Source organism: Escherichia sp. KTE159 (genome assembly GCF_000408805.1).
In the GTDB taxonomy this organism is placed as follows: domain Bacteria; phylum Pseudomonadota; class Gammaproteobacteria; order Enterobacterales; family Enterobacteriaceae; genus Escherichia; species Escherichia marmotae.
Genome location: NZ_KE137292.1, coordinates 3074094 through 3161348 on the forward strand (window position 1 = coordinate 3074094; position 87255 = coordinate 3161348).

Annotated in this window: 84 protein-coding genes (1 of these 84 cut by a window edge); 48 read left to right on the top strand and 36 right to left on the bottom strand. The window is 50.9% G+C overall.

Annotated elements, in window-relative coordinates:
• Together ispB and sfsB are read left to right on the top strand one after the other, a co-directional pair.
• Positions 1 to 394: the 3' portion of an octaprenyl diphosphate synthase gene (gene ispB / locus A31E_RS07170; RefSeq protein ID WP_016249247.1), read on the top strand. The gene continues 578 nt to the left of window position 1, outside the view; the window shows 394 of its 972 coding nt (coding positions 579–972); its start codon lies beyond the left edge, outside the window; the stop codon is at positions 392 to 394.
• A gap of 226 nt (positions 395 to 620) precedes the next feature.
• On the top strand, positions 621 to 899 hold the full coding sequence (sfsB, locus tag A31E_RS07165) for a DNA-binding transcriptional regulator SfsB (protein ID WP_000429729.1): 279 nt from the start codon (positions 621 to 623) through the stop codon (positions 897 to 899).
• 47 nt (positions 900 to 946) lie between these two features.
• Here sfsB and murA read toward each other — a convergent pair whose 3' ends face one another.
• From murA to mlaF, 7 genes are all read right to left on the bottom strand, one after another.
• The gene (gene murA / locus A31E_RS07160; protein WP_000357277.1) at positions 947 to 2206 is read right to left on the bottom strand and encodes a UDP-N-acetylglucosamine 1-carboxyvinyltransferase; all 1260 of its coding nucleotides are present in this window, start codon (positions 2204 to 2206) and stop codon (positions 947 to 949) included.
• 54 nt (positions 2207 to 2260) lie between these two features.
• Positions 2261 to 2515 (bottom strand): BolA family iron metabolism protein IbaG, encoded by a 255-nt coding sequence (ibaG, locus tag A31E_RS07155; protein WP_010379217.1) that lies wholly within the window; start codon positions 2513 to 2515, stop codon positions 2261 to 2263.
• Positions 2516 to 2674: 159 nt separating this feature from the next.
• Positions 2675 to 2968, bottom strand: coding sequence for a lipid asymmetry maintenance protein MlaB (gene mlaB / locus A31E_RS07150; RefSeq protein ID WP_000004490.1), 294 nt, complete (start codon positions 2966 to 2968; stop codon positions 2675 to 2677).
• Complete coding sequence (gene mlaC / locus A31E_RS07145; protein ID WP_000476484.1) at positions 2968 to 3603, bottom strand: phospholipid-binding protein MlaC; 636 nt, start codon at positions 3601 to 3603, stop codon at positions 2968 to 2970. Before mlaC ends, mlaB begins: the two co-directional genes overlap by 1 nt.
• A gap of 18 nt (positions 3604 to 3621) precedes the next feature.
• Positions 3622 to 4173: an outer membrane lipid asymmetry maintenance protein MlaD gene (gene mlaD / locus A31E_RS07140; protein WP_001517165.1), complete on the bottom strand. Its 552-nt coding sequence runs from the start codon at positions 4171 to 4173 to the stop codon at positions 3622 to 3624.
• Between the two features lie 4 nt (positions 4174 to 4177).
• A complete protein-coding gene (gene mlaE, locus A31E_RS07135) occupies positions 4178 to 4960 on the bottom strand; it encodes a lipid asymmetry maintenance ABC transporter permease subunit MlaE (RefSeq protein ID WP_000925792.1) in 783 nt (260 codons plus the stop codon).
• A 7-nt stretch (positions 4961 to 4967) separates the two neighbouring features.
• Entirely contained in the window at positions 4968 to 5777 is an 810-nt protein-coding gene (gene mlaF / locus A31E_RS07130; RefSeq protein WP_000438247.1) for a phospholipid ABC transporter ATP-binding protein MlaF, read from the bottom strand.
• 209 nt (positions 5778 to 5986) lie between these two features.
• Here mlaF and A31E_RS07125 point away from each other — a divergent pair, with 209 nt between their 5' ends.
• The 12 genes from A31E_RS07125 (at position 5987) to yrbL (ending at position 14800) form a co-directional block, all read left to right on the top strand.
• Positions 5987 to 6964: a calcium/sodium antiporter gene (locus A31E_RS07125; RefSeq protein ID WP_000922895.1), complete on the top strand. Its 978-nt coding sequence runs from the start codon at positions 5987 to 5989 to the stop codon at positions 6962 to 6964.
• Between the two features lie 13 nt (positions 6965 to 6977).
• On the top strand, positions 6978 to 7964 hold the full coding sequence (gene kdsD / locus A31E_RS07120) for an arabinose-5-phosphate isomerase KdsD (protein ID WP_016249248.1): 987 nt from the start codon (positions 6978 to 6980) through the stop codon (positions 7962 to 7964).
• A 20-nt stretch (positions 7965 to 7984) separates the two neighbouring features.
• Complete coding sequence (gene kdsC, locus A31E_RS07115) at positions 7985 to 8551, top strand: 3-deoxy-manno-octulosonate-8-phosphatase KdsC (protein WP_000030047.1); 567 nt, start codon at positions 7985 to 7987, stop codon at positions 8549 to 8551.
• Positions 8548 to 9123, top strand: coding sequence for an LPS export ABC transporter periplasmic protein LptC (gene lptC, locus A31E_RS07110; protein WP_000030542.1), 576 nt, complete (start codon positions 8548 to 8550; stop codon positions 9121 to 9123). The genes kdsC and lptC overlap by 4 nt, the downstream gene beginning before the upstream one ends.
• Entirely contained in the window at positions 9092 to 9649 is a 558-nt protein-coding gene (gene lptA, locus A31E_RS07105; RefSeq protein WP_000669775.1) for a lipopolysaccharide ABC transporter substrate-binding protein LptA, read from the top strand. Before lptC ends, lptA begins: the two co-directional genes overlap by 32 nt.
• Before the next feature lie 6 nt (positions 9650 to 9655).
• On the top strand, positions 9656 to 10381 hold the full coding sequence (lptB, locus tag A31E_RS07100) for an LPS export ABC transporter ATP-binding protein (protein WP_000224099.1): 726 nt from the start codon (positions 9656 to 9658) through the stop codon (positions 10379 to 10381).
• A 47-nt stretch (positions 10382 to 10428) separates the two neighbouring features.
• Positions 10429 to 11862 (top strand): RNA polymerase factor sigma-54, encoded by a 1434-nt coding sequence (gene rpoN, locus A31E_RS07095; protein WP_000809027.1) that lies wholly within the window; start codon positions 10429 to 10431, stop codon positions 11860 to 11862.
• Positions 11863 to 11884: 22 nt separating this feature from the next.
• Complete coding sequence (gene hpf / locus A31E_RS07090) at positions 11885 to 12172, top strand: ribosome hibernation promoting factor (protein ID WP_001176602.1); 288 nt, start codon at positions 11885 to 11887, stop codon at positions 12170 to 12172.
• A gap of 117 nt (positions 12173 to 12289) precedes the next feature.
• Complete coding sequence (gene ptsN, locus A31E_RS07085) at positions 12290 to 12781, top strand: PTS IIA-like nitrogen regulatory protein PtsN (RefSeq protein WP_000609336.1); 492 nt, start codon at positions 12290 to 12292, stop codon at positions 12779 to 12781.
• Between the two features lie 45 nt (positions 12782 to 12826).
• Complete coding sequence (rapZ, locus tag A31E_RS07080) at positions 12827 to 13681, top strand: RNase adapter RapZ (RefSeq protein ID WP_000243741.1); 855 nt, start codon at positions 12827 to 12829, stop codon at positions 13679 to 13681.
• The gene (gene npr, locus A31E_RS07075; protein WP_000216792.1) at positions 13678 to 13950 is read left to right on the top strand and encodes a PTS phosphocarrier protein NPr; all 273 of its coding nucleotides are present in this window, start codon (positions 13678 to 13680) and stop codon (positions 13948 to 13950) included. Before rapZ ends, npr begins: the two co-directional genes overlap by 4 nt.
• 217 nt (positions 13951 to 14167) lie before the next feature.
• Complete coding sequence (yrbL, locus tag A31E_RS07070) at positions 14168 to 14800, top strand: PhoP regulatory network protein YrbL (protein ID WP_001517167.1); 633 nt, start codon at positions 14168 to 14170, stop codon at positions 14798 to 14800.
• Here yrbL and mtgA read toward each other — a convergent pair.
• From mtgA to A31E_RS07050, 4 genes are all read right to left on the bottom strand, one after another.
• A complete protein-coding gene (gene mtgA / locus A31E_RS07065; RefSeq protein WP_016249249.1) occupies positions 14797 to 15525 on the bottom strand; it encodes a monofunctional biosynthetic peptidoglycan transglycosylase in 729 nt (242 codons plus the stop codon). The genes yrbL and mtgA overlap by 4 nt on opposite strands.
• Positions 15522 to 16175, bottom strand: coding sequence for an isoprenoid biosynthesis glyoxalase ElbB (elbB, locus tag A31E_RS07060; protein WP_001517169.1), 654 nt, complete (start codon positions 16173 to 16175; stop codon positions 15522 to 15524). The genes mtgA and elbB overlap by 4 nt, the downstream gene beginning before the upstream one ends.
• A gap of 229 nt (positions 16176 to 16404) precedes the next feature.
• Positions 16405 to 18741, bottom strand: coding sequence for an aerobic respiration two-component sensor histidine kinase ArcB (gene arcB, locus A31E_RS07055; RefSeq protein ID WP_000809746.1), 2337 nt, complete (start codon positions 18739 to 18741; stop codon positions 16405 to 16407).
• 95 nt (positions 18742 to 18836) lie between these two features.
• The gene (locus A31E_RS07050; protein WP_001517170.1) at positions 18837 to 19766 is read right to left on the bottom strand and encodes a tRNA modification radical SAM protein MnmL/YtqA; all 930 of its coding nucleotides are present in this window, start codon (positions 19764 to 19766) and stop codon (positions 18837 to 18839) included.
• A gap of 676 nt (positions 19767 to 20442) precedes the next feature.
• Between A31E_RS07050 and gltB the strand changes: the two genes are divergently transcribed.
• From gltB to A31E_RS07005, 9 genes are all read left to right on the top strand, one after another.
• Positions 20443 to 24903 (top strand): glutamate synthase large subunit, encoded by a 4461-nt coding sequence (gltB, locus tag A31E_RS07045; protein WP_032240767.1) that lies wholly within the window; start codon positions 20443 to 20445, stop codon positions 24901 to 24903.
• 12 nt (positions 24904 to 24915) lie between these two features.
• The gene (gene gltD, locus A31E_RS07040) at positions 24916 to 26334 is read left to right on the top strand and encodes a glutamate synthase subunit GltD (RefSeq protein ID WP_000081688.1); all 1419 of its coding nucleotides are present in this window, start codon (positions 24916 to 24918) and stop codon (positions 26332 to 26334) included.
• Positions 26335 to 27045: 711 nt separating this feature from the next.
• On the top strand, positions 27046 to 27609 hold the full coding sequence (locus A31E_RS07035; RefSeq protein WP_016249251.1) for a fimbrial protein: 564 nt from the start codon (positions 27046 to 27048) through the stop codon (positions 27607 to 27609).
• Positions 27610 to 27710: 101 nt separating this feature from the next.
• Positions 27711 to 30338, top strand: a complete 2628-nt coding sequence (locus A31E_RS07030) for an outer membrane usher protein (protein ID WP_016249252.1) — start codon at positions 27711 to 27713, stop codon at positions 30336 to 30338.
• 49 nt (positions 30339 to 30387) lie between these two features.
• Positions 30388 to 31131 carry a fimbria/pilus periplasmic chaperone gene (locus A31E_RS07025; RefSeq protein WP_032240769.1) on the top strand — a complete coding sequence of 248 codons (744 nt, stop codon included), beginning with the start codon at positions 30388 to 30390 and terminating at the stop codon, positions 31129 to 31131.
• A gap of 12 nt (positions 31132 to 31143) precedes the next feature.
• Complete coding sequence (locus tag A31E_RS07020) at positions 31144 to 31650, top strand: fimbrial protein (protein ID WP_016249254.1); 507 nt, start codon at positions 31144 to 31146, stop codon at positions 31648 to 31650.
• Positions 31647 to 32120, top strand: coding sequence for a fimbrial protein (locus A31E_RS07015; RefSeq protein WP_016249255.1), 474 nt, complete (start codon positions 31647 to 31649; stop codon positions 32118 to 32120). The genes A31E_RS07020 and A31E_RS07015 overlap by 4 nt, the downstream gene beginning before the upstream one ends.
• A 17-nt stretch (positions 32121 to 32137) precedes the next feature.
• Positions 32138 to 32653, top strand: a complete 516-nt coding sequence (locus tag A31E_RS07010) for a fimbrial protein (protein ID WP_016249256.1) — start codon at positions 32138 to 32140, stop codon at positions 32651 to 32653.
• Between the two features lies 1 nt (position 32654).
• On the top strand, positions 32655 to 33530 hold the full coding sequence (locus A31E_RS07005) for a StfH/YfcO family fimbrial adhesin (RefSeq protein WP_016249257.1): 876 nt from the start codon (positions 32655 to 32657) through the stop codon (positions 33528 to 33530).
• Positions 33531 to 33613: 83 nt separating this feature from the next.
• On the opposite strand, the gene nanQ is transcribed toward A31E_RS07005, so the two are convergent.
• The 11 genes from nanQ to zapE all read right to left on the bottom strand — a co-directional run bounded on the left by nanQ (position 33614) and on the right by zapE (position 42966).
• A complete protein-coding gene (gene nanQ, locus A31E_RS07000) occupies positions 33614 to 34075 on the bottom strand; it encodes an N-acetylneuraminate anomerase (RefSeq protein WP_016249258.1) in 462 nt (153 codons plus the stop codon).
• Positions 34072 to 34947: an N-acetylmannosamine kinase gene (nanK, locus tag A31E_RS06995; RefSeq protein WP_016249259.1), complete on the bottom strand. Its 876-nt coding sequence runs from the start codon at positions 34945 to 34947 to the stop codon at positions 34072 to 34074. The genes nanQ and nanK overlap by 4 nt, the downstream gene beginning before the upstream one ends.
• Positions 34944 to 35633, bottom strand: coding sequence for an N-acetylmannosamine-6-phosphate 2-epimerase (locus tag A31E_RS06990; protein ID WP_000054233.1), 690 nt, complete (start codon positions 35631 to 35633; stop codon positions 34944 to 34946). The genes nanK and A31E_RS06990 overlap by 4 nt, the downstream gene beginning before the upstream one ends.
• A 46-nt stretch (positions 35634 to 35679) precedes the next feature.
• On the bottom strand, positions 35680 to 37170 hold the full coding sequence (gene nanT / locus A31E_RS06985) for a sialic acid transporter NanT (protein ID WP_000108263.1): 1491 nt from the start codon (positions 37168 to 37170) through the stop codon (positions 35680 to 35682).
• A 108-nt stretch (positions 37171 to 37278) separates the two neighbouring features.
• Positions 37279 to 38172, bottom strand: coding sequence for an N-acetylneuraminate lyase (gene nanA, locus A31E_RS06980; protein ID WP_000224706.1), 894 nt, complete (start codon positions 38170 to 38172; stop codon positions 37279 to 37281).
• Between the two features lie 123 nt (positions 38173 to 38295).
• Positions 38296 to 39078 (bottom strand): transcriptional regulator NanR, encoded by a 783-nt coding sequence (gene nanR / locus A31E_RS06975; protein ID WP_000990909.1) that lies wholly within the window; start codon positions 39076 to 39078, stop codon positions 38296 to 38298.
• 116 nt (positions 39079 to 39194) lie between these two features.
• Positions 39195 to 39692 (bottom strand): ClpXP protease specificity-enhancing factor, encoded by a 498-nt coding sequence (gene sspB, locus A31E_RS06970; RefSeq protein ID WP_000366123.1) that lies wholly within the window; start codon positions 39690 to 39692, stop codon positions 39195 to 39197.
• 5 nt (positions 39693 to 39697) lie between these two features.
• Positions 39698 to 40336, bottom strand: coding sequence for a stringent starvation protein SspA (gene sspA / locus A31E_RS06965; RefSeq protein WP_000257293.1), 639 nt, complete (start codon positions 40334 to 40336; stop codon positions 39698 to 39700).
• A gap of 394 nt (positions 40337 to 40730) precedes the next feature.
• On the bottom strand, positions 40731 to 41123 hold the full coding sequence (rpsI, locus tag A31E_RS06960; protein ID WP_000829818.1) for a 30S ribosomal protein S9: 393 nt from the start codon (positions 41121 to 41123) through the stop codon (positions 40731 to 40733).
• Between the two features lie 15 nt (positions 41124 to 41138).
• Positions 41139 to 41567: a 50S ribosomal protein L13 gene (gene rplM, locus A31E_RS06955; RefSeq protein ID WP_001517180.1), complete on the bottom strand. Its 429-nt coding sequence runs from the start codon at positions 41565 to 41567 to the stop codon at positions 41139 to 41141.
• A 274-nt stretch (positions 41568 to 41841) separates the two neighbouring features.
• The gene (gene zapE / locus A31E_RS06950; RefSeq protein WP_001192361.1) at positions 41842 to 42966 is read right to left on the bottom strand and encodes a cell division protein ZapE; all 1125 of its coding nucleotides are present in this window, start codon (positions 42964 to 42966) and stop codon (positions 41842 to 41844) included.
• 193 nt (positions 42967 to 43159) lie between these two features.
• On the opposite strand from zapE, the gene zapG reads away from it, so the two are divergent.
• The 3 genes from zapG (at position 43160) to degS (ending at position 46237) form a co-directional block, all read left to right on the top strand.
• Positions 43160 to 43558, top strand: a complete 399-nt coding sequence (gene zapG / locus A31E_RS06945) for a Z-ring associated protein ZapG (RefSeq protein ID WP_010345273.1) — start codon at positions 43160 to 43162, stop codon at positions 43556 to 43558.
• A gap of 154 nt (positions 43559 to 43712) precedes the next feature.
• The gene (gene degQ, locus A31E_RS06940; RefSeq protein ID WP_000745037.1) at positions 43713 to 45080 is read left to right on the top strand and encodes a serine endoprotease DegQ; all 1368 of its coding nucleotides are present in this window, start codon (positions 43713 to 43715) and stop codon (positions 45078 to 45080) included.
• 89 nt (positions 45081 to 45169) lie between these two features.
• Positions 45170 to 46237, top strand: coding sequence for an outer membrane-stress sensor serine endopeptidase DegS (gene degS / locus A31E_RS06935; RefSeq protein WP_000497718.1), 1068 nt, complete (start codon positions 45170 to 45172; stop codon positions 46235 to 46237).
• Between the two features lie 62 nt (positions 46238 to 46299).
• On the opposite strand, the gene mdh is transcribed toward degS, so the two are convergent.
• Complete coding sequence (gene mdh / locus A31E_RS06930) at positions 46300 to 47238, bottom strand: malate dehydrogenase (protein WP_010377442.1); 939 nt, start codon at positions 47236 to 47238, stop codon at positions 46300 to 46302.
• Between the two features lie 434 nt (positions 47239 to 47672).
• Here mdh and argR point away from each other — a divergent pair, with 434 nt between their 5' ends.
• Together argR and yhcN are read left to right on the top strand one after the other, a co-directional pair.
• Positions 47673 to 48143, top strand: a complete 471-nt coding sequence (gene argR, locus A31E_RS06925; protein ID WP_001257843.1) for a transcriptional regulator ArgR — start codon at positions 47673 to 47675, stop codon at positions 48141 to 48143.
• 362 nt (positions 48144 to 48505) lie between these two features.
• Positions 48506 to 48769, top strand: a complete 264-nt coding sequence (gene yhcN / locus A31E_RS06920) for a peroxide/acid stress response protein YhcN (protein WP_000695690.1) — start codon at positions 48506 to 48508, stop codon at positions 48767 to 48769.
• A 55-nt stretch (positions 48770 to 48824) separates the two neighbouring features.
• Here yhcN and A31E_RS06915 read toward each other — a convergent pair whose 3' ends face one another.
• The 4 genes from A31E_RS06915 to aaeX form a co-directional block, all read right to left on the bottom strand.
• Entirely contained in the window at positions 48825 to 49097 is a 273-nt protein-coding gene (locus A31E_RS06915; RefSeq protein WP_001028998.1) for a barstar family protein, read from the bottom strand.
• A gap of 264 nt (positions 49098 to 49361) precedes the next feature.
• Positions 49362 to 51329, bottom strand: a complete 1968-nt coding sequence (gene aaeB / locus A31E_RS06910; RefSeq protein WP_000510989.1) for a p-hydroxybenzoic acid efflux pump subunit AaeB — start codon at positions 51327 to 51329, stop codon at positions 49362 to 49364.
• Positions 51330 to 51334: 5 nt separating this feature from the next.
• Positions 51335 to 52267, bottom strand: a complete 933-nt coding sequence (gene aaeA / locus A31E_RS06905) for a p-hydroxybenzoic acid efflux pump subunit AaeA (protein ID WP_000854025.1) — start codon at positions 52265 to 52267, stop codon at positions 51335 to 51337.
• 7 nt (positions 52268 to 52274) lie between these two features.
• Complete coding sequence (aaeX, locus tag A31E_RS06900; RefSeq protein ID WP_000051841.1) at positions 52275 to 52478, bottom strand: p-hydroxybenzoic acid efflux pump operon protein AaeX; 204 nt, start codon at positions 52476 to 52478, stop codon at positions 52275 to 52277.
• A gap of 182 nt (positions 52479 to 52660) precedes the next feature.
• Here aaeX and aaeR point away from each other — a divergent pair, with 182 nt between their 5' ends.
• Positions 52661 to 53590, top strand: a complete 930-nt coding sequence (gene aaeR, locus A31E_RS06895; protein ID WP_016249260.1) for an HTH-type transcriptional activator AaeR — start codon at positions 52661 to 52663, stop codon at positions 53588 to 53590.
• Positions 53591 to 53671: 81 nt separating this feature from the next.
• Here aaeR and tldD read toward each other — a convergent pair whose 3' ends face one another.
• The 8 genes from tldD to csrD all read right to left on the bottom strand — a co-directional run bounded on the left by tldD (position 53672) and on the right by csrD (position 66114).
• Complete coding sequence (gene tldD, locus A31E_RS06890) at positions 53672 to 55117, bottom strand: metalloprotease TldD (protein ID WP_001517185.1); 1446 nt, start codon at positions 55115 to 55117, stop codon at positions 53672 to 53674.
• A 155-nt stretch (positions 55118 to 55272) separates the two neighbouring features.
• On the bottom strand, positions 55273 to 59073 hold the full coding sequence (gene yhdP, locus A31E_RS06885; protein ID WP_016249261.1) for an AsmA2 domain-containing protein YhdP: 3801 nt from the start codon (positions 59071 to 59073) through the stop codon (positions 55273 to 55275).
• A gap of 67 nt (positions 59074 to 59140) precedes the next feature.
• Positions 59141 to 60610: a ribonuclease G gene (gene rng / locus A31E_RS06880; protein ID WP_000123205.1), complete on the bottom strand. Its 1470-nt coding sequence runs from the start codon at positions 60608 to 60610 to the stop codon at positions 59141 to 59143.
• On the bottom strand, positions 60600 to 61193 hold the full coding sequence (gene yhdE / locus A31E_RS06875; RefSeq protein ID WP_001517187.1) for a nucleoside triphosphate pyrophosphatase YhdE: 594 nt from the start codon (positions 61191 to 61193) through the stop codon (positions 60600 to 60602). The genes rng and yhdE overlap by 11 nt, the downstream gene beginning before the upstream one ends.
• Positions 61194 to 61201: 8 nt before the next feature.
• A complete protein-coding gene (mreD, locus tag A31E_RS06870) occupies positions 61202 to 61690 on the bottom strand; it encodes a rod shape-determining protein MreD (RefSeq protein WP_000135266.1) in 489 nt (162 codons plus the stop codon).
• A complete protein-coding gene (gene mreC, locus A31E_RS06865; protein WP_000802529.1) occupies positions 61690 to 62760 on the bottom strand; it encodes a rod shape-determining protein MreC in 1071 nt (356 codons plus the stop codon). Before mreC ends, mreD begins: the two co-directional genes overlap by 1 nt.
• 65 nt (positions 62761 to 62825) lie before the next feature.
• Positions 62826 to 63869, bottom strand: a complete 1044-nt coding sequence (gene mreB, locus A31E_RS06860) for a rod shape-determining protein MreB (protein ID WP_000913396.1) — start codon at positions 63867 to 63869, stop codon at positions 62826 to 62828.
• 304 nt (positions 63870 to 64173) lie between these two features.
• Entirely contained in the window at positions 64174 to 66114 is a 1941-nt protein-coding gene (csrD, locus tag A31E_RS06855) for an RNase E specificity factor CsrD (protein WP_016249262.1), read from the bottom strand.
• A gap of 151 nt (positions 66115 to 66265) precedes the next feature.
• On the opposite strand from csrD, the gene A31E_RS06850 reads away from it, so the two are divergent.
• From A31E_RS06850 to A31E_RS06795, 12 genes are all read left to right on the top strand, one after another.
• A complete protein-coding gene (locus A31E_RS06850; RefSeq protein WP_001148445.1) occupies positions 66266 to 67240 on the top strand; it encodes an acrylyl-CoA reductase (NADPH) in 975 nt (324 codons plus the stop codon).
• A gap of 97 nt (positions 67241 to 67337) precedes the next feature.
• A complete protein-coding gene (msrP, locus tag A31E_RS06845; RefSeq protein ID WP_016249263.1) occupies positions 67338 to 68342 on the top strand; it encodes a protein-methionine-sulfoxide reductase catalytic subunit MsrP in 1005 nt (334 codons plus the stop codon).
• On the top strand, positions 68343 to 68942 hold the full coding sequence (gene msrQ, locus A31E_RS06840) for a protein-methionine-sulfoxide reductase heme-binding subunit MsrQ (RefSeq protein WP_016249264.1): 600 nt from the start codon (positions 68343 to 68345) through the stop codon (positions 68940 to 68942). It abuts the gene before it with no gap.
• 398 nt (positions 68943 to 69340) lie between these two features.
• Positions 69341 to 69811, top strand: coding sequence for an acetyl-CoA carboxylase biotin carboxyl carrier protein (accB, locus tag A31E_RS06835; protein WP_000354618.1), 471 nt, complete (start codon positions 69341 to 69343; stop codon positions 69809 to 69811).
• A gap of 10 nt (positions 69812 to 69821) precedes the next feature.
• Positions 69822 to 71171 (top strand): acetyl-CoA carboxylase biotin carboxylase subunit, encoded by a 1350-nt coding sequence (gene accC, locus A31E_RS06830; protein WP_000884623.1) that lies wholly within the window; start codon positions 69822 to 69824, stop codon positions 71169 to 71171.
• 108 nt (positions 71172 to 71279) lie between these two features.
• Complete coding sequence (locus A31E_RS06825) at positions 71280 to 71522, top strand: YhdT family protein (protein WP_000381177.1); 243 nt, start codon at positions 71280 to 71282, stop codon at positions 71520 to 71522.
• Complete coding sequence (gene panF / locus A31E_RS06820; protein ID WP_016249265.1) at positions 71512 to 72963, top strand: sodium/pantothenate symporter; 1452 nt, start codon at positions 71512 to 71514, stop codon at positions 72961 to 72963. The genes A31E_RS06825 and panF overlap by 11 nt, the downstream gene beginning before the upstream one ends.
• 11 nt (positions 72964 to 72974) lie before the next feature.
• A complete protein-coding gene (prmA, locus tag A31E_RS06815) occupies positions 72975 to 73856 on the top strand; it encodes a 50S ribosomal protein L11 methyltransferase (RefSeq protein ID WP_001517191.1) in 882 nt (293 codons plus the stop codon).
• Between the two features lie 328 nt (positions 73857 to 74184).
• Positions 74185 to 75150 carry a tRNA dihydrouridine synthase DusB gene (gene dusB / locus A31E_RS06810; RefSeq protein WP_001219652.1) on the top strand — a complete coding sequence of 322 codons (966 nt, stop codon included), beginning with the start codon at positions 74185 to 74187 and terminating at the stop codon, positions 75148 to 75150.
• A gap of 25 nt (positions 75151 to 75175) precedes the next feature.
• Complete coding sequence (fis, locus tag A31E_RS06805) at positions 75176 to 75472, top strand: DNA-binding transcriptional regulator Fis (protein WP_000462905.1); 297 nt, start codon at positions 75176 to 75178, stop codon at positions 75470 to 75472.
• A gap of 85 nt (positions 75473 to 75557) precedes the next feature.
• Complete coding sequence (gene yhdJ, locus A31E_RS06800) at positions 75558 to 76442, top strand: adenine-specific DNA-methyltransferase (RefSeq protein ID WP_001258882.1); 885 nt, start codon at positions 75558 to 75560, stop codon at positions 76440 to 76442.
• Positions 76443 to 76525: 83 nt separating this feature from the next.
• Positions 76526 to 76705, top strand: a complete 180-nt coding sequence (locus tag A31E_RS06795) for a DUF2556 family protein (protein ID WP_001517193.1) — start codon at positions 76526 to 76528, stop codon at positions 76703 to 76705.
• Positions 76706 to 76707: 2 nt separating this feature from the next.
• Here the strand turns inward: A31E_RS06795 and envR are convergent, their stop codons facing one another.
• Complete coding sequence (gene envR, locus A31E_RS06790) at positions 76708 to 77370, bottom strand: acrEF/envCD operon transcriptional regulator (RefSeq protein WP_016249266.1); 663 nt, start codon at positions 77368 to 77370, stop codon at positions 76708 to 76710.
• A gap of 395 nt (positions 77371 to 77765) precedes the next feature.
• Here envR and acrE point away from each other — a divergent pair, with 395 nt between their 5' ends.
• The 7 genes from acrE to A31E_RS06755 all read left to right on the top strand — a co-directional run bounded on the left by acrE (position 77766) and on the right by A31E_RS06755 (position 87095).
• A complete protein-coding gene (gene acrE / locus A31E_RS06785) occupies positions 77766 to 78923 on the top strand; it encodes a multidrug efflux RND transporter periplasmic adaptor subunit AcrE (RefSeq protein ID WP_001517194.1) in 1158 nt (385 codons plus the stop codon).
• Positions 78924 to 78934: 11 nt separating this feature from the next.
• Positions 78935 to 82039, top strand: coding sequence for a multidrug efflux RND transporter permease subunit AcrF (gene acrF, locus A31E_RS06780; RefSeq protein ID WP_016249267.1), 3105 nt, complete (start codon positions 78935 to 78937; stop codon positions 82037 to 82039).
• A 251-nt stretch (positions 82040 to 82290) separates the two neighbouring features.
• The gene (locus A31E_RS06775; RefSeq protein WP_000825670.1) at positions 82291 to 82512 is read left to right on the top strand and encodes a lipoprotein; all 222 of its coding nucleotides are present in this window, start codon (positions 82291 to 82293) and stop codon (positions 82510 to 82512) included.
• A gap of 429 nt (positions 82513 to 82941) precedes the next feature.
• On the top strand, positions 82942 to 83967 hold the full coding sequence (locus A31E_RS06770) for an amino acid ABC transporter substrate-binding protein (protein ID WP_000738562.1): 1026 nt from the start codon (positions 82942 to 82944) through the stop codon (positions 83965 to 83967).
• Between the two features lie 67 nt (positions 83968 to 84034).
• Positions 84035 to 85216, top strand: coding sequence for an amino acid ABC transporter permease (locus tag A31E_RS06765; RefSeq protein ID WP_016249268.1), 1182 nt, complete (start codon positions 84035 to 84037; stop codon positions 85214 to 85216).
• 9 nt (positions 85217 to 85225) lie between these two features.
• Entirely contained in the window at positions 85226 to 86329 is a 1104-nt protein-coding gene (locus A31E_RS06760) for an amino acid ABC transporter permease (RefSeq protein ID WP_001517195.1), read from the top strand.
• A gap of 7 nt (positions 86330 to 86336) precedes the next feature.
• A complete protein-coding gene (locus tag A31E_RS06755) occupies positions 86337 to 87095 on the top strand; it encodes an amino acid ABC transporter ATP-binding protein (RefSeq protein ID WP_000078317.1) in 759 nt (252 codons plus the stop codon).
• Positions 87096 to 87255 lie beyond the last annotated feature (160 nt).

Consider the following 87255-nt stretch of genomic DNA (forward strand, 5'->3'; position numbering starts at 1 on the left):
AAAAGGTCTGCAGGATTATGGTCGCTACCTCGGCACCGCTTTCCAGCTAATCGACGATTTGCTCGATTACAATGCCGACGGTGAACAGTTGGGTAAAAACGTCGGGGACGATCTGAACGAAGGTAAACCAACGTTACCGCTGCTGCATGCAATGCATCATGGCACACGGGAACAAGCGCAGATGATCCGTACCGCCATTGAGCAAGGCAACGGGCGTCATCTTCTGGAACCTGTTCTGGAAGCAATGAACGCTTGTGGTTCTCTCGAATGGACGCGTCAGCGTGCCGAGGAAGAAGCAGATAAAGCTATTGAAGCATTACAGGTACTCCCGGACACTCCGTGGCGAGAGGCATTAATCGGCCTCGCGCACATCGCTGTTCAACGCGATCGCTAATCCCTTCCCTGTATCCCGCGCATTGCGCGGGATAATTCCAGTAAGCTCCATAAAAATACTTATTCAGCGCAATACTCTCTGAATAATCAGGTCATTTTCTTTATATATTCTGAATCTTCACGCTATTTACATGAACTTTTTAGAGCAATTCGCCATCAGGAGTATAGTGATGCTCGACAGAACGCATGTTCTGAATGAAAGCGACTAACTTAAGGAGTGAGGAAAGATGGAGAATAATTTCATTGACTGGCATCCTGCCGACATCATTGCTGGTTTGCGGAAAAAAGGAACATCAATGGCTGCGGAGTCTCGCAGAAATGGTTTAAGTTCTTCGACGCTGGCAAATGCATTATCACGTCCCTGGCCGAAGGGAGAGATGATTATTGCGAAAGCATTAGGAACGGAACCTTGGGTAATCTGGCCATCACGCTATCACGATCCGCAGACACATGCGTTTATCGACAGAACACAGTTAATGCGCAGCTACACCAAACCGAAAAAATGAGTTGTCTGGCGGTAGCCCCGCGAACGGGGCTGCCAGCTTTCAGACGATTACTCGCCTTTCACACGCTCGATGTTCGCACCTAAGGCACGCAGTTTGTCTTCAATGCGTTCGTAGCCGCGATCGATGTGATAAATACGATCAACAACCGTAGTTCCTTCTGCAATACAACCAGCCAGCACCAGACTTGCTGAAGCACGCAGATCGGTCGCCATAACCTGTGCGCCGGAAAGTTTTTCGACACCGTGACAAATAACGGTATTGCTTTCAATCTCGGCATGCGCGCCCATACGGCTCAGTTCTGGCACGTGCATAAAGCGGTTTTCAAACACAGTTTCAGTGATAAATCCAGTCCCTTCTGCCACCAGGTTCAGCAACGTGAACTGGGCCTGCATATCGGTCGGAAACGCCGGATGCGGCGCGGTACGCACATTAACAGCCTTCGGACGTTTGCCATGCATATCCAGGCTAATCCAGTCCTCGCCCACTTCAATGTCCGCCCCGGCGTCACGCAACTTCGCCAGCACAGCATCGAGGGTATCTGGCTGGGCGTTACGGCAGATAATTTTACCGCGAGAGATCGCCGCAGCGACCAGGAACGTGCCGGTCTCAATACGATCCGGTAGCACGCGGTAGACGCCACCGCCTAAACGTTCCACACCTTCGATGACTATTCGATCAGTACCCTGACCGCTAATTTTCGCGCCCAGCGTAATGAGGAAGTTGGCGGTATCGACGATTTCCGGTTCACGCGCCGCGTTTTCGATAACGGTAGTGCCTTCTGCCAGAGTTGCGGCACACATGATGGTGACTGTTGCACCAACGCTGACTTTATCCATCACGATATGCGCGCCTTTCAGACGGCCATCGACGGAAGCCTTAACGTAACCTTCTTCCAGTTTGATGGTCGCGCCTAATTGCTCAAGGCCGGAAATATGTAAATCAACCGGGCGCGCACCAATTGTACAACCGCCAGGCAGCGAAACCTGTCCCTGACCGAAACGCGCTACCAGCGGCCCCAGCGCCCAAATAGAAGCGCGCATGGTTTTCACCAGCTCGTAAGGCGCGCAGAACACATTTACATCGCGGGCATCAATATGCACAGAGCCATTACGTTCCACTTTAGCACCAAGCTGACTCAGCAATTTCATTGACGTATCGACGTCTTTCAGTTTCGGAACGTTCTGGATCTCTACTGGCTCTTCCGCCAGTAGCGCGGCAAAAAGGATAGGCAGAGCAGCATTTTTAGCGCCGGAAATTGTGACTTCGCCCTGGAGCTTTGTTGGCCCCTGAACACGAAATTTATCCATTTAGTTTGTTCTCAGTTAACAATTCATATCTGCTACCGGCAAATCGCCCATAGCTCAAAAGCCGTTCAGTTTGCGATCGCGCGCCCACTCCGCAGGGGTATAAGCTTTGATCGACACAGCATGAATGCGGTTATCCGCAATATATTCCATCAGCGGACCATAAACCGTCTGCTGTTTTTTAACCCGGCTCATGCCGTCAAACATCTCACCCACGGCAATAACCTGAAAGTGGCTGCCATCGCCGGAAACGTGGACTTCCTGGAGGGAGAGAGCGTTCATCAGCACGCTCTGAATTTCATTATTTTCCATGGGATCTTCATTCATCAGTTAATAAGCCAGCGAAACATCTTAGAGCAAAGTTGCGCAGTCATAAATAAGCAAAAAGCCTTGCTGATGTATCAAACAAGGCTCAACTTGCAGGCAGATTTGCTGGACAGGCGGTTAACGCCTTATCCAGCCTGAAAAAATTTAACGAGGCAGGACATCAGACGGCAAATTATACAACTTTGCCAGGGTATAGACTTTATCGTTTACCCCCTGAAGCGTCACGCTGTGACCCTGCTTTTTCGCCAGATTGATAAGGTGGAGCAGCAACGCCAACCCACCTGTATCAACGCGGGACACGCGACTGAGATCGATGCAGGTAATTCCCTTCATCGCTTCTTCACGCACTTCCCAAAGCGGTAGCAGTACGTCTTGATCCAACTCTCCAGCTAATGCCAGAGTGTCACCCGTCTGCACCCAGCTCAGTGACTCACTCATTATTTTTTCTCTTCCAGAGTGATTTTCTGTTGAGAAATCGATTTCAGTTGCGCAGTCAGGCCGTCGATACCTTTGGTACGCAGCAGCGTTCCCCACTCGTTTTGTTTGGTGGTGATCATGCTGACGCCTTCGGCAATCATGTCGTAAGCCTGCCAGTTGCCAGTTTGGGAATTTTTGCGCCACTGGAAATCCAGACGTACCGGCGGGCGGCCATTCGGGTCAATAATGGTGACGCGAATAGGCACAATGGTTTTGTCGCCCAGCGGCTGTTCTGGCGCAATCTGGTAAGTCTGACCGTGATACATCGCCAGTGCCTGACCGTAAGCCTGCTTCAGGTACTCACGGAAAGCGGCAAAGTACGCGTCACGTTGGGCCGGGGTAGCACTCTTGTAATACTGACCCAGCACCAGTGCACCAGCGTATTTCACCTGCACATACGGCAGTAGCTCCTGATCAACAATAGTACGCAGATAATCCGGGTTAGCCCGAATTTGCGGTTGCTCATTCTTCAGGCGATCGAACGTTTTCTGCGCCGCCTCGTCCATCAGCTTATACGGATTGGTCTGGTCTGCCGCGGTTGCCGCACTCAACGGTGCAATCACCAGCAAAGCGACCATCATTAAACGTTTAAACATGCGTCGGTTCTCCTGAAATTATTTCGTTGTACCCACAGGTTCAGTGGTTTCATTATTACCTGGCGCAGTAGCTGGCGCATCGCCACTATTCTTATTGTCATCGCCTTTACTACCGTAAAGGAACTGACCAATGAGATCTTCCAGCACCATCGCAGACTTGGTGTCCTGAATTGTATCGCCATCCTTCAGGATAGCAGTACCCAGTTCGGGATCTTCAAAACCGACGTTTAACGCCAGATATTGCTCCCCAAGCAGACCGGAAGTACGAATGCTCAGCGAACTGGTGTCAGGAATGTGGTTATAACGTTGTTCAATTTCCAGCGTCACGCGTGGCAAATAGGTTTTTGGATCCAGCGTAATATCTGCCACCCGACCGACTACAACGCCACCGATACTAACCGGAGAGCGCGCTTTCAGACCGCCGATGTTATCGAACGTCGCATAGAGCGTGTAGGTTGGTTCAGTACGTATTGACGTCACGTTTGCCGCCTTCAGGCAAACAAACAGCGCCGCCAGCAGTGCTGCTAATAAAAAGATTCCCACCCAAATTTCATTTTTTTTCGTTTGCATGAACTCAATTCCCAAACATCAATGCGGTCAGCACAAAATCCAGCCCCAGAACAGCCAGAGACGAGTGGACAACGGTGCGAGTGGTTGCCCGGCTAATCCCGGCAGAAGTCGGGATAGCGTCGTAACCGTTAAACAACGAAATCCACGTCACCGTAATGGCGAACACCACGCTCTTAATCAGACAGTTGACCAAATCCATACGCCAGTCGACGGCGTTTTGCATTGCCGACCAGAAGAATCCGCTATCAATACCTTTCCAGCTAACGCCGACCAATGATCCGCCCCAGATCCCCACGGCGACGAAAATAATCGTCAGCAGCGGCAATGAAATAACCCCAGCCCAGAAACGTGGAGAAATAACCCGACGCAGCGGATCGACCGCCATCATCTCCATACTGGAGAGTTGTTCTGTGGCGCGCATCAAACCAATTTCAGCAGTTAACGCCGAACCGGCGCGTCCGGCAAACAGCAACGCGGCAACCACCGGCCCCAGTTCACGCAGCAGCGATAACGCCACCAGCATCCCCAGACTGGTTTCCGCACTATAGGTGGTCAGAACCAGATAACCTTGTAGACCCAGCACCATTCCGATGAATACGCCAGAAACCACAATAATCAGCATCGACAGGACGCCGACATTATAGAGCTGACGCACCAGCAGCGGCGCGTGTTTACGAAATTCCGGTTTGCCGACCAGCGCATTGAATAACATTAACCCGGCCCGCCCGAACGTTCTCAGGGTTTTAATCCCTTTATGTCCAAGCGACGCCAGCGCATTTAACAGCATGAGTGGCTTAACTCCCTGGTAAAAGATCAGCGTGATAATCGCCGGCAGGATAGCGGAACGGAACAGGCCCGTCAGCTATCCCGTCCAGAAACTGACGGACACGCGGATCGGGATTCTCCTGCAACGCCTGAGCGCTACCGTGAGCAACAATCTTTTTGTCCGCCAGAATCCAGGCGTGATCCGCAATACTTAAGACTTCCGGCACATCGTGAGAAACTACCACACAGGTGACGCCCAGCGCGCTGTTCAGCTCAGAAATCAGCTTCACCAGTACGCCCATAGTGATGGGATCTTGCCCAACAAACGGTTCATCAAACATGATGAGATCTGGCTCCAGGGCAATTGCGCGCGCCAGTGCGGCGCGACGAGCCATCCCGCCGGAAAGTTCAGAAGGCATAAGTTTAGCCGCTCCACGCAGCCCCACCGCTTCCAGCTTCATCATTACCGTACTATGCAACAATGGTGCGGGGAGCTGGGTGTGTTCGCGCAGTGGATAGGCAACGTTGTCAAATACGTTCATATCGGTGAACAACGCCCCGGACTGAAACAACATGCTCATGCGTTTACGCACCGTGTACAGGCGCGAACGAGACATCGCCGGAATATTCTCACCATCAAAAAGGATCTCACCGTGATCAGGTGCGATTTGCCCACCAATCAGTCGGAGTAGCGTCGTTTTACCGATGCCCGATGGCCCCATGATTGCCGTGATCTTCCCTCGCGGCACGGTCAGGGAAATATTATCGAAGATGCAGCGATTGCCACGCGTAAAACTGACATCGCGCATATCGACTAAATTCGCCACAGACTGCTCCATAATTCACCCTTCGTCTTGCGTTGATTTTTTAAGCATGACGCTCAATTTAACCTTGAACCCAACATATTTACAGAATATTACCCGCCGTGGTTAGCGAAAGCTGGCATTTGTTTTACTTTTTAGCCGCATAAAGTCAAAATTAAGAATCCATTACGGCTTTCTGAAAATCTTCAGCGGACCGGCGAGTATACCTGAAGAAAGGACGTTAGATGCTTTTAGCTACGGCACTGTTAATTGTTGGTTTACTTTTGGTCGTATACAGTGCCGACCGACTGGTATTTGCCGCTTCCATTCTTTGTCGCACTTTTGGCATTCCACCGCTGATCATTGGTATGACCGTAGTCAGTATTGGTACGTCACTTCCAGAGATTATTGTTTCACTTGCCGCGTCGCTGCACGAACAACGAGATTTAGCTGTCGGTACGGCGCTTGGCTCAAACATTATCAATATCTTGCTGATCCTCGGTCTGACCGCGCTGGTACGCCCTTTTACCGTCCATTCTGATGTTCTGCGCCGTGAATTACCCTTAATGTTATTGGTCAGCGTTGTAGCCGGTTCCGTACTCTATGACGGACAACTTAGCCGCAGCGATGGTATCTTTCTCCTCTTTCTGGCTGTGCTATGGCTGCTGTTCATTGTTAAACTTGCACATCAGGCTGAACGTCAGGGAACTGACAGCCTGACCAGGGAGCAACTTGCAGAACTGCCGCGTGAAGGTGGTTTACCCGTTGCTTTTTTATGGCTCGGCATTGCACTGATCATCATGCCAGTAGCAACGCGGATGGTGATTGATAACGCTACCGTGCTGGCAAATTACTTTGCTATCAGCGAGTTGACTATTGGTCTGACGGCAATCGCTATCGGCACGAGTCTGCCAGAACTGGCAACCGCGATAGCCGGTGTACGCAAAGGCGAGAACGACATCGCCGTCGGTAATATCATCGGCGCGAATATTTTTAATATCGTCATCGTGCTGGGTCTACCGGCGCTGATTACCCCAGGGGAGATTAACCCACTGGCGTATAGCCGTGACTACAGCGTGATGTTGTTGGTAAGCATTATTTTTGCGTTGCTGTGCTGGCGGCGCTCCCCTCAACCTGGCCGTGGCGTAGGGGTATTATTAACAGGCGGATTTATCGTATGGCTGGCGATGTTGTACTGGTTATCGCCAATACTCGTTGAATAACTGGAAACGCATTATGTCGCACGTAGAGTTGCAACCGGGTTTTGACTTTCAGCAAGCAGGTAAAGAAGTCCTGGCGATTGAACGTGAATGCCTGGCGGGGCTTGATCAATACATCAATCAGAATTTCACACTCGCTTGTGAAAAGATATTTTGGTGTAAAGGTAAAGTCGTAGTTATGGGGATGGGCAAATCGGGACACATCGGGCGCAAAATGGCAGCCACCTTTGCCAGCACCGGTACTCCGTCATTTTTCGTCCATCCTGGCGAAGCCGCGCATGGCGATTTAGGCATGGTTACGCCACAAGACGTGGTGATTGCTATCTCTAATTCGGGTGAATCCAGTGAAATCGCAGCATTGATTCCGGTGCTTAAGCGTCTTCACGTGCCGTTAATCTGCATTACCGGTCGCCCGGAGAGTAGCATGGCGCGTGCCGCTGACGTGCATCTGTGTGTTAAAGTAGCGAAAGAAGCCTGTCCGTTGGGGCTGGCACCGACCAGCAGCACCACCGCCACGCTGGTGATGGGCGATGCTCTCGCCGTCGCCCTGTTAAAAGCGCGCGGCTTTACCGCCGAAGATTTTGCGCTCTCACATCCCGGCGGCGCACTGGGTCGTAAACTTCTGCTGCGCGTAAGCGATATTATGCATACGGGTGATGAGATCCCGCATGTCAAAAAAACCGCCAGCCTGCGCGATGCATTACTGGAAATTACCCGCAAAAATCTTGGTATGACTGTCATTTGCGATGACAATATGATGATTGAAGGCATCTTTACCGACGGTGATTTACGCCGTGTCTTCGATATGGGTGTGGATGTCCGTCAATTAAGCATTGCCGATGTGATGACGCCGGGGGGAATCCGCGTGCGCCCTGGCATTCTGGCCGTTGAGGCACTGAACTTAATGCAGTCCCGCCATATCACCTCCGTAATGGTTGCCGATGGCGACCATTTACTCGGTGTGTTACATATGCATGATTTACTGCGTGCAGGCGTAGTGTAAAGATTCAAGGATAAACAACAATGAGCAAAGCAGGTACGTCGCTTGAGACCTGTTACGGCCCTGTCAGCGCCGACGTTATGGCAAAAGCGGAGAACATTCGTCTGCTAATTCTCGACGTCGATGGCGTGCTGTCAGATGGCCTGATTTATATGGGCAACAACGGCGAAGAACTTAAAGCGTTCAATGTTCGGGACGGTTATGGCATTCGTTGTGCGCTCACCTCTGATATTGAAGTCGCCATCATTACCGGGCGAAAGGCTAAACTGGTAGAAGATCGTTGTGCCACATTGGGAATTACCCATTTGTATCAGGGGCAGTCGAACAAACTTATCGCCTTTAGCGATCTGCTGGAAAAACTGGCGATCGCCCCGGAAAACGTGGCTTACGTTGGGGATGATCTCATCGACTGGCCAGTAATGGAAAAAGTAGGCTTAAGCGTGGCTGTGGCCGATGCACATCCGCTGTTGATTCCGCGCGCTGATTACGTGACGCGCATTGCTGGTGGTCGTGGCGCAGTTCGTGAAGTTTGCGACTTATTACTCCTGGCGCAGGGCAAACTGGATGAAGCCAAAGGGCAATCGATATGAGTAAAGCCAGACGTTGGGTTATCATTGTGTTATCACTGGCGGTTCTGGTGATGATCGGCATTAACATGACCGAGAAAGACGATACCGCCCAGGTGGTCGTCAACAACAATGATCCCACCTATAAAAGCGAGCATACGGACACGCTCGTCTATAACCCAGAAGGGGCGCTAAGCTATCGATTGATTGCTCAACACGTTGAATATTATTCCGATCAGGCCGTTTCGTGGTTTACGCAACCGGTACTTACCACGTTTGATAAGGATAAAATCCCGACATGGTCGGTAAAAGCGGATAAAGCCAAGCTGACTAATGATCGGATGCTCTATTTATATGGACACGTTGAAGTCAACGCACTCGTGCCGGACTCTCAACTTCGCAGAATCACGACGGATAACGCGCAGATCAATCTGGTGACGCAGGATGTTACCTCTGAAGACCTCGTCACGTTATACGGAACAACATTTAACTCCAGCGGTCTGAAAATGCGCGGCAACTTACGCAGCAAGAACGCCGAGCTGATTGAAAAGGTTAGAACATCCTATGAAATTCAAAACAAACAAACTCAGCCTTAATCTTGTGCTTGCCAGCTCACTTCTGGCCGCCAGTATTCCGGCATTTGCCGTTACCGGAGACACTGACCAGCCGATTCACATTGAGTCGGATCAGCAATCTCTTGATATGCAAGGCAACGTGGTCACCTTTACCGGTAATGTCATCGTTACCCAGGGCACCATCAAAATTAATGCCGATAAAGTGGTCGTTACTCGTCCGGGCGGCGAACAAGGTAAAGAAGTGATTGACGGCTACGGTAAACCGGCAACGTTCTATCAGATGCAGGACAACGGTAAACCAGTCGAAGGTCACGCTTCCCAGATGCATTACGAACTGGCGAAAGATTTTGTCATCCTGACCGGTAATGCTTATCTGCAGCAGGTCGATAGCAATATAACGGGCGATAAAATTACTTATCTGGTGAAAGAGCAGAAAATGCAGGCTTTCAGCGATAAAGGCAAGCGCGTAACCACCGTTCTGGTGCCGTCGCAGTTGCAGGACAAAAACAACAAAGGCCAGACCCCGGCGCAGAAGAAGGGTAATTAATTCGTTATGGCAACATTAACAGCAAAGAACCTTGCAAAAGCCTACAAGGGTCGCCGCGTGGTGGAAGACGTCAGCCTGACCGTTAACTCCGGGGAAATTGTCGGGCTGCTGGGGCCAAACGGTGCCGGTAAAACCACCACTTTCTATATGGTCGTCGGTATTGTGCCGCGCGATGCGGGCAACATCATTATTGATGATGACGATATCAGCCTGCTGCCGCTGCATGCACGCGCGCGTCGCGGTATCGGCTATCTGCCGCAGGAAGCTTCAATTTTCCGCCGTCTTAGCGTTTACGATAACCTGATGGCAGTACTGCAAATTCGTGACGATTTATCCGCTGAACAACGTGAAGATCGTGCGAACGAATTGATGGAAGAGTTTCACATTGAGCATCTGCGCGACAGCATGGGTCAATCGCTCTCCGGTGGTGAACGCCGTCGTGTAGAAATTGCCCGCGCGCTGGCTGCAAATCCGAAATTTATCCTGCTCGATGAACCGTTTGCCGGGGTTGACCCGATCTCAGTCATCGACATTAAACGCATCATTGAGCATTTACGCGACAGCGGCCTGGGTGTACTTATCACCGACCACAACGTGCGTGAAACGCTGGCTGTTTGTGAACGTGCTTATATCGTCAGTCAGGGACATTTAATCGCCCACGGCACGCCGACAGAAATCTTACAAGACGAACATGTTAAGCGTGTATACCTTGGGGAAGACTTCAGACTCTGATAGGGTAGAAGCTCGCGACGTTTTAGCAGGAGAGTACGATTCTGAACATGAAGCAAGGTTTGCAACTCAGGCTTAGCCAGCAACTGGCGATGACGCCTCAGCTACAACAGGCAATTCGTCTGTTGCAGTTGTCCACGCTGGAACTTCAACAGGAGCTGCAGCAGGCGCTGGAAAGTAATCCACTGCTTGAGCAAATCGACACTCATGATGAAATCGACACTCACGAAACGCCAGACAGCGAAACGTTAGACACTGCTGACGCGCTCGAACAAAAAGAGATGCCGGAAGAACTGCCGCTTGATGCCAGTTGGGATACCATCTACACCGCCGGTACGCCATCCGGCACCAGCGGTGACTACATCGACGACGAGCTACCGGTCTATCAGGGCGAAACGACGCAGACCTTGCAGGATTATCTGATGTGGCAGGTTGAGCTGACGCCATTTTCTGACACTGACCGCGCCATCGCCACCTCGATTGTCGATGCCGTTGATGACACGGGATATCTCACCGTTCCACTGGAAGATATTCTCGAAAGTATGGGCGATGAAGAGATCGACATCGATGAAGTTGAAGCTGTCCTCAAACGAATCCAACGCTTTGATCCGGTTGGCGTGGCAGCGAAAGATCTGCGTGACTGTCTGCTGATCCAACTCTCCCAATTCGACAAAACTACGCCGTGGCTGGAAGAGGCCAGACTCATCATTAGCGATCACCTCGATCTGCTGGCAAATCACGACTTCCGCACACTGATGCGCGTAACACGCCTGAAAGAAGATGTGCTGAAAGAAGCCGTCAACTTGATCCAGTCGCTCGATCCACGCCCTGGTCAATCGATCCAGACCGGCGAACCGGAATATGTCATTCCAGATGTGTTGGTACGCAAGCATAACGGTCAATGGACGGTTGAACTCAACAGCGACAGCATTCCACGGCTACAAATTAACCAGCACTACGCCTCAATGTGTAATAACACACGCAATGATGGCGATAGCCAGTTTATCCGCAGCAATCTGCAGGATGCCAAATGGTTGATTAAGAGTCTGGAAAGCCGTAACGATACGCTACTGCGCGTGAGTCGCTGTATCGTTGAACAGCAGCAAGCCTTCTTTGAGCAAGGCGAAGAATATATGAAACCGATGGTACTGGCAGATATCGCTCAGGCTGTCGAAATGCATGAATCGACGATCTCTCGCGTGACCACGCAAAAGTACCTGCATAGTCCACGAGGCATTTTTGAACTGAAGTATTTTTTCTCCAGTCACGTCAATACCGAGGGCGGCGGCGAAGCCTCGTCCACGGCGATTCGCGCGCTGGTGAAAAAATTAATCGCGGCGGAAAACCCAGCGAAACCGTTGAGCGACAGCAAGTTAACTTCTTTGCTGTCGGAACAAGGTATCATGGTGGCACGCCGCACTGTTGCGAAGTACCGAGAGTCTTTATCCATTCCGCCGTCAAACCAGCGTAAACAGCTCGTTTGACCCAACCGATAAGGAAGACACTATGCAGCTCAACATTACCGGAAATAACGTCGAGATCACCGAGGCTCTGCGAGAATTTGTTACCTCAAAATTTGCCAAACTTGAGCAATATTTTGACCGAATCAACCAGGTCTATGTTGTTCTGAAAGTGGAGAAAGTCACCCATACCTCAGATGCAACACTGCATGTAAACGGTGGCGAAATTCATGCCAGCGCGGAAGGTCAGGACATGTACGCTGCCATTGATGGCTTAATCGATAAGTTGGCACGCCAACTGACTAAACATAAAGATAAATTGAAACAACACTAATTGTCCGGGCGATTAGCAAGTGCATGGTGGCCTGTTGTGTGGCACAACGGGCCATTTGTACGGTTAATGCTCCGAGCCTGTTCCACTGTTTGAGTGGACAGGCTCTTAGGTGAAATTATGATAAATAATGATACAACTCTACAGCTTAGCAGTGTTCTTAACAGGGAATGTACGCGAAGCCGCGTCCACTGCCAGAGCAAAAAACGCGCACTGGAAATCATCAGCGAACTGGCGGCGAAACAACTTAGCCTGCCGCCTCAGGTGGTTTTTGAAGCTATCCTGACGCGGGAAAAAATGGGCAGTACCGGTATTGGTAATGGTATTGCAATTCCGCATGGCAAACTGGAAGAAGATACTCTGCGTGCTGTTGGCGTTTTCGTTCAGCTCGAAACGCCTATCGCTTTTGATGCCATCGATAACCAACCGGTTGACTTGCTTTTTGCCCTGCTAGTACCGGCTGACCAAACCAAAACGCATCTGCATACTCTTTCGCTGGTGGCGAAACGTCTGGCGGACAAAACCATCTGCCGCCGTTTACGCGCAGCCCAAAGCGATGAAGAGCTGTATCAAATCATTACGGATACCGAAGGTACTCCGGATGAAGCGTAGTTATTCTGTAATGTCTCTTTTAGACGTTGTGAGGAGAAACAGTACATGGTACTGATGATCGTCAGTGGACGTTCGGGTTCAGGTAAATCTGTCGCCCTGCGTGCGCTGGAAGATATGGGTTTTTACTGCGTGGATAACCTTCCCGTGGTGTTGTTACCCGATCTGGCCCGTACCCTGGCCGATCGCGAGATTTCTGCCGCCGTCAGCATTGATGTTCGTAATATGCCGGAGTCGCCAGAAATATTCGAACAGGCGATGAGCAACCTGCCTGATGCTTTCTCACCGCAACTGCTGTTCCTGGATGCCGACCGTAACACGTTAATACGCCGTTACAGCGATACGCGCCGCCTGCACCCACTTTCCAGCAAAAATCTGTCGCTGGAGAGCGCTATCGACAAAGAAAGCGATCTGCTGGAGCCACTGCGTTCGCGGGCGGATTTGATTGTCGATACGTCAGAAATGTCCGTTCACGAGCTGGCGGAAATGCTGCGTACCCGTCTGCTGGGTAAACGCGAGCGTGAACTGACGATGGTCTTTGAGTCCTTCGGCTTCAAGCACGGCATTCCTATTGATGCGGATTATGTCTTTGACGTGCGTTTCCTGCCGAACCCGCACTGGGACCCGAAACTGCGTCCGATGACCGGCCTTGATAAACCTGTCGCTGCGTTCCTCGACCGTCACACAGAAGTACACAATTTCATCTACCAGACGCGCAGCTATCTTGAGCTATGGTTACCTATGCTGGAAACCAACAACCGTAGCTACCTGACGGTCGCTATTGGTTGTACTGGCGGGAAGCACCGTTCGGTGTATATTGCAGAACAACTGGCAGACTACTTCCGCTCACGCGGTAAAAACGTCCAGTCACGCCATCGCACGCTGGAAAAACGCAAACCATGACCGTCAAGCAAACTGTCGAAATCACTAACAAGCTGGGCATGCATGCCCGGCCTGCTATGAAACTCTTTGAATTAATGCAAGGTTTTGACGCTGAAGTGCTGTTACGTAATGACGAAGGCACCGAGGCTGAAGCCAACAGCGTTATTGCGCTCTTGATGCTGGACTCTGCCAAAGGACGACAGATTGAAGTCGAAGCGACAGGCCCACAGGAAGTCGAAGCGCTGGCTGCGGTTATTGCTCTCTTTAATTCCGGTTTCGATGAAGATTAATCTTCATCCCTCTGACATTTAAATTCCCCCTCCTCAGCCCTTCAGGGCAATAAGAAAAGCGCGTACTGAAATCGTCATCAATGAACGTCATTTGTACATTTCGTGCGCTTTTCCATACACACAAAACATTAAGAAAACCTTAAAAAGCCTTGTTTAGGTTTCGTTTAAGTTAAGCCCCCATACTGGAGACTGTCAGAAAATATTTCCAGGAGATGGCATGATTCGCTTATCTGAACAAAGTCCCCTGGGCACCGGAAGACATCGGAAATGTTACGCGCATCCGGAAGATGCCCAACGCTGTATCAAGATTGTCTACCACCGTGGCGACGGTGGCGATAAAGAGATCCGCCGGGAGTTAAAGTACTATGCGCACCTTGGTCGTCGTTTGAAAGACTGGAGCGGTATTCCACGCTATCACGGTACAGTTGAGACTGATTGCGGAACCGGTTATGTCTACGATGTCATTGCCGATTTTGATGGCAAGCCGTCTATTACATTGACCGAATTTGCTAAACAATGCCGTTACGAAGAAGATATCGCGCAACTGCGCCAGTTACTGAAACACCTGAAGCGTTATTTGCAGGATAATCGCATCGTGACGATGTCGCTGAAGCCGCAGAATATCCTCTGCCACCGTATCAGCGAGTCAGAAATTATTCCCGTCGTCTGTGACAACATTGGTGAAAGCACGTGGATTCCGCTGGCGACCTGGTCGAAGTGGTGTTGTCAACGTAAGCAAAAGCGATTGTGGCAACGTTTTATCGCGCAACCCGCGCTAGCTGTTGCGCTGCAGAAAGAGACGCTATCTTGTGAGAACAAGAAACTCTCACTCACTTCGCACGAAGCTTAATATAGTTGGTGTTGTCGCATAAACGACTCACCGCCTAATTGATGCATTTGCCGCAAAATCCACGCCTGACGGCTACGCACGTAGCCTGATGGTGCGAAGACTTTGAAACGGAGTGGGTTGGGTAGTACTGCGGCCAGTAACGCCGCTTCCGACTGGGTGAGTTTGCTGGCAGGTTTATGGAAATAACGTTGCGCTGCGGCTTCAACACCAAATACCCCTTCACCAAATTCGGCTACATTCAGGTAAACCGTCAGGATACGCTTTTTGCTCCAGACCGTTTCTATCCCCAATGTTAACCCGGCTTCCAGCCCTTTTCGTACCCAACTACGCCCATCCCATAAAAAGAGATTTTTGGCTGTCTGCTGTGAAATTGTTGATGCGCCGCGAACGCGGTTTTCATTGCGTTCATTGTGCGCCAGCGCTTTCTCAATAGAAGCCACATCAAAACCCCAATGGTCGGGGAATTTCTGATCTTCTGCGGCAATCACCGCCAGCCCCATCCATGGCGAGATTTGATCCAGACTAACCCAATCAGAATGCGCCACGTAACGAAAGTTACCATGCAACCAGGCACTCACCTGACGCTCAGCCATTACCGCCGAGAACGGAACTGGCGCTATGCTAAACAACGCGATGCCCCCACCCCAGAACACGGCAAGGGCAACCACTAACCGCAGAAGAAAACGGCGGACGAAACCGAACGCCGTTAAGCGGCTTTTACTCATTCAGCCAGAACCAGCACGCGGGAAACCAGCTTATCAATGCCGCTCGCCGCTTCCGCAATGTTCTGCGCCAGCATATACGCTGGTGTAGTGACAATCTTATTGTCTTCATCAACAACGATATCATCGACCGGGCACGGCACATGCTCTGCGCCCATCTCTTCCAGCACTTCTGCGGTATCGATATCTGTGCCAATGGTCAAACGCAGCGGGAAATCGAAAATTTTAGGCAGCATCGCCGGGGCAATGCACATAAAGCCAAGCGGTTTACCTGCCTGATGCATCGCTTGCGCCAGCGCCTTTAATTCACGGTCAACGGTGCATTCACTGCCAAGGCTGGCAAAATTGCTTAAATTTTTCGCCGCACCAAAACCACCTGGCACAATCAACGCATCCAGTTCGGCGGCATCGGCCTGAGCCAGTGGACGGATCTCACCACGCGTTATACGTGCTGCTTCAATCAACACATTGCGCGTTTCCGCCATCGGCTCGCCAGTTAAATGGTTGATAACATCAACCTGCTGCTTATCCGGCGCAAAGCAGACCGCCTGCGCACCGTTGCGTGAAATTGCTAATAACGTCAAAACCGCTTCATGGATTTCAGAACCGTCATAGACACCGCACCCGCTCAGAACTACGCCAATTTTCTTCATTGTGATCATCCTTTCGCAACTGACTGAAACACATTAATCTTTTTAATAAGAATGCTACGCATCACACATTTAACTGATTCATGTAACAAATCATTTAAGATTTGCTATCTTAACTGCGTGCGGCCTGAAAAACAGTGCTGCGCCCTTGTAACTCATCATAATAATTTACGGCGCAGCCAAGATTTCCCTGGTGTTGGCGCAGTATTCGCGCACCCCGGTCTAGCCGGGGTCATTTTTTAGCAGCTTTCGCAACCCACGCTTTCAGTACTTCTACGTCGTGACGCCACTCTTCTTTCATCTCTTCAATCCATTCACCAACATTATCTTCCCACGCAGGAAGATCGGGAGACTGGATCTGCTGACCAAGCTGCTGCAGATGGCGTAACCCCACTGACCCCGCCGCACCTTTAATTTTGTGACCTTCCTCGACGATGCCTTTTTTATCTTGCGCCGTCAGATTCGATTCCAACACGCTCACATAGCCCGGCATCATTTTCTCAAACACCGCTAACCCGTCAGTGATCAGCTTCGGCCCTACAAGTTCGAGATACTGTTCCAGCATAGGAATATCAAGCAATGCTTCCGATTTACCGCTCTCTTCTGTCGTCATCGTGCTTTCCTCATCATCCTGGGTATCCCAGAATTTCTTGATCATCGCAGTTAGCGCCGGCACAGAAAGCGGCTTACTCAGCACATCATCCATTCCGGCATTGAGGTACTCTTGTTTATCTTTCAGCACATTGGCAGTTAAAGCCACCAGCGGCGGTAAATCTTCGCGCGGATAACGCTTCGTCAGTTCACGAGAGATATCCAGCCCGGTCATATCCGGTAACTGAATATCCAGCAACACCAGGTCGTATTCGCCAGGTTTAAACATCTCCAGCGCCGCCTTACCGGTCATCGCTACGTCGACAGTATTGCCGAGCTTTTCCAGCACCGAGCGTGCAACAATAACGTTCAGTTCAATATCTTCTACCAGCAGCACATTCAGCGCCGGTAAAGGCATATCATCTTCGTCAAACGCATCATCCACTTCTTCCGCCACCGACGGTGCATGGATCGTCAAAGTAAAGGTTGAACCTTTCCCTTGTTCGCTGGTGACGGTGATATCCCCCCCCATATTTTTCGCCAGCCGACGAGAAACCGCCAGACCAATACCGGTGCCGGTGGCAGGTTTACCGCCGTGGCTGTCTTTCACCTGGTAATACATAGCAAAAATTTTATCCAGCTCATCCTGCGGAATACCGATGCCAGAATCTTCCACTTCAAAATGCAACATGCCCCCTTCGTCATAACGCACACGAACGGTCACTTGCCCCTTCTGAGTGAATTTGACGGCGTTACTGATTAAGTTCCACAGGATCTGGCGTAAACGTGTGCCGTCGGTAATGATCTGATGCGGCAACGGCAGCGTCGGTTCCAGAATAAAACGCAGCCCTTTTTGCTGTGCCTGTAATGCGGAGAGGTTTTCCAGATCGGCAAGAAAGCTGGTGAAATCAACCGGCTGGTTATCAAGTTGAACTTTACGCCGCTCCATCTTATCCATGTCGATAATATCGTTGAAGATATTCCCCAATGTGACGGCGGAAACATGGATAGTTTTGAGATATTTTTCCTGCTCAGCGGTGAGTTCCGTATCCAGCAAGATACGACTTAATCCAACGATACCGTTCAGCGGCGTACGCAACTCATGGCTGATTGTCGAGATAAAAGTAGTTTTGTCGCGGCTGGCGCGTTCGAGCGCATCCTGATAACGCTTACGCTCGGTAATGTCGCGACCAAAGCCCATCAAACCGTGGCGTTTACCTACACGGTCGTAGTACGGCACTTTACGGATTTCAAAGCAGGCTTTGCGCCCGTCTGGATAATCCAGCCACTGTTCATAGGTCAGCGACACATTATGACGGAACACTTTCTCATCGGTTTCAATGACTTTTGCTGCGGCTTCCGGCGAGTAAACATCAGCAGGCTTCAGATGCACCAGTTGTTTTTCACTTTTCCCGGTCAGCAGCTCCATCGCGCGATTACAGCCGGAAAACTCTTTATCTTCGTTACGATAAAAAACCAGGTCGGGTGAAGCATCAAGGAAGGAACGTAAGAATGAGGATTGCTGTTCGAGCTGAATCTGCGTCTCTTCGCGCTCTTTGATTTCAATTTTCAACTGACCGAAGGTTTCCTGCAATTCAGCTTCTGCTTTTTCACGAACGGCAATTTCCTGATTAAGCTGGGTAATATTATCTTTCAGTTGTACGTTGAGGCTCAGATCGCGCTCGCGCATCTCCTCCAGCTTTTGCACCAGCCGGGACAGACGTTGCCGTGATTCTTCCAGTTGCTCCACCACTACCGAAAGAAAGTAAACCGCCCACGGTGTAATCAACAAACCAAAGAAGATGGAACGGATAACATCAATACTTTCAACTTCACCATGCAGCACCATGGTCACCGCCATTTGAACCACAATGGCGAGCACCACCAGCGCCAGCGCCAGTAGCATTGAGAAGCGCACCAGACCTAACTTCATCATCAGGTCAACATAGTACTGCGCCAACAAACGAATTTGCTTCATTTAAGGAATTCCTTCACGACAACCTGCCACAATAATACCCAATTCTGACAGTTACGCTGAAAATTGTGTGAGAAATGCGGAATTCCCCAGATTAACTACGAGGAAGGTGGCATCCACGGGCGTCCCAACGCCGATCCCTGCACGCCGTGTTCAGTAAGATAGCGATCCAGCTCGACCATTCCCGTCCAGCGATTTTCACACCACAGTGGGGCAAGTAGCGTCGGGCGACGGGCGCTGGCGGAAATACGATGATAGATAACTTCCGGTGGTGTATGGCGGATCATTTCTCCCGCTGTCAGCGTGTAATCGTCCAGTTCAATACCGTTCAAACGCCCCGCTTCCCATGCTTTCGCCATAATGCTGCCTTTCACGATATGCAGCGGATGCAGTTTTATGCCGTCAACACCGGTTTCCACCACCTGCTCCAGCGTTTGCAGACATTCAGTGCGTCCTTCACCCGGCAGGCCGACAATTAAGTGCGAGCACACTTTCAGCCCGCGTTCACGTGCCCGTTGCGTCGTGCGTTGATAACAGGCGAAATCATGGCCACGGTTAATACGGTGTAGCGTTTTGTCATGAGCGGTTTGCAGTCCCAGTTCCAGCCACACTTCATAACCCTGATCTTTATATTCGCAAAGCAGATCCAGCACAGCATCCGGTACGCAGTCCGGGCGGGTGCCAACACACAAACCGACAATATTGGCCTGACTCACCGCCTGCTGATACATAGAGCGCAGTACCTGAACTTCCGCAAAGGTACTGGTATAAGCCTGAAAGTAAGCCAGATAGCGTTTCGCGCGATTAACTAAATTTGCCTGATGCGCCAGTTGTTCGGCAATAGAACGATGTTGCTGTTCTTCGTCGGCAAACGAGGCAACATTACAGAATGTGCAGCCACCGCGTCCGATGGTGCCATCACGATTCGGGCAGCTAAAACCACCGTGCAGCGTCAGTTTATGCACCTTTTGCCCGTAACGACGGGTAAGATCTCCACCAAACATATTGACTAATTTCTGTAACTGCATAATCTGATAGACCGCGCCTTGAAAAGAGGCCAAAGCCTGCCATTTTTAGCTCAATTCCGCGATGACCTGGATCAATCGCCCTGGCCTGCCTTTACCAACTGCATATTCAATCACAATTACTGAAATTTAATGCAATATCGTATTAATTACTTTTCCTTATCTTGCGTCGGATTTTTTTATCCGCTAATGGATTTTAAACAAAAACAGTAGTATGAAACGCCTTTATCTCTCAATGCAGTATAAAATGCTGGTTTAAGCGTCAGTTCAAGGCAGGATAAGGGTTAACACGCCTCTATAGTAGTCAGGAACTCAACGTTTCCCTTTTTCACCCCACTTTAATTCAAAATAAGATATTTCATTTAATTTCAATAAATTAATGAATATTTTTGCGCTAAAGCACATTTCTATACCAATAAGCTTGCCATTTGACCTGTGTCGCCTTTACCGATAAGTTGGAAATCCGCTGGAAGCTTTCTGGATGAGCAGCCTGCTCATCATATTTATGCAGTAATTGAGATCCCCTCTTCACCGTATTAACCGATGCGAAAAGGACAAAAAAAGGGGGCGAATGCGAGGTAAGCGTATGAAACGCAAACCCCGTCGCCACGCTCTTTCTGTGCCCGTGCGTTACGGTTCGGAAGTGGGGTTCCCGCAGAGCCTGGGGGAGGTTCACGATATGTTGTACGATAAATCCCTTGAGAGGGACAACTGTGGTTTCGGCCTGATCGCCCACATAGAAGGCGAACCTAGCCACAAGGTAGTGCGTACGGCAATACACGCACTGGCCCGCATGCAGCACCGTGGCGCGATTCTCGCTGATGGTAAAACCGGCGACGGTTGCGGCTTGCTGTTACAAAAACCGGATCGCTTTTTTCGCATCGTTGCGCAAGAACGCGGCTGGCGTTTAGCGAAAAACTACGCCGTCGGGATGATCTTTCTGAATAAAGATCCCGAACTCGCCGCTGCCGCACGCCGCATCATTGAAGAAGAGCTGCAACGCGAAACATTGTCGATTGTGGGCTGGCGTGATGTCCCCACCAACGAAGGCGTACTGGGTGAAATTGCCCTCTCCTCTCTGCCACGCATTGAGCAAATTTTCGTTAACGCTCCGGCTGGCTGGCGTCCGCGCGATATGGAACGCCGTCTGTTTATCGCCCGTCGCCGCATTGAGAAACGTCTCGAATCCGATAAAGACTTCTACATCTGTAGCCTGTCGAATCTGGTCAACATCTATAAAGGTCTGTGTATGCCGGCGGATTTGCCGCGCTTTTACCTGGATCTTGCGGATCTGCGTCTGGAATCAGCTATCTGCCTGTTCCATCAACGCTTCTCCACCAACACCGTGCCGCGCTGGCCACTGGCGCAGCCATTCCGTTACCTCGCACATAACGGTGAAATCAACACCATCACCGGTAACCGTCAGTGGGCACGTGCCCGTACTTATAAATTCCAGACGCCGCTAATCCCCGATTTACACGACGCAGCACCGTTTGTGAACGAAACCGGCTCCGACTCCAGCTCGATGGATAACATGCTGGAACTGCTGCTGGCGGGCGGGATGGATATCATCCGCGCCATGCGCCTGTTAGTGCCACCTGCCTGGCAGAACAACCCGGATATGGACCCGGAACTGCGCGCGTTCTTCGACTTTAACTCCATGCATATGGAGCCGTGGGATGGTCCGGCGGGCATCGTGATGTCCGACGGTCGTTTCGCCGCCTGTAACCTCGACCGTAACGGTCTGCGTCCGGCACGCTACGTCATCACCAAAGATAAGTTGATCACCTGCGCCTCTGAAGTCGGCATCTGGGATTATCAGCCTGATGAAGTGGTGGAAAAAGGCCGCGTCGGGCCAGGTGAGCTGATGGTGATCGACACTCGCAGTGGGCGTATTCTGCACTCGGCGGAAACCGATGATGACCTGAAAAGCCGCCATCCGTACAAAGAGTGGATGGCGAAAAACGTCCGCCGTCTGGTGCCGTTTGAAGACTTGCCTGATGAAGAAGTGGGGAGTCGCGAACTGGACGACGACACGCTTGCCAGCTACCAGAAACAGTTTAACTACAGCGCGGAAGAGTTGGATTCCGTGATCCGCGTACTGGGCGAAAACGGCCAGGAAGCCGTCGGTTCGATGGGCGACGACACCCCATTCGCCGTGCTCTCCAGCCAGCCGCGTATTATTTACGACTACTTCCGTCAGCAATTTGCCCAGGTGACTAACCCGCCAATCGACCCCCTACGTGAAGCGCATGTCATGTCGCTCGCCACCAGCATCGGTCGTGAAATGAACGTCTTCTGCGAAGCAGAAGGCCAGGCGCACCGCTTAAGCTTTAAATCGCCAATTCTGCTCTACTCCGATTTCAAACAGCTCACGACCATGAAAGAGGAGCACTATCGCGCAGATACGCTGGATATCACCTTTGACGTTAGCAAAACCACGCTTGAAGCGACGGTTAAAGAGCTGTGCGATAAAGCCGAAAAAATGGTACGTAGCGGCACCGTGCTACTGGTACTTTCAGACCGAAATATCGGTAAAGATCGCCTGCCGGTTCCGGCTCCGATGGCGGTTGGCGCGATCCAGACCCGTCTGGTCGATCAAAGCCTGCGTTGCGATGCCAACATCATCGTCGAAACCGCCAGCGCCCGCGATCCGCACCACTTCGCTGTGCTGCTGGGCTTCGGTGCAACCGCCATTTATCCGTACCTTGCCTATGAAACGCTGGGACGCTTAATCGACACCCATGCGATTGCCAAAGACTATCGTACCGTGATGCTGAACTACCGTAACGGCATCAACAAAGGCTTGTACAAAATCATGTCCAAAATGGGCATCTCCACCATCGCCTCTTACCGCTGCTCGAAACTGTTCGAAGCAGTCGGTCTGCACGATGACGTGATGAGCCTGTGCTTCCAGGGCGCAGTCAGCCGCATTGGCGGCGCGAGCTTTGAAGATTTCCAGCAGGATCTGCTGAATCTTTCAAAACGTGCCTGGCTGGCGCGTAAACCCATCAGCCAGGGCGGCTTGTTAAAATACGTGCATGGCGGCGAATACCACGCCTACAACCCGGACGTCGTGCGCACACTGCAACAGGCAGTTCAGAGTGGCGAGTACAGCGACTATCAGGAATACGCGAAGCTGGTTAACGAGCGTCCGGCAACGACACTGCGCGATCTGCTGGCGATTACTCCGGGTGAAAACGCGGTCAACATTGCTGATGTTGAACCAGCCAGTGAACTGTTTAAACGCTTCGATACCGCAGCGATGTCTATCGGCGCATTAAGCCCGGAAGCCCACGAAGCGCTGGCGGAAGCGATGAACAGCATCGGCGGTAACTCTAACTCCGGGGAAGGCGGTGAAGATCCGGCGCGTTACGGCACCAATAAAGTCTCACGTATCAAACAAGTCGCTTCTGGCCGCTTCGGCGTAACCCCGGCGTATCTGGTTAACGCCGACGTGATTCAGATTAAAGTCGCTCAGGGCGCGAAACCGGGCGAAGGTGGTCAGTTACCTGGCGATAAAGTCACGCCGTATATCGCCAAACTGCGCTACTCCGTGCCGGGCGTAACGCTGATCTCCCCGCCGCCGCACCACGATATCTACTCTATCGAGGATTTAGCACAGCTTATTTTCGACCTGAAACAGGTTAACCCGAAAGCGATGATCTCCGTCAAACTGGTTTCTGAACCAGGCGTCGGGACTATCGCAACTGGCGTTGCGAAAGCGTATGCCGATTTAATCACCATCGCGGGCTATGACGGCGGCACCGGCGCAAGCCCGCTCTCCTCGGTGAAATACGCAGGCTGCCCGTGGGAACTGGGCCTGGTGGAAACTCAGCAGGCACTGGTGGCTAACGGCCTGCGCCATAAAATTCGTTTGCAGGTTGATGGCGGCCTGAAAACAGGCGTTGATATCATCAAAGCGGCAATTCTCGGCGCGGAAAGCTTTGGCTTTGGCACCGGTCCGATGGTGGCGCTGGGTTGTAAATACCTGCGTATTTGCCACCTGAACAACTGCGCCACCGGCGTAGCAACTCAGGACGAAAAACTGCGTAAGAATCACTATCACGGCTTACCGTTCAAAGTGACTAACTACTTTGAGTTTATCGCCCGTGAAACCCGCGAGCTGATGGCGCAACTGGGTGTAACACGTCTGGTCGATCTGATTGGTCGTACCGACCTGCTCAAAGAGCTGGATGGTTTCACAGCAAAACAACAGAAACTGGAGCTGTCTCGCCTGCTGGAGACCGCCGAGCCACATCCGGGTAAAGCGCTCTATTGCACTGAGAAAAACCCACCGTTTGATAACGGCATACTCAACGCGCAGTTGCTGCAACAGGCGAAACCGTTTGTCGATGAGCGCCAGAGCAAAACCTTCTGGTTCGATATTCGCAACACCGACCGTTCCGTGGGCGCATCACTCTCTGGCTACATCGCGCAAACACACGGCGATCAGGGGCTGGCAGCCGATCCTATCAAAGCGTACTTCAACGGCACCGCGGGTCAGAGCTTCGGCGTGTGGAACGCAGGCGGCGTGGAGCTGTATCTGACTGGCGATGCTAACGACTATGTTGGTAAAGGCATGGCAGGCGGCTTAATCGCCATTCGTCCACCCGTGGGTTCGGCCTTCCGCAGCCATGAGGCGAGCATTATCGGCAACACCTGCCTGTATGGCGCGACCGGTGGTCGTCTGTATGCCGCAGGCCGTGCAGGAGAACGTTTCGGTGTGCGTAACTCTGGTGCTATCACTGTGGTAGAAGGCATTGGCGACAACGGTTGTGAATATATGACCGGCGGTATCGTCTGTATTCTGGGTAAAACCGGCGTTAACTTTGGCGCAGGCATGACCGGGGGCTTCGCTTACGTTCTCGACGAAAGTGGTGATTTCCGCAAACGCGTTAACCCGGAACTGGTGGAAGTGTTAAGCGTTGACTCCCTGGCGATCCATGAAGAGCATCTGCGTGGTCTTATCACCGAGCATGTGCAACACACCGGTTCCCAGCGTGGTGAAGAGATCCTGGCTAACTGGTCAACCTTCGCCAGCAAATTCGCGCTGGTTAAACCGAAGTCCAGTGATGTAAAAGCACTGCTGGGTCACCGTAGTCGTAGTGCAGCAGAGTTGCGCGTGCAGGCGCAGTAAGGGGCAGCAACAATGAGTCAGAATGTTTATCAATTTATCGACCTGCAGCGCGTTGATCCGCCAAAGAAACCGCTGAAGATCCGCAAAATTGAGTTCGTCGAAATTTACGAGCCGTTTTCCGAAGGCCAGGCCAAAGCGCAGGCTGACCGCTGCCTGTCGTGTGGCAACCCATACTGCGAATGGAAATGCCCGGTACACAACTACATCCCGAACTGGCTGAAGCTCGCCAACGAGGGGCGGATTTTTGAAGCGGCAGAACTGTCGCATCAAACTAATACCCTGCCGGAAGTGTGTGGACGCGTCTGCCCACAGGATCGCCTGTGCGAAGGCTCCTGCACCCTGAATGATGAATTTGGCGCGGTGACCATCGGTAACATTGAACGCTATATCAATGATAAAGCGTTCGAAATGGGCTGGCGTCCGGATATGTCTGGCGTAAAACAGACCGGTAAAAAAGTGGCGATTATCGGCGCAGGTCCGGCGGGGCTGGCGTGTGCGGATGTGTTAACGCGCAACGGTGTGAAAGCTGTCGTCTTCGACCGTCATCCGGAAATCGGCGGTCTGCTGACCTTTGGCATTCCGGCCTTCAAGCTGGAAAAAGAGGTGATGACGCGCCGCCGTGAAATCTTCACCGGCATGGGCATTGAGTTCCAACTCAATACCGAAGTGGGTCGTGACGTACAACTGGACGATCTACTGAACGATTACGATGCAGTGTTCCTCGGTGTCGGGACCTATCAGTCAATGCGCGGTGGACTGGAAAACGAAGACGCCGACGGCGTGTACGCGGCGCTACCGTTCCTCATCGCCAACACCAAACAGTTAATGGGTTTTGGCGAAACCAACGAAGAACCGTTCGTCAGCATGGAAGGCAAACGCGTAGTGGTACTTGGCGGCGGCGACACCGCGATGGACTGCGTGCGCACTTCCGTGCGCCAGGGAGCGAAGCACGTCACCTGTGCCTATCGTCGTGATGAAGAGAACATGCCGGGTTCCCGTCGCGAAGTGAAAAACGCGCGGGAAGAAGGTGTGGAGTTCAAATTCAACGTCCAGCCGCTGGGTATTGAAGTGAATGGCAACGGCAAAGTCAGCGGCGTGAAAATGGTGCGTACCGAAATGGGCGAACCCGATGCTAAAGGCCGTCGCCGCGCGGAGATTGTCGCAGGCTCTGAACATATCATTCCGGCAGATGCGGTGATCATGGCGTTTGGTTTCCGTCCACACAGCATGGAATGGCTGGCACAACACAGCGTCGAACTGGATCCCCAGGGCCGCATTATCGCTCCAGAGCGAAGCGACAACGCCTTCCAGACCAGCAACCCGAAAATCTTCGCCGGTGGTGACATTGTGCGAGGTTCAGACCTGGTGGTAACGGCAATTGCCGAAGGCCGCAAAGCTGCTGACGGGATCATGAACTGGCTGGAAGTATAACAAAAACCTCTCACGGCTCTATCATCATCCGTTTTATCTGGCCGGTGATAGGGCTGAAGCCCTCCCCCGAAACATCTCTCTCCTGAAAATTACACTCTGTGTCTGAAAGTATTTCCCCCCCTGACAATAAATTTGAATATCTCACTTAATAAATGAAGTCGTAATAAATACAGTGGTAAAAAATCATTAATCAAACCTAATTAAAAAACATTATTATTGATAAAACAATTCACAGCGTGAATGTTATTCTCATTAATTTTTAATAAAATATTAATGCCAACATATTCAAAGTAGAAATAAATAGTATAGATTACATTAAAATGTAAAATAGCCGTTCGGTTTTTAAGCGAAAAAAGCATCTATCTCCCAACAATTAAGAATACCCTTACGACAAATTAAATTCACAACATGAATAACACATATTAAATCATTAATCAGGTACTAATCTGATAATCAACCACAAAAAAAGATTTACCATAATATTAAATAACGCCGTAGACTTTCCGCATTAATATTTACCTCGGGTAAATTATTTATGCGTGGGTTATTCAACAAAAAAGTCAGCAAACAATATTTTATTTAGACCCAAATACAAGAATAAATAATATATTTATTAATAGCCCCTATAAAAATTTAAAGCGCAAGCACGGCTCTCACGTTAACTGTTAACGGAAAACAGTGCTTATTCACATTTAAATTTAAGGACAAATAATGAAAAAGTTAGTAAAAGCTGCACTGGCAACGGCGATGGTTATGGGATTTTCATCTTATGCAAATGCGGTGGGCAGCAATACCGGCACAGTCAATTTTATCGGTACGATTGAAGACTCTCCGTGCTCCATTGTGGTGGGTGACGAACATCAGACCGTTAACCTCGGCCATATCGGTACAGGTTCTCTGACTGGTGGCAAATCCTCCACGGCTGTGCCGTTTAAAATCCGTATGGAACACTGCGTATTCACCACTGAAACCAAAATGTCCACGGTGTTCAGCGCAGCAGGTAACGAATCAACTGCCAACCCGGGCAACCTGGCACTGATGGGGGCCAGCGGTGAAATGAATGGGGCCAGTATTGTTATCGGAACCAGCAAAGGTGCAGCACTCAAACTGGGTACTGCGTCAGAAACCAAACTGCAGATGGATGGAAACACTCCGGCCAAAGGCCTGCCTAACCAGGAAGTCGATTTCAGCGCATGGGTGAAAGGCGACGCAACTGGCACAATTGATATTGGTGAATTCAATAGCCAGGTTAATTTCCAGATCAGCTATCTGTAATTTACCCGCTGTAATAAGTGCAATGCCCTGAACAAGGAATGTCAGGGCATTAATAAAAATTAAAAACACTCATTATTGTTATTATCAGGACGGTTTATCTGATGCAACACCATGCCCCTTTCCGCTTACGAATATTAAGTCTGGCAATCATGATGACGCTGACCGGTCTCTCCGGGAAAAGCAATGCAGAAGAGGCTGTTGAATTTAATACCCAATTTCTTGACGTAAAAGGTGGGACAAAAATTGATTTAGGGAAATTTTCCCATAAAGGTTATGTCCTTCCGGGAAATTACAACTTGCAGGTTGTCGTAAATAAATATCCTCTGGCAGAGGAGAATGACATTCATTGGTATCCTAAAGAGGATGACCCGAGTAACAGCTTCCCTTGTCTTTCTCCCGATGTCATATCAAAGCTGGGACTAAAACCAGAATTAGTCGAAACATTACAATGGATTAAAGACGGCCAATGCCTGCAACCGGGCCAGATTGAAGGCATGGTAATACAGGCAAATTTAAGTCAGTCCCAGCTTGAGGTGACGATCCCCCAGGCCTGGCTGGAATATACCGACGCAGAATGGGATCCGCCCTCGCGCTGGGATGAAGGTATTCCCGGGTTGATATTCGATTACAACATGAATGCTCAGGTTCGCCATCAGCAGAATGATGGCGTCGATGAACATGACATCACGGCGAATGGTACTGTTGGCGGTAACCTGGGCGCATGGCGCTTACGTGCTGACTGGCAGGCCAGTTATCTGAATACCAGCGACAGTGAAGGGCAAGATCTGCGTGACTGGGAATGGAGCCGCTATTACGCATGGCGTGCATTACCCGGCCTTGGGGCAAAACTGACGCTCGGTGAAGACGCTCTTGCCTCGAATATCTTCGACACCTTTAACTACCTCGGTGCCAGCGTACAAACCGATGATCAAATGCTTCCGCCAAACCTGCGTGGCTATGCACCGGACATCTCTGGCGTCGCGCGTACTAATGCGAAAGTCACCGTAACGCAGCAAGGTCGCGTTATTTATGAGTCACAGGTTCCTGCTGGCCCGTTCCATATTCAGGATATCAACGAAGCCGTATCCGGCGATTTACATGTCCGCATTGAAGAGCAAAGCGGCCAGGTGCAGGAATATGACGTCAGTACCGCCTCCATTCCCTTTTTAACCCGCCAGGGCATGGTGCGTTACAAAGGCACGGTGGGGCGTCCACAGGACTGGAACCATCACGCTGAAGGTAACGCGTTTGCCGCTGGTGAAGCATCATGGGGCTTTGCCAATAGCTGGTCGCTGTACGGCGGTGCTGTGGGTGAAGAACATTATCAGGCCGTCGCCATTGGTATCGGCCGCGATATGGCGGTACTGGGAGCGCTCGCCCTTGACGTCACCCATTCACGAACTCAACTCCCGGAAGCGGGCGAATATGGACACGGTACTCTCCAGGGGAACTCCTATCGCATCAGCTACGCCAAAGATTTTGATCAGTTAAACAGCCGCTTTACCTTTGCCGGTTATCGGTTTTCCGAAGAAAACTACATGACGATGAGCGAATATCTCGATGCGCTGCATGATGACAACGTCCGTGCAGGCCACGATAAAGAGATGTACACCGTCAGCTATAGCCAGAATTTTAGCGACCCCGCGCTCAACGTTTACCTGACCTGGAACCGCCGGACATATTGGGACAGAGGAGACCAGAACAACTACAACCTCATGGTCTCTCACTATTTTGATATCGGTTCAATGAAGAATATGAGCCTCTCTCTGACCGCTTATCGCAGTGAATATGACAATGAATCCGACGATGGTGTCTATGTTTCACTGATGATCCCCTGGGGCAACGATAAGTCCATCAGCTATAACGGTATGTTTAGCGACGACGACAATTCCAGCCAGGTCAGTTATTACCAGCGCCTGAACGATCGCAGCAACTATCAATTAAGTCTGGGCCAGTCCGGCAATAACACCCGGGCTGAAGGGTTCTACAGCCATGAAGGGAGTTATGCGGACGTGGACGTCAGCGCAAACTATCAGGAAGGCGATTACACCTCTGCGGGTCTGACGATGCGTGGCGGCGCAACGTTAACCGCAAAAGGTGGGGCGTTACACCGCACGAATCTCTCTGGCGGCAGCCGTATTCTGGTCGATACCGGCGGCGTCGCTGATGTCCCCATCGGCGGCTACAACTCTCCGGTCTATTCCAATAGGTTCGGCAAGGCCGTTCTGACGGACGTCAATGACTATTACCGCAACCAAATTCGCATTGATATCAATCAATTGCCTGAAAATGCCGAGGCAACGCAGTCCACTGTGCAGGCCACACTTACCGAAGGTGCGATTGGCTATCGCGAATTTGGCGTCATCAGCGGTGAAAAAGCGATGGCCGTTCTGCGCATGGAAAATGGCGACTCTCCCCCCTTTGGCGCGGAAGTTAAAAACAGCCACCAGCAGCAAATCGGGTTGGTTGATGACGACGGGCATGTCTATCTCGCTGGCGTAAAAGCGGGTGAAAACTTACAGGTTTACTGGTCAGGCGAAAAACAGTGTGACGTCTCATTGCCCGACCCGTTACCGAAAAACCTATTTAGTGGTTTGTTATTGCCGTGTCAGTTAGCCAACCCGGATAAACCGCGCCCTGCCATGGAGATAAAACCGATTATCCAGGATCAGACACAGCGCATTACCCCGTCGGCTAAACCAGAAGCATTGTCAGACAACACCTATTAATTATTCAGGAACAGGGAACATGGTAAATAACAACATTTACGCACCAGGGATGTGGAAGACGAATATTTCTTGTCTGAGCGCAATTCTCTTTTTTACCTCCTGCGCGCAGGCCGCCATTGCCCCAGACCGCACGCGTCTGGTCTATAAAGGCGGCGATAAATCGATCAGCGTGACGCTCAAAAATGACAGCCAAACCCTGCCCTATTTAGCGCAGACGTGGGTTGAAAACGAAAAAGGCGAGAAAATCACCTCGCCACTGGCTGTTCTGCCGCCCGTGCAGCGCATAGAGGCGAAAACGGAAGGTCAGGTCAAAGTGCAGGGGATGCCTGACATTAGCACCTTAGCGCAGGATAAAGAGACGCTGTTTTACTTTAATGTGCGAGAAATTCCGCCGAAAAGCGATAAACCCAATTCGCTGCAAATTGCGCTGCAAACGCGGATCAAACTGTTCTATCGCCCCGCCGCGCTGGCCAAAAAGGTCGATCCTGAGCATCCCTGGCAACATCAGGTCACTCTGAGTCGCCAGGGAGATCATTACCTGGTCAAAAACCCAACCAGTTATTACGTCATTATCAGCTCCGCCAGCACACAGAAAGGCGGTCAGCCCATCACAGGCTTTGAACCGCTGGTGATGCCTTCTGCAACCACCCAGGAGATGAAAGGCCGTGCGTCCGATCTGGGAAGCGCGCCGGTACTGACGTATGTCAACGACTACGGTGGACGACTGCCTCTCTATTTCCAGTGCAGCGGCGCAGAGTGCCATGTCGATGACGCCAGAAGCAGTAAAGGATAATTCGGAGGCTTAATGAGAAGGCGAAGCAGTGCCCCACTTTCACTGTCATTGAGCGCTCTGATGTTACTGAGTGCATCGGTATATGCAGGGAATAAAAGCGTAAAAATGACGTTACGTATCGCCGTCGACGCGCCGCCACCTTGCACCGTCACCGGCGGAACGGTGAACTTTAACGATGTGCTCACGACCAAAATCGACGGCACAAACTATACCCAAACGGTGGGTTACAGCCTGAATTGCGATAAGCGAATTGTGGATGCACTGAAAATGCAGTTGCTGGGTACGGTTGTCACCATCAACGGCGAGTCGGTACTGAAAACGAATGTGGATGGGCTGGGAATACGGGTCCGTACGGTGAATGAACATACCCTCCTCGAGCCAGGGAGCACATCCTGGTTCCATTTTAATTTTTCAGGCAGCGGCCCGGCGCTGGAAGCAACGCCAGTAAAAAATTCAGCGACAACGCTCAGTTCAGGCGACTTTACCGCAGGGGCGACACTGGTGGTGGATTATCAATGAAAACAATCGGATGCGCGATACTTTTAGCCGCATGCAGCCTGTGTCATGCCGATAATCTGACCTTTATTGGCCACCTGGTGACGCCGCCTGTTTGCACCATCAGCAACAACGCCAGAATAGACGTCAATTTCCGTGATGTGATCATCACGCGAATCGATGGCAACAATTACAGGCAGCCGCTGGAGTACAAAATTACCTGCGACTCAAGCGTCCGCGATAATTCGATGGCAATGACCCTGACGCTAACAGGAGATGTCGTGGACTTTGACGACGCCGCCATCAAAACCAATGCCGACGGATTAGGGATCAAAATCTGGGAAAACAATCAGCCCTTTAAGCCAGGCAGCACCATTACTGTCGATGAGGCAAATTTGCCCGTTCTGGAAGCCGTACCCGTAAAAAGCGTCAGCGCGAACCTCAGCGAACAGAATTTCGAGGCCTGGGCGACGCTACGCGTGGATTACCAATAACAGCAGGGAGCGAAATGATGAAACGAATAGTATCGGTGCTGTCGCTGTGCGGGATGTTAGCGGCGTCGACTCATGCGGCGAACAACGTCCACTTCACGGGTAATCTGCTGGCGGGTTCCTGTTCGCCGGTCATTGTCGGAACCGCGATGGAAGAAATCATCTTTCCGCCCGCAGATGCAGCAGATTTACAGGCCAGCGGGCAGTCGGCGCGCGTGCCGGTGACGCTGAAACTGGCGAACTGTGAAAGTTCTCTGCAAAACGTCAAGGTGACATTTTCCGGTACTGAAGACTCGCTGTTGGCGGCGGGTTTCCTCGCACTCGCTTCAGGCTCACGCGCCAGCGGGGTCGGTATTGGAATTGAAACAAGTAACGGAACCGCCGTACCGATTAATAGCACTGCGGGAGTGACATTCCCGCTTACCGCCCCGAATACCACGCTTAATTTCAATGCCTGGCTTCAGGTTGAACCCGGCGTCACGATTGTACCAGGCGAGTTCTCCGCCAGTATGACCGCCACTTTTGAGTATTTCTGATATGAAAAAAATATCTTCGTTTTTACTCTTTTTGTTATTAGCGATTGGATTGACTAACAGCAGCATTGCCAAACCTAATCTCAAAATCAGTTTTAATAGTCAAACATTATACTATGGCATAGGCGACAACGGCGTCACGAACATCGCGCTCCATATGAACATCCTGACGCCAAATGGCCTGTTTGGCGGTGAATTGGCACCTGGTGTGATATTTTATGCCTATTATCCTTATAAGCTGACCTCCTGGAGACTCATCAGTGGGCCCGGCCCGCTTCCCCCAACCCCCACCATTACCGTTACTGATTATGATAATACCAACGTCGATGACGCTCTTTGTGGCGGCTCATTGCCAAAGGGATGGAACTGCGCCTGGTATAAAATTAAAGTTGAAACGGGGACAGACTCCTACGGCTGCCCATGGGTAGCCGATATCAAAGCGACATCAACAAATGCGTACAGTGGTACCTATGCCGGCCCTGTCTCTCATGGTTCCATCTGCCCCACCGTTCCCGTGGCATCATTTGATATTTCCTGGAGTAAAGACCGCGTCCAGAATGACAAGTTACTCAACATCGCCTCAACGGGGGGTGTCGTTCATGCCAACCTGCCGACCTATCTGATGGAAAGCGGCAAATTGTGTGACGGTAGTCTGAATGATACGCGTGGCAGCTACTGTCGCTATGTCAGCCAAATGACCCAACTCACAAGCCAGGGATGTACAAACGTCGAGGGTGGCAACAGTAACGTCACGGCGGTCGTCGCTGACAGTTCGCCGTACGACCAAACGCTGAGTAACATTGCGGTTGAAGTCAATACGGCGGGCACGGGGCAATTTACGACCGAGTGTTATTTCCAGTATCTGATGGAAGAGTTGTAGGCCGGGAATGTCGGGGTGTGATCGCGCTCCGTCCAAACCTGAGAAAGTAATAAGCCCGGTTCAGCCGGGCTAAAAGTATAGCGCTAAAGAATGTGGCGATTCACCTTCACCACCACCTTCTTAATCTCAGCAACGGACTCAACAATACACCCGGGCTTATGCGGTTCTCCCGGCATAAACACGGCGAACATCCCCGGTTTCATGATAATGGTTTGTTCATTCTCAATGGCGTTACAAAGCTGATAATCCTCTTCCACATGCAGCTCTTCGCACGCACGGGCGGAATCCGCGACACCGAAGTTAATCCGTTCTTCGCCACTCAGTAAAAGCTGAATATCAACATATTGCGTATGTAGTTCCGCTTTTTTACTCTCTGCGGGCTGAGTAGAAAATGTCATCACATTCATAAAGATATCATCGCCGCGCAGTTCATAACGACCTGGCGATTTCTCTTGTGGGCAGGCGCTTAACGCCAGCGTTAACGCATCCATCAATACCGGATGCAAACCGGCAGATGGTAATGACTGTACTTCACCCATCATCATAATTTTTCTCCCTGGGCCAACAACGCAGCCCCAAGTAAACCTGCATCGTGGCGGTAGTGCGCCGCCAGTAACTCAACATGAAATGCCGCTGGCTCCTGCGCCAGATACGTTTCCACCAGCGCCAGATACCCTTCTGCCAACCCGACGCTGCCACCGACCACCACGCACTGGCAATCGGTCGTAGCTTTAACATCGGCAATCAGTCTTGCCAGCGCATGTGCGGAGCGGTGAATCAGTTGCTGTGCATGTTCGTCGCCCTGACCGGCGCGCGTAAAAATGGTTTTCGCATTCGCCCCCGCCAGCTCACCCTGCGCCGCAGCCGCAATGCCACGACCGGAAGCAATCGCTTCCACACAGCCGACACGTCCACAACCGCAGACTGGACCATGAGGATCAGCCAGCGTATGTCCAATATGCCCCGCCAGGCCGCCTGAGCCAGTAAGCAGTTTGCCGTCGCTGACTACCCCACCGCCAACACCAGTGGAAACAGTGATAAACACCATGTCGGTAATATCCCTCCCCAGCGCCTGATACTCTGCCCACGCTGCGGCCTGTGCGTCGTTAATGGCAATCGTCGGCAAGTCGGTAAGCTGTTCCAGCGTTTTGACTAGCGGAAAGTGCAGCAATCCGCCGAGATTATGTGGATTTAGCGCCAGCAGGCTGCCGTTGCGGATTATCCCGGTTGAAGCGATGGCCACCTGCTGCGCATGAGCTTGCAACGGTGCGACTAATGTGGCTAAGGCTTCACGCAATGCTTCCGGTGTCTGGCTGGCAGGCGTGGGGAGTTCACGGCGATCGCGGATCTGCCTGTCAGCACCAATCAGCGCGGCAGCAAGTTTAGTACCGCCGATATCAATCGCCAGTATGGTCATAGCACCGCCTTTTTCATCGCTGTGTTGTACCACTGGCAAATGTGCTCAAGACGCGTAATGGCTGAACCGACTGTCACCGCCCATGCGCCATGACGCATGGCATCTGCCGCCTGCGCTGGCGTGTTGTATCGCCCTTCGGCAATCACCCGACATCCGGCATCGCTCAACGTTTTCACCAGCGCCAGATCAGGCTCTTCCGGGGTTTCAGGCGTGGTATAGCCAGAAAGCGTCGTGCCAATAATCTCAGCACCCAGTTTTTGGCAAGCCAGGCCGTCTTCCGGCGTTGAGCAGTCGGTCATCGCCAGCAATCCGTGATGGTGAATACGTGCCAACAGTGTTTCAACAGGCACCGGACGCGGGCGATCGGTGCCATCAATCGCGATAATGTCCGCGCCCGCCTGTGCCAGCGCATCAACATCTTCAATGTAGGCGGTAATACGTACCGGCGAATCCTCCAGATCGCGTTTCACAATCCCGATAATCGGCACGCTCACTACCGCACGAGTGGCTTTCAGGTTTGCCACTCCTTCTATACGAATAGCAACCGCACCGGCCTGCTCTGCCGCTAATGCCATAGCTGCGACGATTTCGGGTTTATCGAGCGGGCTGTCAGGAACCGGCTGGCAGGAGACAATCAGGCCACCATTAGCGGCGATTTTTTGATCCAGTTGTGCAAGTAACGACATACTTCTTCCCTTCGCGAAAGGCCCGGTTCAGAACCGGGCTACAGGATTAACTTTTGGTTTTGACTAAATCATCTTTGGTGTTGCCAAACGGCACCGCACCGCTGAATGGTTTGCCATCGATGGAGTCATGAGTACGCAATGCTTCCGGGCGCAACCAGCGCTGAACCCGGGAGGGCATATCCAGACCAATCAGCAGGATCACCACAAACGTCAGGCTGAACGAGAGCGATCCCAGAGCCGTCCCCAGGTCCAGGCGTTGAGCAATCAGCGCACCAATGATCGGTGCCAGTGCACCACCCAATGCACCAACGTTGTAGGTAAAGCCCAGTCCCGCCGCTCGCTGGTCGGTATCAAAATAACCGCCGATCAGTTTCGGCAAGATCCCGGAGATCCCCTGACCAAGCATTTGCTGGAAGAACAGTAACAGACCGAGTACCCAGACGTTTGCACCGCCAATCGCAAATACCGGAATAATCAGCAATTGCGAGGCCAGCAGGCTACAAACGTAGGCTTTGCGCGTTCCCAGCCAGTCACCGAGGAAGCCACCAACGCAGCAGCCAACTGCCGCACCAAAGCCACTAAAGAACAGGACATTGGCGACCGTATGTGGGTCATACGCCAAATCGGTTTTCAGATACGTCGGCAGCAGCGCCTGAATCGGCCATGAGTAAAGGAAAGCAAACAACACAACCACCATCAGCGTCACGCCCGTTGGCCAGCGCTTGCCCGTACTCTGAACCATAAAGCTAATAAAGATCGCAGCACATAACAGCCCGAGAACAGCGACGATTGCGGCATTTTGCAGGTTACCGGCAAAGCAGAACCACAGCGCAGTAGCCGCTGCCAGCGTCATCACAATATTGGCGATGCGATGTTCACCGCGATAAAGAATATCCACCATCGTGCGTACCGGCGCTTTACCTGCGTGCTTCTCTTTCCAGTCTTCCGCTTCCGGGATGTTTTTACGCAGCCAGAGAGCGAAGATGATGGGTAAAATGCCGATAAAGAACAGCGCACGCCAGCCCCAGACCGGAACCACCAGACTGTAAACCTGAGCGGCAACTACAGCCCCCACAGAGAAGCCTGAAATCAGAAAACCACTGGCTTTGTTGCGCAAGTGTTTTGGCCAGCTTTCAATTACATAAGTAGCGCTGGAGCCGTATTCACCCGCCATCCCCATACCGATCACCAGACGCGCGATAAACATAGTGATGTAGCCAGGCGCAAAGCCGCAAGCCAGTGTACCGGCAGAAAAGAGAACAATACTGGTGACCATTGCCAGTCGACGTCCGTAGCGGTCGCCCATAGCGCCAAGCATCAGGCCGCCGAACCAGCGAGAGATGAAGGCTGCGGAGATCAGGCTTGCTGCCTGTACCGTCGTCAGCCCAAACTCACCCTGTACTTCGGTAAGTACCAGGGCAATTAAAACGAAATCAAAACCATCAAGCAGGTATCCCAACCAGGCAGCGGAAAATGCCCGCCATTGTGCACGGTTGAGATGGCGATACCACGGGATATTCTGGATCGTTGTACTCATTGTGAGTCTCCCGCGGTGGGCGATGCCCACACGCTTTGGTATGAAAGTTGTAGGGTACAGATGCGGTTATTTCCCCTCACCCGGTAGGGGCGGGTGAGGGAAAAGAACTCACCCGCGCTCTTGCATCAACTGCTGGGCCAGCGCCTTCAGTTCTGGCAGATATTTTTCATCCACCGGACCAAACGGTTTGCGACACAGCGGCACAGACACCACATCCATATAGTGCAGAACGGTTTTCAGACCGCGGAATACGCCCGTTTTAATCAGTAAATCAATGACTTTATTACATTCGGTTTGCAGTTTCTGCGCGGTCTGGATATCCCCTTCTTTCAGCGCCTTCACGATACCCTGATAACGCCATCCCATAATGTTGTAAGTACTGCCAATACCACCGTCTGCGCCCGCCAGCAGGCCGGAGGCGAAGATTTCGTCGTAACCGTTATAGAGCACCAGATCCGGATGTTCGCGACGGATCTGTTCCATCTGATAGAGATCGCCAGAGGTCTGTTTCAACGCCCCTACGCCTGGCAGCGTAACCAGGGTGTTGATCTGATCCAGACTCAGTTTTACACCGCTCAGTGCCGGAATGTTGTACACCACCATCGGCAAACCATCCGCCGAATCAATGATTGCCCGGTAGTGATCGCAGTGTTCTTCAAAGCTGAAAGGATAGTAGAACGGCGTGACCGCAGAGACAGCATCAAAGCCATAACGTTTAGCAGATGCCGCAAGTTGCTGGCTTTCCGCAGTGCTGACGCAACCTACGTGAGCGATAAGTTTAATCTTGCCTTTTGCTTCTTCAGCGACAATCTCCAGTACCTGTTCACGCTCGGAAAGGCTCTGCACAAAGGCTTCACCGGTTGAACCACCTACGTACAGGCCGTCGATGCCCTGCTGAATATTGAACTGAACCAGGCGGCGCAGACTCGCTTTATCCAGCGCTTGTTGTTGGTCAAAAGGAGTCAGGAGTGCGGCCATTACGCCACGTAAATTCGTTGCCATAAATACCTCTGAAGTGATGCTTGCCTGTTAAAAACGATATACCTTTATACCTGTTATACCAGATCAAATAAGCAACACATCATACAGAACGCTTATAATGCGATCTGCTTCACTAAAGTGGCATTATTTCTTTTTGTTTGCGGTCTGCCCGAAGGCGTGCCAGGTGGCAGAGACGCTGTTGAGATGCGATTGCAATGCGCGATCGGCTTCGTCGGGATCGTGACGCCGGATCGCATCAACGATCGCAATATGCTGCTGATAACTAACGTTGTTATGTTCGTGTAGCGCCTGGTCAGCTACTGTCGGACGAGCTGCGATCAGCCAGTCAAGCAGAGCAACGTGGATCGCCATAAAGATCGGGTTGCCAGGGATCTCCGCCAGTACGCGGTGGAAATCAACGTCTGAACGAATGAACGCAGCGTTGTTATCCAGAGATTGACTGTTGATTTCCAGTGCTTTTGCCAGCAAATCGATTTGTTCATCGGTGGCATGTTCAGCCGCATAACGCACCAGGCTGGACTCAAAGAATAGACGTAGTTGTTCGAAATGGGCTATCCCACCAGGATGGGAAAGGAAATCTTTCGCCATACCGGATAGCTCACCAATGATGGTATCCGCGGAAGGACGCGAGACGCGAGCGCGTTCGCCGTTATTAATTTGTACCAAACCTTTGCGCTTTAACGCCGCCAGCGCTTCACGCACCGAAGGACGCCCAACGTTAAAGAACGCCATAAGTTCGCGTTCAGACGGCAGTTGCTCACCTTCGCCAAATTCGCGACGGCGGATCATCTGCTCCAGCTCTTCTTCCACCATTTCGGAGAGTTTTTTACGCGCCAGCGGACGACGACGCAAGTTACGACCGATAGTAGCCGGAGAATCTTCTGCTTGCGGATCAAATGCGTTCATAGGGCTCTTCTGGGAAAATATGTTGACGGATAATAGCGAAGTTATCGTAACACAGTATTAAAATCAGGCGAAAAGAAGGTAGATAGCAAAACAGGCCACATGGGCCTGTTTATCATTTATTTCACAACCCGCAATGCCGGGCGACCACCGCGGGGGGGCTGCGGAGGTTCATCGTCAGGATGATGGTCATCATCGTGATCTGGCTTATCGCCGTCAATGACCGACATAACGGTTTCATTATCTGCCGATGCTTCATCATCATTCATAATGCTGGCATCTTCGTCGTAGGCAGCTTCAGGCTCGAACATCGTTCCTGCGCCATTTTCGCGGGCGTAGATAGCCAGCACGGCAGCCAGCGGTACTGAAACCTGGCGCGGAATGCCACCAAAGCGCGCGTTAAAGCGCACTTCATCATTCGCCAGTTCCAGATTACCAACTGCACGCGGCGCAATATTGAGTACGATTTGCCCGTCACGCGCATATTCCATAGGAACCTGCACGCCAGGGAGCGTCACATCCACCACCAGGTGCGGCGTGAGCTGGTTATCCAGCAACCACTCATAGAATGCACGCAGCAGATAGGGACGACGTGGTGTTAGCTGTGACAAATCCATACAGATTAACTCCGGCCCAGACGCATTTCACGTTCTGCTTCAGTTAAAGAAGCAAGGAAAGAGTCACGCTCAAAGACACGAGTCATATAGCCTTTCAGCTCTTTCGCACCCGGGCCGCTGAACTCGATGCCCAGTTGCGGCAGACGCCACAGCAGCGGAGCAAGGTAGCAATCGACCAGGCTGAACTCATCGCTCAGGAAGTACGGTTTCTGACCGAAGACCGGCGCGATGGCCAGCAGTTCTTCGCGCAGTTGCTTACGTGCGGCATCCGCTTCAGAGGCTGAACCGTTGATGATGGTGTTCATCAGCGTGTACCAGTCTTTTTCGATGCGGTGCATGTACAGACGGCTTTCACCGCGAGCTACCGGGTAAACAGGCATCAGTGGCGGATGCGGGAAACGCTCATCCAGGTATTCCATAATGATGCGAGATTCCCACAGGGTCAGCTCACGATCCACCAGGGTCGGAACGCTCTGATTCGGGTTGAGGTCAATCAGATCCTGAGGCGGATTGTCCTTTTCCACGTGTTCGATCTCGAAACTTACACCTTTCTCAGCCAGCACAATGCGGACCTGATGGCTATAGATGTCAGTAGGACCGGAAAACAGCGTCATTACCGAACGTTTGTTGGCAGCGACAGCCATGAAAACCTCCAGGTATAGTCAGAATTTTTACTGCTACCAGCCACCAGGTGGCCGGTCAGAAGTTATGTTACCCAATGAGGAATTGCCTTCACTGTTCGAAAATCAAACAAAAAATGAGCAATACTCGACATTTGGGCAGAAAATTGGATGATAGTTTACCAGATTTTGCGACCTTTGTGGTAAGTCGATGCCGGAAATGGGGAAAAAGAGATGTTCCTTAGCCTGAAATGGTTGACTTAATCCCTTATCAGCGATGTTGTTTTTGCCTTTACCACCTGTTGGGTGGCAGTAAAAAGCACGTTTTCTGTTTTTACACAGATTCAGACTTAAGCTATAAAAAAACCCGCCGGAGCGGGTTTTTTCGCAAATTGTATTCTGCCGAAGCAGAAAGCAATTAACGTTTGGAGAACTGCGGACGACGACGTGCTTTACGCAGACCGACTTTCTTACGTTCAACCTGACGAGCGTCACGAGTAACGAAGCCAGCTTTACGCAGTTCAGAACGCAGGGACTCGTCGTACTCCATCAGAGCGCGGGTGATACCGTGACGGATCGCACCAGCCTGACCAGAGATACCACCACCTTTAACGGTGATGTACAGATCCAGTTTCTCAACCATGTCGACCAGTTCCAGCGGCTGACGAACTACCATGCGGGCAGTTTCACGACCGAAGTACTGTTCCAGAGAACGTTGGTTGATAACGATTTTGCCGTTGCCCGGTTTGATGAAAACGCGAGCTGCGGAACTTTTGCGGCGACCAGTGCCGTAGTATTGATTTTCAGCCATTGCCTATAATCCCGATTAGATGTCAAGAACTTGCGGTTGCTGTGCCGCGTGGTTGTGCTCGTTACCCGCGTAAACTTTCAGTTTACGGAACATAGCACGACCCAGCGGGCCTTTTGGCAACATGCCTTTAACCGCGATTTCAATCACACGCTCAGGACGGCGAGCAATCATCTCTTCAAAGGTCGCTTGTTTGATACCACCGATGTGACCGGTGTGGTGATAGTACACTTTGTCAGTACGCTTGTTGCCGGTTACAGCAACTTTGTCAGCGTTCAGAACGATGATGTAATCACCAGTATCTACGTGCGGAGTGTATTCCGCTTTATGCTTACCGCGCAGGCGCAGAGCCAGTTCGGAAGCCAGACGGCCCAGAGTTTTACCGGTCGCGTCAACAACATACCAGTCGCGTTTTACGGTTTCTGGTTTAGCTGTAAAAGTTTTCATTAAAAGCTTACCCAATAAATAGTTACACGTTGGTGAACACCCAAACGTCTTCAATTGTTGAGGTTCACACGACAAAGTCCGGCAAACCTACCCCTTCGAATAGCCTATGCCAGCACACAAAAAGTTTTGGGAAAAAAACTTTCTTGTAACGTGGGGTCGCAGGATTATAGAGAAGTCGGGGTCAAAGATCGACCCCTTTTTGTGATTTGTGGCAGGTTTTATCAGCAATGACGCGGTTGTTTGTACGCTGTCAGGATAAGACGTATGGCATAAATTACGCCAAATGCTCACGCGTCAAATACTCTTCGCTTTGCATTTCCTGCAAACGTGACAGACAGCGCTGAAACTCAAACTTTAGTCGCTCGCCCTGATAAATTTCGTACAAAGGGACTTCCGCGCTCACCACCAGCTTGACGTGGCGCTCGTAAAACTCATCCACCAGCGCAATAAAACGCCGCGCTTCGCTCTCCATCAACCGCGTCATGACAGGCACATCAAACAACATCACCGTGTGAAACAGACGTGAGAGCGCAATATAGTCATGCTGGCTACGGGCATCGACGCACAGCGTGATAAATGACACTGCCAGTGTCTGGTTTTCTACGCCCATTGTCGCCAGCGGGCGATGATTGATTTCCAGTGTGGGGGATTGTTCTCGTTTTGCACCTGCCAGTGCCAGCCACAGCTTATCCATCTGTTCACGCGTTTCATCATTGAGCGGCGACAGCCACAGATGCGCCTGAGTGAGCGTGCGCAGCCGATAATCAACCCCGGCATCGACGTTCATCACATCACAATGCTGTTTAATGGCGTCGATAGCCGGAAGAAAACGCGCACGTTGTAAACCATTTCGATAAAGTTCATCCGGCGGAATATTTGACGTCGCCACCAGCGTTATACCGCGAGCAAACAACGCTTTCATCAGGCCGCCCAGCAGCATAGCATCGGTAATATCCGAGACAAAAAATTCGTCAAAACAGAGCACATCGGTTTCAGCTTTGAAACGATCAGCAATAATTTCCAGCGGATCGCTCTGCCCCTGCAATGTGGTTAATTCTTCATGCACACGTAGCATAAAACGGTGAAAGTGCAGGCGCTGTTTTCGCTCTCCCGGCAAACTTTGATAGAACAGATCCATCAACCAGGTTTTTCCACGTCCTACACCGCCCCACATATATAAGCCACGCACCGGCGCGTTGCTTGTATCTTCACGTTTACCCCACAGCTTACCGACCCGCGCCATTATCCCGCTCACCCTGGCGGCTGGTGGCGTGCTACTGATGAGTTCCTGATAAATAATTTCCAGGCGACTGACAGCCTCTTTTTGTACGTCGTCGGGTTGATGGCTGCCTTCATTGAGCGCCTTCAGGTATTGCGATGTCGGGGTAACGCTTTGCATGATGTTATTGTTATTCCTTGAATAATCGGTGTACCGTTGTTCACGGTTGACGAAAAAAAGGCCGTTCTACACTACGCGATATGCAGTCGGGATTCCACTTCTGTGGAATTAACGGTTATAGTGGCATAATCAGCCGCAGGCATGGAGCCTGAAGCCAACACCCTACGGAAACAAAAGACAACGGGAGATGTTCATGACCTGGGAATATGCGCTAATTGGGTTAGTCGTCGGCATCATTATTGGTGCTGTGGCCATGCGTTTTGGTAATCGCAAGTTACGCCAGCAACAGGCGTTACAGTACGAACTGGAAAAAAATAAAGCTGAACTGGACGAGTATCGCGAAGAGCTGGTTAACCACTTTGCCCGCAGTGCGGAATTGCTGGATACCATGGCGCACGACTATCGCCAGCTATATCAACACATGGCGAAAAGCTCCAGCAGCCTGCTACCGGAACTGTCCGCAGAAGCCAACCCGTTCCGCAATCGTCTGGCCGAGTCTGAAGCCAGCAACGATCAGGCTCCAGTGCAGATGCCGCGTGACTATTCTGAAGGCGCATCCGGTCTGCTGCGTACTGGCGCGAAGCGCGACTAATTTATTTTTCGGGCGCAGCCATTGCGCCCTCCTCTTCTCCCGCCTCCGACTATCATTTAATTTGATGTCTCATTGTTAGCCATCTGAAAATTCAATAACATCAAACTGTTTTGAATCTCTTTTTCTTATCATTCAGGTACGAGAGCAGGAATAAATGAAAAAACAAACCCAGCTGTTGAGTGCATTAGCGTTAAGTGTCGGGTTAACTCTCTCGGCGCCGTTTCAGGCCATCGCATCGATTCCCGCTCAGGTTGCCGGTCAAGCGCCACTGCCCAGTCTGGCCCCGATGCTGGAAAAAGTGCTTCCCGCGGTAGTAAGCGTTCGAGTCGAAGGAACCGCCAGCCAGGAGCAGAAAATTCCGGAAGAATTCAAAAAGTTTTTTGGTGATGATTTACCGGATCAACCAGCGCAACCCTTCGAAGGTTTAGGCTCTGGCGTCATTATCAATGCCAGTAAAGGTTATGTGCTGACCAACAACCATGTCATTAATCAGGCGCAGAAAATCAGTATTCAGCTCAATGACGGGCGTGAGTTTGATGCGAAGCTGATTGGCGGCGATGACCAGAGCGACATTGCCCTGCTGCAAATCCAGAATCCTGGCAAGTTAACGCAGATCGCCATTGCCGACTCCGATAAACTGCGCGTCGGTGATTTTGCCGTCGCGGTCGGTAACCCGTTTGGACTCGGGCAAACCGCTACCTCCGGGATTGTTTCCGCATTAGGTCGCAGCGGGTTGAATCTTGAAGGTCTGGAAAACTTTATCCAGACCGATGCCTCCATTAACCGTGGTAACTCCGGCGGTGCGCTGTTAAACCTTAACGGTGAATTAATTGGTATCAACACAGCAATCCTTGCTCCTGGCGGTGGTAGCGTCGGGATTGGTTTTGCCATTCCGAGTAATATGGCCCGCACCCTGGCACAGCAACTTATCGACTTCGGTGAAATCAAACGCGGCCTGTTAGGTATCAAAGGTACAGAGATGAGTGCCGATATCGCTAAAGCCTTCAACCTTGACGTACAACGCGGAGCATTTGTCAGCGAAGTGCTACCAGGTTCTGGCTCAGCAAAAGCGGGCGTGAAAGCGGGTGATATTATTACCAGCCTCAATGGCAAACCACTTAATAGCTTTGCCGAGTTGCGTTCGCGCATCGCGACCACCGAGCCGGGCACGAAAGTGAAGCTCGGTCTGCTGCGTAACGGCAAGCCGCTGGAAGTGGAAGTGACCCTCGATACCAGCACGTCATCATCCGCCAGTGCTGAGATGATCACACCAGCGCTGGAAGGCGCAACGTTGAGCGATGGTCAGCTAAAAGATGGCAGCAAAGGCATTAAGATCGATGAAGTAGTTAAGGGTAGCCCTGCCGCCCAGGCTGGTTTGCAAAAAGACGATGTGATCATTGGCGTAAACCGCGATCGGGTGAACTCAATTGCTGAAATGCGCAAAGTGCTGGCAACCAAACCGGCCATCATCGCCCTGCAGATTGTACGCGGCAATGAAAGCATCTACTTACTAATGCGTTAATGTCGCAAACCGGGCATCAGGCTGACGTGTGATGTCCGGTTAACTCGTGGTATGCTGCTGCCGTTCCCTTTATTAACGACGCCTCCATCATGTTTGTGAAGCTCTTACGTTCCGTTGCGATTGGATTAATTGTCGGCGCTATTCTGCTGGTTGCCATGCCTTCGCTGCGCAGCATTAACCCGCTTTCCACGCCGCAATTCGACAGTACCGATGAGACGCCTGCCAGCTATAATCTGGCGGTTCGCCGCGCTGCGCCAGCAGTAGTCAACGTCTATAACCGTGGTTTAAATACGACCTCACACAATCAGCTTGAGATCCGCACGCTGGGATCTGGTGTGATCATGGATCAACGCGGTTATATCATCACCAACAAACACGTGATCAACGACGCCGATCAGATCATCGTCGCCTTACAGGATGGTCGTGTTTTTGAAGCGTTACTGGTGGGATCTGACTCTCTGACCGATCTGGCAGTGCTTAAAATTAATGCCACTGGCGGTTTACCCACTATCCCAATTAATGCTCGTCGCGTACCGCACATTGGCGATGTGGTGCTGGCGATCGGTAACCCGTACAACCTCGGACAAACCATTACTCAGGGGATTATCAGCGCCACGGGTCGAATCGGCCTGAACCCAACCGGACGGCAAAACTTCCTGCAAACCGATGCCTCCATTAACCACGGTAACTCCGGCGGCGCGCTGGTTAACTCGCTGGGCGAATTGATGGGCATCAACACGCTGTCGTTTGATAAGAGTAACGATGGCGAAACGCCGGAAGGTATCGGCTTTGCAATTCCCTTCCAGTTAGCGACCAAAATTATGGATAAGTTGATCCGCGATGGTCGCGTGATCCGTGGCTACATTGGTATCGGTGGACGCGAGATTGCTCCTCTGCACGCCCAGGGTGGCGGCATCGATCAACTGCAAGGGATCGTGGTTAATGAAGTGTCACCTGATGGCCCGGCAGCTAACGCGGGTATCCAGGTCAACGATCTGATTATCTCTGTGGATAACAAACCGGCCATCTCTGCTCTGGAGACGATGGATCAGGTAGCAGAAATTCGCCCTGGTTCGGTGATCCCGGTTGTAGTGATGCGTGACGATAAGCAGTTAACGTTGCAGGTTACGATTCAGGAATATCCGGCGACCAATTAAGGCCGGAGTTAAGCACAAAAAACCGGAGACGTTGCTCCGGTTTTTTATTATCTACTAATCAATTATTTATTAACGAACTCTTCGCCCAGAGCGATATCTTTCTTCAGCGTATCGAGCATACCTTCCAGCGCGTTCTGTTCAAATGCACTCAGAGTGCCGATAGATTTACGCTCTTCCACGCCGTTTTTACCCAGCAGCAGCGGTTGAGAGAAGAAACGTGCGTACTGACCGTCACCTTCAACATAGGCACACTCTACTACGCCTTTTTCGCCCTGCAGCGCACGAACCAGAGACAGACCAAAACGTGCAGCCGCCTGGCCCATAGACAGAGTTGCAGACCCGCCACCGGCTTTCGCTTCAACCACTTCAGTACCCGCGTTCTGGATACGTTTGGTCAGATCAACCACTTCTTGCTCGGTAAAGCTGACGCCAGGAACCTGCGACAGCAACGGCAGAATGGTAACGCCAGAGTGACCGCCAATAACCGGCACTTCTACATCACCCGGTTGTTTGCCTTTCAGTTCCGCAACAAAGGTGTTGGAACGAATGATATCCAGCGTAGTGACGCCAAACAGCTTGTTTTTGTCATAAACACCGGCTTTTTTCAGCACTTCTGCAGCGATAGCCACAGTGGTATTAACCGGGTTAGTGATAATACCAATGCACGCTTTCGGGCAGGTTTTCGCGACTTGCTGTACCAGGTTTTTCACGATCCCAGCGTTAACGTTAAACAGGTCGGAACGATCCATACCCGGTTTACGCGCTACGCCAGCGGAAATAAGAACAACATCCGCACCTTCCAGCGCCGGAGTCGCATCTTCACCAGAAAAACCTTTGATTTTCACAGCAGTAGGGATATGGCTCAGATCGACGGCCACACCGGGAGTGACTGGAGCGATATCATACAGGGAGAGTTCTGAACCTGAAGGCAGTTGGGTTTTTAACAGTAATGCAAGCGCCTGGCCGATACCACCAGCAGCGCCGAGGACTGCGACTTTCATCCTAAACTCCTTATTATATTGATAAACTAAGACATGTTGCTCCGCTGCCGCGACCTTAATCCACAAATTCACAGTTTACAATGACCACTTCTCAAGAATGTGTAGTCACGCAAATTTGGCGTTTATGCATTTAATTGACGTAATCAGGGAGCTAACTTACGTAATTAACAGCCGCTTATGCATCAGAGCTACATTCCAACAGGTGGTGACAATATACCCTACCGTTCAGCCAAAACAATATCAATTTGATAACAATTAATTTACTTTTAAGCGAAATTTACGCGCCGTGACACAGGCATGTTTCTCAATAACGAAATTTGATAAAATCCCGCTCTTTCATAACATTATTTCAGCCTTCTCCAGGGCAGACTGTTTGCATAAAAATTCATCTGTATGCACAATAATGTTGTATCAACCACCATATCGGGTGACTTATGCGAAGCTCGGCTAAGCAAGAAGAATTAGTTAAAGCGTTTAAAGCGTTACTTAAAGAAGAGAAATTTAGCTCCCAGGGCGAAATCGTCGCCGCATTGCAGGAGCAAGGCTTTGACAATATTAATCAGTCTAAAGTCTCGCGGATGTTGACCAAGTTTGGTGCTGTACGTACCCGCAATGCCAAAATGGAAATGGTTTACTGCCTACCTGCTGAACTGGGCGTACCAACCACGTCCAGCCCGCTGAAAAATCTGGTGCTGGATATCGACTACAACGACGCTGTTGTGGTGATTCATACCAGCCCCGGCGCGGCACAGTTAATTGCGCGTCTGCTGGACTCTTTGGGCAAAGCAGAAGGTATTCTTGGCACCATTGCTGGTGATGACACCATCTTTACCACCCCTGCCAAAGGTTTCACCGTCAAAGACCTGTATGAAGCGATCTTAGAGCTGTTCGATCAGGAGCTTTAATCTCTTGCCCCGTCGCTTCTGGCGGCGGGGAAAATGTTGCAGTCCCCTGTCCCCCTTGTTTTCCCTGCCATTTATTTAACGAATAGTGCGTTTCTTGAGACAAAAAATTCACACATCGAATACATAAAGTAAAAACCGCACATTATGCAAAAAAACATATCTTATTGAAATTAATGCCATTTACTATAAATCACCCTATTTTTAATTCCAATTTGTTATAAAGGTTAAAATTTTTAACAATTCACATTCAATAGAAACAGTTAGCGTGGTATTAATTAGCTCAATAATTAGTGTATACTTGATTTTGTGATATGGGTCACGAAACAAAGACCCAACTAAAAGATTATGTCGAGGTAAAAATCATGAAAATCAAAACCACTGTTGCTGCATTAAGCGTACTTTCTGTTCTCTCTTTCGGTGCATTCGCTGCCGATTCCATTGATGCTGCACAAGCACAAAATCGTGAAGCTATCGGTACTGTATCCGTAAGTGGCGTTGCCTCTTCACCGATGGATATGCGTGAAATGCTGAACAAAAAAGCGGAAGAGAAGGGCGCAACGGCCTACCAGATTACTGAAGCTCGTAGCGGTGATACCTGGCACGCCACGGCTGAACTGTACAAATAAACCCTCATCGTCTTGTCCGACGAGATTGCCTCCGGTTCGGAGGCTTTTTTTTGCGCTAATGGCGAACATTAAAACGCAAATGTCCTTCCAGCTCTTCTTCTGCCTCATCAAACAACAGTATTAACGCGCCAAAACGGCGACGCGTTTTCTCTCCCAGATGAACAAACTCAATCTCCAGCGGTAGCGGCAGGACATCGTTCATTAACACATCCCACAGAGAGTCGAGATCGCGTACCTTATCTTTCGCCAGACCAAAGGTTTGGCGAAAGTCGCGATAAAAGTCCTCCTGACTCTCAATCTCATCAAAATCAAAGCTATAGATATTCATCTGTTGCCACCATCACGTTTCGCGGCGAGTTCTGCCGATCATCGCTAAGTATAGCCATGAAAAAACCGACGCTTTTGGCGTCGGCTCAGATGATTGACAAAGTGCGCGTTGTTGATGTCGGATGCGGCGTGAACGCTTTATCCGGCCTATCAGGGTGTGCAAATTCAATATAATGCAATTTTGTAGGCCTGATAAGCGTAGTGCATCAGGCAATTTGGAGTATATCAGCAATATCAACTGACACCTTTTGCCGTCGGTTTTGACTTAACTATCGGTCAGCGCATGTTGATACTTATGGAGCATACTGGTAAGCCGATACACCGGTTCTGTAACCTGCGGCGGTGCTTGCCAGATGCGTAACTTTTCCTGGTAAATCTCCAGTTCTTCCAGCAACTGCCCGAAGTAACGACGGCGTTTGTCATCGCTACGGGCAGAAATAACGTGGTCCGCGGTACGTCGCATTTGTCGGTGGAATGCCGATAAATCATCGTTAACCGGGATCGGCGCATCGCGCAGGCGCTGGTGTGCGATAATCATCGTCAACGCCAGGCGAAATTTCGGTAAATCGCCGGGAAATTTATTCATCAGCAAAAACAACTGCTGATAAAGCGCCGGCAGATGGTTCTCTTTACGACGCGCAACATTGGTGGTCATTGCGGAAACAGCAGCAGAAACAAACTGATTAAGCAGTACGCGTCCGGTTCGATCACGCGATTTATCCCGCACTAAAAGAATGACAATAAACGCCAGCACACAGCCGACAATTTGCCCCAACGCGCTGTCGAGAAACTGGCTGAACTGAAAGGTCATCGGGTTATCCAGCACAATAATGTTAATGGTACTGGCTAACGCTCCCATCGATCCCAGCCGCCGTTTCTGCACTTCGATACCGAGGAAGAATCCCAGCACCGCCAGACTAAGGCAAAGCAGCAACATACTCTGTTGGGTATTGGGGATAATCACCAAAAAGTAGAGCAGCCCTAACGGCAGCGCCGCCAGCGTCCCGTAGATAAAGTCGATCGCTACCATGCGTGGATTAGGCAAACGCATTGCCAGCGAGGTCACTACTGCGATCATTACCATTGCACCACTGCCAGAGGTCCATCCGGTCCACAGCCAGAACAGCGTCCCCAGAATGCAGGAAAGTGTTGTGCGCCAGAAATTGACCATCGCATGATGACGCTCGGCTGACTCTACTTTTACTTCCGGCTCGCCTTGCAGGATCTCTTCTTCGGTCGCGTTGATTTTGGTGTTGCTGATGACGCCTCGCTTGAGCAACTGATAGCGCGTTGCCGCCGCGACCCAGCTATAAATGGTGATGGGCGTTTCGCGCTCCCCGGTCCAGGCAATAACTCTCCGCAGGCGCTTTAGCTGCTTATGGACGTCCTGCGCAGTTTCTACCGGCGTGTCAAAAAATTCGCGGAAAGTATCTGTGATCAATTCCGGGCGCGAATTCTGAATCAGCCAGGTTTCGCAAGACTGAGTGATCAGCGTCAGCGACAGCGTATTGATCGCTTTTAAACGTCGATTGGCGCGTGCCCAGCGGGAAGATTCCATATTCAGGTTGCTGCGCATTCCTTGCAGCGCCGTGGTGCGTCGAACCAGGTCACCCCAGGCTTTATCGACGACTTCACCATCGCCATGTTTGATACACAGTTGCATTAACTGATATTGCGCCACCAGCAAACTTTCCAGTTCACGATCCACCTCTTGCTTAATCGATCGCGGAGAAAAGAGCAGATCCGCCACAATAGCGCACACAATACCCATGACGATTTCGCTGCAACGTTCAACAGCAAACTGCGGCGTAAGTAGCGGTTCCGGCTGAATGGTGATCACAATGATCAGCGCGGTGTAACCCGCCAGCCCCCACGCATAGGAGTTTTCTACTCGTACCAGCGAAGAAATCCAGGTACAAAAACCGGCCCAGATACAGCACACCAGAATCATCAACAATGGCGCGCGGATCATCGCAATAATGATCACCAACCCGGCAATACAGCCTATAAATGTGCCGATGATGCGCAAAAAGCCGCGATAGCGAATAGCGCCCGAGTACGGTTCTCCACCGGCTGCAAAGGCCGGACCTGCGGCAACAATCGCCGCTGTCAGTACCGCCCAGCGTGGCGTTTCAAGCTGAAAATGAAAACCAACAAACAGCGCCAGCACAATGGCGGTCGCCAGTTTTACCGCGAAGCGAATATGTTGGTTAGCAATGGAGAAAATACCCATCGTGATTAACCAAACTCGCGCAGGCGATGAGCCATTTTTCGGAAGAACGAATCCTGACTTTCGTCGCGATCTTGTTTACCCGTAACCACCACAGTGGCGGTAGTCCCGGCAGGCCAGATGTTATCTTGCTGGTTGTCGAGACGAATACGTACCGGAACACGCTGCGCCAGACGCACCCACTCCAGGTTAGAGTCGATAGTCGCCATACCTTTGTCATCACGCGTGCTGCTGGCGTTAGTGACTCCGGCAGCAACGCTATCGACCGTACCTTTCAGCACTTTATTGCTACCAAGCGGCGTGATCTCTGCGCGATATCCTGGATGTACACCTTCCAGTTTGGTTTCTTCCATATAGGCCAACACATAGAAGGAGTTCTGTTTCACCAGTGCAACGGCCGTTGATCCCCGCGTAATAAATTCACCGGTATAGACGTTGAGGTTGGTCACCCAGCCATCTGCTGGCGCGCGGATCACCGTGCGTTCAAGATCCAGTTTTGCCAGATCGCGGGTCGCCTGCGCTTTCGCTAACTGATGCAGGACCGTTTGCAGCACGTTGTTGGCCTGGTCGATCTCTTCGCGAGACATCGCCTGTATGCCGAGACGGTTACGACGTCCGGCCTCCTGGCGCTTTTCCTGTGCCAGCACCTGATAATAAGCAACGTCGGCTTGTGCTTCCTCGAGCGCCTTTTGATAGCGCGGCTGGTCGATGGTGAACAGTACCTGCCCTTTTTTCACCAACTGGTTATCATGAACATTCACTTGGGTAATGAGACCGGAGACATCCGGCGCAATTGCCACCACGTCGGCGCTAAAGCGCGCGTCACGCGTCCACGGAGATTCGGTGTAATAGACCCAGGCATTAAAAATTGCGATGAAGGCCAGAATGACTAATACGACCGTAATGGCCGTACGGGAGAATTTTCTTATTAGTGTTTTCACTTCAACCTCAAACGAACAGTCGCGATATCAAATAAAACAAACAGCAATAGAGCGCGGTGTTGAACAACGCCGGATGCCAGACAAAGTCGTAGATACCTGTTGGCACAAGTACCCGGCGCACTAGCCAAAAAATCGCCAGTGATAAAAGCAATTCGAAAAATATCGGTGGGAAGGACAGCCCAAACACCACGATAACGGGAAACAGACTCATGTTGACCTTGGTTGTATAGAGAGAGCAGGCGTCATTATTTTCAGCATCTGTCGCCGCAGAGAAGGGCATGGAAAGCCGGGCGAGAGCAACATTGCTGTAGATTAATATTTAATATATTAGCGTAACTGTTATGCTGTTATCTATATTATGTGATCTAAATCACTTTTAAGTCAGAGTGAATAATGGAACGACTAAAACGCATGTCGGTTTTTGCCAAAGTAGTTGAATTTGGCTCTTTTACCGCCGCCGCCAGGCAGTTACAGATGAGCGTATCATCCATCAGTCAGACGGTATCTAAACTGGAAGATGAGTTGCAGGTTAAGCTACTAAACCGCAGCACGCGTAGCATTGGCCTGACCGAAGCGGGTAAAATTTACTATCAAGGCTGTCGCCGAATGCTCCATGAAGTGCAGGATGTTCATGAGCAACTGTATGCTTTCAATAACACGCCCATCGGCACGCTACGTATTGGCTGTTCTTCAACTATGGCACAAAATGTTCTCGCGGGGCTGACGGCAAAAATGCTGAAAGAGTACCCGGGCTTAAGCGTAAATCTGGTCACGGGCATTCCTGCACCTGATCTGATTGCCGATGGCCTTGACGTGGTGATCCGCGTTGGCGCATTACAAGATTCCAACCTGTTTTCCCGCCGCCTGGGCGCGATGCCAATGGTGGTGTGCGCCGCCAAAAGCTATCTCACACAGTATGGCGTACCGGAAAAACCAGCCGATTTAAGTAGTCATTCATGGCTTGAATACAGTGTGCGCCCGGACAATGAATTTGAACTGATCGCTCCGGAAGGGATCTCAACGCGCCTCATCCCACAAGGGCGATTTGTCACTAACGATCCGATGACGCTGGTTCGCTGGCTAACTGCTGGGGCGGGGATCGCCTACGTGCCGCTGATGTGGGTGATCAATGAGATCAATCGCGGGGACCTGGAGATCCTGCTGCCGCGTTACCAGTCAGATCCTCGCCCGGTTTATGCGCTATATACCGAAAAAGATAAGTTGCCGTTAAAGGTGCAGGTAGTGATCAACTCATTAACGGATTATTTTGTCGAGGTAGGAAAACTTTTTCAGGAGATGCACGGGCGTGGGAAAGAGAAGTAATTCCTTAGCGCAGGTCGAATAAGGCATTCACGCCGCATCCGGCAACCGATGCCTGATGCGACGCTTACCGTCCTGGACAGATTACGCTGTACCACCAACAGTCAGGTTATCGACTTTCAGCGTCGGCTGACCTACGCCAACCGGCAGGCTCTGCCCTTCTTTACCGCAGACACCCACACCGTTATCCAGTTTCAGGTCGTTGCCCACCATCGAAATCTGCTGCATGGTTTCGATACCAGAACCAATCAACGTTGCGCCTTTCACTGGCTTCGTCACTTTACCGTTTTCAATCAGATACGCTTCTGAGGTGGAGAAGACAAATTTACCAGAGGTGATATCTACCTGACCGCCGCCAAAGTTCGGCGCATAGATACCATACTCAACGGATTCAATGATTTCCTGCGGTGTCGATTTACCCGGCAGCATGTAGGTGTTGGTCATACGCGGCATTGGCAGGTGAGCGTAAGATTCACGGCGACCATTGCCGGTCGGCGTCATACCCATTAAACGCGCATTGAGTTTATCCTGCATGTAACCTTTCAGGATCCCGTTCTCAATCAACACGTTGTATTGACCTGGTGTGCCTTCGTCATCAATCGCCACCGAACCACGGCGATCAACCATCGTACCGTCATCAACCACGGTACACAGTTCAGAAGCCACCAGCTCACCGAGCTGGCCACTAAAGACCGATGTACCACGGCGGTTGAAGTCGCCTTCCAGGCCGTGACCGACCGCTTCATGCAACAACACGCCCGGCCAGCCAGCGCCGAGAACAACCGGCATAGTCCCCGCAGGCGCGGCAACGGCGGAAAGATTGACCAGTGCCATACGCACTGCTTCTTTCGCCCATGCATCAGCGCGAACTTCACCATCGAGGTCAGCAAGGAAGAACTCATAACCGAAACGACCGCCGCCGCCGCTGGCACCACGTTCGCGTTTACCATCTTCTTCGACCAGAACGCTCACGGAAAGACGCACCAGAGGGCGGACATCCGCCGCCAGGGTTCCGTCAGTCGCCGCGACCAAAATTAATTCATAGACGCCGCTCAGGCTGGCAGTCACTTCCTGTACGCGCTTGTCCGCTTCGCGGGCAACTTTATCGACGCGGCGCAGGATATCCAGCTTCTCTTCGCGGCTCATGCTTTGCAGCGGATCAAGCGAGGTATACAGCGGGCTATGCTCTACCGCGCCCAGTGTTTGTACTTTGCCATCGCCACTATCACGGACGATGGTGCGCGCCGCTTGCGCGCTCTGCTCCAGCGCCAGCAGGCTGATTTGGTCTGCGTAAGCAAACCCGGTTTTTTCACCGCTGATTGCACGCACGCCAACACCCTGATCGATGTTGTAAGAACCATCTTTGATAATGCGGTCTTCTAAAACCCAGGACTCGTGATAGCTCGACTGAAAATAGAGATCGCCATAATCAAGGCGACGTTCGGCCAGTTGACCGAGGATCGCGAACAAGTCCTGATGTTTCAGGCCGTTCGCCGCTAGCAATTGTTCACTTACCAGGTTCAGACTCATCGTTTTTGCTACTCGTTAGTTACTGCGGTAGAGGATTTTTTACGGCTGCCGGGTGCGGCGTAAACGCCTTATCCGGCCTGCGGTTTGTTCCGGTTCGTTGGTTTTATGGCAACGATTATCTTATGAGATTGGGGCAATTACATGCCCTCGTCAAATCATTGCGCTTTTTCTTTACGCGGCTGACGCAACACTTCGTTGATTTGCGGAGCATCCAGCGGACCAGAAATGCGATAGCGCAAAATGGAGACCTTACTCCACAGCGGCCCCAGCACTTTACTGGCGGCAAACACTGCCGCGCCGACAATCGGGTTAACCGCAAAGGCCGCAGCCACGCCCACTGTCGCAGAAATCTCTGGCGCGACAACCGCTTCCATATTGAGATCGCGACGCACCAGATTTACCGATCCTTTCATGGCGATATCCGCTTCCAGGCCATCCACCAGCGTGTCGTCAGTGTGCATAACGCCGTCTTTAATCCACGCGGTGCTGCGAATGGAGTCAAAATAGAACCCTTCGCCAAAGGTATCCCTGAAATCAAAGCGCAGCTTACGCATCAGGGCATCAACACTCAATAAGCGCAGCAACTGTCCGGCATGTCCGGTGCTAATTTCGGTAATTTCACCTTTGCCCAGTTGTGTATGAATGATGCCGTTCAATGTCGCCTCGTCTGGCTGCCACGGCGATTTACGCCAGTGCAAATCGTAATCCACATTAAATGATGACTGGCGTATTGGCGTCGTAACACCAAAAAATTCTGCGGCAGCATCAATTTTCTGTCCGCGCAGTTTTCCTTTCAGCGATGTCCGTTGATTTCCGGGATTATTAACCCATTCACCATCAGCAGTGAGCCGCGAGAAACCGGTATCAATCAGCCCGTTGGTCAGGGTTAACGTATCGCCGGAAATGGTGATATCACTGTCGATGCGGCCGAATTTTTGCCCCCATAACCAACATTCTGCGCAACGTATTTGCGCATCCGGCCAGCCACGGAAGCTGATACGCTCCGTTGTCGGGAAAGGTGATGACGGCGTTGAATCACCACGAGTTTTTGCCACGCTCGGGTTGTAATAGAGATATTTGATATTCGCTAACCACGGTGCGTTATTACGCATCGCCAGCGTAGCGTTGATTTCACGCCCTTGCGCCTCGACCTGCGTACCATTTGCCATCGGTTGCGAAACAATGCTCAGGTTATTCCATTGCTGATTTCCCAGCGACAACATCGGTGTACGTAGCGTAATGTGCTGAGGGAAACTCGCTGCGCTGCCAACTTTTTCCGTTGCGCCTTTCTGGAACAAGGCCAGCCACTCGGCACCGTTCATCGGCGGCATATTGAGTTCAACACCACTTTGCTCCGGTAACGGAGGGAGAGTTTTGCTGTCTGCCGCCCAGATGGCGCGATCGAGCGTCAGCTTTTGACCGAGCAACCAGCGGCTATTGAAATGGTTATCCGCGCCAGCCTGTCCGGTTAATTCAAAGCTGTTGAGATTGCCGTTGACCTTAACGTTAATTGGCAACGGTTCGCCAGCAGGTTTGGCTAACGGTGAAGGTAAGTGACTGCTCACATTCTTCAGATCGCCGTTCAGTTCAACGTTATACGTTGCGCCAGCTTGATAAGGTAGCTCAATGCCCACTTTACCATCCCATGCCATACTGCCGCTTAACGCTTCATTCAGCGCTTCAGGCAGAACGCCAGTTTTCGCTGGTTGCCAGTTGCCGTTGAGATTCACCGCAACCTGGTAGGCTTTCGCCCCTTCTTTGGTGGAAAAATCCACATTCAGTGGCTGGTTAAACCAGTTTGCGGTTAGTGATTCGCTTTGTAGATCGCCATTGATAAAGCTGAATTTGCCGCTCAAATTTTTCAGAGTGCTATCAAGCGGTTTGATAAACAGACTGTTGTTACGCAGCGTCACTTCGCCTTTCGCTGTAACCAGCTCGCCGTCCAGCGGGATATCGAGATGTAAGCGAGCATTCACATCGCCGTCGAGCTGGAGTTCTTGCAGGGTCGCCCCCAGCGAATCCTTCAGCGGCGTCTCATCAAAATAAGGGCCAACAGCTTTGCCCGGACCTTTTATGTCAGCATCAATCAGCAACTTTTCTTTCGAGTAGTCAGGGATCACTGCGGTGAGATTGCTGGCACGCACGCCACCCAGATTAACGCCATCGGTTTTCATCCATAAACCGTCGTTAATAAAGTCCAGTTCAATATCGAGATTAGTTAATGCTGGCCAGTCCGGCTGGAAAGCAAACTTCGCATTACGCAGCGGCACCAACACCTCAAACTGACCTTCGTTGTGTTTGTATGGAAAAAGATGCGGATTGCCGCCATAAACCAGCGTCGCGTTCTCCGCCTCACCCCCCTGAATCGCCCCACTTAAGTAATCAACCAGGTCTTTACCCATCAGGTTTTCCGGGAAATAGCGCCAGGCTTGCGAACCATCATCGGTACTGATGCCAGCCAGAATGCCAAGCCAGGGTTCATCATTAGCCGGTTGCAGGTAGCGGAAACCACCACGCGCATGGACGGCTTTGGCTTTGACATCAATATTGCGGCCATCGAGCTGAAAACCCTTATCGTTATTCAGCCAGCTTAAGGCCGCCTTGCCGTCGACAATTTCCAGCGGCGCACGAAATACCGTTTCGTAAGGCATTTTCGCCTGCTTCATGGAAGCGGTAAGCAAACCATTTTCTACGCTACCGGAAAGCGTCCCGGAGAAATGTTCCGCCCCCGGTAGTAATTTCCATTGCTTCCAGGCCAGATCGCTCCACGATGCCTGAAAGCGGGTCTTTTCTGCAGCCTGAAGCGGGATATCCAGCGCCAACGTGTTGATCTTGCCGCTCGGTTGCGTGGAACGCCAGATATCCCCCAAAGCAGGTGAAAGTTTCGCTGCCAACGGGCGTATGCCTTCCAGCCCAGCCAGTTCCAGATTGCTGGCGCGAATACGTAGTTCGTCACTGCGTTTATTATTTTTCCCACCAACGTCCTGTTCCGGTATCCAGGCCAGCGTCAATGCCCCGCTTGGCCAGGGTTTGCCGTCCATAGTGATACGAGTATCAGGAATAGAAAACTGCCAGCCCGGATTTTCACGCGTAATATGTGCGGTCAGATTATCCACCGACAGCGAATGCGTTTTCTTCTCACCCAACCAGCTTGCGCCGCCCTGTTTCAGCCAGACGTCGCCACCGGTCACATCGCCTTTGTCGATCGTCATCCAGCCTTCCAGCGAGAACTGCGCCGTTTCCAGCGCAATGTTGTCCTGCATCCATTTACCCAGCCACGGTTTCAGGTCGATATCATCAGCCTGTAGCCATACGCGACCGTTGCTTAACAACCCCTCGTCATCACGCAGATCCATCCGCACCTGCATCACGCCGTGCTGTCCGGTAAGACTGGAGAGACTTACCTGGCCTTCCGCACGGTGCCGACGCGGATCGTTAAGCCAGGTAAGTTGCGGGATCGCCAGTTCAGCACGCTGGCCTGATGGCGTCAGAAAGCTGACTTCGCTATCGCGGAGATCGAAGTGATCGAACTGGCGTAGAAAAAGATCGCTGATGTGGCCGGCTTCCAGGCTGTCATTACCGCTGTCGCTGGAAATTGGTGTATTGGTGCGAAAGCGCAGTTGCCAGAAAGTGAGATCGCGAAACTGCCAGCGCATATGCAGCAGGCTCTGCCAGACATCCAGCGCCAGGGTGACGCGTTTAACCGAAAACTCACCGCCATCTTTTAGCTCTGCACGAATGTCGCGTGCTTCAAGCGTCGGACCAAAATTCTGCCAACTGGCAGAGAGTTGACTGGCAGCCACCGGCATTCCGGTAGCAGATTCTATTTTGTTGAGGATTTCCGGACGCCAGGCATCGAGGTACGGTAAAGCAATACGCAGGCCGCTGACCAGCAGCGCAGCGATCACAACGAGCGCGGCTCCAGTAAGCAGTAAAATCCCCGGCAATCGCCTCACCCGTCACTCCTTGTCTGCTAAAAATGTGACTCAAAAACCCTTTGCCGGATGGCGACCCAGCATCTGTTTACATCATAACGACATCAAACTGCTCCTGGTTATAGAGCGGTTCAATTTGTACTTTAACCTGTTTGCCAACGAAAATTTCCACTTCCGCCAGTGAGTGCGACTCTTCGCCTTTCAAGGCTTCGGCTACTGCCGGAGAAGCATAGACCAGGAAACGGTCAGAGTCGTAAGCATGGTGCACACGAACGATTTCTCGCATGATTTCATAACATACGGTTTCCACCGTTTTCACCGTTCCGCGACCGTGGCAGGTTGGGCATTCATTACACAGTACGTGCTCAATACTTTCGCGGGTTCGCTTACGCGTCATCTCCACCAGTCCCAGCGCCGAGAAACCGTTAACGCTGGTTTTTACCCGGTCTTTGCTCAACGCCTGTTCCAGTGAATGAAGCACGCGACGACGGTGATCTTCATTATTCATGTCAATGAAATCAATGATGATAATCCCGCCCAGGTTACGCAACCGTAACTGGCGAGCAATAGCCTGCGTCGCTTCAATATTGGTATTGAAAATGGTGTCGTCCAGATTGCGATGACCGACAAACGCCCCGGTATTAATATCCACAGTAGTCATTGCTTCGGTCTGATCGATAATCAGATAGCCACCGGACTTCAGCTCAACTTTGCGCTCCAGCGCCCGCTGAATTTCATTTTCTACATCAAAGAGATCGAAAATCGGCTGGCGGCCCGTGTAATGCTCCAGCTTGCTGGTCATCTCAGGAATGTATTCCGAGGTAAACTCCAGCAATGCTTCGTAAGTCAGACGCGAGTCAACGCGAATACGGTCCAGTTCGGCATCAGCAAAATCACGCAGGACACGCTGTGCCAGCGCCAGTTCGCCATACAGTTGATAACGAGTCTGTGGGCGCTTTTTACGCTCCATCACTTTAGTCCACACGCGCTTCAAATAAGCGGCATCGGAAGCCAGTTCTGCTTCGCCAACACCTTCCGCTGCGGTACGGATGATAAACCCACCCTGCTCGTCACAATACTCTGCGACCACTTTTTTCAGGCGTTCACGTTCGGATTCACTTTCAATGCGTTGGGAAACCCCAACGTGGGATGCGCCAGGCATAAACACCAGATAGCGAGACGGCAGCGTGATATCCGTGGTCAGGCGCGCGCCTTTGGTGCCCAGAGGGTCTTTCACCACCTGTACCATCAGATCTTGCCCCTGGCGGACCAGTTCCGAAATGTCGCGTACCGTGAACTGCTTTTGTTCCTCGCCCGCCACACATTCGGTGTGCGGCATAATGTCAGAAGCGTGTAGAAACGCGGCTTTCTCCAGCCCAATATCTACAAAAGCCGCCTGCATACCCGGAAGTACACGACTTACACGACCCTTGTAGATATTGCCTACGATTCCGCGTCGCGCCTCACGTTCAATATGAATTTCCTGCAGAATGCCGCCATCAATATACGCCACTCGCGTTTCCGAAGGCGTTACGTTTACCAACAATTCAGCCGTCATGTTTATCCCTTTTCTCACGCAGTGCGTTAAAATTACTTAATAATTCATACGTTTCAACCAGCGGTAAGCCGACTACGGCGTGATAGCTGCCATTTATCTTCCTGACAAAACAACCACCCAGCCCCTGAATACCGTATGCACCTGCTTTATCTAACGGTTCACCGCTGGCGACATAGCCCGCGATGTCTTCACCTGTTAACATTCTGAAAGTCACATCGGTAACCACCAGGCAATCGAGAATGTGCTGGCTGTCGGCCAGCGCCACTGCTGTCATTACCTGATGGGTCTGTCCCGATAATTTGCGTAACATCTGCGCCGCATGTTCTGCGTCGCGCGGTTTCTCTAACACTTCTCCGTTCAGGATCACGATAGTATCCGCCCCCAGCACAGGCAAATCCTGCGCTGCTTGCTCGACGCCCGCTTGCGCTTTTTCGCGCGCCAGACGCACAACATACTGCTGCGCGCTCTCCTGCGGATGACGCTGCTCCTCAATGCCCGTAACAATACGTTCGAAAGTGAGGCCAAGTTGCGCAAGTAACTCCTGACGACGTGGAGAACCGGAAGCTAAATACAGAGAAGTCATAGAAACCTTTATTGCACTGCAAACTGCTGACGGATTTTGCGCATCAGCAAGAAAATCCACGGCCAGAGCACACCATTGACTACACTACTCCAGAACACTTCGGGTCTGAAAGAGACGTTGATCACCAAAAACTCTGACCAGAAAACAATAATATCCACTACCAGCGAAAGCAACATGACGACCAGCGCCTGCTGCCATAATGCCAGGTTGCGGAAAAGCTGGAATTTCAGCGCTACCAGATAAGCAATGATACTCATCGACAACGCCCGTACACCGAGCGTAGAACCGCTGATCAGATCCAGTATGGCACCCATCACAAAACCTGTGCCCACATTTACGCGATGGGGCAAGGCCAGGATCCAATACAATAAAATGAGTAATACCCAGTTTGGCCGGAAAACGATGAGGTTATCCGGCCAGGGCATAATTTGTAGTAACAACGCGATGAGGAAAGAGAGCCAGATAACCCAGCGTCCCTGGCTACGATATCTCGCCACTATTGCCCTCCCGGCGCACGTGCAGGCGGTTGAGCACCACTTTGCGGCGGCGTAACCCCTTGTGGAGAGCGGTTAGTGGCAGTACCCGTTGCTGGTTGCTGCGGATCTGGCTGGGTAATTCCCGTTGCCGGTTCCGGAAGTTTTGGTCCCATTGCATCTGGCGAAGGCAACACCTGCGGCATCATTTGCATCAGGCGTTCATTAGCAACGCGATGCACTTCTTCCGGCGTCATTGGATTAGCGCCGTTACGATCCGCGCCCCACAGCAGCAACAGATAACGCAAACGTTGCAGACCCGCAGTCGGACGAGCCTGAATCACGGTATAAGCGCGCTGGGTATCGAGCTTCACGGAAGAGACGACCGCCACCGGATAACCTTCCGGGAAACGACCACCAAGACCAGATGTCACCAATACATCACCAACACGAATATCAGTATTCGCTGGCAGATGCTCAAGTTGTAAATCATCAGTACAACCGTTACCCGCTGCAATTACGCGGATATCGTTACGAAGTACCTGAATTGGCAGCGCATGGGTCGCGTCACAGATCAGCAGCACGCGGCTGGTCAGTTTTGCGACCGCTACCACCTGACCAACAACACCTTTATCGCTGATGACCGGCTGACCTTCATAAACCCCGTTAACGCTGCCTTTGTCGATAACAACCTGATCGCTGTACGGATCGTTAACCGTAGAGATAACCTGGGTCACCATCTTCTGCTCATCCTGACGCAGCGGAGAACCCAGCAGCTCGCGCAGACGCGCGTTCTCCTGTTTGTATTGTCCAAGCATCAGCAGCTCGCTGTTTTTCAACAGCAGTTCTTGACGTAACGCCCGGTTTTCAAGTTCTAGTTGATCGCGCGAGGCCAGCGTCTGCGATACGCCATCCAGCAATTCTCGAGGAGCATTAGAAATAAAGTAGAAAGGACTGACGGCGGTATCCATATAAGTACGGATTTGACTAAACGTCCCCAGGCGACTGTCGGCAATAATAACGCCGAGCGCCACCAGCACCGCCAGAATAAGGCGAATCTGTAGCGACGGGCCACGGCTAAAAATTGGCTTCATAAGTTATGCGTATTCTCGTATCAGATCAGGCAGGGTAAACAGACGCTTCCCCTGCCTGCATCCGATTACTCTTCGCTGAACAGGTCGCCGCCGTGCATGTCGATCATTTCCAGCGCCTTGCCGCCACCACGCGCCACACAGGTCAGCGGGTCTTCAGCAACAACAACTGGAATGCCGGTTTCTTCCATTAACAAACGGTCAAGGTTACGTAGCAACGCACCACCGCCAGTGAGCACCATTCCGCGCTCGGAGATGTCGGAAGCGAGTTCCGGCGGACACTGTTCCAGCGCAACCATCACCGCGCTAACGATGCCGGTCAGCGGCTCTTGCAGCGCTTCAAGGATTTCGTTGGAGTTCAGCGTAAAGCCGCGTGGCACACCTTCTGCCAGGTTACGGCCACGAACTTCGATTTCACGGACTTCATCGCCCGGATAAGCAGAACCGATTTCGTGTTTGATACGTTCTGCGGTCGCTTCACCGATCAAAGAGCCATAGTTACGGCGAACGTAGTTGATGATCGCTTCGTCGAAGCGGTCACCACCGATACGTACAGAAGAGGAGTAAACCACGCCGTTCAGAGAAATAACGGCAACTTCAGTAGTACCGCCACCGATATCAACCACCATTGAACCGGTTGCTTCAGATACCGGCAAGCCTGCACCGATTGCTGCGGCCATCGGTTCTTCAATCAGGAAGACTTCGCGGGCACCTGCGCCCTGCGCGGATTCACGAATAGCACGGCGCTCAACCTGGGTAGCACCAACCGGCACACAAACCAGAACACGCGGGCTTGGACGCATAAAGCTGTTGCTGTGCACTTGTTTGATAAAGTGCTGGAGCATCTTTTCAGTCACAAAGAAGTCAGCGATAACGCCATCTTTCATTGGGCGAATGGCAGCGATATTGCCCGGCGTGCGGCCCAGCATCTGCTTCGCGTCATGACCTACTGCAGCTACGCTTTTCGGTGAACCGGCACGATCCTGACGAATGGCCACCACGGAAGGCTCATTCAATACGATGCCTTGTCCTTTTACATAAATAAGGGTATTCGCAGTACCCAGGTCAATGGACAAGTCATTGGAAAACATGCCACGAAATTTTTTCAACATACTAAGGGATAATCCTGAAAGCTGGGGCGGAAAAGAAAATCCGCTTACTTTACCAACCACACGCAGCAGCGACAAGGCGCAAAAATCATCTGCTGCGGTGAAAATTAGTGCAGTTTGTTTCCTTTGTTACAAATCTCTACCTGAGTCCAGAGAGGCTAAATGCATCAGTAGCATTCCTCGCCTGTTTGCAACTGCGTAAGGTCATTCATCTGCATATGTGCTGCAACAATCTGGCGAACAGACAAGCACGCTCCCGTGAAACGCAGCGCGCATTATTCTACGTGAAAACGGATCAAACGGCAGGTTAAACCGAGTATCTTTGTGAATATTTTTTCACGTTAGTATCAAGTGGCTGTGAGGACGCGAAAAAATCCCCCTGTCCACCTAAAACCCCGCGCTGAATCAGGGTCTGCCACTCGCTTCGCGAACGTACGCCCGTAGCGTAAACCTGAGTGTTGGTCCCGGAACACGCTTCTACCATGCTCTGAACCAACAATTGATTCTCTGTTCGCTTCTCAATGTTTCTTACCAGCCCCGGATGGAGCTTGAGTAATTCAACATTAAGTTCTTTGATCCAACGGGTACTTACCAGCGTCAATCCGGCCTGGTTGACGGCGACCCGAACCCCTAAAGCATTCACTAAACGAATAACAGGTTGCAAGCGACCGATATGTTGACCAACATCAGCCTCTGCAAGTTCAATAATTATGCGTTTTCGTTGCGATTTTTCACATTGCATCAACGTATCGCGTAGCCAACGCTGGAAACGTGGACGAATCAACGACTCAACGGTGACCTGAATCGCCAGATTTTCTTGCGGCCAATAGCGTAGCAGCGGGATGAGGCGACTGACTTGCAGGCGGTCATACTCTTCCGATAAGCCAAACTGCAACACCATCGGCATATATTCCGCCGAGCTGACCTCTTCATTACCATCAAAGATGCGGCACATCAGCTCGCGGTGATGAACCTGCCCCTCACGGGTAACCGCCGGTTTCTGATAAAGACGCGGGCCGCCGCGGCTAAGCATTTGCTCAATGAGCGTACGCCAACGAACGTTACCGCGCCCTTTTTCAGGTAACGAGTCATCGTAAATGGCCCAACTGTTGCCGCCTTGTAATCCCGCATTGCGCGTAGCGGATTCAGCATGTTCCATCACCTGTTCGGTATCCTGCCCACTACGCCAGGCACAGATGCCGATGTGAATCATATCATCACGATCGAGCATTTTATTACTCGGTAAGGTATCAACCGCCTTGATCAATTGCCCGGCAATGCTCTCCGCCTCTTTTAATGTCCGGTGTGGCAACAGCACGGCAAAATCGCTACGGTGATAACGTGCCAGCAGCGACCCCGGATAGCGCATCATAAATGTCGATAACAAATTTGTCAGGGTAAAGAGTTGTTCTTCAACCTGACTGTGCCCCCAGGTGTCGCTCAACATATTGAAATCCGGCAGGCGGATCATCATCACGATCCCGTGAGTCCCTACTTTCTCCTGATCTTCCAGTAACGTTGCCAGTTGGTTGTCGAAAAAGAGGCGGTTATTGAGGCCAGTTTTAATATCCTGCGCAGCATAGGAACGAATCAGCGTATCGAGACGACTGTGCTGTTCGCGCGCATTCTGAATTTCGCAAAGCAGCGTATCCAGTGCACTGCTGGCCCCTGGCGGCCATTCATAGATGGTGCCCAGCACATTCGTGCCGCGCTCACCGTTTAAGATACGAGTGGCGCGGGTTTCCAGCAGTTCTTGCCCGGCAAGTTGCCGTTGCAACCAGCGTACAGCCAGGAAGAGCATAATAATGATAAATCCAATCGCACCAGTGAGCGGTGCAGTGGTCATCAGCGAGTGGAAATAGTTGCCCATCGGGTCCTGATACACCAAATGCAGAGACATCCCCGGATGTTTAATCAACGGTACAGTCAGCTCGCGAAACAGATCGCTAGTACCAACCGGACGGTAGCTGCCATTGCGGGACTGGGTATAAACCTGTTTTTTATCGTGCAAAAGATCCACGCGAACGATATCCGCCGACATCATCAGTTCGCTGATTTGTGGCCTCAATGTGCTGAAGTCATTCGACACAAGATGGGTATCGATCGCCGTCGCCACTGCCTGAACACGATGACTAAACTTATACTGAATGGCGTTGTAGAAACTAAGCGAGCAGCCCAGCAGAGTCACAAAAATTGTTAACCCGGTGAGCAGCGTGACAAAGGCCGAAAATTTCGTCGTTAATCTCATCCTTGTGTTAACTCCGATAGTGAGGACGCGGGCATACCAGCAAATCAGATTTATCTCGCAATTTATTGCGCTTCATCGGCTTTGCTTTTCCATTAGCGAGTATAGTCTTCAGAAATTATTTTCCAATCCATCATGCACATGAGGACCTCTTATGCAGGCGTTACTTTTAGAACAGCAGGACGGCAAAACCCTCGCATCTGTACAGACTCTGGACGCAAGTCGCCTGCCGGAAGGCGATGTGACGGTCGATGTCCACTGGTCGAGCCTGAATTATAAAGATGCGCTGGCGATTACCGGTAAAGGAAAAATCATCCGCAATTTTCCGATGATTCCTGGCATAGACTTCGCAGGAATCGTACGCGCCAGTGAAGATCCTCGTTTTCATGCCGGTCAGGAAGTGTTACTCACCGGTTGGGGCGTTGGTGAAAACCACTGGGGCGGGCTGGCACAGCAGGCGCGCGTGAAAGGTGACTGGCTGGTTGCCATGCCGCAAGGTCTGGACGCGCGTAAAGCGATGGTTATCGGTACTGCCGGGTTTACCGCCATGCTGTGCGTAATGGCGCTGGAAGATGCCGGTATTCATCCGCAGGATGGCGAAATTGTCGTTACGGGCGCCAGCGGCGGCGTCGGCAGTACGGCCGTAGCACTGTTGCATAAGTTGGGTTATCAGGTCGTTGCCGTTTCTGGTCGTGAAAGTACCCATGAATACCTGAAAAGGTTAGGTGCCAGCCGTATTTTGCCGCGCGATGAGTTTGCTGAATCCCGTCCACTGGAAAAACAGCTTTGGGCTGGCGCGATTGATACTGTTGGCGACAAAGTGCTGGCGAAAGTACTGGCACAAATGAACTACGGTGGCTGTGTGGCAGCCTGTGGTCTGGCGGGTGGCTTTGCCCTGCCAACCACGGTAATGCCGTTCATTCTGCGTAATGTCCGTTTACAAGGGGTGGATTCAGTCATGACGCCACCAGAACGCCGCGCGCAAGCCTGGCAGCGTCTGGTCGCAGATCTACCGGAATCATTCTATTCGCAGGCAGCAAAAGAAATTTCGCTGGCAGATGCTCCGAAGTTTGCTGAAGCCATTATTAATAACCAGGTGCAAGGGCGCACATTGGTAAAAATAAGCTAAGATTTCGCACAAAATAATTTACATATCGTTAACGAATTTTAGCAGCACTTTGACATTCTCCCTGCCATAGTAATCAGGAGCATACCGGGAGTCTGTTATGAAAAAAATTCGTCAACTTACAGAAGCCGATGTCACTGCCGAATCGGCTTTTTTTATGCAACGTCGGCAGATACTGAAAACGTTAGGCATCAGCGCTGCTGCACTTTCTCTACCAACCACTACTCATGCCGACCTGCTTAGCTGGTTTAAGGGTAACGATCGCCCGCCCGCACCAGCCGGAAAGCCATTAGAATTCAGCAGGCCTGCCGCCTGGCAAAATAACCTGCCACTGACGCCGGAAGATAAAGTTTCCGGCTATAACAACTTCTATGAGTTCGGACTGGATAAAGCCGATCCAGCGGCAAATGCCGGCAGTCTGAAAACTGATCTGTGGACGTTGAAAATCAGCGGTGAAGTCGCTAAACCGTTAACCCTCGATCATGATGCACTGACCCGTCGTTTCCCGCTGGAAGAGCGGATTTATCGTATGCGTTGCGTAGAAGCATGGTCGATGGTGGTGCCGTGGATTGGTTTTCCGCTGCACAAATTGCTGGCACTGGCAGAACCGACCAGTAACGCGAAATACGTCGCCTTCGAAACCATTTATGCGCCGGAACAGATGCCAGGCCAGCAGGACCGGTTTATTGGCGGCGGCCTGAAATATCCTTATATAGAAGGATTACGTCTCGACGAAGCGATGCATCCGCTCACACTGATGACCGTTGGTGTTTATGGCAAGGCGTTACCGCCGCAAAATGGCGCACCGGTACGGCTGATTGTGCCGTGGAAATATGGCTTTAAAGGGATTAAATCGATTGTCAGTATTAAGCTGACCCGGGAGCGTCCGCCAACCACCTGGAATCTGGCCGCGCCCGATGAATACGGCTTTTATGCCAACGTCAATCCGCATGTTGATCATCCCCGTTGGTCGCAGGCTACCGAACGGTTTATCGGTTCAGGTGGCATTCTTGATGTACAACGTCAGCCAACGCTGTTGTTTAACGGATACGCCGATCAAGTGGCGTCGCTTTATCGTGGACTGGATTTACGGGAGAATTTCTAAGTGCGACTGACAGCAAAACAAGTGACATGGCTGAAAGTTTGCCTGCATCTTGCCGGATTTTTGCCGTTTGTCTGGCTGATGTGGGCAATTAACCACGGTGGATTAAGTGCCGATCCGGTGAAAGATATTCAGCATTTTACCGGTCGGACTGCGCTGAAATTCTTGCTGGCGACCTTGTTGGTTACGCCGCTGGCGCGCTACGCTAAACAACCATTATTGATTCGCACTCGCCGCCTGTTGGGTTTATGGTGTTTCGCCTGGGCAACGCTGCACTTAACCAGTTATGCCTTGCTGGAGCTGGGAGTGAATAATCTGACGTTATTGGGTCAGGAATTAGTCACCCGACCTTATTTAACGCTCGGAATTATCAGTTGGCTGATTTTACTGGCTTTAACATTCACTTCCACGCAGGCGATGCAGCGAAACTTAGGCAAACGCTGGCAACAATTGCATAACTTCGTCTATCTTGTCGCGATCCTGGCCCCCATACATTATCTGTGGTCAGTAAAGATTATCTCACCACAGCCAATCATCTACGCTGGGCTGGCTTTACTGCTTTTAGTCTTACGTTATAAGAAGTTCCGTCAATGGTGGCGCTAATTTCATGAACTGTGCGGCTTGTTGCAAAATACGCGGCGTTGAAAGTTATTTACATGTTAGCTGTTGATTATCTTCCCTGATAAGACCAGTATTTAGCTGCCATTTGCTACGAAATCGTTATAATGTGCGACCTCGTTCTCCCTGACGCAGTTTTTGAGCTGCGGAAAAGGTGACAATGGCGAAACGAAGGTATATTTTGTTTTTTGCCGGAGAATGGCAGCAGATCGCTGCACAATGTCCGTCAAGTCTCACATTGACACTCTGGGGCAAAATAGACCGGCGTCCCGGCTGGCTGGAATTTATCGCTATGCATACAGCTACTGTCGGGGCATACGCTTTACAGACGGCGGTGAAACGCCTGTCACAATCACACTAAACAAAGAGTACGGAACCCACTCATGGATATTCGTAAGATTAAAAAACTGATCGAGCTGGTTGAAGAATCAGGCATCTCTGAACTGGAAATTTCTGAAGGCGAAGAGTCAGTACGCATCAGCCGTGCAGCACCTGCCGCAAGTTTCCCGATGATGCAACAAGCTTACGCTGCACCAATGATGCAGCAGCCAGCTCAGTCTAACGCAGCCGCTCCGGCGACCGTTCCTTCCATGGAAGCGCCAGCAGCAGCGGAAATCAGTGGTCACATCGTACGTTCCCCAATGGTTGGTACTTTCTACCGCACCCCAAGCCCGGACGCGAAAGCGTTCATCGAAGTGGGTCAGAAAGTGAACGTGGGCGATACCCTGTGCATCGTTGAAGCCATGAAAATGATGAACCAGATCGAAGCAGACAAATCCGGTACTGTGAAAGCAATTCTGGTCGAAAGTGGACAACCGGTAGAATTTGACGAGCCGCTGGTCGTCATCGAGTAACGAGGCGAACATGCTGGATAAAATTGTTATTGCCAACCGTGGCGAGATTGCATTGCGTATTCTTCGTGCCTGTAAAGAACTGGGCATCAAGACTGTCGCAGTGCACTCCAGCGCGGATCGCGACCTAAAACACGTATTACTGGCAGATGAAACGGTCTGTATTGGCCCTGCTCCGTCAGTAAAAAGCTATCTGAACATCCCGGCAATCATCAGCGCCGCTGAAATCACTGGCGCAGTAGCAATCCATCCGGGTTACGGCTTCCTTTCCGAAAACGCCAATTTTGCTGAGCAGGTTGAACGCTCTGGCTTTATCTTCATCGGCCCGAAAGCAGACACCATTCGCCTGATGGGTGACAAAGTGTCGGCAATTGCCGCGATGAAAAAAGCTGGCGTCCCTTGTGTACCGGGGTCTGACGGCCCGCTGGGCGACGATATGGATAAAAACCGCGCCATTGCTAAACGCATTGGTTACCCGGTAATTATCAAAGCTTCCGGCGGCGGCGGCGGTCGCGGTATGCGCGTAGTGCGCAGCGACGCTGAACTGGCGCAATCCATCTCCATGACGCGTGCGGAAGCGAAAGCTGCTTTCAGCAACGATATGGTTTACATGGAGAAATACCTGGAAAATCCTCGCCACGTCGAGATTCAGGTACTGGCGGACGGCCAGGGCAACGCTATCTATCTGGCTGAACGTGACTGCTCCATGCAGCGCCGTCACCAGAAAGTGGTCGAAGAAGCGCCAGCACCAGGCATTACCCCGGAACTGCGTCGCTACATTGGCGAACGTTGTGCCAAAGCGTGTGTTGATATCGGCTATCGCGGAGCAGGTACTTTCGAATTCCTGTTTGAAAACGGCGAATTCTATTTCATCGAAATGAACACCCGTATTCAGGTAGAACACCCGGTTACTGAAATGATCACCGGCGTTGACCTGATCAAAGAGCAGTTGCGTATCGCTGCCGGTCAACCGCTGTCGATCAAGCAAGAAGAAGTTCATGTTCGCGGCCATGCGGTGGAATGCCGTATCAATGCCGAAGATCCAAACACCTTCCTGCCAAGCCCGGGCAAAATCACCCGTTTCCACGCACCTGGCGGTTTTGGCGTGCGTTGGGAGTCTCATATCTACGCTGGCTACACCGTGCCGCCGTACTATGACTCAATGATCGGCAAACTGATTTGCTACGGTGAAAACCGTGATGTGGCGATTGCACGCATGAAGAATGCGCTGCAGGAGCTAATCATCGACGGTATCAAAACCAACGTTGATCTGCAGATCCGCATCATGAACGACGAGAACTTCCAGCATGGTGGCACTAACATCCACTATCTGGAGAAAAAACTCGGTCTTCAGGAAAAATAAGACTGCAACAGCGTCAAAAGGCCGGATTTTCCGGCCTTTTTTATTTCTGGGGATCGGCAAGCCCCATAAGGTACAATCCCCGCTTTCTTCACCCATCAGGGACAAAAAATGGACACTCGTTTTGTTCAGGCCCATAAAGAGGCGCGCTGGGCGCTGGGGCTGACCCTTTTGTATCTGCTTGTTTGGTTAGTAGCTGCTTACTTACCTGGCGTTGCCCCCGGTTTTACCGGTTTTCCGCGCTGGTTTGAGATGGCCTGCATCCTGACGCCGCTGCTGTTTATTGGACTGTGCTGGGCGATGGTGAAATTTATCTATCGCGATATTCCGCTGGAGGATGACGATGCAGCTTGAAGTGATTCTACCGCTGGTCGCCTATCTGGTGGTGGTGTTCGGGATTTCGGTTTATGCGATGCGTAAACGGAACACGGGCACTTTCCTGAATGAGTATTTCCTCGGCAGCCGCTCTATGGGCGGTATTGTGCTGGCGATGACGCTCACCGCAACCTATATCAGCGCCAGTTCGTTTATCGGCGGACCCGGCGCTGCTTATAAATACGGGCTGGGCTGGGTATTGCTGGCGATGATTCAGCTACCTGCTGTCTGGCTTTCGCTCGGTATTCTCGGCAAGAAGTTCGCTATTCTCGCGCGCCGCTACAATGCGGTAACGCTGAACGATATGCTGTTTGCCCGCTACCAGAGCCGTTTGCTGGTGTGGCTGGCGAGTTTGAGTTTGCTGGTAGCATTCGTTGGTGCAATGACCGTGCAGTTTATCGGCGGTGCGCGTCTACTGGAAACCGCTGCTGGCATTCCTTATGAAACCGGCCTGCTGATTTTCGGCATCAGTATTGCGTTGTATACCGCCTTTGGTGGCTTTCGCGCCAGTGTGCTGAACGACACTATGCAAGGGCTGGTGATGCTGATTGGCACCATTGTGCTACTGGTCGGCGTGGTCCATGCTGCTGGCGGCTTAAGCAACGCAGTAGAGACGCTACAATCCATTGATCCGCAACTGGTAACACCACAAGGCGCTAATGATATTCTGTCGCCTGCCTTCATGACTTCGTTCTGGGTTCTGGTGTGCTTTGGGGTGATTGGCCTGCCGCATACCGCGGTGCGCTGTATCTCTTATAAAGACAGCAAAGCGGTACATCGGGGGATCATCATCGGTACAATTGTGGTGGCGATCCTGATGTTTGGTATGCATCTGGCTGGCGCGTTAGGCCGCGCGGTGATCCCTGATCTCACCGTGCCGGATCTGGTGATCCCAACGTTGATGGTAAAAGTGTTGCCGCCGTTTGCTGCCGGGATCTTCCTTGCCGCCCCAATGGCCGCGATTATGTCGACGATCAATGCCCAATTGCTGCAAAGTTCCGCTACGATCATTAAAGATCTCTATCTGAATATCCGTCCGGAACAAATGCAAAACGAGACGCGTCTGAAGCGGATGTCGGCGGTGATTACGTTGGTTCTCGGCGCGTTGCTGCTGCTTGCCGCCTGGAAGCCGCCAGAAATGATCATCTGGTTAAATTTGCTGGCCTTCGGTGGTCTTGAAGCCGTCTTCCTGTGGCCATTGGTGCTGGGCCTTTACTGGGAACGCGCTAACGCCAAAGGCGCGCTAAGCGCGATGATCGTCGGCGGCGTTCTGTATGCCGTACTTGCAACCCTAAATATTCAGTACCTGGGCTTCCACCCTATCGTGCCCTCGTTACTGCTAAGTTTGCTGGCTTTCCTGGTCGGAAACCGTTTCGGTACATCCGTCCCGCAAGCTACCGTTTTGACTACTGATAAATAAAGAGTTTTGCCATGCCTTGGATCCAACTGAAACTGAACACCACCGGCGCGAATGCAGAAGATCTTAGCGATGCGCTGATGGAAGCCGGTGCCGTTTCTATCACTTTTCAGGATACCCACGATACGCCAGTGTTTGAGCCACTGCCGGGCGAAACTCGCCTGTGGGGCGACACCGATGTGATTGGTCTGTTTGACGCAGAAACAGACATGAATGAAGTTGTGGCGATTCTGGAAAACCATCCGCTACTCGGCGCGGGCTTCGCGCATAAAATCGAGCAACTGGAGGATAAAGACTGGGAACGCGAGTGGATGGATAATTTCCACCCGATGCGCTTTGGCGAACGTCTGTGGATCTGTCCAAGCTGGCGCGATGTACCAGACGAAAATGCTGTCAACGTGATGTTAGATCCGGGTCTGGCGTTTGGTACGGGCACTCATCCAACCACCTCTCTGTGCCTGCAATGGCTCGACAGCCTCGATTTAACCGGTAAAACGGTCATCGACTTTGGCTGTGGTTCCGGCATTCTGGCTATCGCGGCGCTGAAGTTGGGCGCAGCAAAAGCTATTGGTATTGATATCGACCCACAGGCCATTCAGGCCAGCCGCGACAATGCTGAACGTAATGGTGTTTCTGATCGACTGGAACTCTATCTCCCGAAAGATCAGCCTGAAGCAATGAAGGCCGACGTGGTGGTCGCTAACATTCTCGCAGGCCCGTTACGTGAACTGGCGCCGTTAATCAGCGTCCTGCCGGTTTCAGGCGGTTTACTGGGCCTTTCCGGTATCCTGGCAAGCCAGGCAGAGAGCGTTTGTGACGCGTATGCCGATAGCTTCACGCTCGACCCGGTTGTGGAAAAAGAAGAGTGGTGTCGCATTACCGGTCGTAAGAATTAACCTTCACAATGCGGCATAGTGGTGTAGCGCGAAGTGCGAGCAACATCACAAAAGGCACGTGAATTTGCTGATTATTTGAGCAAATTCACGTGCCTGAATTTTCATTCATAAAGAAAAATTGAGAACTTACTCAAATTTCTTTGAGTGCAAATTTTAGCCACTTGTTTCTAATGTGATGATTTTTATGACTAATTATTCCGCGGCGTTCATTTTAAATGCAATTCTTTGATCCATCTCAGAGGATTGGTCAAAGTTTGGCCTTTCATCTCGTGCAAAAAATGCGTAATATACGCCGCCTTGCAGTCACAGTATGGTCATTTCTTAACTCATGCGCATCGGACAATATCAGCTCAGAAATCGCCTGATCGCAGCGCCCATGGCTGGCATTACAGACAGACCTTTTCGGACGTTGTGCTACGAGATGGGAGCCGGATTGACAGTATCCGAGATGATGTCTTCTAACCCTCAGGTTTGGGAAAGCGACAAATCTCGTTTACGGATGGTGCACATTGATGAACCCGGTATTCGCACCGTGCAAATTGCCGGTAGCGATCCGAAAGAAATGGCGGATGCTGCACGTATTAACGTGGAAAGCGGTGCCCAAATTATTGATATCAATATGGGTTGCCCGGCTAAAAAAGTGAATCGCAAGCTCGCAGGCTCAGCCCTCTTGCAGTACCCGGATGTCGTTAAATCGATCCTTACCGAGGTCGTCAATGCAGTGGACGTTCCTGTCACTCTGAAGATTCGCACCGGTTGGGCGCCGGAACACCGTAACTGCGAAGAGATTGCCCAACTGGCTGAAGACTGTGGCATTCAGGCTCTGACCATTCATGGTCGTACACGCGCCTGTTTGTTCAATGGAGAAGCTGAATACGACAGTATTCGGGCAGTTAAGCAGAAAGTTTCCATTCCGGTTATCGCGAATGGCGACATTACTGACCCGCTTAAAGCCAGAGCTGTGCTCGACTATACAGGGGCGGATGCCCTGATGATAGGCCGCGCAGCTCAGGGAAGACCCTGGATCTTTCGGGAAATCCAGCATTATCTGGACACTGGGGAGTTGCTGCCCCCGCTGCCTTTGGCAGAGGTTAAGCGCTTGCTTTGCGCGCATGTTCGGGAACTGCATGACTTTTATGGTCCGGCGAAAGGTTACCGAATTGCACGTAAACACGTTTCCTGGTATCTCCAGGAACACGCTCCAAATGACCAGTTTCGGCGCACATTCAACGCCATTGAGGATGCCAGCGAACAGCTGGAGGCGTTGGAGGCATACTTCGAAAATTTTGCGTAAACAGAAATAAAGAGCTGACAGAACTATGTTCGAACAACGCGTAAATTCTGACGTACTGACCGTTTCTACCGTTAACTCTCAGGATCAGGTAACCCAAAAACCCCTGCGTGACTCGGTTAAACAGGCACTGAAGAACTATTTTGCTCAACTGAATGGTCAGGATGTTAATGACCTCTATGAGCTGGTACTGGCTGAAGTAGAACAGCCCCTGTTGGACATGGTGATGCAATACACCCGTGGTAATCAGACCCGTGCTGCGCTGATGATGGGCATCAACCGTGGTACACTGCGTAAAAAACTGAAAAAGTACGGCATGAACTAATTCAGGTTAGCTAAATGCTTGATTAAAAAGGCGCTACTCGGCATGGGGAAGCGCCTTTTTTATAGGCGTCACAAAGGGAGTGACCATGAGAACAGGATGTGAACCCACCCGGTTTGGCGATGAAACAAAAACGATCATTCAGGGTGATGCATTAGCCGAGCTAAAAAAAATCCCCACCGGGAGCATCGATCTGATCTTTGCCGACCCGCCTTATAACATCGGCAAAAATTTTGATGGTCTGATCGAAGCATGGAAAGAAGATCTGTTTATTAACTGGCTATTTGAAGTGATTGCAGAGTGCCACCGCATCCTTAAAAAACAGGGCTGCATGTACATCATGAACAGCACCGAAAACATGCCCTTTATCGATATCCAGTGTCGCAAACTTTTTACCATCAAAAGTCGCATCGTCTGGTCATATGACAGTTCTGGGGTACAGGCGAAGAAACACTACGGCTCCATGTACGAACCTATCCTGATGATGGTGAAAGACGCAAAGAACTACACATTTAACAGCGATGCTATTCTGGTAGAAGCCAAAACCGGATCGCAGCGCGCGTTGATCGATTATCGTAAAAATCCTCCGCAGCCTTACAATAATCAAAAAGTACCGGGCAACGTCTGGGATTTTCCGCGCGTGCGTTATTTGATGGATGAATATGAAAACCATCCGACGCAAAAGCCGGAAGCATTGCTGAAACGCATTATTCTCGCCTCTTCAAACCCTGGAGATATCGTTCTCGACCCGTTTGCGGGCAGTTTTACCACCGGCGCGGTCGCCGTCACAACCGGGCGAAAATTCATTGGTATTGAGATTAACAGCGAGTACATCAAGATGGGGCTCCGACGACTGGGTATCGCGTCACATTACTCCGTGGAAGAGCTGGCGAAAGTAAAAAAAAGAAAGACCGGCAACCTGTCAAAACGATGCCGGGTCAGCGAAGTTGACCCCGATCTCATTGCAAAGTAAAGGAAGTGTAAGCCTGGTTTTCAGATTATTCATTTCGTGTATATTTCCTGCCAGACTTGGTTAAACATGCACAGGCTCAGGTAATGATTCGCAAGTATTGGTGGCTCGTCGTTTTCGCTGTCTCCGTTTTTCTGTTTGATACTTTACTGATGCAATGGATTGAGCTGTTGGCTACAGAAACAGACAAATGCCGCAATATGAATTCGGTTAATCCACTTAAACTGGTTAACTGTGACGAACTGGATTTCTACAACAGAATGTAAGCTTATACGATATCTAATTCATTTGTTTTATGAATTAGTTTTGCTACATTTTTATCTGGTATGAACATTCTTAATACGTTATCGACTAAGGCGGGTGCGTGTTTATAAAGATCGTAACCCGCCATATTTATTAACCAGTTTTTGACAATTCCGCAGAAAGCACCCTCAATAATAATCATCACTACATCTAAATCGAGATTATTTTCCACACAGCCTTGTTGCTGACATGCCTGCAATATTTCGCGCAGAATCTGCGGATTAAAACCCATCTTCTCGCGTATTACGGCCTCTGCCAGCATCTCATCATTAAATTCACATTTGTGATATAAAATTTGCAGTAATGCTTGTTGGCGTGGAATTTCGGCAATATATTGCAAGCTAACAATCAGTTTTTCACGCAATTGCTGAAGCGGGTTATGCTCTGCCCCTGCCGTCAACCGCTCCTGAATTAACTCCCGCAATGAAGGCTGTTGCAGCCACATCTCATTAAACAGTTGGGTCTTGTTTTCGAAATGCCAGTAGATAGCGCCACGCGTGACGTTGGCAGCATCAGCGATATCATTGAGCGTCGTCTTGCTTACACCATGCTGCGCAAACTGGGCGATGGCGGTTTCAATCAGTTCTTGCCGGGTCTTCAGAGCTTCAGCTTTGGTTCTTTTTGCCATGATTAATTATTCAGGAAATAAATACATTAGACATAAAGGAAATAATGAAAGGTAATGTATCACCCAATATTTATTTATACGAGAGGCTAAAATTCACCTGCTATAAATCGTCAAATAAACAAAATCCATTATTGACGTAGAATACATTTATTTAATGAATGTACGTTTCAATTTGCGTCAAAACAATTCCTCTCCCTTCAATTCACATCAAAACAAAACATTAGAACACGAATCTATTTTTGTGTTTATGTGCCTTGAGAGGCCAGTATTCATAACTATTTATTACATCGCCGGACGATAATTTGTAGGATAGCGAACTGTATTTTTATTTCTGCGAGTTAACGCGTTGCCTTTTTCTGGCAAATAACGCGCTTTTGTTTTTTTGAGGAATAGTAATGACGAAATATGCCAGGTTTTTCCTCCTGCCCCCCTTTATCATGATCTCCGCAGCGTTAATCGCGGGTTGCAACGATAAGGGAGAAGAGAAAGTTCACGTCGGTGAACCGCAGGTTACCGTTCATGTTGTGAAAACTGCCCCGTTAGAAGTTAAAACTGAATTACCTGGCCGTACCAACGCTTTCCGTATTGCCGAAGTTCGCCCACAGGTTAACGGGATCGTACTAAATCGTAATTTCACTGAAGGCAGCGATGTGCAAGCAGGTCAGTCCCTGTACCAGATTGATCCAGCGACCTATCAGGCAAGTTATGACAGTGCGAAAGGTGAACTGGCGAAAAGTGAAGCCGCCGCTTCCATCGCGCATTTGACGGTAAAACGTTACGTTCCGCTCGTGGGCACAAAATACATCAGTCAGCAGGAGTACGATCAGGCCATTGCTGATGCCCGCCAGGCCGATGCCGCCGTGATTGCCGCAAAAGCCACGGTCGAAAGCGCCCGCATCAATCTCGCTTATACCAAAGTAACCGCGCCAATTAGCGGACGTATCGGCAAATCGACTGTGACCGAAGGTGCTCTCGTCACTAACGGGCAAACGACTGAACTGGCGACTGTCCAGCAACTCGATCCTATCTACGTCGATGTGACCCAATCAAGCAATGATTTCATGAGACTGAAGCAGTCCGTAGAGCAAGGAAATTTACATAAGGAAAACACCACCAGCAACGTAGAGCTGGTCATGGAAAACGGTCAAACTTATCCCCTGAAAGGCACACTGCAATTCTCCGATGTGACCGTGGATGAAAGCACTGGTTCCATAACCCTACGTGCGGTTTTCCCTAACCCACAGCATACGCTTCTGCCGGGTATGTTTGTGCGCGCCCGGATTGATGAAGGTGTACAACCTGATGCCATTCTTATTCCGCAACAAGGCGTCAGCCGCACACCGCGTGGCGATGCAACCGTGCTGATTGTGAATGAGAAAAGTCAGGTTGAAGCGCGTCCAGTCGTTGCCAGCCAGGCGATTGGCGATAAATGGTTAATTAGCGAAGGGCTGAAATCTGGCGATCAAGTCATTGTCAGCGGTCTGCAAAAAGCGCGTCCGGGAGAACAGGTTAAAGCCACGACCGATACCCCCGCAGATACTGCGTCGAAGTAAGGCAATCAGACATGGCAAACTTTTTTATTCGACGACCGATATTTGCATGGGTGCTGGCCATTATTCTGATGATGGCAGGCGTACTGGCGATCCTACAATTACCTATCGCCCAATACCCAACCATTGCGCCGCCTGCGGTTTCTGTTTCGGCAAACTATCCGGGTGCTGATGCACAGACCGTACAGGATACGGTGACGCAGGTTATCGAACAGAATATGAATGGTATCGATAACCTGATGTATATGTCCTCCACCAGCGATTCCGCCGGTAGCGTAACAATTACCCTCACTTTCCAGTCAGGGACAGATCCAGATATTGCGCAAGTCCAGGTGCAGAACAAACTCCAACTTGCCACGCCGTTGCTGCCGCAGGAAGTTCAACAACAGGGGATTAGCGTTGAAAAGTCCAGTAGCAGTTATTTGATGGTGGCAGGTTTTGTCTCTGATAATCCCAGTACCACTCAGGACGATATCTCGGACTATGTGGCCTCTAACGTTAAAGATACGCTTAGCCGCCTGAATGGCGTTGGTGACGTGCAACTCTTTGGCGCACAGTATGCGATGCGTATCTGGCTGGACGCCGACCTGCTAAACAAATATAAACTGACACCGGTTGATGTGATTAACCAGTTGAAAGTGCAGAACGATCAGATAGCTGCCGGGCAACTGGGCGGAACACCAGCGTTGCCTGGGCAACAGTTGAACGCCTCGATTATTGCTCAGACCCGATTAAAAAATCCGGAAGAGTTCAGCAAAGTCACCCTGCGCGTGAACAGCGACGGTTCAGTGGTTCGCCTGAAAGATGTCGCCCGTGTTGAGCTTGGTGGTGAAAACTATAACGTCATCGCCCGTATCAACGGTAAACCGGCAGCGGGTCTGGGTATTAAACTAGCCACTGGTGCGAACGCCCTCGATACGGCGAAAGCCATTAAGGCGAAACTGGCAGAATTACAGCCATTCTTCCCGCAGGGAATGAAGGTTCTCTACCCTTATGACACCACGCCATTCGTCCAGCTTTCTATTCACGAAGTGGTAAAAACGCTGGTTGAAGCCATTATCCTGGTGTTTCTGGTGATGTATCTGTTCTTGCAGAATATGCGAGCAACGCTGATCCCCACCATTGCTGTGCCCGTAGTGCTGTTAGGGACGTTTGCCATCCTCGCCGCTTTTGGTTACTCCATCAACACACTAACAATGTTTGGAATGGTGCTTGCCATCGGGCTGCTCGTCGATGATGCGATAGTGGTGGTAGAGAACGTCGAGCGCGTGATGATGGAGGATAATCTCCCGCCAAAAGAAGCGACGGAAAAATCGATGTCGCAAATTCAGGGCGCACTGGTGGGTATTGCGATGGTGCTGTCAGCGGTTTTTATTCCGATGGCATTCTTCGGCGGTTCCACAGGGGCAATTTATCGCCAGTTTTCTATCACCATTGTTTCGGCAATGGCGCTTTCCGTACTGGTGGCATTGATTCTCACCCCTGCATTATGCGCAACGCTACTCAAACCAGTCTCTGCCGAACATCACGATAAAAAGAGCGGTTTCTTCGGCTGGTTTAATACCACTTTCGATCATAGCGTTAACCACTATACCAATAGCGTTGGCAAAATCCTCGGTTCCACAGGGCGATATTTACTGATCTATGCGCTGATAGTTGCCGGAATGGTAGTGTTGTTTTTACGTCTCCCTTCTTCCTTTTTGCCGGAAGAAGATCAGGGGGTCTTTCTGACCATGATTCAACTTCCTGCTGGCGCGACGCAAGAGCGGACGCAAAAAGTGTTGGATCAAGTGACGGATTACTATCTGAAGAACGAGAAAGCGAACGTTGAAAGCGTCTTTACGGTTAACGGATTTAGCTTCAGCGGTCAGGCACAAAACGCCGGGATGGCCTTCGTCAGCCTGAAACCGTGGGAAAAGCGTGGTGGCGATGAAAACAGCGCGGAAGCAGTTATCCACCGTGCCAAAATGGAGCTGGGCAAGATCCGCGACGGTTTTGTCATTCCGTTCAATATGCCAGCCATTGTTGAACTGGGCACAGCAACGGGATTCGACTTTGAGTTAATCGATCAGGCCGGTCTGGGGCACGATGCCCTAACCCAGGCCCGCAACCAGTTGCTTGGTATGGCGGCGCAACATCCTGACAGCTTAGTCAGTGTACGTCCCAATGGTCTGGAAGATACCGCGCAGTTCAAACTTGAAGTTGACCAGGAAAAGGCACAGGCATTAGGCGTTTCGCTTTCTGATATCAATCAGACCATTTCTACGGCGTTGGGCGGAACTTACGTTAACGACTTCATCGACCATGGACGGGTAAAAAAAGTGTACGTTCAGGCTGATGCAAAATTCCGTATGCTGCCAGAAGATGTCGATAAACTTTATGTCCGCAGCGCCAACGGTGAAATGGTGCCATTCTCTGCCTTTACCACTGCACATTGGGTGTATGGTTCTCCGCGACTGGAACGCTACAACGGCCTGCCTTCAATGGAGATTCAGGGGGAAGCCGCGCCAGGAACCAGTTCCGGTGATGCGATGGCGCTGATGGAAAATCTTGCGTCAAAATTACCTGCCGGCATTGGTTATGACTGGACGGGGATGTCGTATCAGGAACGCTTATCGGGTAACCAGGCTCCTGCCCTGGTAGCAATCTCCTTCCTGGTGGTTTTCCTGTGCCTTGCGGCGCTCTATGAAAGCTGGTCAATTCCCGTCTCGGTTATGCTGGTCGTGCCATTAGGGATTGTCGGCGTACTGCTGGCTGCAACACTCTTTAATCAGAAAAATGACGTTTATTTTATGGTGGGCTTGTTAACGACAATTGGCTTATCAGCCAAAAACGCCATTTTGATTGTTGAGTTCGCCAAAGACCTGATGGAGAAAGAAAGTAAAGGCGTTATCGAAGCAACGCTAATGGCGGTGCGCATGCGTCTGCGACCTATCCTGATGACATCCCTCGCATTTATACTCGGCGTGTTGCCGCTGGCTATCAGTAACGGTGCCGGGAGCGGCGCTCAAAACGCAGTGGGTATCGGTGTAATGGGTGGCATGGTCTCTGCAACATTGCTGGCTATTTTCTTCGTGCCGGTGTTCTTTGTCGTGATCCGCCGTTGCTTCAAAGGGTAAATCAGAAACATAAAGGCGTCTTCGACGCCTTTTAAATTTTCTGGAAAAATGAGAATAATTAATAGGATAAGCATTATTTTTCCTATAACCAGCAACTCATTTGCACCTTCTCCCTTCACTATTTTTACAATTCACATAATTTGTCATTATTCATCCTAAAAGAATTATAACTACCAATGATAAAATAATATCCAGATCGTTAATAAGAGAATTCACTTATTAAGCGATAGCGTTATTATTGAGGTAACATCATGAAAAGATTAATTTCTGTGGCATTGCTCACCGCATTGCTGGCGGGTTGTGCTCACGATTCCCCTTGCGTTCCGGTTTATGACGATCAGGGCCGTCTGGTTCACACCAATACCTGTATGAAAGGTACGACGCAGGATAACTGGGAAACTGCCGGAGCTATTGCTGGCGGGGCAGCGGCTGTCGCTGGCCTGACAATGGGGATTATTGCTCTGTCAAAATAACTGAACAGAGCGCGGACTTCCGCGCTCTGTTTAACGATACAGAATCTTTCTATACGTTAAACATTGCTATATTCCGCTGGCTAATTCCCTTTTAATTAAGCATTTTATCTCGTCGCTTGCCTTTCTATCGAAATAACGCATGAATTTATTTTTCAATAACATCATCCCTTCTGATACTCACGCTAATAATCATTATTCTGCTTAGTAAAATACGCGTAAATATTTTGCGCCAAAATGTGGCGCATGTTTCATTTTCGCACCATTGCGGGGCGCTGTTTCTATTATTTCCTGTCTACACTCTGCTTATTGCGTCGCGGAATCGTGCGCAAAAACTGGCACTACTTTTGCTTATAAGAGGATGGCCACAGACAGGTAAAAAACGTTTCCCAAACGTTCTATAACGATAATTTTCGCCTTACAGGAAGCATTATGAAAAAGATGATGATAGCCACACTGGCTGCCGCCAGCGTGCTGCTTGCCGTTGCAAATCAGGCGCATGCTGGCGCGACGCTCGATGCTGTAAAGAAAAAAGGTTTTGTGCAATGCGGGATCAGCGACGGATTACCGGGGTTCTCTTATGCTGATGCAGACGGTAAGTTTTCTGGTATTGATGTTGATGTTTGTCGTGGTGTTGCCGCTGCTGTATTTGGCGACGACACGAAAGTGAAATATACGCCGCTCACCGCAAAAGAACGCTTTACTGCATTGCAATCCGGAGAAGTGGACTTACTCTCCCGTAATACGACCTGGACTTCATCTCGCGACGCAGGCATGGGAATGGTATTTACTGGCGTCACTTATTACGACGGCATTGGTTTCCTGACCCATGACAAAGCAGGGTTAAAAAGCGCGAAGGAACTTGATGGCGCAACTGTCTGTATTCAGGCGGGTACGGATACCGAACTCAACGTTGCCGATTACTTCAAGGCAAACAATATGAAGTACACGCCAGTGACTTTCGATCGCTCTGACGAATCCGCGAAGGCACTAGAGTCTGGTCGCTGCGATACTCTGGCTTCGGATCAATCACAACTGTATGCCTTGCGTATCAAATTAAGTAACCCTGCCGAATGGATTGTTCTGCCGGAAGTTATCTCTAAAGAACCGCTTGGCCCGGTGGTTCGTCGTGGCGATGACGAATGGTTTTCTATTGTGCGCTGGACCCTGTTCGCCATGCTGAATGCTGAAGAGATGGGCGTTAATTCACAGAACGTCGATGAAAAAGCAGCAAATCCGGCAACACCAGATATGGCGCACCTGCTGGGTAAAGAAGGCGATTACGGTAAGGATCTGAAACTGGATAACAAGTGGGCCTACAACATCATCAAACAGGTAGGTAATTACTCGGAAATTTTTGAGCGCAACGTCGGCTCCGAAAGTCCGCTGAAAATTAAACGGGGTCAAAATAACCTCTGGAATAACGGTGGCATCCAATATGCACCGCCCGTGCGTTAAGTAAGTGTGAGGTAACGAGCGTCGCTACAGCGGCGCTCTCTTTAGCGTTATGGTTTTCGAGGTTTCTATGTCTCATCGCCGCCCAACTGTTAAAGGCTCACTCTCCTTTGCCAACCCTGTGGTTCGCGCCTGGTTATTCCAAATCCTTGCCGTTGTTGCCGTCGTCGGCATTATTAGTTGGCTATTTCACAATACCGTGACGAATCTAAGCAATCGTGGCATTACATCAGGGTTTGCCTTTCTTGATCGTGGCGCTGGCTTCGGTATCGTCCAGCATTTGATCGATTACCAGCAGGGCGATACCTACGGACGCGTTTTTATTGTCGGTTTGCTCAATACGCTACTGGTTTCAGCATTGTGTATTGTGTTCGCTTCTGTTCTGGGCTTCTTTATTGGATTAGCGAGACTTTCAGAGAACTGGTTACTGCGAAAGTTATCCACAATTTATATTGAGATCTTCCGTAATATTCCGCCGCTGTTGCAAATCTTCTTCTGGTACTTTGCCGTGTTGCGCAATTTGCCCGGACCGCGACAGGCAGTGAGTGCGTTTGATCTGGCCTTTTTGAGCAATCGCGGGCTTTACATTCCCTCACCGCAACTGGGAGATGGATTTCTTGCGTTTATCGTGACCGTTGTGATGGCTATAGCCATTTCTGTTGGGCTATTTCGCTTCAACAAAACGTACCAGATAAAAACCGGTCAACTACGTCGCACATGGCCTGTCGCCGCTGTGATGATCATTGGTTTACCTTTGCTGGCGCAATGGCTTTTTGGCACAGCACTTCACTGGAACATTCCAGCCCTACAAGGGTTTAACTTCCGCGGTGGTATGGTGCTGATCCCTGAACTGGCTGCCTTAACGTTGGCGCTTTCGGTCTATACCTCTGCATTTATCGCTGAGATTATCCGCGCAGGGATTCAGGCTGTGCCTTATGGCCAACACGAAGCAGCCCGATCGCTGGGATTACCCAATACTGTCACACTACGTCAGGTGATTATTCCGCAGGCGCTGCGGGTGATTATTCCTCCGTTAACCAGCCAGTATCTCAACATCGTCAAAAACTCTTCTCTTGCCGCCGCTATTGGCTATCCGGATATGGTTTCACTGTTTGCCGGCACCGTGCTTAACCAGACCGGGCAGGCCATCGAGACGATAGCCATGACCATGTCGGTCTATCTGATTATCAGCCTGACTATCTCACTGCTGATGAATATCTATAACCGCCGTATCGCAATCGTTGAACGCTAAGGAGTCATGATGACGAAAGTATTGCTGTCTCATCCCCCGCGCCCGGCGAACCATAACCCAAGCCGCGTTATAGTTTGGGCGCGCAAAAATCTGTTCTCAAGCTGGAGTAATAGTCTGCTGACCATTGGTTGCCTGTGGCTGATGTGGGAATTGATTCCACCGTTGCTGAACTGGGCTTTTTTGCAGGCTAACTGGGTTGGGTCAACCCGCGCAGACTGTACAAAAGCAGGTGCCTGCTGGGTCTTCATCCACGAGCGATTTGGCCAGTTTATGTATGGGCTTTACCCACACGACCAACGCTGGCGAATTAATCTGGCATTACTGATTGGCCTGATTTCGATTGCACCAATGTTCTGGAAAATACTCCCCCATCGCGGTCGCTATATTGCGGTATGGGCGGTGATTTACCCGCTTATTGTCTGGTGGCTAATGTATGGTGGTTTTCTTGGTCTTGAGCGAGTTGAAACCCGGCAATGGGGTGGGCTAACACTTACTTTGATTATTGCATCAGTTGGGATTGCAGGGGCGCTGCCGTGGGGGATTTTATTGGCGTTAGGCCGCCGTTCTCATATGCCGATTGTGCGTATCTTATCCGTCATTTTTATCGAGTTCTGGCGTGGCGTACCGCTGATCACCGTGTTGTTTATGTCGTCAGTGATGCTGCCGTTATTTATGGCAGAAGGCACCAGCATCGACAAACTGATCCGTGCATTAGTCGGAGTGATCCTGTTCCAGTCCGCTTATGTTGCGGAAGTGGTGCGAGGTGGATTGCAGGCGCTCCCCAAAGGTCAATATGAAGCTGCAGAGTCGCTGGCGTTGGGTTACTGGAAAACCCAGGGGCTGGTTATTCTGCCACAGGCACTGAAACTGGTTATTCCAGGGCTGGTAAACACCATCATCGCACTATTCAAAGATACCAGTCTGGTGATCATTATCGGGTTGTTCGATCTTTTCAGTAGCGTTCAGCAGGCAACCGTTGATCCCGCCTGGTTGGGCATGTCGACCGAAGGGTACGTCTTCGCTGCACTGATCTATTGGATCTTCTGTTTCAGTATGTCGCGTTATAGCCAACATCTGGAAAAACGTTTTAACACCGAGCGTACACCGCATTGAGGACACTATGAGCCAAATTTTACTGCAACCTGCTAACGCGATGATTACGCTGGAAAATGTTAACAAATGGTATGGGCAATTCCATGTCCTGAAGAATATAAATTTAATCGTGCAACCGGGGGAACGAATCGTTCTGTGTGGCCCTTCTGGTTCCGGGAAATCGACAACCATCCGTTGTATTAATCACTTGGAAGAACATCAACAGGGAAGAATCGTAGTGGATGGCATCGAACTTAACGAAGATATCCGCAATATTGAGCGTGTCAGGCAAGAAGTAGGAATGGTCTTTCAGCATTTCAATCTCTTCCCACATCTGACCGTTTTACAGAACTGTACCCTGGCGCCGATTTGGGTACGCAAGATGCCGAAGAAAGAGGCTGAAGCTCTGGCGATGCATTACCTTGAGAGAGTACGAATTGCCGAACATGCACAGAAGTTTCCCGGACAGATATCCGGTGGTCAGCAGCAACGCGTTGCCATAGCTCGTTCACTCTGCATGAAACCCAAGATCATGTTGTTTGATGAACCCACGTCGGCGCTCGATCCGGAGATGGTGAAAGAAGTGCTGGATACGATGATTGGACTGGCACAGTCGGGTATGACAATGCTGTGTGTAACGCATGAGATGGGATTTGCCCGCACTGTTGCTGACAAGGTCATTTTTATGGATCGCGGAGAGATTGTTGAGCAGGCCGCGCCGGATGAGTTTTTTGCACATCCGAAATCGGAACGCACGCAGGCGTTTTTATCGCAGGTAATCCATTAAATTGGATATGGTTTCAAAATGCAAAAAGGCCATCCTTCCGGATGGCCTTCTGCTTTATTTGATGTCTGGCAGTTCCCTACTCTCGCATGGGGAGACCCCACACTACCATCGGCGCTACGGCGTTTCACTTCTGAGTTCGGCATGGGGTCAGGTGGGACCA

Coding starts and splice junctions, on each gene's coding strand:
- sfsB (WP_000429729.1), top strand. CDS start 621: ATGGAGAATAATTTCATTGACTGGCATCCTGCCGACATCATTGCTGGT.
- murA (WP_000357277.1), bottom strand. CDS start 2,206: ATGGATAAATTTCGTGTTCAGGGGCCAACAAAGCTCCAGGGCGAAGTC.
- ibaG (WP_010379217.1), bottom strand. CDS start 2,515: ATGGAAAATAATGAAATTCAGAGCGTGCTGATGAACGCTCTCTCCCTC.
- mlaB (WP_000004490.1), bottom strand. CDS start 2,968: ATGAGTGAGTCACTGAGCTGGGTGCAGACGGGTGACACTCTGGCATTA.
- mlaC (WP_000476484.1), bottom strand. CDS start 3,603: ATGTTTAAACGTTTAATGATGGTCGCTTTGCTGGTGATTGCACCGTTG.
- mlaD (WP_001517165.1), bottom strand. CDS start 4,173: ATGCAAACGAAAAAAAATGAAATTTGGGTGGGAATCTTTTTATTAGCA.
- mlaE (WP_000925792.1), bottom strand. CDS start 4,960: ATGCTGTTAAATGCGCTGGCGTCGCTTGGACATAAAGGGATTAAAACC.
- mlaF (WP_000438247.1), bottom strand. CDS start 5,777: ATGGAGCAGTCTGTGGCGAATTTAGTCGATATGCGCGATGTCAGTTTT.
- A31E_RS07125 (WP_000922895.1), top strand. CDS start 5,987: ATGCTTTTAGCTACGGCACTGTTAATTGTTGGTTTACTTTTGGTCGTA.
- kdsD (WP_016249248.1), top strand. CDS start 6,978: ATGTCGCACGTAGAGTTGCAACCGGGTTTTGACTTTCAGCAAGCAGGT.
- kdsC (WP_000030047.1), top strand. CDS start 7,985: ATGAGCAAAGCAGGTACGTCGCTTGAGACCTGTTACGGCCCTGTCAGC.
- lptC (WP_000030542.1), top strand. CDS start 8,548: ATGAGTAAAGCCAGACGTTGGGTTATCATTGTGTTATCACTGGCGGTT.
- lptA (WP_000669775.1), top strand. CDS start 9,092: ATGAAATTCAAAACAAACAAACTCAGCCTTAATCTTGTGCTTGCCAGC.
- lptB (WP_000224099.1), top strand. CDS start 9,656: ATGGCAACATTAACAGCAAAGAACCTTGCAAAAGCCTACAAGGGTCGC.
- rpoN (WP_000809027.1), top strand. CDS start 10,429: ATGAAGCAAGGTTTGCAACTCAGGCTTAGCCAGCAACTGGCGATGACG.
- hpf (WP_001176602.1), top strand. CDS start 11,885: ATGCAGCTCAACATTACCGGAAATAACGTCGAGATCACCGAGGCTCTG.
- ptsN (WP_000609336.1), top strand. CDS start 12,290: ATGATAAATAATGATACAACTCTACAGCTTAGCAGTGTTCTTAACAGG.
- rapZ (WP_000243741.1), top strand. CDS start 12,827: ATGGTACTGATGATCGTCAGTGGACGTTCGGGTTCAGGTAAATCTGTC.
- npr (WP_000216792.1), top strand. CDS start 13,678: ATGACCGTCAAGCAAACTGTCGAAATCACTAACAAGCTGGGCATGCAT.
- yrbL (WP_001517167.1), top strand. CDS start 14,168: ATGATTCGCTTATCTGAACAAAGTCCCCTGGGCACCGGAAGACATCGG.
- mtgA (WP_016249249.1), bottom strand. CDS start 15,525: ATGAGTAAAAGCCGCTTAACGGCGTTCGGTTTCGTCCGCCGTTTTCTT.
- elbB (WP_001517169.1), bottom strand. CDS start 16,175: ATGAAGAAAATTGGCGTAGTTCTGAGCGGGTGCGGTGTCTATGACGGT.
- arcB (WP_000809746.1), bottom strand. CDS start 18,741: ATGAAGCAAATTCGTTTGTTGGCGCAGTACTATGTTGACCTGATGATG.
- A31E_RS07050 (WP_001517170.1), bottom strand. CDS start 19,766: ATGCAGTTACAGAAATTAGTCAATATGTTTGGTGGAGATCTTACCCGT.
- gltB (WP_032240767.1), top strand. CDS start 20,443: ATGTTGTACGATAAATCCCTTGAGAGGGACAACTGTGGTTTCGGCCTG.
- gltD (WP_000081688.1), top strand. CDS start 24,916: ATGAGTCAGAATGTTTATCAATTTATCGACCTGCAGCGCGTTGATCCG.
- A31E_RS07035 (WP_016249251.1), top strand. CDS start 27,046: ATGAAAAAGTTAGTAAAAGCTGCACTGGCAACGGCGATGGTTATGGGA.
- A31E_RS07030 (WP_016249252.1), top strand. CDS start 27,711: ATGCAACACCATGCCCCTTTCCGCTTACGAATATTAAGTCTGGCAATC.
- A31E_RS07025 (WP_032240769.1), top strand. CDS start 30,388: ATGTGGAAGACGAATATTTCTTGTCTGAGCGCAATTCTCTTTTTTACC.
- A31E_RS07020 (WP_016249254.1), top strand. CDS start 31,144: ATGAGAAGGCGAAGCAGTGCCCCACTTTCACTGTCATTGAGCGCTCTG.
- A31E_RS07015 (WP_016249255.1), top strand. CDS start 31,647: ATGAAAACAATCGGATGCGCGATACTTTTAGCCGCATGCAGCCTGTGT.
- A31E_RS07010 (WP_016249256.1), top strand. CDS start 32,138: ATGAAACGAATAGTATCGGTGCTGTCGCTGTGCGGGATGTTAGCGGCG.
- A31E_RS07005 (WP_016249257.1), top strand. CDS start 32,655: ATGAAAAAAATATCTTCGTTTTTACTCTTTTTGTTATTAGCGATTGGA.
- nanQ (WP_016249258.1), bottom strand. CDS start 34,075: ATGATGATGGGTGAAGTACAGTCATTACCATCTGCCGGTTTGCATCCG.
- nanK (WP_016249259.1), bottom strand. CDS start 34,947: ATGACCATACTGGCGATTGATATCGGCGGTACTAAACTTGCTGCCGCG.
- A31E_RS06990 (WP_000054233.1), bottom strand. CDS start 35,633: ATGTCGTTACTTGCACAACTGGATCAAAAAATCGCCGCTAATGGTGGC.
- nanT (WP_000108263.1), bottom strand. CDS start 37,170: ATGAGTACAACGATCCAGAATATCCCGTGGTATCGCCATCTCAACCGT.
- nanA (WP_000224706.1), bottom strand. CDS start 38,172: ATGGCAACGAATTTACGTGGCGTAATGGCCGCACTCCTGACTCCTTTT.
- nanR (WP_000990909.1), bottom strand. CDS start 39,078: ATGAACGCATTTGATCCGCAAGCAGAAGATTCTCCGGCTACTATCGGT.
- sspB (WP_000366123.1), bottom strand. CDS start 39,692: ATGGATTTGTCACAGCTAACACCACGTCGTCCCTATCTGCTGCGTGCA.
- sspA (WP_000257293.1), bottom strand. CDS start 40,336: ATGGCTGTCGCTGCCAACAAACGTTCGGTAATGACGCTGTTTTCCGGT.
- rpsI (WP_000829818.1), bottom strand. CDS start 41,123: ATGGCTGAAAATCAATACTACGGCACTGGTCGCCGCAAAAGTTCCGCA.
- rplM (WP_001517180.1), bottom strand. CDS start 41,567: ATGAAAACTTTTACAGCTAAACCAGAAACCGTAAAACGCGACTGGTAT.
- zapE (WP_001192361.1), bottom strand. CDS start 42,966: ATGCAAAGCGTTACCCCGACATCGCAATACCTGAAGGCGCTCAATGAA.
- zapG (WP_010345273.1), top strand. CDS start 43,160: ATGACCTGGGAATATGCGCTAATTGGGTTAGTCGTCGGCATCATTATT.
- degQ (WP_000745037.1), top strand. CDS start 43,713: ATGAAAAAACAAACCCAGCTGTTGAGTGCATTAGCGTTAAGTGTCGGG.
- degS (WP_000497718.1), top strand. CDS start 45,170: ATGTTTGTGAAGCTCTTACGTTCCGTTGCGATTGGATTAATTGTCGGC.
- mdh (WP_010377442.1), bottom strand. CDS start 47,238: ATGAAAGTCGCAGTCCTCGGCGCTGCTGGTGGTATCGGCCAGGCGCTT.
- argR (WP_001257843.1), top strand. CDS start 47,673: ATGCGAAGCTCGGCTAAGCAAGAAGAATTAGTTAAAGCGTTTAAAGCG.
- yhcN (WP_000695690.1), top strand. CDS start 48,506: ATGAAAATCAAAACCACTGTTGCTGCATTAAGCGTACTTTCTGTTCTC.
- A31E_RS06915 (WP_001028998.1), bottom strand. CDS start 49,097: ATGAATATCTATAGCTTTGATTTTGATGAGATTGAGAGTCAGGAGGAC.
- aaeB (WP_000510989.1), bottom strand. CDS start 51,329: ATGGGTATTTTCTCCATTGCTAACCAACATATTCGCTTCGCGGTAAAA.
- aaeX (WP_000051841.1), bottom strand. CDS start 52,478: ATGAGTCTGTTTCCCGTTATCGTGGTGTTTGGGCTGTCCTTCCCACCG.
- aaeR (WP_016249260.1), top strand. CDS start 52,661: ATGGAACGACTAAAACGCATGTCGGTTTTTGCCAAAGTAGTTGAATTT.
- tldD (WP_001517185.1), bottom strand. CDS start 55,117: ATGAGTCTGAACCTGGTAAGTGAACAATTGCTAGCGGCGAACGGCCTG.
- rng (WP_000123205.1), bottom strand. CDS start 60,610: ATGACGGCTGAATTGTTGGTAAACGTAACGCCTTCGGAAACGCGAGTG.
- yhdE (WP_001517187.1), bottom strand. CDS start 61,193: ATGACTTCTCTGTATTTAGCTTCCGGTTCTCCACGTCGTCAGGAGTTA.
- mreC (WP_000802529.1), bottom strand. CDS start 62,760: ATGAAGCCAATTTTTAGCCGTGGCCCGTCGCTACAGATTCGCCTTATT.
- mreB (WP_000913396.1), bottom strand. CDS start 63,869: ATGTTGAAAAAATTTCGTGGCATGTTTTCCAATGACTTGTCCATTGAC.
- csrD (WP_016249262.1), bottom strand. CDS start 66,114: ATGAGATTAACGACGAAATTTTCGGCCTTTGTCACGCTGCTCACCGGG.
- A31E_RS06850 (WP_001148445.1), top strand. CDS start 66,266: ATGCAGGCGTTACTTTTAGAACAGCAGGACGGCAAAACCCTCGCATCT.
- msrP (WP_016249263.1), top strand. CDS start 67,338: ATGAAAAAAATTCGTCAACTTACAGAAGCCGATGTCACTGCCGAATCG.
- accB (WP_000354618.1), top strand. CDS start 69,341: ATGGATATTCGTAAGATTAAAAAACTGATCGAGCTGGTTGAAGAATCA.
- accC (WP_000884623.1), top strand. CDS start 69,822: ATGCTGGATAAAATTGTTATTGCCAACCGTGGCGAGATTGCATTGCGT.
- A31E_RS06825 (WP_000381177.1), top strand. CDS start 71,280: ATGGACACTCGTTTTGTTCAGGCCCATAAAGAGGCGCGCTGGGCGCTG.
- panF (WP_016249265.1), top strand. CDS start 71,512: ATGCAGCTTGAAGTGATTCTACCGCTGGTCGCCTATCTGGTGGTGGTG.
- prmA (WP_001517191.1), top strand. CDS start 72,975: ATGCCTTGGATCCAACTGAAACTGAACACCACCGGCGCGAATGCAGAA.
- dusB (WP_001219652.1), top strand. CDS start 74,185: ATGCGCATCGGACAATATCAGCTCAGAAATCGCCTGATCGCAGCGCCC.
- fis (WP_000462905.1), top strand. CDS start 75,176: ATGTTCGAACAACGCGTAAATTCTGACGTACTGACCGTTTCTACCGTT.
- yhdJ (WP_001258882.1), top strand. CDS start 75,558: ATGAGAACAGGATGTGAACCCACCCGGTTTGGCGATGAAACAAAAACG.
- A31E_RS06795 (WP_001517193.1), top strand. CDS start 76,526: ATGATTCGCAAGTATTGGTGGCTCGTCGTTTTCGCTGTCTCCGTTTTT.
- envR (WP_016249266.1), bottom strand. CDS start 77,370: ATGGCAAAAAGAACCAAAGCTGAAGCTCTGAAGACCCGGCAAGAACTG.
- acrE (WP_001517194.1), top strand. CDS start 77,766: ATGACGAAATATGCCAGGTTTTTCCTCCTGCCCCCCTTTATCATGATC.
- acrF (WP_016249267.1), top strand. CDS start 78,935: ATGGCAAACTTTTTTATTCGACGACCGATATTTGCATGGGTGCTGGCC.
- A31E_RS06775 (WP_000825670.1), top strand. CDS start 82,291: ATGAAAAGATTAATTTCTGTGGCATTGCTCACCGCATTGCTGGCGGGT.
- A31E_RS06770 (WP_000738562.1), top strand. CDS start 82,942: ATGAAAAAGATGATGATAGCCACACTGGCTGCCGCCAGCGTGCTGCTT.
- A31E_RS06765 (WP_016249268.1), top strand. CDS start 84,035: ATGTCTCATCGCCGCCCAACTGTTAAAGGCTCACTCTCCTTTGCCAAC.
- A31E_RS06760 (WP_001517195.1), top strand. CDS start 85,226: ATGACGAAAGTATTGCTGTCTCATCCCCCGCGCCCGGCGAACCATAAC.
- A31E_RS06755 (WP_000078317.1), top strand. CDS start 86,337: ATGAGCCAAATTTTACTGCAACCTGCTAACGCGATGATTACGCTGGAA.